General features: G+C 30.6%; 95 protein-coding genes (2 of these 95 running past the window's edge). 51 read left to right on the top strand and 44 right to left on the bottom strand.

Translation table 11 applies throughout. The annotated features are described in order from the left end of the window. Together FP421_RS10500 and gldJ are read right to left on the bottom strand one after the other, a co-directional pair. Nucleotides 1–1244, bottom strand: partial view of a UDP-N-acetylmuramoyl-tripeptide--D-alanyl-D-alanine ligase gene (locus tag FP421_RS10500; RefSeq protein WP_159950382.1) — the 5' portion only. Its footprint begins 13 nt before the window's first position; only the first 1244 of its 1257 coding nucleotides appear in the window; the start codon lies at nucleotides 1242–1244; the stop codon falls past the left edge of the window. 69 nt (nucleotides 1245–1313) lie between these two features. Beyond that, a complete protein-coding gene (gene gldJ, locus FP421_RS10505) occupies nucleotides 1314–2975 on the bottom strand; it encodes a gliding motility lipoprotein GldJ (RefSeq protein ID WP_159950384.1) in 1662 nt (553 codons plus the stop codon). 201 nt (nucleotides 2976–3176) lie between these two features. Here gldJ and porU point away from each other — a divergent pair, with 201 nt between their 5' ends. The 7 genes from porU (at nucleotide 3177) to FP421_RS10540 (ending at nucleotide 13120) form a co-directional block, all read left to right on the top strand. Next, complete coding sequence (gene porU / locus FP421_RS10510; RefSeq protein ID WP_159950386.1) at nucleotides 3177–6575, top strand: type IX secretion system sortase PorU; 3399 nt, start codon at nucleotides 3177–3179, stop codon at nucleotides 6573–6575. A gap of 36 nt (nucleotides 6576–6611) precedes the next feature. Then, nucleotides 6612–7745, top strand: a complete 1134-nt coding sequence (porV, locus tag FP421_RS10515) for a type IX secretion system outer membrane channel protein PorV (protein ID WP_159950388.1) — start codon at nucleotides 6612–6614, stop codon at nucleotides 7743–7745. Between the two features lie 78 nt (nucleotides 7746–7823). Beyond that, entirely contained in the window at nucleotides 7824–8306 is a 483-nt protein-coding gene (gene cdd, locus FP421_RS10520) for a cytidine deaminase (protein ID WP_159950390.1), read from the top strand. Between the two features lie 6 nt (nucleotides 8307–8312). Beyond that, on the top strand, nucleotides 8313–8690 hold the full coding sequence (locus FP421_RS10525; protein ID WP_159950392.1) for a group III truncated hemoglobin: 378 nt from the start codon (nucleotides 8313–8315) through the stop codon (nucleotides 8688–8690). Between the two features lie 120 nt (nucleotides 8691–8810). Further along, entirely contained in the window at nucleotides 8811–9875 is a 1065-nt protein-coding gene (locus FP421_RS10530; protein ID WP_159950394.1) for a 3-oxoacyl-ACP synthase III family protein, read from the top strand. Nucleotides 9876–9971: 96 nt separating this feature from the next. Further along, nucleotides 9972–11507 carry a glutamine-hydrolyzing GMP synthase gene (gene guaA / locus FP421_RS10535; protein ID WP_159950396.1) on the top strand — a complete coding sequence of 512 codons (1536 nt, stop codon included), beginning with the start codon at nucleotides 9972–9974 and terminating at the stop codon, nucleotides 11505–11507. A gap of 5 nt (nucleotides 11508–11512) precedes the next feature. Further along, nucleotides 11513–13120 (top strand): LysM peptidoglycan-binding domain-containing protein, encoded by a 1608-nt coding sequence (locus FP421_RS10540; RefSeq protein ID WP_236548099.1) that lies wholly within the window; start codon nucleotides 11513–11515, stop codon nucleotides 13118–13120. 64 nt (nucleotides 13121–13184) lie between these two features. On the opposite strand, the gene FP421_RS10545 is transcribed toward FP421_RS10540, so the two are convergent. Both FP421_RS10545 and ccsA read right to left on the bottom strand, forming a co-directional pair. Continuing rightward, complete coding sequence (locus FP421_RS10545) at nucleotides 13185–13700, bottom strand: DUF2892 domain-containing protein (RefSeq protein ID WP_159950400.1); 516 nt, start codon at nucleotides 13698–13700, stop codon at nucleotides 13185–13187. A gap of 132 nt (nucleotides 13701–13832) precedes the next feature. After that, nucleotides 13833–17027, bottom strand: coding sequence for a cytochrome c biogenesis protein CcsA (ccsA, locus tag FP421_RS10550; RefSeq protein ID WP_159950402.1), 3195 nt, complete (start codon nucleotides 17025–17027; stop codon nucleotides 13833–13835). Between the two features lie 104 nt (nucleotides 17028–17131). On the opposite strand from ccsA, the gene FP421_RS10555 reads away from it, so the two are divergent. Next, on the top strand, nucleotides 17132–17695 hold the full coding sequence (locus FP421_RS10555) for a hypothetical protein (protein WP_159950404.1): 564 nt from the start codon (nucleotides 17132–17134) through the stop codon (nucleotides 17693–17695). A gap of 7 nt (nucleotides 17696–17702) precedes the next feature. On the opposite strand, the gene FP421_RS10560 is transcribed toward FP421_RS10555, so the two are convergent. The 4 genes from FP421_RS10560 to lysS all read right to left on the bottom strand — a co-directional run bounded on the left by FP421_RS10560 (nucleotide 17703) and on the right by lysS (nucleotide 24107). Further along, complete coding sequence (locus tag FP421_RS10560; protein ID WP_159950406.1) at nucleotides 17703–19223, bottom strand: GH3 family domain-containing protein; 1521 nt, start codon at nucleotides 19221–19223, stop codon at nucleotides 17703–17705. Between the two features lie 121 nt (nucleotides 19224–19344). Continuing rightward, nucleotides 19345–21333 (bottom strand): type I pullulanase, encoded by a 1989-nt coding sequence (gene pulA / locus FP421_RS10565; protein ID WP_159950408.1) that lies wholly within the window; start codon nucleotides 21331–21333, stop codon nucleotides 19345–19347. A gap of 60 nt (nucleotides 21334–21393) precedes the next feature. Beyond that, nucleotides 21394–22311 carry a glutaminase gene (locus tag FP421_RS10570; protein ID WP_159950410.1) on the bottom strand — a complete coding sequence of 306 codons (918 nt, stop codon included), beginning with the start codon at nucleotides 22309–22311 and terminating at the stop codon, nucleotides 21394–21396. A 98-nt stretch (nucleotides 22312–22409) separates the two neighbouring features. Further along, nucleotides 22410–24107: a lysine--tRNA ligase gene (gene lysS, locus FP421_RS10575; RefSeq protein WP_159950412.1), complete on the bottom strand. Its 1698-nt coding sequence runs from the start codon at nucleotides 24105–24107 to the stop codon at nucleotides 22410–22412. A 408-nt stretch (nucleotides 24108–24515) separates the two neighbouring features. Between lysS and FP421_RS10580 the strand changes: the two genes are divergently transcribed. After that, nucleotides 24516–24770, top strand: coding sequence for a hypothetical protein (locus tag FP421_RS10580; protein ID WP_159950414.1), 255 nt, complete (start codon nucleotides 24516–24518; stop codon nucleotides 24768–24770). A gap of 3 nt (nucleotides 24771–24773) precedes the next feature. Here FP421_RS10580 and FP421_RS10585 read toward each other — a convergent pair whose 3' ends face one another. Beyond that, a complete protein-coding gene (locus tag FP421_RS10585; protein ID WP_159950416.1) occupies nucleotides 24774–25274 on the bottom strand; it encodes a DUF456 domain-containing protein in 501 nt (166 codons plus the stop codon). A gap of 123 nt (nucleotides 25275–25397) precedes the next feature. Between FP421_RS10585 and FP421_RS10590 the strand changes: the two genes are divergently transcribed. From FP421_RS10590 to FP421_RS10610, 5 genes are all read left to right on the top strand, one after another. Next, nucleotides 25398–25760, top strand: coding sequence for a BlaI/MecI/CopY family transcriptional regulator (locus FP421_RS10590; RefSeq protein ID WP_159950418.1), 363 nt, complete (start codon nucleotides 25398–25400; stop codon nucleotides 25758–25760). 137 nt (nucleotides 25761–25897) lie between these two features. Continuing rightward, nucleotides 25898–27286: a M56 family metallopeptidase gene (locus tag FP421_RS10595; protein WP_159950420.1), complete on the top strand. Its 1389-nt coding sequence runs from the start codon at nucleotides 25898–25900 to the stop codon at nucleotides 27284–27286. A gap of 10 nt (nucleotides 27287–27296) precedes the next feature. Continuing rightward, nucleotides 27297–28547, top strand: coding sequence for a tetratricopeptide repeat protein (locus FP421_RS10600; protein ID WP_159950421.1), 1251 nt, complete (start codon nucleotides 27297–27299; stop codon nucleotides 28545–28547). A gap of 63 nt (nucleotides 28548–28610) precedes the next feature. After that, entirely contained in the window at nucleotides 28611–29540 is a 930-nt protein-coding gene (locus FP421_RS10605; RefSeq protein ID WP_159950422.1) for an energy transducer TonB, read from the top strand. A 74-nt stretch (nucleotides 29541–29614) separates the two neighbouring features. Next, nucleotides 29615–30061 carry a hypothetical protein gene (locus FP421_RS10610; protein ID WP_236548100.1) on the top strand — a complete coding sequence of 149 codons (447 nt, stop codon included), beginning with the start codon at nucleotides 29615–29617 and terminating at the stop codon, nucleotides 30059–30061. Nucleotides 30062–30123: 62 nt separating this feature from the next. Here FP421_RS10610 and obgE read toward each other — a convergent pair whose 3' ends face one another. From obgE to FP421_RS10630, 4 genes are all read right to left on the bottom strand, one after another. After that, nucleotides 30124–31113 (bottom strand): GTPase ObgE, encoded by a 990-nt coding sequence (gene obgE / locus FP421_RS10615; RefSeq protein WP_159950423.1) that lies wholly within the window; start codon nucleotides 31111–31113, stop codon nucleotides 30124–30126. Between the two features lie 73 nt (nucleotides 31114–31186). Further along, nucleotides 31187–32305, bottom strand: coding sequence for an adenylate kinase (locus tag FP421_RS10620; RefSeq protein WP_159950424.1), 1119 nt, complete (start codon nucleotides 32303–32305; stop codon nucleotides 31187–31189). Between the two features lie 109 nt (nucleotides 32306–32414). After that, a complete protein-coding gene (gene secDF / locus FP421_RS10625) occupies nucleotides 32415–35393 on the bottom strand; it encodes a protein translocase subunit SecDF (RefSeq protein WP_159950425.1) in 2979 nt (992 codons plus the stop codon). Between the two features lie 149 nt (nucleotides 35394–35542). Then, nucleotides 35543–36157: a hypothetical protein gene (locus tag FP421_RS10630; RefSeq protein ID WP_159950426.1), complete on the bottom strand. Its 615-nt coding sequence runs from the start codon at nucleotides 36155–36157 to the stop codon at nucleotides 35543–35545. 187 nt (nucleotides 36158–36344) lie between these two features. Between FP421_RS10630 and FP421_RS10635 the strand changes: the two genes are divergently transcribed. Continuing rightward, nucleotides 36345–38021 (top strand): formate--tetrahydrofolate ligase, encoded by a 1677-nt coding sequence (locus FP421_RS10635; RefSeq protein WP_159950427.1) that lies wholly within the window; start codon nucleotides 36345–36347, stop codon nucleotides 38019–38021. Between the two features lie 101 nt (nucleotides 38022–38122). Here FP421_RS10635 and mdh read toward each other — a convergent pair whose 3' ends face one another. The 3 genes from mdh to gyrB all read right to left on the bottom strand — a co-directional run bounded on the left by mdh (nucleotide 38123) and on the right by gyrB (nucleotide 42277). Next, nucleotides 38123–39049 (bottom strand): malate dehydrogenase, encoded by a 927-nt coding sequence (mdh, locus tag FP421_RS10640; RefSeq protein ID WP_159950428.1) that lies wholly within the window; start codon nucleotides 39047–39049, stop codon nucleotides 38123–38125. A gap of 132 nt (nucleotides 39050–39181) precedes the next feature. Beyond that, nucleotides 39182–40225 carry a DUF6588 family protein gene (locus FP421_RS10645; protein ID WP_159950429.1) on the bottom strand — a complete coding sequence of 348 codons (1044 nt, stop codon included), beginning with the start codon at nucleotides 40223–40225 and terminating at the stop codon, nucleotides 39182–39184. A 114-nt stretch (nucleotides 40226–40339) separates the two neighbouring features. Then, the gene (gene gyrB / locus FP421_RS10650; RefSeq protein ID WP_159950431.1) at nucleotides 40340–42277 is read right to left on the bottom strand and encodes a DNA topoisomerase (ATP-hydrolyzing) subunit B; all 1938 of its coding nucleotides are present in this window, start codon (nucleotides 42275–42277) and stop codon (nucleotides 40340–40342) included. A gap of 365 nt (nucleotides 42278–42642) precedes the next feature. Here gyrB and FP421_RS10655 point away from each other — a divergent pair, with 365 nt between their 5' ends. Further along, nucleotides 42643–43899: a porin gene (locus FP421_RS10655; protein ID WP_159950433.1), complete on the top strand. Its 1257-nt coding sequence runs from the start codon at nucleotides 42643–42645 to the stop codon at nucleotides 43897–43899. Nucleotides 43900–44050: 151 nt separating this feature from the next. On the opposite strand, the gene FP421_RS10660 is transcribed toward FP421_RS10655, so the two are convergent. Then, nucleotides 44051–47008 (bottom strand): G8 domain-containing protein, encoded by a 2958-nt coding sequence (locus FP421_RS10660; protein WP_159950442.1) that lies wholly within the window; start codon nucleotides 47006–47008, stop codon nucleotides 44051–44053. 541 nt (nucleotides 47009–47549) lie between these two features. Between FP421_RS10660 and FP421_RS10665 the strand changes: the two genes are divergently transcribed. The 11 genes from FP421_RS10665 (at nucleotide 47550) to trpA (ending at nucleotide 60011) form a co-directional block, all read left to right on the top strand. After that, nucleotides 47550–47807 carry an Asp-tRNA(Asn)/Glu-tRNA(Gln) amidotransferase subunit GatC gene (locus FP421_RS10665; RefSeq protein ID WP_317163331.1) on the top strand — a complete coding sequence of 86 codons (258 nt, stop codon included), beginning with the start codon at nucleotides 47550–47552 and terminating at the stop codon, nucleotides 47805–47807. 1 nt (nucleotide 47808) lies between these two features. Then, nucleotides 47809–49209, top strand: coding sequence for an amidase family protein (locus FP421_RS10670; RefSeq protein WP_159950444.1), 1401 nt, complete (start codon nucleotides 47809–47811; stop codon nucleotides 49207–49209). Next, complete coding sequence (gene gatB/aspS / locus FP421_RS10675) at nucleotides 49209–52550, top strand: bifunctional amidotransferase subunit GatB/aspartate--tRNA ligase AspS (protein ID WP_159950446.1); 3342 nt, start codon at nucleotides 49209–49211, stop codon at nucleotides 52548–52550. Before FP421_RS10670 ends, gatB/aspS begins: the two co-directional genes overlap by 1 nt. A gap of 341 nt (nucleotides 52551–52891) precedes the next feature. Beyond that, entirely contained in the window at nucleotides 52892–54283 is a 1392-nt protein-coding gene (locus FP421_RS10680) for an anthranilate synthase component I family protein (protein WP_159950448.1), read from the top strand. A 155-nt stretch (nucleotides 54284–54438) separates the two neighbouring features. Further along, nucleotides 54439–55017 (top strand): anthranilate synthase component II, encoded by a 579-nt coding sequence (locus tag FP421_RS10685; RefSeq protein ID WP_159950450.1) that lies wholly within the window; start codon nucleotides 54439–54441, stop codon nucleotides 55015–55017. 79 nt (nucleotides 55018–55096) lie between these two features. Further along, complete coding sequence (gene trpD / locus FP421_RS10690; protein ID WP_159950452.1) at nucleotides 55097–56083, top strand: anthranilate phosphoribosyltransferase; 987 nt, start codon at nucleotides 55097–55099, stop codon at nucleotides 56081–56083. A 123-nt stretch (nucleotides 56084–56206) separates the two neighbouring features. Next, entirely contained in the window at nucleotides 56207–56377 is a 171-nt protein-coding gene (locus tag FP421_RS15120; RefSeq protein WP_201288835.1) for a hypothetical protein, read from the top strand. Between the two features lie 124 nt (nucleotides 56378–56501). Beyond that, nucleotides 56502–57290, top strand: a complete 789-nt coding sequence (gene trpC / locus FP421_RS10695; RefSeq protein WP_159950454.1) for an indole-3-glycerol phosphate synthase TrpC — start codon at nucleotides 56502–56504, stop codon at nucleotides 57288–57290. Between the two features lies 1 nt (nucleotide 57291). Further along, nucleotides 57292–57981: a phosphoribosylanthranilate isomerase gene (locus FP421_RS10700; protein WP_449421281.1), complete on the top strand. Its 690-nt coding sequence runs from the start codon at nucleotides 57292–57294 to the stop codon at nucleotides 57979–57981. Beyond that, the gene (gene trpB / locus FP421_RS10705; RefSeq protein ID WP_159950458.1) at nucleotides 57978–59162 is read left to right on the top strand and encodes a tryptophan synthase subunit beta; all 1185 of its coding nucleotides are present in this window, start codon (nucleotides 57978–57980) and stop codon (nucleotides 59160–59162) included. Before FP421_RS10700 ends, trpB begins: the two co-directional genes overlap by 4 nt. A gap of 81 nt (nucleotides 59163–59243) precedes the next feature. After that, on the top strand, nucleotides 59244–60011 hold the full coding sequence (gene trpA, locus FP421_RS10710) for a tryptophan synthase subunit alpha (protein WP_159950460.1): 768 nt from the start codon (nucleotides 59244–59246) through the stop codon (nucleotides 60009–60011). A gap of 61 nt (nucleotides 60012–60072) precedes the next feature. Here the strand turns inward: trpA and FP421_RS10715 are convergent, their stop codons facing one another. From FP421_RS10715 to FP421_RS10740, 6 genes are all read right to left on the bottom strand, one after another. Continuing rightward, nucleotides 60073–60864, bottom strand: a complete 792-nt coding sequence (locus tag FP421_RS10715) for an FKBP-type peptidyl-prolyl cis-trans isomerase (RefSeq protein WP_159950462.1) — start codon at nucleotides 60862–60864, stop codon at nucleotides 60073–60075. 40 nt (nucleotides 60865–60904) lie between these two features. Further along, nucleotides 60905–62518: an amidohydrolase gene (locus tag FP421_RS10720; protein ID WP_159950464.1), complete on the bottom strand. Its 1614-nt coding sequence runs from the start codon at nucleotides 62516–62518 to the stop codon at nucleotides 60905–60907. A 6-nt stretch (nucleotides 62519–62524) separates the two neighbouring features. Further along, complete coding sequence (locus tag FP421_RS10725) at nucleotides 62525–62887, bottom strand: DoxX family protein (protein WP_159950466.1); 363 nt, start codon at nucleotides 62885–62887, stop codon at nucleotides 62525–62527. Nucleotide 62888: 1 nt separating this feature from the next. Further along, nucleotides 62889–64322 (bottom strand): M20/M25/M40 family metallo-hydrolase, encoded by a 1434-nt coding sequence (locus FP421_RS10730; RefSeq protein WP_159950468.1) that lies wholly within the window; start codon nucleotides 64320–64322, stop codon nucleotides 62889–62891. Nucleotides 64323–64387: 65 nt separating this feature from the next. Next, entirely contained in the window at nucleotides 64388–66145 is a 1758-nt protein-coding gene (locus tag FP421_RS10735) for a TonB-dependent receptor (protein ID WP_159950470.1), read from the bottom strand. After that, nucleotides 66145–69198, bottom strand: a complete 3054-nt coding sequence (locus FP421_RS10740; protein WP_159950472.1) for a tetratricopeptide repeat protein — start codon at nucleotides 69196–69198, stop codon at nucleotides 66145–66147. Before FP421_RS10740 ends, FP421_RS10735 begins: the two co-directional genes overlap by 1 nt. Nucleotides 69199–69362: 164 nt before the next feature. Between FP421_RS10740 and FP421_RS10745 the strand changes: the two genes are divergently transcribed. Next, complete coding sequence (locus tag FP421_RS10745; protein WP_159950474.1) at nucleotides 69363–70052, top strand: cell division ATP-binding protein FtsE; 690 nt, start codon at nucleotides 69363–69365, stop codon at nucleotides 70050–70052. Here the strand turns inward: FP421_RS10745 and FP421_RS15220 are convergent. Continuing rightward, nucleotides 70045–71157, bottom strand: coding sequence for a glycosyltransferase family protein (locus FP421_RS15220; protein WP_159950476.1), 1113 nt, complete (start codon nucleotides 71155–71157; stop codon nucleotides 70045–70047). The two genes, FP421_RS10745 and FP421_RS15220, sit on opposite strands and share 8 nt — an antisense overlap. Before the next feature lie 55 nt (nucleotides 71158–71212). Between FP421_RS15220 and FP421_RS10755 the strand changes: the two genes are divergently transcribed. After that, nucleotides 71213–72025 carry a 2OG-Fe(II) oxygenase gene (locus FP421_RS10755; RefSeq protein WP_159950478.1) on the top strand — a complete coding sequence of 271 codons (813 nt, stop codon included), beginning with the start codon at nucleotides 71213–71215 and terminating at the stop codon, nucleotides 72023–72025. Here FP421_RS10755 and FP421_RS10760 read toward each other — a convergent pair whose 3' ends face one another. From FP421_RS10760 to FP421_RS10770, 3 genes are all read right to left on the bottom strand, one after another. Next, nucleotides 72026–73111, bottom strand: coding sequence for a glycosyltransferase (locus FP421_RS10760; RefSeq protein WP_159950480.1), 1086 nt, complete (start codon nucleotides 73109–73111; stop codon nucleotides 72026–72028). Nucleotides 73112–73602: 491 nt separating this feature from the next. Beyond that, entirely contained in the window at nucleotides 73603–73983 is a 381-nt protein-coding gene (locus tag FP421_RS10765; RefSeq protein WP_159950482.1) for a RidA family protein, read from the bottom strand. Between the two features lie 42 nt (nucleotides 73984–74025). After that, nucleotides 74026–76713, bottom strand: coding sequence for a putative LPS assembly protein LptD (locus tag FP421_RS10770; RefSeq protein WP_201288836.1), 2688 nt, complete (start codon nucleotides 76711–76713; stop codon nucleotides 74026–74028). A gap of 92 nt (nucleotides 76714–76805) precedes the next feature. On the opposite strand from FP421_RS10770, the gene FP421_RS10775 reads away from it, so the two are divergent. The 11 genes from FP421_RS10775 to FP421_RS10825 all read left to right on the top strand — a co-directional run bounded on the left by FP421_RS10775 (nucleotide 76806) and on the right by FP421_RS10825 (nucleotide 86728). After that, nucleotides 76806–77900, top strand: a complete 1095-nt coding sequence (locus FP421_RS10775; RefSeq protein ID WP_159950484.1) for an N-acetylmuramoyl-L-alanine amidase family protein — start codon at nucleotides 76806–76808, stop codon at nucleotides 77898–77900. 54 nt (nucleotides 77901–77954) lie between these two features. Next, entirely contained in the window at nucleotides 77955–78926 is a 972-nt protein-coding gene (locus tag FP421_RS10780) for an MlaD family protein (protein ID WP_159950486.1), read from the top strand. A 23-nt stretch (nucleotides 78927–78949) separates the two neighbouring features. Then, nucleotides 78950–80266, top strand: a complete 1317-nt coding sequence (locus FP421_RS10785) for a (Fe-S)-binding protein (RefSeq protein WP_159950488.1) — start codon at nucleotides 78950–78952, stop codon at nucleotides 80264–80266. 66 nt (nucleotides 80267–80332) lie between these two features. Next, nucleotides 80333–81112, top strand: coding sequence for a (Fe-S)-binding protein (locus FP421_RS10790; RefSeq protein WP_159950490.1), 780 nt, complete (start codon nucleotides 80333–80335; stop codon nucleotides 81110–81112). Nucleotide 81113: 1 nt separating this feature from the next. Next, complete coding sequence (locus FP421_RS10795; RefSeq protein ID WP_159950492.1) at nucleotides 81114–81497, top strand: hypothetical protein; 384 nt, start codon at nucleotides 81114–81116, stop codon at nucleotides 81495–81497. Between the two features lie 11 nt (nucleotides 81498–81508). Continuing rightward, a complete protein-coding gene (gene menA / locus FP421_RS10800) occupies nucleotides 81509–82450 on the top strand; it encodes a 1,4-dihydroxy-2-naphthoate octaprenyltransferase (RefSeq protein ID WP_159950494.1) in 942 nt (313 codons plus the stop codon). An 11-nt stretch (nucleotides 82451–82461) separates the two neighbouring features. Beyond that, entirely contained in the window at nucleotides 82462–83139 is a 678-nt protein-coding gene (locus FP421_RS10805; RefSeq protein ID WP_159950496.1) for a metal-dependent hydrolase, read from the top strand. Nucleotides 83140–83143: 4 nt separating this feature from the next. Further along, the gene (locus tag FP421_RS10810) at nucleotides 83144–83659 is read left to right on the top strand and encodes an SRPBCC family protein (RefSeq protein ID WP_159950498.1); all 516 of its coding nucleotides are present in this window, start codon (nucleotides 83144–83146) and stop codon (nucleotides 83657–83659) included. A 6-nt stretch (nucleotides 83660–83665) separates the two neighbouring features. Beyond that, on the top strand, nucleotides 83666–84703 hold the full coding sequence (locus FP421_RS10815; protein WP_159950500.1) for an o-succinylbenzoate synthase: 1038 nt from the start codon (nucleotides 83666–83668) through the stop codon (nucleotides 84701–84703). 2 nt (nucleotides 84704–84705) lie between these two features. Next, entirely contained in the window at nucleotides 84706–85683 is a 978-nt protein-coding gene (locus tag FP421_RS10820; protein WP_159950502.1) for a CPBP family intramembrane glutamic endopeptidase, read from the top strand. Next, nucleotides 85667–86728: an AMP-binding protein gene (locus tag FP421_RS10825; protein WP_201288837.1), complete on the top strand. Its 1062-nt coding sequence runs from the start codon at nucleotides 85667–85669 to the stop codon at nucleotides 86726–86728. Before FP421_RS10820 ends, FP421_RS10825 begins: the two co-directional genes overlap by 17 nt. 265 nt (nucleotides 86729–86993) lie before the next feature. On the opposite strand, the gene FP421_RS10830 is transcribed toward FP421_RS10825, so the two are convergent. Genes FP421_RS10830 through FP421_RS10845 form a run of 4 tightly spaced genes read right to left on the bottom strand, consistent with a single transcriptional unit; the run spans nucleotide 86994 to nucleotide 90500 of the window. Next, entirely contained in the window at nucleotides 86994–87890 is an 897-nt protein-coding gene (locus FP421_RS10830; RefSeq protein WP_159950504.1) for a Ppx/GppA phosphatase family protein, read from the bottom strand. A gap of 4 nt (nucleotides 87891–87894) precedes the next feature. Next, nucleotides 87895–88383 (bottom strand): SixA phosphatase family protein, encoded by a 489-nt coding sequence (locus FP421_RS10835; protein ID WP_159950506.1) that lies wholly within the window; start codon nucleotides 88381–88383, stop codon nucleotides 87895–87897. 34 nt (nucleotides 88384–88417) lie between these two features. Further along, nucleotides 88418–89065 carry a pyridoxamine 5'-phosphate oxidase gene (gene pdxH / locus FP421_RS10840; RefSeq protein ID WP_159950508.1) on the bottom strand — a complete coding sequence of 216 codons (648 nt, stop codon included), beginning with the start codon at nucleotides 89063–89065 and terminating at the stop codon, nucleotides 88418–88420. After that, nucleotides 89058–90500: a sodium:solute symporter gene (locus tag FP421_RS10845; protein ID WP_159950510.1), complete on the bottom strand. Its 1443-nt coding sequence runs from the start codon at nucleotides 90498–90500 to the stop codon at nucleotides 89058–89060. Before FP421_RS10845 ends, pdxH begins: the two co-directional genes overlap by 8 nt. Nucleotides 90501–90602: 102 nt before the next feature. On the opposite strand from FP421_RS10845, the gene recR reads away from it, so the two are divergent. Then, a complete protein-coding gene (gene recR, locus FP421_RS10850) occupies nucleotides 90603–91220 on the top strand; it encodes a recombination mediator RecR (RefSeq protein ID WP_159950512.1) in 618 nt (205 codons plus the stop codon). A gap of 2 nt (nucleotides 91221–91222) precedes the next feature. On the opposite strand, the gene FP421_RS10855 is transcribed toward recR, so the two are convergent. The 5 genes from FP421_RS10855 to FP421_RS10875 all read right to left on the bottom strand — a co-directional run bounded on the left by FP421_RS10855 (nucleotide 91223) and on the right by FP421_RS10875 (nucleotide 95786). Beyond that, nucleotides 91223–92473 carry a TCR/Tet family MFS transporter gene (locus tag FP421_RS10855; RefSeq protein ID WP_159950514.1) on the bottom strand — a complete coding sequence of 417 codons (1251 nt, stop codon included), beginning with the start codon at nucleotides 92471–92473 and terminating at the stop codon, nucleotides 91223–91225. A 40-nt stretch (nucleotides 92474–92513) separates the two neighbouring features. Beyond that, complete coding sequence (locus FP421_RS10860; protein ID WP_159950516.1) at nucleotides 92514–93113, bottom strand: CopD family protein; 600 nt, start codon at nucleotides 93111–93113, stop codon at nucleotides 92514–92516. A 137-nt stretch (nucleotides 93114–93250) separates the two neighbouring features. Then, on the bottom strand, nucleotides 93251–94273 hold the full coding sequence (hemH, locus tag FP421_RS10865) for a ferrochelatase (protein ID WP_159950518.1): 1023 nt from the start codon (nucleotides 94271–94273) through the stop codon (nucleotides 93251–93253). A 93-nt stretch (nucleotides 94274–94366) separates the two neighbouring features. Further along, nucleotides 94367–94873 (bottom strand): TrmH family RNA methyltransferase, encoded by a 507-nt coding sequence (locus FP421_RS10870; RefSeq protein ID WP_159950520.1) that lies wholly within the window; start codon nucleotides 94871–94873, stop codon nucleotides 94367–94369. Nucleotides 94874–94901: 28 nt separating this feature from the next. Beyond that, on the bottom strand, nucleotides 94902–95786 hold the full coding sequence (locus tag FP421_RS10875; protein WP_159950522.1) for a helix-turn-helix transcriptional regulator: 885 nt from the start codon (nucleotides 95784–95786) through the stop codon (nucleotides 94902–94904). A gap of 205 nt (nucleotides 95787–95991) precedes the next feature. Here FP421_RS10875 and hemA point away from each other — a divergent pair, with 205 nt between their 5' ends. From hemA to hemF, 8 genes are all read left to right on the top strand, one after another. Next, entirely contained in the window at nucleotides 95992–97227 is a 1236-nt protein-coding gene (gene hemA / locus FP421_RS10880) for a glutamyl-tRNA reductase (protein WP_159950524.1), read from the top strand. A 6-nt stretch (nucleotides 97228–97233) separates the two neighbouring features. Further along, nucleotides 97234–98829 (top strand): hydroxymethylbilane synthase, encoded by a 1596-nt coding sequence (gene hemC, locus FP421_RS10885; protein ID WP_159950526.1) that lies wholly within the window; start codon nucleotides 97234–97236, stop codon nucleotides 98827–98829. 83 nt (nucleotides 98830–98912) lie between these two features. Next, a complete protein-coding gene (gene hemB / locus FP421_RS10890; protein WP_159950528.1) occupies nucleotides 98913–99881 on the top strand; it encodes a porphobilinogen synthase in 969 nt (322 codons plus the stop codon). Nucleotides 99882–99901: 20 nt separating this feature from the next. Continuing rightward, a complete protein-coding gene (gene hemL / locus FP421_RS10895) occupies nucleotides 99902–101191 on the top strand; it encodes a glutamate-1-semialdehyde 2,1-aminomutase (RefSeq protein WP_159950530.1) in 1290 nt (429 codons plus the stop codon). Between the two features lie 72 nt (nucleotides 101192–101263). Continuing rightward, nucleotides 101264–102289, top strand: a complete 1026-nt coding sequence (gene hemE, locus FP421_RS10900) for a uroporphyrinogen decarboxylase (RefSeq protein ID WP_159950532.1) — start codon at nucleotides 101264–101266, stop codon at nucleotides 102287–102289. Between the two features lie 135 nt (nucleotides 102290–102424). Continuing rightward, the gene (locus tag FP421_RS10905) at nucleotides 102425–103171 is read left to right on the top strand and encodes an EI24 domain-containing protein (protein ID WP_159950534.1); all 747 of its coding nucleotides are present in this window, start codon (nucleotides 102425–102427) and stop codon (nucleotides 103169–103171) included. Then, nucleotides 103168–103707, top strand: coding sequence for a GNAT family N-acetyltransferase (locus FP421_RS10910; protein ID WP_159950536.1), 540 nt, complete (start codon nucleotides 103168–103170; stop codon nucleotides 103705–103707). Before FP421_RS10905 ends, FP421_RS10910 begins: the two co-directional genes overlap by 4 nt. Then, nucleotides 103697–104602: an oxygen-dependent coproporphyrinogen oxidase gene (hemF, locus tag FP421_RS10915; RefSeq protein ID WP_159950538.1), complete on the top strand. Its 906-nt coding sequence runs from the start codon at nucleotides 103697–103699 to the stop codon at nucleotides 104600–104602. Before FP421_RS10910 ends, hemF begins: the two co-directional genes overlap by 11 nt. A gap of 50 nt (nucleotides 104603–104652) precedes the next feature. Here the strand turns inward: hemF and FP421_RS10920 are convergent, their stop codons facing one another. After that, nucleotides 104653–105990: a hypothetical protein gene (locus tag FP421_RS10920; RefSeq protein ID WP_159950540.1), complete on the bottom strand. Its 1338-nt coding sequence runs from the start codon at nucleotides 105988–105990 to the stop codon at nucleotides 104653–104655. 11 nt (nucleotides 105991–106001) lie between these two features. Next, complete coding sequence (locus FP421_RS10925; protein ID WP_159950542.1) at nucleotides 106002–106580, bottom strand: YceI family protein; 579 nt, start codon at nucleotides 106578–106580, stop codon at nucleotides 106002–106004. 403 nt (nucleotides 106581–106983) lie between these two features. Here FP421_RS10925 and FP421_RS10930 point away from each other — a divergent pair, with 403 nt between their 5' ends. Next, nucleotides 106984–108297, top strand: a complete 1314-nt coding sequence (locus FP421_RS10930) for a dihydrolipoamide acetyltransferase family protein (RefSeq protein ID WP_159950544.1) — start codon at nucleotides 106984–106986, stop codon at nucleotides 108295–108297. A gap of 101 nt (nucleotides 108298–108398) precedes the next feature. After that, complete coding sequence (locus FP421_RS10935) at nucleotides 108399–109139, top strand: DUF6263 family protein (protein ID WP_159950546.1); 741 nt, start codon at nucleotides 108399–108401, stop codon at nucleotides 109137–109139. A 32-nt stretch (nucleotides 109140–109171) separates the two neighbouring features. Here FP421_RS10935 and FP421_RS10940 read toward each other — a convergent pair whose 3' ends face one another. From FP421_RS10940 to FP421_RS10965, 6 genes are all read right to left on the bottom strand, one after another. Further along, nucleotides 109172–110182 (bottom strand): transglutaminase domain-containing protein, encoded by a 1011-nt coding sequence (locus FP421_RS10940; RefSeq protein WP_159950548.1) that lies wholly within the window; start codon nucleotides 110180–110182, stop codon nucleotides 109172–109174. Between the two features lie 4 nt (nucleotides 110183–110186). Then, entirely contained in the window at nucleotides 110187–110594 is a 408-nt protein-coding gene (locus tag FP421_RS10945) for a carboxypeptidase-like regulatory domain-containing protein (RefSeq protein WP_159950550.1), read from the bottom strand. Between the two features lie 160 nt (nucleotides 110595–110754). Beyond that, nucleotides 110755–111990, bottom strand: a complete 1236-nt coding sequence (locus FP421_RS10950; RefSeq protein ID WP_159950552.1) for a DEAD/DEAH box helicase — start codon at nucleotides 111988–111990, stop codon at nucleotides 110755–110757. A gap of 147 nt (nucleotides 111991–112137) precedes the next feature. Further along, nucleotides 112138–112827 (bottom strand): hypothetical protein, encoded by a 690-nt coding sequence (locus FP421_RS10955; RefSeq protein ID WP_159950562.1) that lies wholly within the window; start codon nucleotides 112825–112827, stop codon nucleotides 112138–112140. A gap of 16 nt (nucleotides 112828–112843) precedes the next feature. Then, nucleotides 112844–114733: a YncE family protein gene (locus FP421_RS10960; RefSeq protein WP_159950564.1), complete on the bottom strand. Its 1890-nt coding sequence runs from the start codon at nucleotides 114731–114733 to the stop codon at nucleotides 112844–112846. Between the two features lie 192 nt (nucleotides 114734–114925). Then, on the bottom strand, nucleotides 114926–115343 hold the 3' portion of the coding sequence (locus FP421_RS10965) for a hypothetical protein (RefSeq protein WP_159950566.1). 284 nt of this gene lie beyond the right edge of the window; only the last 418 of its 702 coding nucleotides appear in the window; its start codon lies off the right edge, out of view — the gene reads right to left on this strand; it ends in the stop codon at nucleotides 114926–114928.

Here is a 115343-nt window from a genome sequence, read left to right on the forward strand (position 1 = left end):
TCTAAAGTTCTTTCTAAACGCATTCCTCTTGAGCCTTTAATTAAAATAGATTGATGTTTAAGAGGATTTTGTTTTAAGAAATCTTCAAAGTCATTGTAATTTTTAAAAAAGTTTTTAGAAGTATTAACTTTATAAAAATGCTCTCCAACAAAGTAGGTGTTTTCAAAATTACAATCATTAACAAATGCAACAATTGCTTGGTGTTCTTTATCACTATCATCACCTAACTCAAACATATCACCTAATATTATTGTTTTTGAAGATGCCGATATCGAATTAAAATTCTCTAAAGCAGCAAGCATTGACGTTGGATTTGCATTATAAGCATCTAAGATGATTTTATTAGACACTTTTTCTATAATTTGAGATCGGTTATTGTTAGAAACATAACCTTCAATTGCTGTTTTGATGTCATGAGTGGAAACATTAAAATAATTTCCAATGGTACATGCAATAGCAATATTGTTAAAATTATATCGACCAACTAAATTACTTTGAATTATTTCCGATTGATAAGATAATTTCACATAAGGATTTATAGATAAAAACTCAATACTATGCTCAAATGGTATGGTTGTAATTGCTTTGGTTTTTTCAACTTGAATTGCATCCTTAGGGTTTATAAAAGCAATTTTAGCATTCTTTTCAAGAAAAGTATACAATTCACTTTTACCTTTAATAACCCCTTTTACACCTCCAAATCCCTCTAAATGAGCTTTACCAAAGTTGGTGATATATCCAAAGTCAGGTTCGCAAATGGAAGCTAAAAACTCAATTTCTTTTTGATGATTTGCGCCCATTTCTATAATTCCGATTTCTGTTTCAGGTTTTATAGAAAGTAACGAAAGCGGTACTCCTATGTGATTGTTTAAATTGCCTTTAGTTGCAGTGGTTTTGTACTTTTTACTTAATACTGTATTGATGAGTTCTTTTGTAGTGGTTTTTCCATTACTTCCTGTAAGTCCAATAATTGTTGTGCCTAGTTTTCGTCTATGATAATTGGCTAATTTTTGTAGAGTAGTTAAAACATCATCAACAAGAATTATATTGGAGTTCGTTTGATATTTTATTTCATCCACAACTGCATAAGTAGCTCCTAATGCAAGAGCTTTTTCTGCAAACTTATTTCCATTAAAGTGCTCTCCCTTTAAAGCAAAGAAAAGGCTGTTTTTTCGAATATTTCTAGTATCTGTATCTACAAGATAACTTTTGACATAGAGTTGATATAAGTTTTCTAAATTCATAGTTTAAAAATAAAAAAAACCTCATTGCAAATGTGCAATGAGGTTTACTTTTTTTAATTATTGTAAGAATTAATTTCTAGCAGTTCTCTTTCTTCCACTTGTCATTGCGCCTAATTTGCTAGTCACACATCTAAAACCAATATAGTTTGTAGCCATGTATTCAGGTAAATACCTTCTTTGAGCAGGATCTAACCAATACTCTCTATCTGACCATGCACCACCTTTGTATACTCTCGTTCTATCACTTATAAGTGTAGTTCTTTTTTTAGTATCATTTACTAGTACCTCTTTACCTGTAACTGGATCTAAAACTTTTGAAGGTGTTCTAGGTGAGTTGTACATAATTGGTTTAGAAGCAAACTCGTCTTCGTCATCTTGGTAAAAACGAGAAGAATTTAAATCACCATCTCCAATAGATCTATTATCTGAAGCAGTAAAGTTTCTTCTTAGCGTTACGTCATCTTTTGTAATTGGAATGTATTTGATACTACCTGGTAGTTGTTTAGGTACAATCTTTCCATTGGGTAAAGTGTCATATTCAACTTTAGCACTTTCAGAGCCAGCAATTACAACATTACCATTTTTATCAATCATTTTTTTGGTAAATACATTTCCTCTAAAATAGTTAAAGTCATTAGCTTTATTGTCTATGATAGGTCTGTAGACATCTGCAACCCATTCTGCAACGTTACCAGACATGTCATATAATCCAAATGCATTTGGTGGATAGGATTTTACTCGGATAGGAATATCAGAACCATCAGAACTCCAACCTGGTAAACCGCTGTAATTTCCTTTACCTTGTTTAAAGTTTGCTAATTGATCTCCTCTAAATCTTTTTTGTGTTTCTCTAGTGTATTTTCCATTCCAAGCGTATTTTTTTCTACCACGTACGTTGTTGTACTCTCTGTTTTCTATGTTTGCCTTTGCTGCAAACTCCCATTCTGCCTCAGTTGGTAATCTAAATTTTTGAGTTAACACACCATCAGCTCTTGTAATTTTTCTTCCTTGAAAAGAACCTTTTTCTCCTCTAAGCGTTCCTCTTGTTCTTATGCCTCTTTGATAAATAGTAGTATCACCTTCAAAAAGTTGATCAGAATCCGCTAAAAATACTTCCGTATCAAAAAAGTTTCTGATAGAGTCGTTTTCAAAAATATTTTTAATATATCCTTTGTCTATTAACTTTTTTAGATTTACAGCATCTGTTCGCCATTTACAATACTGGTTGGCCTGTATCCAACTAACTCCAACTACAGGGTAGTTTCCATATGCTGGATGACGCAAGTAATTTTCTGATAAAATATCTGTGTTTCCTAAACTTTTTCTCCACACTAATGTGTCAGGTAAAACTGAACTGTAAACGTGTTTGTATTTTTCTTCAGAAGGAGGAAAGACATCCTTAATATATTGTAAATACAAGAAATATTCAGAGTTGGTAACCTCAGTTTCATCCATAAAGAACGAACGAACGTGTAGTTTTTTTGGAGTTGTATTCCAATCAAACATCACATCGTCTTGTACTTGTCCCATGGTAAATGTTCCTCCTTCAATAGCAACCATTCCTGGTGGAATCTCCTGACCAGCAAACTCATCACCTTTTGTAAAAGAACCATATTTAGGATTGTTGAAAGGTAATCCTGTAAGACTAGATTTTCCTGCTGTTGATCTACTACAACTGTGTAAAATAACGGTTGATAGAACAACTAAAGATAATTTTAATACGTTTTTCATTTTCTATATTGAAAATTGTTAAGGGTTTTATTATAGCGATGCAATTTACAATAAATATACATTCATACAAGTAAATTACTAATTTTAACGCCTCATTTTTCTGTTTGTTTTTTATTTAACGAAATGAAATTAAATTTAGTATAATTAATAGTAATTAGTCCTAAAATATATATAAAATATTTGCGTTATTTGAATAATATTATGAAAAGACTTTTTTTAATTCTTTTTTTTGGATTTTTTCTTCAAGTTACTTTTTCGCAAGTGACTAATTCTGTGTTATCTACAGGAGATTGGTTTAAGTTTTCAGTAGATACAACAGGTGTTTTTAAAATTGATAGAAACTTGCTGCAGCAAATAGGTATTTCTACAAATGGGCTAGATCCAAGAAAAATACAGATTTATGGAAATGGAGGGAATTTACTACCCGAGTTAAATGCTGATTTTAGATATGAAGATTTACAAGAAAATGCAATCTACATAGAAGGAGAAAGTGATGGTGCTTTCGATAATTCAGATTACATTCTTTTTTATGCAAAAGGGCCACACGATTGGGTAGTGAATACAACTAATACAAGCAATACAAGGCATAGACAAAATATTTTTTCTGATGAAGCTTACTATTTTATAACTGTTGCTGATAACGACGGAAAAAGAGTTCAGGCAAAAGCACCATTATCTTCAAACGCCTCATTGCAGATTACAAATTATGACGATTATACTTTTCTTGAAAAAGAAGAGAGAAGTATTCTAGCAGCAGGAACACAGTGGTTTTTTAATCAAGATTTCAATATTGAAAATACACAAAATTTTGGCATTAAATTCCCAAATGCTGTTGCTAACGAAGATTTGAGTATTAGAATTAGAGGCGTTTCTACTTCTGTACAATCTTCATCTATGACAGTGAAAGTGAACAATCAAGATTTGTATACCCTCAATTATTCACAAGTAACTCCAGGTTCTTTAACAAAAGCTACAACAGCAGAAAGGGTTGCCACGATTAATAATTCGAATAACTTCTTAGATATTAGTATTACTTATGATAATGGTGGAAATCCGTCAGCAAATGCTTTTTTAGATTATATAGAAGTTGTGGGAAAAAAGCAATTGATAGCAGATGGTTCTCAGTTTTCTTTTCGAAGTTTTGATCAAGTAAATACATCAGGAGTTGTAGAATTTCAAATTCAAAATAACACAAATATTTTTCAGGTTTGGGATGTCACAAATACTATAGCACCTCAAAATATAGACAATGAAGATGCAGGTAATAACTTTAGTTTTAAAGATAATGCAGGTGCTTTAAAAGAGTATATTGTATTGAGTCAAAATGATTTTTATACTCCTAAATCTATTCCAAATGGTAAAGTTGCCAATCAAAATTTACATAGTTTACAAGACATCAATTATTTAATTATTACCGATAAAGAGTTGTCCTCTGAAGCGCAAAGACTGGCAGATTATCATCAAGAAAATTCAAACCTTAGCACTAAGGTTGTTGTTTTAAATGAGATTTACAATGAGTTTTCATCGGGTTCTAAGGATATTACAGGGATTAGAGATTTTTTAAAACATATATACAGTACAAACTCATCCGAAGAAAAAAAACTAAAATATGTATGTTTTTTTGGAGATGCTTCTTATGATTATAAAGATAGGATTGCAGGAAACAATAATATAGTCCCTGTAAAACTATCTACAAATAGTTTTAACTTGGCATTTTCTTATGTTACAGATGATTATTTTGTAATGTTAGATGATAATGAAGGAACAATGTTAAATACACATACAATAGATGTTGCTTCAAGTAGAATTCCTGTATCTACAATTTCTCAAGCCAAAGATGTAGTTGATAAAATTTTAAGTTATTATTCTAGAAAGACGATTGGAGATTGGCGTAACACAATCACTTTATTAGCAGATGATATTGATGCAACTTCTGATATACAAATTCAAAGTGGAGTAGAATCCATTGCAGACGAAATTACATCCACAAAACGTGTTTTTAATATCAATAAGATTTATTCAGATTCTTATGTACAAGAAACTTCATCAGGAGGTGAGCGTTATCCACTTGTAAATGCCGCCATAACCAATGCTATTGAGAAAGGAACTCTATTATTAGATTATTTTGGACATGGAGGAGAAGATGGTTTTGCTTCTGAAAGGATTTTAGAAAAACCGCAAATTCAGCGTTTTAATAATCCTAATACGTTACCTCTTTTAATCACGGTAACTTGTGATTTTTCTAGGTTCGACAACCCAAATAGAGTCACAGCAGGTGAACTAACTTTTTGGAACAGTCAAGGTGGTGCTGTAAATATGATAACAACTACAAGAGAAGTCTTTATTAGTACAGGGCAATCGTTTAATCAACAGCTTATTAGAGTGTTACTAGAGTTTAATGGTGAAGATTTATCTATAGCAGAATCATTAGTAAAAGCAAAGAATAACTCGTCTACAATTCAAAAGTTTTTTATCTATAATTTTGGAGACCCAGCTATGAAATTAGCCATTCCTGAAGCAAATGTAAGAATAACCAAAATGAATGGTAAAGATATTTCTCAACCTTTAGATACTTTAAAAGCATTGTCCAAAATATCTTTTGAAGGTGAAATTGTAGACAGTGCTAACAATTTGATTAACGATTTTAATGGTGAACTATCTACCACAATTTTTGATAAACCCATAGATAAAGTTACCTTAGATAATGATGGTTTTGGCGTAAACATGACTTTTGATACTCAAGATAGTAAACTGTTCAAAGGTAAATCTACTGTAGAAAACGGAATTTTTAAATTTGATTTTATTGTACCCAAAGACATAAAAATAGCCTTTGGTAAAGGAAAATTAAGTTTCTATGCACAAAACGGAAAAGAAGATAAGGCAGGTTTTAATTTAGATGTAGTTGTAGGCGGAATAGATTCAAATGCGCCAAACGATACTGTTGGCCCTGAGATACAACTTTTTATGAATGATGAATCATTTATTGATGGAGGAAACACAAATGCGTCTCCGAACTTAATTGCGGTTTTATCAGATTCTAGCGGAATCAATACTTCCATTACAGCTGTAGATCATGATATTGTTGGTATTCTTGATGGTGACACCACAAACCCAATTATATTAAACGATTTTTATGAAACCGAATTAAACGATTTTACCAAAGGTAAAGTTACTTACAGATTACGAGATTTAGAAGTTGGCCCACATACCTTAAAAATAAAAGCTTGGGATACTTACAATAATTCATCAGAGACAACGTTAAATTTCGTGGTTGTTAGTGATGAAATATTGAATTTAGAAAATGTTTTAAATTACCCAAATCCTTTTGTAAATTACACAGAATTTTGGTTCAATCATAACAAGCCTAATGAACCTCTAGAAGTACAAGTTCAAATTTTTACAGTTTCTGGTAAGTTGGTGAAAACGATAAACCAAGTGGTTCAAACCACAGGGAATTTGGCAAGAAGTATTAACTGGAATGGTTTAGACGATTTTGGTAACAAAATAGGAAAAGGAGTATATGTTTATAAATTAAAAGTGAAATCAACAGCAAGCAATTTAGTGGCAGAGAAGTACGAAAAATTAGTAATACTTCAATAAAAATTAGATATTTGCGAAATAAATACAGTTAAACAAATGAAGAAAATATTTTTATGTAGCTTACTTTGTGTGTTAGGAGTTTTTAAATTTACAGCTCAAACCAATACACAAGTAACTGGTGGAATTACAACAGCAACACCTTTTTTATTAATTGTGCCAGATGCAAGAGCAGGAGGTATGGGAGATATGGGGGTTGCCACATCTGCAGATGGATTTTCACTTTTCCACAATCCAGCAAAAATGACATTTAGTAACCGTCAAGTAAAAGCAGGTTTAACATATTCGCCTTGGTTACGTAATTTAACAGATGATATTTTTATAGGAAGTGCATCTTACATGAATAGGTTTAGCGAAAATGCTGCTTGGGGAGCAGATTTTAAATATTTTTCTTTAGGTCAAATTGATTTAACAGATAATGGAGGGAACCCAAATGGTACAATAAATCCGAATGAATTTGTAGTTTCTGGTGCGTATGCGTTAAAATTGAGTGAAACATTTTCTATGGGAGTTGGTTTAAAATACATCCGCTCTAATTTAGCATTTAATGGTACAGCAGGTAACGTGTTACAACCTATTAATTCTTTTGCAGTAGATGTTTCTGGATATTACCAATCTTTTGAAGAAAACTACGGAAACTTTAATGGTAGATACAGAATAGGTTTTAACATTACCAATATTGGTCCAAAAGTTTCGTACACACCAGGAGAAGAAGACTTTATTCCAACCAATTTAAAATTAGGGGGTGGTTTCGATTTTATTTTAGACGATTACAATACTATTGCCACAACAGTTGAGTTTACAAAATTATTAGTGCCAACTCCAGATCCAAATGATCCAAATGCGAATGATGATACAGGATGGGTTTCTGGGATGTTTAGTTCTTTTGGAGATGCTCCAGGAGGATTTAGCGAAGAATTAAGCGAAATTACTTATGCATTAGGTGCAGAGTATTTATACAATCAAGCATTTGCGTTAAGAGCAGGATATTTTCATGAAAGTCAAGACAAAGGAAATAGACAGTATTTTACCTTAGGTGGTGGTTTTAAAACCAATGCTTTAAATATTGATTTATCTTATTTAATCAACTCATCAGACGTAAATAATCCATTAGAGAACTCATTACGTTTTTCTTTATCATTTGATTTGGGTGAAATTTTTGATGATTATTAGAAGTTAAAATTTTTTTAGTAAATTTATAAAACATAAAGCAGTCCAACAAGACTGCTTTTTTTGACCAATATATTTTTTATGAGAAAAATTGAAATTTCAACTTCAGTTACAGTTTTTTCAAATGTATCAGAATTACCAGTAGATGATAAAATACTGATGGGTAAAGCAGTCGACGCAAGAAAAAATGCTTATGCACCTTATTCTAAATTTAATGTTGGCGCAGCATTGCTGCTAGATAATGGTGAAATAGTTTTAGGAAGCAATCAAGAGAATGCAGCTTACCCATCTGGTATGTGTGCAGAAAGAGTGGCTATCTGGAAAGCGGGTTCAACGTTTCCTGGAGTAAAAATTAAAAAACTAGCCATTACAGCGAGTTCAACGATTGCAAAAGTTGATAAACCTGTAGGACCATGTGGTGCTTGTAGGCAAACATTGTCTGAGTTTGAAATCAATCAAAAATCTCCATTTGATGTAATTTTTATGGGAGAAGTTGGTGAGGTTGTTAAAACAGCATCACTTTTATCACTTTTGCCTTTTTCATTTGATAGTTCATATTTATAGATGAAAATGGATATTTCTACTCGTAAAGACATCAAATTGATCATCACTTTATTTTATGATAAATTACTATCAGACAAAATAATGCTTCCATTTTTTGAGGAGATTATTGCTCAGAATCATTTAGAAGCGCACTTAGAAATTATTACAGATTTTTGGAATGATATCCTCTTTGATACCAACACGTATTCTAATAATGTAATGCAAAAACATTTGGATAAAAATAGTTTTCTTGCTTTTAAGAAAGAACATTTTACCATTTGGGTATCGTATTTGTTTGACACAATTGATGCCAATTTCGAAGGAGAAAAAGCATCAAACATGAAAAACAGAGCAATGTCAATCTCAACAGTCATGCAACTTAAGATGAATATTTATAAATCTTAGAATCAATTTTTTTTATATGATATTATTTTTTACCCTGACTTGGATTTCATATTATTATGCATGCATAGTAAATGGAATTGGTTCAATTTTATTAAATTAGAGGAATAATATATTTTACACATGATCTATTCTAAAATATCTGGTACAGGAGCTTTTATTCCATCCATAAAAAAAGAAAATCAAGATTTTTTGAATGAAGATTTTCTTAATGATGACGGAACACCTTTTTCTTCAGAAAATGATGTAATTATAGAAAAGTTTAAAGGAATCACTGGTATTGAAGAGAGAAGGTATGCAAAACCAGAGCATACTTCTTCTGATTTGGCTTACTTTGCTGCTCAAAAAGCAATTGAAAACGCCCAAATTAATCCAGAGGAACTAGATTACATTATTTTGGCGCATAACTTTGGAGATGTTAGAACAGGTTCTATTCAAAGTGATATTTTACCAAGTTTAGCAACAAGAGTCAAACATCGTTTAAAAATTGAAAATCCTAATTGTGTAGCTTACGATATCTTATTTGGTTGCCCAGGTTGGATAGAAGGAGTAATTCAAGCTCAAGCTTTTATAAAAGCAGGCATTGCCAAAAAATGCTTGGTTATTGGTGCAGAAACCTTGTCTAGAGTGGTAGACAAACACGATAGAGATTCTATGATTTATAGTGATGGTGCAGGAGCTTGTATTGTAGAAGCTACATCAGAAAAAGATACAGGAATTTTAAGTCATGCTTCTCAAACTTGGACCAAAGAAGAGGCGTATTTTTTATTTTATGGGAAGTCATTTGATACTTCAAAAAAGAACGATACTCGTTACATAAAAATGTACGGAAGAAAAATCTATGAGTTTGCCATTACAAATGTGCCAAAAGCAATGAAAACTGCTCTAGATAAAAGTGGGGTTGCTATTGACGAGGTAAAAAAAATATTTATTCATCAGGCCAATGAAAAAATGGATGAAGCCATTATTAAACGTTTTTATAGGTTGTATAAAAAACCGGTTCCTGAGGGCATTATGCCCATGAGTATATATAAATTAGGAAATAGTTCTGTAGCAACTGTACCAACATTATTAGACTTAGTGTTAAAAGAAAAAATTGAAAATCAAGAAGTGCATAAAGGCGAGGTAATACTACTAGCTTCTGTTGGAGCAGGGATGAACATTAATGCTATTGTTTATAGATATTAATTTTACGAATTCTATATTGTTCTAGACGAATTCTAAATCGTTAAAAAAATCTAACATCTACTATCGTAAATCTAATTCAAAATATTATTTTTGCGCATGCAACAACACAACGTACTTATTTTAGATTTCGGATCGCAATACACACAACTTATTGCGAGAAGAGTAAGAGAATTAAACATTTACTGTGAAATTCATCCATACAATCATCCTCCTAAAAATCAATCAGAATTTAAAGCTGTAATCTTATCAGGAAGCCCAAATTCTGTAAGAGGAGAAAACGTTCTACACCCAGATTTATCAGAAATTAGAGGTAAAAAACCAGTTTTAGCGGTTTGTTATGGTGCTCAATATTTGGCACATTTTTCTGGCGGACAAGTAGCACCATCTAACACTAGAGAATATGGTAGAGCTAATTTATCATACATTAAAAGTGATGAAATTTTCTTTGAAAATATTTCTGAAGGAAGTCAAGTTTGGATGAGTCATTCAGATACTATTAAAGAATTACCTACTAATGGAGAGCTTTTAGCAAGCACAAAAGATGTGCAAAATGCAGCATATAAAATCAAAGATGAAGAAACTTTTGCCATTCAATTTCACCCAGAAGTCTATCACTCTAAAGATGGAAAACAATTATTAGAAAACTTTCTGGTAAAAATTGCAGGTGTTGCACAAACTTGGACACCAGATTCTTTTGTAGAAAGTACAGTGGCTTCAATTCAAGAAATTGTAGGAAATGACAAAGTTGTTTTAGGGCTTTCAGGAGGTGTAGATTCTACAGTTGCTGCAGTTTTATTAAACAAAGCAATAGGCAAAAACTTGTATTGTATTTTTGTAAATAATGGACTTTTACGAAAAAATGAGTTCGAAAATGTACTTGCGCAATACGAAGGCATGGGATTAAACGTTAAAGGTGTAGATGCATCTGACCGTTTTTTAGAAGCATTAAAAGGAGTAACAGAACCAGAAAAGAAAAGAAAAGCAATCGGTAATGCATTTATTGAGGTTTTTGATGATGAAGCTCATAAAATTACTGATGTAACTTGGTTAGCGCAAGGAACTATTTATCCTGATGTTATTGAGTCTGTTTCTGTAAACGGTGGTCCATCAGCAACGATTAAAAGTCATCATAATGTGGGAGGTTTACCAGATTTTATGAAACTAAAAATTGTTGAACCTTTAAAAATGATTTTTAAAGATGAGGTTAGAAGAGTAGGAGCTTCTATGGGAATTGATCCAGAACTGTTAGGACGTCATCCATTTCCGGGACCTGGATTAGGAATTCGTATATTAGGAGATGTTACCGCAGAGAAAGTTCGTATTCTTCAAGAGGTAGATGCTGTTTTTATTAACGGATTAAAAGAAGAAGGTTTGTATGATGATGTTTGGCAAGCAGGAGCAATGTTATTGCCAGTAGATTCTGTTGGTGTAATGGGTGATGAAAGAACCTATGAAAAAGTAGTTGCTTTAAGAGCGGTAGAAAGTACAGATGGTATGACTGCAGATTGGGTAAATTTACCTTATGAGTTTTTGCAGAAAACCTCTAATAATATCATAAATAATGTAAAAGGTGTAAATAGAGTAGTGTATGATATTAGCTCTAAACCACCTGCAACAATAGAATGGGAATAGAATATATGAAACATTTTCAATTTTTTGTTTTTCTGTGTTTTTTAACATTTTCGGTCTCTTGTGGACAGCAAAAAAAATACATTCAATATAAAGTAAAAGAAGGCGAAACAATGCGAAACATAGCTAAGAAATTAGATATGAAAACCAAAGATTTGCTCAGATTAAATCCGGATGTTGATAGAAGACCAGTTGCAAATACAGTAATTGTTATTCCAAATAAACAGTTTAAAAGTGTTGTTGATACAAAAAATGAGGGTACTCTTGATGAAGTAAAAAAAAGTGATGGTAAAAAAACAGATGAAGTTAAAGAAGATGAAGAAGAAGCCTTAGCTGAAATTAAAAAGAACTTTGTAGTTTATGAAGTAAAAAAAGGGGATACCTTTTATAGTTTAACCCGTTTTTATAATGTAACTCAGCATGATTTGGTAGCCTTAAATCCTGAGTTGTCAGAAGGGTTAAAAACAGGTCAAATCATTAAAATTAAAGCAATTAAAAATGAAACAGAATCTGAAGTTACCATTTATGAAGATGTTATAGAAGAGGATGTTTCTTTAAAAGTAGCTTTGTTATTGCCTTTCTTAACCAAAGAAAATGATACTTTAGAAGCAGAAGAATTATTTCCAAGAAGTCGATTGGCAAATATTGTTACAGATTTTTATTTAGGATCAGAAATTGCAATTGATTCTCTCAGAAAACAAGGAGTGCAAATTCAATTGAATGTATACGATACAGGAAGAAATAGCACAAAACTAGATTCAATAGTGAAAGCTACCAATTTAGATGATAATGATGTAATCATTGGACCTTTATATTCTGAAGAGACTCAGTTTTTAGCAAAAAAAGTGAGCATTCCAATCGTTTTTCCTGTTTATTCTAAAAATCAATCGAAGTTTTCTTCATCAAAATTGATCAAAACATCACCAGAGAAAAATGTTTTTAAAGAGGAACTGATTACATTTTTAAAAGACAGTCTTACCAACCAAAATATTATTGTAGTAGGTGATGGTAAATCTGCATCAAACATTTCTGTAAACTCTATAAAGCAATCCTTAGAAAGTCACGATTCTGTTTCAATAGTGCACGTTGTAAAGCCTAAAGATGGATATATTCCTAGAGAACGTTTTACAACTGTTTTTAAGAATGATACTAAAAACTGGATTTTAATGGCAACAGACAATAACGTTATTGTTTCTGATGCAATTAATAGTGTAAATAGTTTGGCAGATTCTTTGCAGATGCGAGTTTTTGCATATAACAAAAGTAGGGCGTATGATAAAGTTGACAATCTAAAATTAGCTAGGGTTAATTTTACGTATGTAAGCGATCAATATGTAGATGAAGATTCGCCATTAACAAAAGCATTCAATGCGCAATATAGGTCTAAAAACAAAGCATTACCTTCTTTTTATGCAACAAAAGGTTTTGATATTACCTATGATATTTTAATGCGATTAGCATCAGGGAATTTCTTAAAATCCACCTTTAGAGATGGAGCATCTTATCGAATAGAAAGTAAGTACGATTACGATACCAAACTTTTTGGAATCACAGAAAACAAAGGCTTATTTATTGTAAAGTATAATAAAGACCTAAGTCTTACAAGACTCAAATAAAACATATTTCAACATAAAAAAATCCGCTATCAGCAGATTTTTTTATGTTTGATAATGACGAAAATTAAATTTTCTTCATTTGTTGTTTCATCATCTGCATTTGCTCTTTTAGCATTCCGTGTTTGTCTAATTTTTTTGCTTCTGCCATTAAATTAGTTGCTTCACGTTTACGTCTTTTGGTCATTGCAATTCCTGCCAATTGTAATTTAGCCATCGCTAAATCATGGTCCATCGCTAACCCTAATCTTACAGCTTTACGTAAAAATTTTTCAGCTTGCGTAATGTTAGTCTGACTTAACATAATTCCGTGTAAATAGTTGTAGTAGCCTTGTTGTTTAACGGTTAACGCAGCTTCTGGGTTTTTTATGTAACTCAACCACTTTTTAGTACCTTCAAAATTTTGTTTACGCAATTGTAGAAAAGCCAATAAAATAAACTCATTTTTAAAATAAAATAAGACAAAAATTCCAGCTAATAATAAGATGGAAATTCCGTTCATAATATTTCCTTGACTAAACTCATACACAGACCAAACTGTAATTAAAACTGCTAATACTAATTTTATATTTTTATTGAACATTCTTTTTTTATTTTTCTCATCGAAAACTATCGAGAGGTTGTTTTAATTTGAAAAGCAAAAATACATTTTCTTGCTAAATTTTATCGTTACTTCAGATGAAATTTCTAAAATCTAAAATTTTCTTTTAAGGAATTACTTCTTATAATATTTCTTGTGTTTTACGTAAGCTAAAGTTCCTAAAATAGCAACAAAACCAATGGAATAATACACAGAACTTGGGGTAATTACTCTGTCACCACTAGCATAAGAATGCAACCCAGATAAGTAAAAATTAACACCAAAATAGGTCATCATAATAGATGCATACGCAATGATAGACCATAAATTAAACGTAAATCTACCTCGTAAACCTGGGATTAAACGCATGTGCAACACAAACGCATACACCATAATAGAAATTAAAGCCCAAGTTTCTTTTGGATCCCAGCCCCAATAACGTCCCCAACTTTCATTTGCCCACATACCACCTAAGAAATTTCCAATAGTTAGCATAATCAAACCAACAGTTAACGCCATTTCATTGATAATGGTAATCTCTTTGATGTTGATTTCCATTTTCTTTTTATTGTCCTTATTGGTAAATATCATTAAGAATAAGGCAAAAATCCCTAGAATCATACCTAATGAAAACGGACCGTAACTGGCAACAATAATAGATACATGCACCAATAACCACCAAGAATTTAATACCGGTTGCAAGTTTGCAATCTCAGGATCTAACCAGTTTTGATGCGCAAATGCTAGAATAATAGCAGTTAAAAATGTAGTTGCAGTAATGGTTAATGATGATTTCCTTCCGAAGAATAAACCAAATAACATGGTTGCCCAAGCTACATATATAATAGATTCGTAAGCATTACTCCAAGGTGCATTTCCGCTAATATACCATCTAGCTCCTAAACTGAATGTATGCAAAATGAATAGAGCAATGACTAAACCTATCAATATTTTTACCAATAGATCTACCCATTTTTTAGTATTAAAAATTTGAATGAATACAAACAGAATTAATAATACACTTACAAAACCATAATAAGTCGCTAGTTTTTGGAAAGGTTGAATCTTATTGTAAGAAATTTCTAAATCAATTTTTTCTTCATTAGGATAAACCTCTGATCCAAACTTCTTTTGAAACTTTTTAATTCCATCTAAAATTTGATTGGCTTTGGTATAATCTCCTGATTTTTTACCTTCTTGTAAAAAGTTGATATACACAGGTAAAGATTGACGAACAAAAACAGAGTCTGTACCTTTAAAATTAGCAGTAGAGCTTTCTGGTAATGAAACCCATTTATTGTTTTCATCATTCGGAATAGGGTAAATTCTTAAAATTCCTCCACCAATGGCACTATACAATAAACCAACTCTTCTGTCAATTTTAATTAAATCTTTTTCAAACTTATTCTGAACATTTTTCTTCTGAGCTTCAGCAACTTGTTCTCTAATTTTATATTCACCTCTTGGGGTTATAAAATCCGATAATCGTGCATATTCAGCAGAAACAGGCAAACTCAGTACTTCTCTAATTTTAGTGTTTCCTTTCTCTAAATAGATAACAGGAACTTCAAACCAAAACCTTGAATTTTCTACAATTGAAAGTAAAATTTGACTTGGAGACATGTCTTTGAATTTCTCAGTCTGACTTACTTTTCTAACCAATTCTGAAGCAAAAGTATGCGCAGGTTTCATTCGTCCACCAGCATCTTGTATGACTAATCTGTTAAACTTTTCTGCATGGTCTTTATCAACTAAATTAGCTTTTAAAATAGAGTCTATTTGTTGCTCTGTAATTCTAGTTTGTTGATGGTTAATTGTTTGCTTTTCTGTAGTATGATTGTGTCCATCATGTTCATCATGAACATGTTCTTGAGCAAAAGCTAGTGTACTCAAAGATAAAAATACAACTGTGGCTAACTTTGCCTTTTTCTTTCTGATTTTTTTCAAGCCTTTTTTCAAATCATCAAAACGAGTGAATTTTGCAAAAAGAATACAGATTAAGCCTGTGTATAAAAGAGAATACCCTAAATAAGTAACAAAAGTTCCTAAGAAATCATGATTTACTGATAAGTGAGTTTCTTCTACAGGACCAGATAAATCATAACTAGACTGAAAGAATTTGTAACCTTTATGGTCTAAAATATGATTCATAAAAATGCGATAATCAAATGTTTCTTTTGGGTCGATTACAGTAACTTCACTAGCATAAGAAGCTGCACTTTCTGAACCTGGATATTTTTCTAATTGAAAGTCATTTAACTTTACAGAAAAAGGGGTTTCTAAAATTTTTGCACCATACAGCATTCTAAAATTTAAACCTCCCACAGAAACTTCTTTTGAACCTTGAGAGTTGAATTTTCCTCCTTTTAATTCTACTCTCTTACTTTCTCCATTACTTTTTACATCAACAATAATAACATCTAAACTTTTATCATTTTTTGGTCCGCTTATGGTTTTCATAATCCCTTTTTCAGCAGGTCTTGGCACTACAAATTGCAATCCAGCTACGTTATGTAGTGTCAAAAATTGAAAATTCTGAATGGAATCTTTCGTGATTTTTCCACGTTTTTGATCTGCCATTCGCAACCAATCTCCATTTTCTTTAGTGATGATTTTTAAGTTTCCATCTTTTTTGGTGAAATTAATAGAAGCATTGTTATCAGTAGCTTCAAAACCAACTAAAACTCCGTGAATGTTTTGGAGGGTTCCTTTTTTAATCCAATGTTCATGACGAGTACCATCTGTAGATTCTACAAAAAATAGGTGTTCAACTCCGTTTTCATCTTCTACTAATTTTTTTTCTGCCCACGGAATATAATCAACCAATTCAAAACTAAAATCTTGAGTTTTCTCTTTGGATTTAAAACTATCTGAATAAGACCAAGAGTTTTTACCCCAAGCAGAAAGTAATAATGGTTTGTTAATTTCTGGCTTTTGTAATTTTCCATCATCCACAATAGCATTTAAATAGGTGGTTTCAGATAGAAATTTATTGGTGGTTTCCCCTTCTTTAATCAACATGATTCCTTCATAACCAATGTAACGTGTAATTCCAGCACCTATCAAAATAAACAAAAATGCCAAATGAAACATTAACACTGCCCATTTTTCTTTTTTGTACAATCTATATCTAAAAATATTACCAAAAAAATTAATGACAAAAAACACCATTATGAGCTCAAACCACCAAGCATTATACACCAAAGCTTTTGAGGTTTGTGTACCAAAATCATTTTCAATAAAAGTAGCTACACCCATTGCAGTTGCAAATAAGATAAAAAGTACAGCCATTAAACGTGTAGAATAGAGGAGGTTAAGAATTTTTTTCATCCTAAAATTAAGGTTTTTTAAAAGAGTTACAAATTTAAGCATAAAAGCACAGATAACCTTTGCCCTTATAGTATATTTAATTGTTAAAATCTAGATAATTATATATGACAAACAATAAAATAATACCAAAAATATTAAGAGAAAGAGTTAAAGTTGCCTTAGATTTTTACCCTCAATTAAAAGATGTTTGTATCGAGTTTAAGGTGAAGAAGAACATCAAAAAATCTACAATGCAAGCAAGACCTACTTTTGATAGTTTTTTTAAAACACGAAAAAAAAGGAAATATTTAATCTTAATTAGTAAACGATTTAAGATTTCAGGAAAAGAGTTTTCTACTTTAGATATTCCTGATGATATTTTTATTGGTTGGATTGGTCATGAGTTAGGGCATATTATGGATTATCAAAATAGAAGTAGGTGGAATTTGATTTGGTTTGGGATTCAATATTTGTTTTCAGAAAATCATATTATAGACGCTGAAAGAGCAGCAGATCGTTTTGCGGTACAACATAACATGGAAGATTATATTTTAAAGACAAAAAACTTTATTTTAAATCATGCTGATATTACTGAAGTTTATAAAAATAGGATGAAAAGGTATTACTTATCACCAGAAGAGATTATGCTTTTAGTAAAAAAAAGAGATACAGTTAAAGAATCGCTTTAGTAAAATATTACTTCTTTAGAAATTTCTCCCATTCTGTAAACTTTTTCTCTTTCATTACACGTTCCATTTTTACTTGTCCACCTTTCTTTTTGTTCTTATCGCTCCAATCGTAAAACTTTTCTACAGGAATCACTTTTACTTTTACACCTTTTAGGGCTTTACTTCTTGCTACTTTGTAGTTTTTATTTGCTTCTTTTAAGTAGGTGTCTAATACTTTTGCAATCTCTTTTTCATCAGAAGAAACCTCAGAACCTAAATACCATGAATGGTAAAACTCTCCATCTTCAAAACGTTTTGCACAGATGGTATATTCTGATATTTTAGTAGAAAATTTCTCTTCTAAATGCTGAATTGCGTCGTCCATTTTATTTACAGAAAGTTGAGAACCTACAGTATTTAAAAAGAATTTTGTTCTACCCGTAATTTTTATTTCAGCTTTTTCAATGTTGGTAAATGTAATTGTATCTCCAATCAAATACCTCCAAGCACCAGAAACGGTACTCATAATTAAAATATAATCTTTGTCAAGTTGAACATCTTTAATAGAAACAGAAGGAGCATCTTTCTTTAAAGAACCATCTTCTTTAATATAATCTGGATGCATAGGCACAAATTCGAAATAAATACCATTGTCTGTGTTCAGTTGCATTGCGTCTGTTTCTGGTCTTATTTGTGTGGCAATATATCCTTCTGAAGCTAAATAGGTGTCTATTACTGTAACAGGTTTTCCTAAAAGCGAATTAAAACTTTTTTCATAAGGTGCAAAAGCCACACCCCCAGAAGTATATACTTTTAAATTAGGCCAGATTTCGTGAATGTGTTTTAAATTATGATATTCAATGACTTCTTTAAGCATCAATTCTATCCAAGCAGGAATACCACTTAACGCACCAATATCCCAGTTTTTAGCATTTTTTACGATGTATAAAACACGTGTGTCCCAATCATCAATTTTTGCAATATCTTCTCCAGGTTTGTAGTATCCTTTAAACCAAAAAGGAATGTTGCTTGCACTAATTCCGCTAATTTCTCCTTCTAGATGGTTGTTGTTTTCTTCTAAATCTGTTGAGCTTCCCAACATCATAATTTCTTTTTCAAAAAAATCTGCAGGCAAATCAAAATGATTTAAGGACAATACCTGTTTTATTCCAGCATTTCTTATAGCATCAACCATAGCATCTGTTACAGGAATTCTTTTACTCTTTTTACCTGTAGTTCCAGAACTTAAAGCAAAATAAGATGGAGTTCCTGGCCAAGTAACATTGGTTTCTCCTTGGTGTAATTTGCTCCACCATTTTTCATCAATCTTATGATAATCAAAATACGGAACTGTGTCTGCAAAAGATGCTGATACATCATTACTTGATAAAATTCGTTCAAAGTGATGTTTTTTACCAAATTGAGTGTCTTTTGCTGTTTGTAGTAAGTTTTTTAATACGTTCTCTTGAGCTTCAATATGATTTGTTTCTGATGAAAGTGTATCCGTTAAATTAATTACTCCTTTAATAATGTTTCCTAAAATAGCCATATAATGTTGATTTTATACAAAGTTGCTATTTATATGGATGTAAGCTTAACGCAATTCAATTAATTTTGAATTCATTTAAGATTTGTGAAGTAGTTTTTAAAATATTTATTGGGTCTCTAATTTACTTTTGATATAAAATTACCATTGAAATTCTAGGGATACTAATTTTATTAGAAACTGTTTCTTGTCCATTAAAATAGAAGTCATCTTCTAAAACTGCAATATGCCAAGTTTTTTCTAACTTGTAATTAATAGAATTTGTTTTGGCATTAAAAATGATTAAAATGTCTTTCCAAGAATCTTTGTTTGCATTGTTTTTAAGTTGATAAGCAACTAACCCATCTTCTGATGTTAAAAACACCAAATTCTCTTGAATCATTTTTGCAGTTGGCATTCTAAACGCTGGATGTTGTTTTCTTATTTTGATGAGGTTTTGATAATAGGTAACAACATCAGCATTATTTACTTTTAAACTCCAATCAATTTGATTGATGGAATCTGGAGATTTATACGAATTGTGTTCCCCAGATTTAGTACGCATCATTTCTGAACCTGCATGTAAAAAAGGAGTTCCTTGTGATGTTAAAACAATAGCAGTAGCCAATTTATGCATTGCTTTTATTTCTATTTCTGATGCATTTGGTTTTGATACTTTGAGTTTGTCAAACAACGTATGATTATCATGACAAGACACATAATTGATGGCTTGCCAAGGTTGGTTTGCCCAAGGTTCATTTGAATAATTTACATTTTTATACGCTATTTGAGGATGATTTATTGAACCAACAATCCCAAATTTTATAGATTCTTCTTTGTCTTTTGCGCCACTCACAAAGCCTGTACTTTTATCATCAAAAACAGAACCTTTAATTCCGTCTCTAATGTCATCAGAAAAAGCAGCAATTTGAGGCATTTGAAGCGTATGTTTTTTTAACGCTCTTTTTGGTTCAGGAAGTGGAGAATCTCCTGCTGTCCAACCTTCGCCATAAATTAAAGCATTTGGGTTTATTTTTTTGACTTCATCTGCAAGCAAATTCATGGTTTTGATATCGTGAATACCCATTAAATCAAACCTGAAGCCATCTAAATGATATTCTTTGGTCCAATATTTTACAGATTCAATCATAAATTTTCGCATCATTTTTCGTTCTGAAGCTGTTTCATTACCACAAGCTGCTGCATCAGAATACGCTCCGTTTTCTTTAAATCTGTAATAATATTTAGGATTTTCTAAATTAAAATTTGAATGTTCTGTTCTTCCTGTATGGTTGTAAACGACATCTAAAATAACGCCAATTCCTGCCTCATGAAATGCCTTTACCATTGTTTTAAATTCTTTGATTCTTACTTCAGCATCAAAAGGATTTGTAGCAAAAGAACCTTCAGGAACATTATAATTTTTAGGGTCATAGCCCCAATTGAATTGTGGTTTATCTAATTGAGTTTCATCAATAGCATAATGATCAAAAGTGGGTAATAAATGCACATGAGTAATGCCCATTTCTTTAATATGGTCAATTGCTGTGGAAACATTTAGATTGGTTTTTGTGCCACTTTCTACCAAACCTAAATATTTTCCTGGATAAGAAGAATTGGCTTCTTTTTGAATGGTAAGATCTCTAATGTGTAATTCGTAAATAATAGCATCATTAGGAGATTTTAAACTCACATATTCATCATTTTTCCATCCTTTAGGATTGGTTTTTTCAAAATCTAAAACCATTGCACGATTTCCATTCACGCCAACTGCTTGTGCATAAATCCCTGGCGTTTCTGCCAACCATTCGTCATTTATATATACTTGATAGGTATAGTATATTCCGTTTAAATCTCTTTTGATGGTTTTAGACCAAACTCCATTTTCATCATCTTGTAAAACATGAGTCTCAAAAACATCAGAATTATCTCCAGTTTTGTAGAAATTTAATTTTACTGCAGTAGCTGTTGGAGACCAGATCTTAAAAGTTGTGGCTTCTTTAGAATAAGCCAACCATAAGTTTTTTTTGGTTGTTGGGTAATCATCAAAAGAAGAAAATACAGTTGTTCTTTTTGAACAGGATGTAATAAGCATAGTTAATAATAAGAATGATAAAATTGTATTGACTTTCATATCATGGAATTAGAATGAAAGTAGAAAGTTCATCATTTTTATTGAAATGACCAATTAAAACTAAAAAATAGAAGATTCAGTTGCTGTTGTAAATTGTTCTAAAAATAGCATGCCTTTGTAGGAATTTCCTTTTTTATTCAATTTTGGGCTCCAAACTGTGATACAAAATTCATCTGGATGTATAGCTATAATGCCACCACCAACTCCAGATTTACCTGGCAACCCTACTCTAAATGCAAATTCGCCAGATTCGTCATAAAAACCACAGGTTAACAAAATAGCATTGATTCTTTTGGCTTGACTCATCGTTAAAACTCTTTTTCCTTTTTGGGTGATAAAATGATCATCTGCAAGAAAAAGAAAAATTTCAGAAACTTCTTTACAAGTCATTTCTAAAGCACAAGTATAAAAGTAGAAATCTAAAACAATATCAATATCGTTTTTAATATTTCCAAAAGATTTGATAAAATTACACAAAGCAATATTTCTATAACCAGAACTTTTTTCTGATTGTGCTACTTTTTCATCGTACTTTAAATGAGGATTGTTAGAAATTTCTTTGCAAAATGCTAAAAAATCTTCTTTTGGATGTTGCAAATGACTGATTAAAATATCGCAAACCACAATTGCCCCAGCATTGATAAAAGGATTTCTTGGAATCCCTAAATCTGCTTCTAATTGCAATAAAGAATTGAACGGATTTCCAGAAGGTTCTACATCAACTCTTTTCCATAGTTTTTCACCTTCTAATTGATAGGCTAAGGTTAAGGTTAGTATTTTAGAGATACTTTGAATCGAGAATTTTTTATCAGAATCTCCAATGCCAAATGAATTTCTATCAATTGTAGTAATATGAACACCAAAATTAGAGTCAGAAACATTGGCAAGTTCTGGTATGTAATTGGCAACTTTTCCAATATCATTAACGTTTTTTAAATCTGAATAAATCTCTGTTATTATTTTATGATAGTTTTTCATTGACGCTATTTGTTTTATCAAAATTATTGGAATTTTATGGAATAAAAAAAGGAACTACATTGCTGTAATTCCTTTTTAATATTTTAAAAGTTTTGATTTTATAAAGCTTCCACAAATAAACCTTCGTCTGTTTTAGAAACTTTTGCAACCTCTTTTTTAGTCAACCCTTTAATGGTTTTATCCCATTTTTTATTAGACAAACCAGATTGTGTTTTTAAGACGGATAATTCAATTTTTTCTACTTTTGATAATATTGCTAAAACAGCAACTTCATCATCATTCAATTCTACTGCAGGAGCTTTCTTTTCTGGTCTCATTTGAGGAAAGAATAACACCTCTTGAATGGATTGATTGTTGGTTAAGAACATGATTAATCTGTCCATTCCAATTCCCATTCCTGATGTAGGAGGCATACCATATTCTAAAGCACGTAAAAAATCGTGATCAATGAACTCTGTAGCTTCATCATCTCCTTTTTGTGCTAATTTTAATTGATGCTCAAAACGCTCACGTTGATCAATTGGGTCGTTCAACTCAGAATATGCATTTGCAATTTCTTTACCACAAACCATCAACTCAAAACGCTCTGTTAATTCAGGGTTTGTTCTGTGTTCTTTACATAAAGGACTCATTTCCTTTGGGTAATCTGTAATAAATGTTGGTTGAATGTAATTTCCTTCACATTTTTCTCCGAAAATTTCATCAATTAACTTTCCTTTCCCCATGGTTTCATCAACCTCAATGTGCATTGATTTTGCAGCAGCTCTAATTTCATCTTCAGTTTTGTCATAAATATCAAAACCCGTGAATTCTAAAATCGAATCACGCATTGTAATTCTTTTATAAGGCGCTTTAAAATCAATCTTATGTTCTCCAAAAGTTGCTTCAGAAGTTCCATTAACTGCAATGGCACAATGCTCTAAAAGTTGCTCACAGAAATCCATCATCCAGTTGTAATCTTTGTAAGAAACATAGATTTCCATGGCTGTAAATTCTGGATTGTGTGTTCTGTCCATTCCTTCATTTCTGAAGTTTTTCGAGAATTCATATACACCATCAAAACCACCAACAATTAAACGTTTTAAGTACAATTCGTTAGCAATTCTCATATATAATGGAATGTCTAAAGAATTGTGATGCGTAATAAAAGGTCTTGCTGCTGCACCACCTGGAATAGGTTGCAAAACAGGAGTTTCTACTTCAAAATATCCAGCATCATTGAAAAAAGAACGCATTGCGTTGAATAATTTTGTACGCTTTACAAATACTTCTTTTACATGTGGATTCACCACTAAGTCTGCATAACGTTGTCTGTAACGCATTTCTGGATCGTTAAACGCATCAAAAGTATTTCCATCTGCATCAACCTTTGGTAATGGTAAAGGTTTTAATGCCTTAGATAGCAATTTAAAATCGTTAACCATCACTGTTTTTTCACCTACTTTAGTCGTGAATAGCGTACCTTCAATACCGATAAAATCACCAATATCTAGCAATTTTTTATACACATCATTGTATAAAGTTTTGTCTTCTCCAGTACAAATTTCATCACGATTAAAATAAACTTGAATTCTACCTTCACCATCTTGTAACTCAGCAAAAGAAGCTTTTCCTTGAATTCTTCTAGACATTAATCTCCCTGCAATAATTACCTGTTTTCCTTCAGAAAAGTCCTGTTTTATTTTCTTTGAATCTGAATCAATTGGAAATAAATCTGCAGGATAAGGGTTGATGCCCAAATTGCGTAATTTTGCTAACTTTTCTCTACGTACAACTTCTTGTTCTGATAATTGCATTTGCTCTAGAATTTCTTATGTTTATTAAAGTTTGCAAAGATACAATGCTTTGTATGAATAAGCAATTAGGAAAATTGTAAAAAGAAATATATTTATTTGCGAATAATAGAAAACCATGTATATTTGCACATCACTTTTTGTTAGAGTGATACTAGTTGTGTTGTTTTGACACTTTAGAAAAAGTGTCTTGGTTTTGTTAACCAATGGAAAGCTTCCCTTAGATGGGACGCTTTTTTTTTGTCTTTTTTTAAAAGTTTTATCTTTTTTATTTTAAAAATTCTGCTGATTTAATTCTTTGTTTCTTTTACAAAATATATTCAGAGTTTAGGGTTTTGGAATTTATTCTGTTTGTTAAATTTTTGAATAATTCATAAAATTTTACGATATTTAGGAATAAACCAATTTATTATGGATGATAAAACTAGAAAAAGATTAGATACAATGAATTCTGTTTTGATAAAAATGGAGGACATTAAAAACTCGCAACAAAGTTTAATTGAAAAAGTAGGACAAGTAGAAGTTGCTCTTTTTGATATCCAATCTGAAACATTAGACAAAGAGCTAGACAAGGTAATGGGTAATGCCAGTAAATCTTTTGATATTATTAAAGATGCAATAGAAGCTTTTGAAATGAAAAGAAATAGAATTGAAAATGAAGCTTAGTTTCTAAAAGAAACCTTCTTTTGCCTCCCAAAATTTAATTATAAATAGTACTACATAAACTACAGAAACAGAAAACTTTATGGTTGCAGATGTTAGAAAACCTAAAAATGCACCAAAAGAAGCTTTAATGGCTCTGTTTGTGTCTTTGCTATCGTACAATAGTTCTCCAATTAAAGCACCAAAAAAAGCACCAATTAAAATTCCAAATGGAATAGGGGATAGCAACCCTACTATTAAACCTATAGTTGTTCCATACACTCCATATTTACTTCCACCAAAACGTTTTGTTCCCATAGCAGGAATAAAATAATCAAGAATCCAGATAAGTATTGCAATTGCTAGTGTAATTGATAAAAATATCCAATTCATTGGGATAACAGTTGTAAAGTGTAAAACCAACAAACCAAACCAACTTGTTAACGGTCCAGGAAGAATAGGTAGAAAGGAACCTATGATGCCCAAAACCACTAAAACAAATCCAAGAAGTAATAAAAATATATCCATAGTTTATTTACTAACAAGACGAAGGTATAAAATGTTTGTTACAAATCTTTTTAACTAAAAAATTAGTTTAAACTAATTTTTTAGTTATATTTGTTTTATCAAACTAAAAACTTAGTTGAAATTATGAGTAAACAATTAACAAAAGCAGAAGAGCAAATAATGCAAGTTTTGTGGGATTTACAAGAAGCATCCGTTAAAGAAGTTATCGATAAATTGTCAGAACCAAAACCAGCATACAATACCGTTTCTACCATTATCAGAATATTAGAAACTAAAGAATTTGTTGCACACAAAAGTATTGGTAGAGGGTATGTATATCATCCTATTATAGAGAAAGAAGCCTATAGTAACCAAAGTTTGCATAAACTAATGAATGGTTATTTTAACGGATCTTTTAAAAATATGGTTTCATTTTTTGTAAAAGAAAATAAAATGGATGTGAAAGAATTAGAAAGTATTTTAAAGGAAGTAAATAAGAAAAAGTAAATAACTCGTCAGTTCGAGTGAATTTGTGAGGAACGAACAAATTTGTATCGAGAACAATCAACTTCTCGATACTATTTTATTTCGATTTTTATCTCAATAAAATCACTTGAAGTGACCATCAATAAAAAACAAAAACTATGATTAATTATATTTTACAAGTCATATTATTCCAAGTACTATTTTTGGCGATTTATGATTTTTTTCTAAGCAAAGAGACATTCTTTACAAAAAATAGATGGTATTTATTATCTACACCAATACTGTCTTTTTTAATTCCTTTAATTAAAATTCCTACTTTTCAAAAAGCAGTTCCTCAAGAGTTTATTATTTACTTGCCGGAAATTATTTTATCACCAGAAAAAGTAATTCAAGAAACTAAATTTTATCAATCTATAAACTATATAGATGTTGTTTTTATTTCTGGAATTATTGTGTTTAGTGGATTATTTTTATATAAGTTGTTTCAGATATTTCTATTAATAAGACAGTGTAAAATAAAAAAACAGTCTGATTACACCTTGGTTTTAATTCCAAATAGAACCAAAGCATTTTCATTTTTCTATTATATTTTTATTGGAGAATCAATTTCTGAAACTCAAAAGAAAAAGATTATTCAACACGAATTGGTTCATACCAAACAAAAGCATTCTTTAGACTTATTATTTTTTGAACTCTTAAAAATTGTAATGTGGTTTAATCCAATGGTTTTTTTGTATCAAAAAAGAATCACTTTGGTGCATGAGTATATTTCTGATGAAGTTGCTTCTAAATCAGAACCAAAAGAAAACTATATCAATCATTTACTATCCAACTTTTTTCAGGTTGAAAACATATCGTTTATCAACCAATTTTATAAACAATCATTACTAAAAAAAAGAATTATTATGATGACCAAAACACAATCAAAAAAATTAAATCAATTAAAATACTTAGTACTAATACCTGCTTTAATTGGAATGCTTTTTTATACTTCTTGTACTGAAACAGAAGTACATGATGATTTCTCTAAAACAGAAAAATTAAACTTAGAGAGTATTCAAATAAAAGAATTAAAGCGGGTTAATAAAAAATTAAGCGATTCTATAGAAATATTGGATAAACAGAAAAAAGTAAGAGAAAATAGAATAAAACATTTAGAGAAACTGGGGTTTTCAAATGGTATTAAAAATATAGAAACAGAAGAAGTTTCCTTTATGACCATAGACAAAGCTCCAACTTTTCCAGGTTGTGAATCTGGAGATAAAAAATGTTTTTCTAAAATGATACAAAAACATTTTGCCAAAAACTTTAATGCCAATATGGTAAAAGGGTTAGGTTTATCTTCTGGAAGAAAAAGAGTTTTTATTGGTTTTAAAATTGATAAAGAAGGTAATGTAATTGATATTAAAGCAAGAGCTCCTCATAAAGATATTAAAGAAGAGGTAATAAGTGTTATGAGTACTTTGCCAAAAATGATACCTGGAGAACAAAAAGGAGAAAAAGTAGGAGTAAAATATGCTATTCCATTTACATTGGTAGTTGAGTAAATTAAAAGTTATGAAAAAGAAAATTTTATTTGTATTACTCTTAGTAGTTGTAAAAGTTGAAGCGCAAACTTCAACTTTTTCTGTTGCTGATAGTTTGTTTGCAAAAGGAAGATATAAATTGTCTTTAAAAGTGCTTAAAGAATTAAAAGAAAGTTTTAAAATTAATGCAAAAAAAGCAGTAATTTTTGAATCTATTGATAATTATAAGAAAGCTGCATTTTACTATAAACAAGCATTAACTTTTAAAGAAGATTATAAAACTAAATTAAAGCTAGCAAAAAGTTATCGTGCTTTAAAACAATCAAAAAAAGCGATTCCTATTTATGAAGAAATTTTAGCCAAAGACTCTTTAAATTTGGTGTTAAAATATCAATTAGGGAAACTTTATATCATCAATAAAAAACCCATAAAAGCACAGAAAACATTTCAATATTTAATTTCTAAAGATGCAACCAATGCTAATTACTCTTATCATTTGGGGCTTTCTTATGCATTACAAGGCAAAAGGGACCCAATGATTAATAGTTTTATCGATACTTTTGAAAAAGATACACTGCACTTAAAAGCAATTACCAGATTAGCAAATAGTTTTCAAAAATTAAGAGATAAAGACTCTACACAGCTTTTTGTAGAAAAAGGTTTGACTATTTCACCAAATGATTATCATTTAAATACACTTAAAATTAATCAATTATATAGAGATAAAGAATATGCAAAAGCGATACCGTATTTATTAAATTTAGATACTTTGTATAAAAAGGAAACTTATCCAATGTCTTTATTGGGTAGAGCATATTATCATATAGATAGTTTAGAAAAAGCAAAAAAGTATTTAAACAAATTAACAGCAGTTGATAGAGAGGACTTTAAAGCCAATACTTATTTGGGACATATAGCTTTTAAAGAAAAAGACTACAGAGCAGCGATGTTTGAGTATTTTAAAGCCACAACGAAAGGAAGAAAAGCTAGAGATGAGGAATATTATGGATTAGGGACACTTTATTTTGAGCAAAAAAAAACAAAAATGGCTATAAAAATGTTTGAGAAAGCACATTTTGAAAACCGCAGAAACCACAGGGCTCTGTATCAATATGCAAAACTTTCTGATGATTATTATAAGGATAAAAAAATAGCTTATAAACTTTATGTAAAGTACTTGGAAAGTGTCTATGATAAAGACGAAGTGATCACGAATTTTGTTAAAAAAAGAATTTCAGAAATTAAGAAACTAATCTTTATGAAAGGAGAAACTCTAAAATAATATACTTTAAATAATCTCTATTTTGTTTTGTTTTAGTTTATGTATTTTTGTTAAAAATACATAATGAAATTACAGTTATCTTTTTTATTTATTCTTCTCATATGTTTTTCTGCTTATGCACAAGATAAAAACGATATCGCTCAAATTTATTTTAAAAGAGCAGAAAAAAGTTATGCAACTAAAGACTACCATGCAACAGAAAGATATTTAACAAAGGCTATTGAATATTTTGGAGGTATAGAGAGTGTTGATGTTGCTACTTTTGGAGCTAAATTTTATTTTGAAAATAAAGATTTTAAAAAGTCTAAAGATTTTCTAAAAACCTATTTTAAATTAAATAAAAATAAAAAATCTAAAGTGTATAATGATATGCTTTTATTGTATACAGATGCTTTAGATGCTATTGAGAATCCTGTTAAAACAAAAACAGAAATAAAAAAAGAAACAAAAAAGGTGTCTCCTAAAATTATTAAAGACACGATAAAAGTAGTAAAAAACATTGTTAAAGATACCGTTAAGGAAGAAATTACTGTAATAGATGTAGATCAAAACCAATCTGAAGGTGAACAAGGAGAAGATGTTGTAGATGAATATGATGTCATTGAAGAAGAAAAAGTTCAAGATGTATCTTTTATGATTATAGAAGACGTTCCTGTTTTTCCGGGTTGTTATGGTAGTAAAAACGAGTTAAAAGCTTGTTTTAGTAAGAGTGTTCAAAGGCATTTTGCAACTAAATTTAATGCAGATTTACCAAACACGCTTGGTCTATCTTCAGGAAGACATCGGGTTTTTATAGGTTTTTCAATAAATACAAGCGGAAGAGTGGTAAATATTAATACTAGAGCACCTCACCCTAAAATTCAAGAAGAAGTTATTAGAGTTATGCAGCTTTTGCCATTAATGACTCCTGGTAGGCAAAGAGGAAAACCAGTTGGTGTTAAATATTCAATCCCTTTTACTTTAATTGTTGAAGGTGATGATAAAAAAAAGTAGCAAAAGTCTTCTAATCTTAATAAATTCTCATATCTGATACAATGATGTTTTTGCGTTTTTCTTTTCTTTTATTCGTGATTGTTTTGTTCAACTCGTGTGACAAATTTTCATTTTATAAAAGTAATAAAAAGCAACCTATAGACACTATTGTAGATTTTTCTTCAGTAGATATGTTTCCTTCCTTTAAAGATTGTAATCCTATCATTGACAAGGACAAAAAAGCTGATTGTTTTAGAGAAACCATTCACCAAAAAATAGGAGCAGAGTTGTTAAAACATCAATTCACTATTAAAGACGCTATAGATGAATTAGTTTATGTTGATGTACTAATAAATTCAAATGGAGAATTTTTGATAGCTGGTATTGCATCTTCTCAGAATATTAAAGATCAAATTCCAAAATTAGATAGCTTATTAATAGCAAGCATTCAAAGTTTACCAAAGGTTTATCCCGCTATTAAAAGAGGAATACCAGTTACTACAAAATATAGATTGCCTATTAAAATTCAATTACAAGAATAGCTTTCAATTTTTGAAAGACCTGTTCTACGGTTTCTACTGTTACCGAAATGACGTTTTAGAAACTAGTTTAACATTTTCCAGAGTTTGTCTTTCAACTCCATTAAGCCTTGTTGAGCAACAGAAGAAATAAATAAAGTATCAACACCTTTTGGAAGTTCAGATTTAATTTCTGTTTTTAACTCATCATCTAACATATCACTTTTAGAGATAGCTAATAACCTGTCTTTATCTAGCAGTTCAGGATTGTGTTTTTTCAACTCATTCAACAAAATTTCATACTCTTTTTTGATGTCATCAGAATCTGCAGGAACTAAAAACAATAACGCAGAATTACGCTCTATATGTCTTAAAAAACGATGTCCTAAACCTTTACCTTCAGCAGCACCTTCTATGATTCCAGGAATATCAGCCATCACAAAAGTTTGATGATTTCTGTATTCTACAATTCCTAAATTTGGTTTTAATGTGGTAAATGCATAATCTGCAATTTTAGGTTTTGCTGCAGTTAATACAGATAATAATGTAGATTTCCCAGCATTAGGAAAACCTACTAAACCAACATCTGCTAAGATTTTTAATTCAATTCGAAACCAACCTTCTTTTCCGTCTATACCTGGTTGTGCATATCTTGGAGTTTGATTGGTGGATGATTTAAAATTCCAGTTTCCTAAACCACCTTTTCCACCTTCTAAAAGGATGACTTCTTTACCATTTTCGGTAATTTCGAATAAGATTTCGTCAGTGTCAGCATCTCTAATAATGGTTCCTAAAGGAACATCAATATAGATATCTTCACCATCATGACCAGTACTTCTACTTTTGCTTCCTGCACCACCTTGAGTTGCTCTAAAATGACGTTTAAATTTTAAGTGAAATAATGTCCACATATTTTTATCACCACGTAAGATGATGTGTCCTCCACGTCCACCATCACCACCATCAGGCCCACCTTTGGTAATGTACTTTTCTCTGTGTAAATGTGCAGAACCTTGTCCGCCTTTACCAGAAGAAGCGTAGATTTTTATGTAGTCAACAAAATTTCCTTCAGTCATTTTTTTCTTTGTATGCGTTTAGTTGTTTAATCGAAATTTACGATTAAATAAACGGTTAAACGAATAAACGTTTTTAAAGTTTGTCAAATACTTCTGAAATTCTTTGGGTAATTTCTTCTATAGAACCTACACCATTAATTCCGTAATATTTTCCTTGCGCTTCAAAATAATCTTTTAGAATTGCAGTTTTTGTGTTGTATTCGTTAAAACGGTTTCTAATTTTACCTTCATCAGTATCATCAGTTCTACCACTTGTTTTTCCTCTTTCTAACAAACGAGTTACCAAAACATCTTCAGGAACTTCTAAAGCAACCATTCCGTTAATTTGCTCTCCTTTGTCACCTAAAAAAGCATCTAAAGCTTCTGCTTGAGACTGTGTTCTTGGAAAACCATCAAAAATAAATCCGTTAGCATCTGCATTTTTTTCTACTTCTGCTTTTAACATGTTTATAGTAACTTCGTCAGGTACTAAATCGCCTTCGTCCATATACTTTTTAGCCAATAAACCTAATTCTGTAGCATTTTTAATGTTGAAACGAAATACATCTCCAGTAGAAATGTGTACAAGATTATACATGTCTTTTAAAAATTCTGCTTGAGTTCCTTTTCCTGCTCCTGGAGGGCCAAATAATACAATGTTTTTCATTTTTGGTGTTGTTGTTAATTGATATATTGCTGGGTAATTTCTTCCCAAACCGTTGTAATCTAATCCGTAACCTACAATAAATTTATCTTCAATACTTTTTCCGATATAATCTATTGGAAGTGCTTTTCGAAACACATCTGGTTTAAAGAATAAGGTCGCAACTTTGAGTTGTTTTAAGTTTTTGTTTTTAAAGATATTATATATTTCTTGAAGAGTATTTCCTGTATCTATAATATCCTCTAAAATAATGACTGTTCTGTCTGTAAGATCTTCATTAATACCTACTAATTGCTTTACATTTTCTGTGGATGATGTTCCGCTATAAGAGGTTAGTTTTACAAATGAAACCTCACAATCTCCTTGATATTCTCTAATAAAATCTGCTGCAAACAAAAAGCAACCATTTAAAATTCCTATAAAAATAGGGACTTCATCTTTGGGTAAATCTCTTTCTACTTGTAATGCTAAGTGTTTTACAATGGTATTAATTTCATCCTTATTGATGTAAGGTTTAAAATATAAATCGTGAAGTTTGATAATACTCATGAGTTTGCAAATATAATAGCAATATACTTAATGTAAAAACCGTTTTCTATAAGATACTGAAACAAGTTCAGTACAAGAAAACGGTCTTTAGTTTTTTATTGAATTAGAACTAAGCGTTCTTTTCGTCTTTCTTAGTGGTATCAAACATTATTGGTGTTGCCACAAATAATGAAGAATATGTACCTACAGCTACACCCACAATTAAAGCAAACATAAATCCTTTAATTGAATCTCCACCAAATAAGAAGATGGCTAACATTACTAATAATGTAGTTAAAGATGTGTTGATAGTTCTTCCTAGAGTAGAACTTAATGCTGTATCTACGTTTTCACTATATTTTCTGTTAGGATAATCTCCAGCAAATTCTCTAATTCTATCAAAAATAACCACGGTATCATTCAGTGAATAACCAACTACAGTTAGTAATGCTGCAATAAATGATTGGCCAATTTCCATATCAAAAGGCATAAAACTATAGGTAATAGAAAATACACCCAATACGATTAAGACATCATGGAAAACAGCCACAACTGCACCAATAGAGAATGATACTTTTCTAAAACGTAATAAAATGTATAAGAAAACAATTAATAAGGATCCAAATACAGCATATAAAGCTGATGTTTTAATATCATCTGCAATAGTTGGTTCTACCTTAATAGAGCTCATTACACCTGCTCCTTCTTTTTCGAAACCTGGTTTAAAGTTCTCGTAAGTTGTGTCTCCTAAATACGATTTTAATCCTGTGTATAAAGCACTTTGTACTTCATCATCTACTTCTTGACCTTCTTCATCAATTTTGTAAACTGTTGTTATTTTTAATTGATTTGGTGTACCATAAGTTTTTACCTCTGGAGCAGTACCAAAAGCGTCTTTTAAAGTTCCTGCAACCTCTGTAGCATTCATATCTTGATCAAAACGAACTACGTAAGAACGCCCTCCTTTAAAGTCAACTCCTTGTTTTAATCCGATAGAGAAAATAGAAACCAATCCACCAATAATAATGGCACCAGAAATGATGTAAGCAATCTTACGTTTCTTTAAGAACTGAACATTAATGTTTTGGAACCATCCTTTAGAAATAGATGTGTTAAAGGTTAAGTTTATACCTTTGTTTGTTGCACCATCAATTAAAATACGTGTGATAAATACAGCCGTAAATAATGATGTTAAAATACCAATCATTAATGTTAAGGCAAAACCTTTAATTGGTCCTGTACCAAATACATATAAAATTATACCTGTTAAAAAAGTGGTGATGTTTGCATCTATAATTGCAGATAAAGCTCCTTTGAAACTAAATCCTTCATCAACAGACTGTTTTAATCCTTTCTTTTTAAATAAACCTTCTTTAATTCTTTCAAAGATAATTACGTTCGCATCTACAGACATACCAATGGTTAAGATAATACCTGCGATACCTGGCAATGTTAATACAGCACCAAAAGAGGCTAAGATTCCGAAAATGAATAAAATGTTTACAATTAATGCGATATCAGCATATAAACCAGCTTTTCCGTAATATAAGATCATCCAAAGTAATACCAATACAATTGCTAAACCAAATGAAAGGAAAGAAGCATCAATAGCTTCTTGACCTAAAGATGGTCCTACAACTTGTGCTTGAATCATTCTAGCAGCAGCAGGTAATTTACCAGCTTTCAATACTGTTGCAATATCTTCAGCTTCTTCAATAGTCATACTTCCACCAGAAATAGAAGTTCTACCTCCAGTAATGGCTTGGTTAACAGAAGGAGCAGTATACACATAATCATCTAAAACTACAGCTACAAATTTACCAATGTTATCAGCTGTCATTTTAGCCCATTGCTTAGTACCAGAACTGTTCATAGTCATAGAAACTTCTGGTTTATTCAATTGGTCAAAAACTTGCGCAGCATCTAAAATTACATCACCTTCAATGGTAGCTTTGTTTTTTCTGTTTCCTTTAATAGCATATAAACCAATGATTTCATTATCGTCAGCACCTTTGTTCGACTTATAGTCCCATAAGAATTTAACGTTTCTTAATTCACTTGGAATTAAAGCTCTTACTTCTTTTCTGTTTAATAAGTCGTTTACTGTAGCTGTATCTAAAACTCTAGCTTGGGCTACTAAAGAACTCATTTGTTGTTGAGATTGTGCCACATTAGGAAACAAATAGGTGAATAAATTCTTCTGATTAGCAACATCTAAAGAGTCTTTATCTTCTCCCAATAAATCATCAATATCATCTTTTTTAGTAGAATCTTTTTCTTTTTCTAAAACAGTAGTGTCTTTTAAAAGTTCAGCAACTTTAGCGTTTGCAGCAAAGAAATAGTTTTGTACTTCTGCATTTGTATACACTTCCCAAAACTGTAATTCAGCTTTACTAGTGATTAACTTAGTAACACGATCAATGTCTTTTGCTCCAGGTAATTCAATCTGAATTCTACCAGAGTTTCCAATTCTTTGAATTTTTGGAGAAGCAACTCCAAACTTATCAATTCTACTTCTTAATACTTCTAGAGTAGTAATAATTGAACTGTTGATTTCCTCTTGTAAAGTTTCTTTAACCGTTGAATTGTCCTCGTTAAAAGAAATCTTTTCGCTTAACGCTTTTGTTCCAAAAATTGATGGGTCACTCAATTTAGTATCTCCGGCAACTTTCTCAAATTCTTCGAAAAATAAATCTAAATAAGTAGCATTACTATTTTTTAATCTACTATCTGCAGCTTCTAAAGCTTGGTTAAAAACTTCATTTTTAGAATCGTTAGATAAACTTTTTAATACTTCTTTTACAGATACTTGTAAGATGGCGTTAATACCTCCTTTTAAGTCAAGACCAAGATTCATTTCCTTGTCTTTAACATCATTATAGCTAAATTTTGTAATACCTAAGTCAATAATGTCTTTGTTGGCAACACTGTCTAAATATTTTCTCTCAAAAGAAGCTTTTTCTCTTGCGTTGCTATTAGCACCTCTAGTTTCAGAATATACTTTAGCATCATCTTCAACTTTATTTGCTAAAAATGTAAATGATAATTGGTATAAACTTACCAATCCAAATAGGATTGCAAATACTTTTATAAGTCCTTTGTTTTGCATTTTATAATTGTTTTGTGGTCAAATTTTTTTTTAAAAACGAGCAAATATATGGCTTCTCGTAAAACCTGACAATTTATTTTTATGGTTTGTTTTGTTAGATTATGAGTGTGATACTCATTAATTTAGAATGACTTTTAAAATGTATTTAATTACATTTTTTTAGCCGATAAAGATAGAGGTCCAGCTCTAACTTCGGGTTCTTTATAAGAAGTTTTATCCTCTGTAAAAGGATTGTTTTTATAAGCTTTGTATGCAGTTTTAAAAAGTTGATTCGATTTGTTTTCTTCAACATTTTTTAGAAAAGCAGGGAAACTGTTTGTCGTAAAACGATCAGAATGATATTTTATTTCGAACACAAACTTATCATCAGGTGTATTAGAAACATCAGTTTCGTTTGTCAATTCATAAATGTCAATATTGTAGTCAGATGAAGTCTCCTCTTTCTTTTTGTTTTCAGAGTTTTGATTTAAAATAAACTCTTGGTCTTTTTCAAGCGCTTTTTTAACGTCACCAATAGCAACTGAACTATAATAGGCTATTTTTAAAGTACCATTTTTAGCTTCATTTATAGTAATGTTAGAAATACCAACTTCAAGAAGTTTTTCTTTAACATCTGCAATAGTGCTGTCAATATTTTCTTTGTTGATTGTAGTGTCAACAAATTCCAATACAATTTCTTGATTGGGTGTAGAAACCTGCTCATGAAAAGCTCCGAAAAGACTAAAGAGAAAAAGTAAAGTACCAATGTACCATTTTGCATTCATGCGCCAAATATATGAAAAATAGTGTTTTAAACATCCGAAAATCAAACCTTATTTTAAGAATAAAAGTTTAGGTTTTATTGAGTAATTTGTAATTTTTAAATGAAATAGAATAAGAATATTATAGATTCTTAAAAATGAGTATATTTATTTGCTAAAATTGATAAAATAATACTTTTAAATTGATTGTATGAAACGTCTATCTGATATAGAAATTGCTCAAGCAAAAACACTAAAGCATATTCGCGAAATTTCTCAGAAATTAAAAGTCGAAGAAAATGATTTAGAAATGTATGGAAAGTACAAAGCAAAACTCCCTTTGTCTTTAATTGATGATGAAAAAGTAAATCAAAATAATTTGGTTTTAGTAACTGCTTTAACACCAACTCCAGCAGGTGAGGGAAAAACAACAGTTTCAATTGGTTTAACTGAAGGATTAAATAAAATAGGTAAACAAGCTACAGTAGTATTAAGAGAACCTTCTTTGGGTCCTGTTTTTGGAATAAAAGGTGGTGCAGCAGGAGGTGGTTACTCTCAAGTTGTGCCAATGGAAGATATTAATTTACATTTTACAGGTGATTTTAACGCCGTAGAAAAAGCCAATAATTTGCTTTCAGCGTTAATAGATAACAACATTCAGAGCAAAACAAATAATCTAAATATTGATCCAAGAACTATTCTTTGGAAACGTGTTATTGATATGAATGATCGTTCTTTGCGAGATATCACAATTGGTTTAGGGGGAACTATGAATGGAGTTCCAAGGCAAGATGGATTCAATATTACCCCAGCTTCTGAAGTGATGGCAATTTTATGTATGGCATCAGATTTAGATAATCTTAAAAAACGTTTAGGAAACATTTTTATAGGTTTTACTTATGATAAAAAACCAATTTTCGCCCGTGATTTAAAAGCAGAAAATGCAATGGCAATTTTGTTAAAGGAAGCAATTAAGCCAAATTTAGTACAAACCTTAGAGGAAAATCCAGCCATAATTCATGGTGGCCCATTTGCAAATATTGCACAAGGAACCAATACTATTATTGCTACCAAAATGGGACTTTCTCTATCTAATTATGTGATTACGGAAGCAGGTTTTGGAGCGGATTTAGGAGCAGAAAAATTCTTGAATATTAAATCGACATTTGCTAAATTGAATCCTAAGTGTGTGGTTTTGGTTGCTACAATAAGAGCATTGCGTCATCATGGAGGAGCGAAATCAGATGAGTATAATACACCAGATTTAAAAAAGGTTTCAGAAGGATTTAAAAACTTAGAAAAGCACATAGAAAACATCAGGAAATTTAATATTGAACCTGTTGTAGCAATCAATTCGTTTTTACCAGATACTGATGAAGAAGTGAGTTTTGTAATCAAAAAATGTGCTGATTTAGGTGTAGAAGCTGTTCTGTCTGAAGGTTGGGCAAAAGGAGGAGAAGGAACCAAAAAATTAGCAAAAGCTGTGGTAAATGTTGTAGAAAACAAAGCAACTCAATACAAACCTTTGTACGATTGGAAATCTCCAATAACAGATAAAATTGAAACAATTGCCAAAGAAATTTATGGAGCAGTTGCTGTAGAGTATAGCAAGCAGGCACAACTCAATTTAAGAAGAATTGATAGGTTAGGATTTAATGACTTTGCAATTTGTATGGCAAAAACACAAAATTCATTTTCAGATAATGCAGCTTTAAGAGGGAAGCCTGAAGGTTTTACGGTTACAGTTAGAGAAATAGAAATTGCAGCAGGAGCAGAGTTTGTAATTCCTATTTTAGGAAAAATGATGCGAATGCCTGGGTTACCCTCAATTCCAGCATCTGAGAATATGACTATTGATAATGATGGAGTAATTTCTGGACTTTCTTAAAATCCGAGAATAAAGAAACAAGAATAAAGAAACAAGAATAAAGAACAAAGAAAAATCCAACTCTAAGAGCTGGATTTTTTATTTTGTCTGAAGTCTAAAGTCTATAATTCTAACAATCCGTTAGTTTTAGAAACTCCAGCAGCAGATTCTTGCATGTGAGCTTTTTCAGCTTCACTCAATTCAATTTCTACAACGCTTTCAATTCCGTTTTTACCTAAAACTACAGGAACTCCAATACATAAATCAGATAAACCATATTCACCATCTAATAATGTAGAACATGGAAATATTTTCTTTTGGTCACAAGCAATTGCTTGCACTAAACCACTAACAGCAGCTCCAGGAGCATACCAAGCAGAAGTGCCTAATAAACCAGTTAATGTTGCACCACCAACTTTAGTGTCTTCTAAAACTTGCTGTAATCTTTCTTCAGAAATGAATTCTGAAACAGGAACAGAGTTTCTTGTGGCTAAACGAGTTAAAGGAACCATTCCTTTATCAGAGTGACCTCCAATAACCATTCCGTCAACATCAGAAATAGGAGCACCTAATGCTTCAGCTAATCTGTATTTAAAACGAGCAGAATCTAAAGCACCACCCATTCCAATAATTCTATTCTTTGGTAATCCAGTAGTTTTATGAACTAAATACGTCATGGTATCCATAGGATTAGAAACTACAATAATAATTGTGTTTGGAGAATGTTCTATTAAACTTGCAGATACAGATTTAACAATACCAGCATTAATTCCAATCAATTCTTCACGAGTCATACCTGGTTTTCTTGGAATACCAGAAGTTATTACACAAACATCAGAACCTGCTGTTTTACTGTAATCGTTTGTACTACCTGTAATTTTTGTATCGAAACTGTTTAAAGAAGCAGTTTGCATTAAATCCATTGCTTTACCTTCTGCATATCCTTCTTTAATGTCTAAAATAACAACTTCAGAAGCGAAGTCTTTAATGGCGATATACTCTGCACAACTTGCACCTACTGCACCAGCACCAACTACTGTAACTTTCATAATGATTTATTTTTTAAGTTTTTATGATAATTTTCTGATACAAAAATACGATATAAAAAATAGTTAGTAATGATATATATCATAAAAAAAGACACCTCAACGAGATGTCTTTTTTTGTTATATTTTTTTAGGTTATCTAATGCTAATAGCAACACCTAAATTAGCAGTGTTGTATTCTTGAAAAGAATAACTACCATAAATTTTGAAAAAACCTAAACTTAATCTAGCACCTAGAGTAGTAGCAAAGCCACTAGAATCAAAATCTAAATTACCAGGAACAGATAATGTTTTTGTAACTGTATCGTTTGGAGCAGGAAATCCGGTATCAAAGACACCTGTATAGGTTCCTCCCATTGAATAAGAAGAAGATCCAGAATTATAGCCAATACCACCAAATAAATTTATAATGGGGAAGTTTAAAGAAGCAATAGCTTGAACAGTATATGCTGATAAATCAAACTCAGCTAAAGCTGCTTGTGTTCTTAATGGTCCAGTAGTAATATCTGCGATACCATAACTAACATTCATACTAGTATATGCAGCAAGAAGAGATACATGTAGTGGAGTTTTTTCCATTGGCCCAAACCAACTTGTAATTTCTTTCTTTAAGCCAACACCAAACATGTTTAAAGAACTTTCATCTTGATCCCCACCAAAATTAACATCTGGAATGAATCTTACCATTGCTTCAAATTTCCAAGGTAATCCAACACTTAATTGAACTGCTGGTGCTGGAACTAAATTAGCAGGAAGTTCAACACCTCCTGGAGCGGTAAAAGTTGCGCTTGCAGGTTGGCCTTGAACAGTAGTGTTTACGGTAAATTGGGCTCCTGAAAGATCTCCTCCAGAAAATGATGGAGTTGTTTGTGCATTTGATGTTAAACTGCTAGAAAGACCTAAAGCAGAAATATTAATTAAATCTTTTTCTGTAGGGATAACTGCTCCACTTGCTCCAATTGCAATATCAAAACCAAAAGGTTTGTGAACTTTAGCAGTATGATACCATCCTGCATTCATTGCATTAATAAATCCTTCCATTCCTGGGGCAAAGTATGCCTGCATTAACTTCTGAGAATCAGCTGCGTCAGCTAAAAGGATATTTTCAAAACCATCTTGTGCCTTGGTGTTAAACGATAAGGCGAAAACGCCTAAAAATAATAAAATATACTTTTTCATTTTTAATTAAGTTTGGTTAATATTTGTTTAAAATTTGATTTTAGTCATAGCTAATATATAAAAAAATACACACTTCATAATAAAGTGTGTATTGTTTGTGTGAAAAAAATACTTTTATACGTCTATGTTTGCATATTTTGCATTACGTTCAATAAAATCTCTTCTTGGAGGTACTTCATCGCCCATTAACATAGAAAACACTCTATCTGCTTCTGTAGCATTATCAATAACAACTTTACGTAAGGTTCTGAATTCTGGGTTCATTGTAGTGTCCCATAATTGTTCTGCATTCATCTCTCCAAGACCTTTATAACGCTGGATATTTACAGAACCACCCATTTGTTTTGCAATTAAGTCACGTTGGTTGTCATCCCAAGCATATTCTCTTTTTTGTCCTTTCTTCACTAAATATAGTGGTGGAGTGGCAATGTAGATATATCCTTGTTCAACCATTTCACGCATATACCTAAAGAAGAAGGTTAAAATTAAGGTTGCAATGTGAGAACCATCAACATCGGCATCACACATAATAACAACTTTGTGATAACGTACTTTTGATAAATTCAATGCTCTAGGATCATCTTCAGTACCAATAGTTACTCCTAAGGCAGTAAACATATTTTTGATCTCTTCATTTTCAAAAACCTTATGCTGCATTGCTTTTTCAACATTCAAGATTTTTCCACGTAATGGTAAAATAGCTTGAAAGTTTCTATCACGTCCTTGTTTTGCGGTACCACCTGCAGAATCTCCCTCAACTAAGAAAATTTCACATTGAGCAGGGTCTGTTTCAGAACAATCTGATAATTTACCAGGTAAACCACCAATAGACATCACCGTTTTACGCTGCACCATTTCACGAGCTTTTCTAGCAGCGTGTCTTGCAGTTGCAGCTAAAATTACTTTCTGAACAATAGTTTTAGCGTCATTAGGATTTTCTTCTAAATAGTCAGTTAACATTTCTGAAACTGCTTGAGAAACAGCAGAAGAAACTTCTCTATTTCCTAATTTGGTTTTAGTTTGACCTTCAAATTGTGGTTCAGCAACTTTTACAGAAACAATAGCGGTTAATCCTTCACGAAAATCATCTCCAGCAATTTCGAACTTTACATTTTTAAGTAATCCAGATTCATCAGCATATTTCTTTAAAGTATGCGTTAATCCACGTCTAAATCCAGATAAGTGAGTTCCACCCTCATGTGTATTAATGTTATTTACATAAGAATGTAAATTCTCTGAATACGAGGTGTTATAAACCATGGCTACTTCAACAGGAATTCCATTTTTCTCACCTTCCATAGAAATAACAGTAGCAATTAATTGCTCTCGTGTAGAATCTAAATATTTAATAAATTCAGGTAATCCTTCATCACTATGAAAAGTTTCAGAAATAAAGTTTCCTTCATCATCTGTGTTTCTTTTATCTGTTAAAGTAATGGTAATTCCTTTATTTAAATAAGCCAACTCACGCATACGTGTAGATAGCGTTTCATAATTATACTCTGTAGTTTGTGTAAAAATTGACTTGTCTGGTAAAAAAGTAACTATTGTACCCGTAAAATCAGTTTCTCCAATTGTTTTTACAGGGTATAAAGTTTTTCCTTTTTCATATTCTTGCTGCCAAACTTTTCCTTCTTTATGAACGGTTGCTGTTAAGTGTTCTGAAAGTGCATTTACACAACTTACACCAACTCCGTGTAAACCTCCTGAAACTTTGTAAGAATCTTTGTCAAACTTACCACCAGCTCCAATTTTTGTCATTACTACTTGTAATGCAGAAACACCTTCTTTTTTATGAATTCCAACAGGAATTCCACGACCATTATCTTTAGTAGTAATTGAGTTGTCTTCATTAATAATAACATCAATTGTATCACAATAACCACCCATTGCTTCATCAATAGAGTTGTCTACAACTTCATAAACTAAATGGTGTAATCCTCTAATACCAACATCACCAATATACATTGAAGGACGCATTCTAACATGTTCCATTCCTTCTAATGCCTGAATACTGGAGGCATCATATTCCTTTTTAATTTCTTCGCTCATTTTATATGATTAAATTATAATTATTGATTGAAAATTGTATAAAATACAACCTACCAAATATAAGAAAACAGACTTCTTTTATTGATGATTTGTTGATAAAAATGAAAATTGTTGATAACTCTAAAAGTGGCTTAAATCTTCTAAAAACCACCTTAAAATTGATTTTTTGTGAATTTAATTTTGTAGTTTTCAATGAAATATAATTAATGCTTTATAGCTTTTATTTTAAAACCTTAAAATTCTAAAACTATATCGATTTAGTGCTGGTTTGTTGTAAAAAAAAGTTATTGATACATGATGTTTATCACATTTTTGAAAGAAACTTCAGTATAATTTTGCCTTGTAATTCAGAATAAAAATATAAAATGAAACGAATTAAAAAGTGGTTGTTATTGGTGGTTTTATTTTCTTCAATCATTTCAAACGGACAAGAAGAAAAAGAGTTTAAACCTGTAATTAAGTGGAATATGACTTCGCAGATTTGGTTGAGATATTCAGATTTAAATGAAGGTTCTCTTATTAATAATCAACCTACAAGTAGCTTTTTGGATATTTCTATTAGACGTATAAGAATACCTGTTTCTTCGCAAATAACACCTAAAATATTTCTCTACTCAATATTTGGTGGTAATAATTATAATTTTAAGAATAAAACCTTTCAATTAGAAGTTTTAGATTTTTACGTAGAATATACGTTTGATAAAGCTTTTGAAGTTGGTCTTGGTAAATCTGGATGGCAAGGTTTAAATAGATGGAATATTCGTTCTGCAAAAACATTAATGGGATTAGACTCGCCTTTATTTACTTTAAATTCTGTAGAAAAAAATGACGATTTAGGTCGTTTATTTGGTGCTTGGATAAAAGGACAATTCGGAAAAGTAGATTATAGGATAGCTTTTAATAGACCTTTTCTTCCTTCAACTATACCAAGTGGAGAGGTTAATTTTGCGAAAAATCAACCAAGAGTAAAGACTTCATCTTATATGAAATATCAATTTTTTGAGCATGAATCTAATAAGTCTGCTTATCAAACAGGGACTTATGGAAATACAAAAAAAGTATTTAATATAGGTGCAGGTTTTCAATTTCAAGAAAACGCAATGAGTGATGGTGATACATCGTTAGCATCAACAAATATTTATGATATGAAACATTGGGCAATAGATTCATTTTTAAACTTACCTTTAGCAAATGATGAAGCTATTACTGCATATTTAGGATATTACGACTATGACTTTGGAAAAGATTATATTAGAAATGTAGGTGCAAATAACCCAACAACTGGTGGAGGAACAGATTTTAATGGAGCAGGAGTAGCGTTTCCAATGATAGGAACTGGGACAACTTGGTACATGCAATTTGGTTATGCGTTTAAAGAATCTAAAATTTTAGGAGAATCTTTTGTGATTCAACCTAATATAGCAATTCAAAGTTCTGATTGGGATGCTTTAAACGATCAAATGACAGTGTATGATTTTGGTGTGAACTTTTTACTGAATGGCAAACACAGTACAAAATTTAGTTTAGGTTACCAACACAGACCAATTTTTGATGCTACAACGATTCAACAAAAAGGCTATAAAGGAATGGCGGTTTTACAGTATCAAGTTTCATTGAAATAAAATAAACCGAAAGTTATAAAAACCTTAGTTGTTTATTCAATTGAATAAAATTTAAATACATAATAAGGTTAGGTGTTAAACGTTAAAGAATCTTGTTTTTATTGGTATTATAAAATGTTTAGAAATTTGTTCTAAAATTTAAACTACTTATTTACTGAATCACTATTTTTTTAGATAACGTTTTACTTTTATTATTCATAACCACAATATAAAGTCCAGAGGGTAACTCAGAAATATGTATTGATTTACTCTTCTTGCTTGAGTTAGATCTTAGATTTTTTGTTAATACAATTTTTCCTGTCGAGTTAAAAATTTGAATATTAGTATCAAGATCAAAATATTTACCTGAAAAATTTAAAGTATTAATCACCGGGTTTGGGAAAAGATTTGCTTCATTATCAACAATAAAATCAACTATATTTAATGTGCCATCATCAGTAAATGGGTTTGTGCCATTTATTATTTCTTGCCTGTCGCTTACTAAATCTCTATCTGTATCTAGCATAGGTACCGTAAAATTGCTAGACCAATTGATCTTTATTGTTTGGTTTAGTTGGGTAGCTACAAACTTTAGGAAAAGATCTCCATTTCGTTCTTTATAAAAGGAGCTATTATTAGAGCTCGTTAGAGTTGCTAAAGAGTTGCTTTCTGTTAAGCTTTTTCCAGCTAGTGATACATTTAAACCACCAAGTCTACCGAAGTCTGAAAACTTTACAATATAGTTATCGCCAACTTTTGCATTTTCCATAGCTATATTAATGCTTTTATTGGTAGGTAGAGCTTCGAAAGTATAGTTGTATTGAAATCCTTCGTTAACGATAAATGGAAATTGAATAAAAGTTTTAAAGCCATAGATATGATATGCAGAGGCTATTGGAGTATTATTTTTAATTCTTCTGCAAGATACATTTGGAATTTGAGCAGTGGCTAATCCAGGAAAACGTAATACAGAAGATGCAAAATTATGCTCGCTTACATAAGCTCTAACCCAGTGAGAAGGTTTTGTTTCATCTCCGACCAACATAAATGGATGATTGCTTACAATAGAGGAATTCGCTTTACCCGTTAGAGAGCCATCTTCATCTAATAAAACAGTAATCCAGTTTCTTGGGTGAGAGGGATTTTGAGGTCTGGTGTCATCATTTTTAATGGGAATATCAAAATTTGGTAATATGATATGAGGTATTTTATTATTTTCGGTAGTTATACCAGAAAGATGATGATTGGTGTGCTTGGTAGCTGCACCACCACTGCTTATAAATGTTCTTTTGCCTGTGTTCCAACCGACAAAGTGAGAATCTCTAATTTGTCCTGGACCATCATACATTCTATATAGCCTTGCGTTTCCTTGTAAAATTCCTGTTCCAGAATCTGCTACAATCACAGATTTTTTGATTTGGGAAAAACTTGCAAATTGAATAGCCGTAGCATTATCAACAAGAATATTATTATAGAAAACGAGATTGTTGGTGTAATCGAATCTATTTCCAACACTATTTCCTAAACCTGAATAGACCCCAAGTTTATTAGCATACCAGGTGCAATCTTCAAATAAATGCTCGTCTTTGTTTAACCAACCTCTATTGCTCAGTATCTTATGATTTTCCGTAAGTTGATCAAAAACATCTACACCACTTGTGCAACTATGCGCTTTATTCCCTTTAAAAAGACCTAAAGGTTCTTTGTAAGGTTCTATACCGTTAAATCTAGGATCTTTAGCAGAGTCTCCCATGGGTTTTTTAGGAAATGCAAACCAATAACCAGTTCCTTCTGTTCCTGCTGCAACATTATTTTCAAATATATTATTAGGATTGGTTATCCAATAGGTAGCTGGTGTTCTATTTTGTACCTCATTAAGTTGATTGTCAGAAGGTGTGACTTCTTCACCTTTTAATGGTTTTATAGTTAGTAGTGCAACGTTGTTTTTTATCACATTAAATCTTTCGCTTCCATCTTCTAAAAATACACCATGTCCTATATGGTCATAAATAAAATTATTATCTACTCTTGTATAGCTTGTGCCATGAATCGTAATGGCTCTATTAAAAGATTTATGAATGCTAGAATTTTTAATATATTGTCCAGATCCGAATTCGTGTAATAAATGCCAGTGCCATGGATATTTACCCAATTTTGCTTTTTGCCCCATTCTGTATAACTCAATATTACTAGCATTAAGTGTACTATTGGCCATTGCCATGATATGTCCACCAAAACCAGTTTGTTCGCTATTTGGATGTCCTTGAATTTTTATATTATGAGTTAAAAGACCAACTTCAGCTCTTAAATCGGCTGTCCAAGTTTTGCTGTCTTTTGCTCTTGTGTATGTTTTTACGGCACTAAAATGGGGGTATTTTAAAGCTTCAAGAAAAGTGATTTTTAATTTATCCGCACTAATAGCGCTGATAGTTCTTTTTTCGGCCTCTTGCCAATTGGTTCTGCTTGATACAATAACAATTTCATCACCAACCTCCCAATCAATAGGTTTAGTCATTGTTATTTCTTTTGAACCTATAGAGGCATTGGCACCGAGATGTGTCCAGCTTATTTTTTCTTTACCGTGTAATTCTATTGTACCTCCTCCCATTGCACCTATAAAATTATCACCCATTCTTCCTGAGCTTTTTTTATCTTCTCCAATAAGAGTAATCTTACATTTACCATTGGCGATGTAAGGTTGATTTTCGGTACCAATCTCAAAAAGTGCACTGGCACCCATAACTAGAATCTTTTCAGTTTCTAATTCTATTGCTGCATTATTTGTTTGTCCTTTAATTGCCTGTAAAACACCCTGTATAGTAATTGCTTTCGCTTTAATAACACCTACCAAATCTACCTTTATTCCTTTCGGTATTAAAACCTCATCATTTGCTGTTGGTACAGATCCAGTAGACCATATTGCTGTATCTTGCCAACTGCCATTTTTTATAGCTTGTATGGGTGCAAGTAAGGCATCTAATGGTTTAACTGTAGTTTGGTGACTTGTAAATAGAGTTGATTCTTCATTATAATTATCAGAATTTACCACACTTAAAACAGGTGATTTATTAGCTGATAGTTCAAAAATTACAGTAAACAAAACAAATGTATAAAGAATACTTTTTTTCATATTAAAAAGGGTATTAGAAGGTATTAGTATGGCATTACTTTTTTCTAATGTATAGGATGTTAAGCAGTCAACTATCCTGTTCTATCTGTTTTTTTTTGATCGATTTCAAATAAATAATCTCTTTTAAACGAGCCAAATTTTGGTAAGATTGCCTTCATCATATTTTTTATAGGTGAACTACTTTAATTAAGATATAACAGCATAAAAACTTTACAATTTCAATTTTCTTTGAAATAAAAACAATCATAAGCAGTAAAAACTTTAGATTTTGAGGAACTAGTAAATTAGTAATATTTAATTTATCAAATTCATAAATAAATTGAGATATACTAAAAAATAGTGTGTAGTCTATTTATTCTCTCTATATTTGACGCTCAGTTAGAAAAAAATGATCAATAATAATAACAATAATAATTTCAATAATCCTAATTTCTAGGATTGGAAGGTTGTTGTTTAATAATATAAAAAGCCTTCCAATTTGGAAGGCTTTTTTGTTATTCTGAACTTTTTTCAGAATCTAAAAATAAGAAAGATGAGTAAAATGATGACAGTCGACATTCTGTCGAGTATTAAAGGAGCCAAAGAATCTGATACAGTCAGTAAATTGTTTGATGTAATTAAAAAAGCAAATACATCAACAAGTAATTTGGGTAATAATTCTAATAATGCCTTGTCTTTAGATGATTTAAGAGAAGATGTTGTAATTGATAGTTCTCAAATAGAAAAAGATATCATCATGGAAAACTTTCCAAAGAAAAAGGATGGTTATTTAGTGGTTGCTAAAGTGATAGAAGAATAGTATGGAGTCACAGATACATAAAATTCATCAGCAATTGATGAATAAAGAAATTTCTTGTACAGACTTGGTTCAAGGAAAATTAGATTTACTCAAAACAAACACGCATAACACCGTAAATTCATTATTAGACAATATTGCTTTAGATTTAGCCAAAAAAGTAGATGCTAAAATTGGAAACGGAGAAGAAATAGGTTTGTTAGAAGGAATTCCATTTGGAATCAAAGACGTGTATATGGTTCAAGGAACGTATACCACGGCTAGTTCTGATTTGCTAAAGAAATATAAATCCCCGTACACAGCAACTGCAATTCAGAAATTGTTAGCTGCTGGAGCAATTCCTTTAGTAAAAGAAAATTGTGATAGTTTTGGACATGGGTCATCATCAGAAAACACCATTTTTGGTGCAGTAAAAAATGCAATAAATCCTGATTTAGTTGGTGGTGGTTCAAGTGGAGGTTCTGCAGTAAACGTTGCCAAAGACTACACTGTGTTTTCAATTGGTGGAGATACAGGAGGTTCTATTCGTCAACCTGCAGGATACAATAATGTCTATGGATTAAAACCAACGTATGGAAGAATTTCACGTTTTGGGTTGATGGCCTATGCATCATCTACAGATTGTGTGGGGCCTATTGCAAAATCGATAGAAGATATTAGAATCGTCTTAAATGTGATGAGTGGAAAAGACGTAAAAGATCAAACCACATATCCATCAGAAAAAATATCAAAAGAAAATAGTATTGCAATAGATGAGGTAAAATCAGTAGGCTATTTCAAAAACTTTATTGAAAGTGATGCGATTTCACCAGAAATTAAAGCTGATTTTTTAAGAACAATAGATAAAATAAAAGCAAAAGGCATTGCAATAAAAGAATTGGATTTCTTTGAATCTGATACGTTAGTTTCAACCTATTATACACTAGCAATGGCTGAAACTGCATCGAATTTGTCACGATTAGATGGTACAAATTATGGTAACAGAATTGAAGGCGATAATCTTAAAGATACGTATTCAATAACACGTTCAGAAAATTTTTCTGAAGAAACAAAACGAAGAATTGTTGGTGGAAACCAGGTATTGTCTCAAGGGTTTTCTGATGAAATTTATTTAAAAGGCTTAAACTTAAGAGATCAAATTGCTGCGAATTTTGAAAAAGACTTTAGCGAAGTTGATATTATTTTATCACCAGTAACCCCAAATACTCCTCCTAAAATTGGAGACAGCTTAAAAGATCCTTTAGCTATGTATTTGTCAGATGCATACACAGTTGGGTTCAGTTTAGGGCAATTACCAACATTAACTGCTCCACAAGGAACAGCAACAGGAATTCAAATTACGGCGGCCCAAAATAATGATGCTAAGGTTTTACAATTTGCGAACTTCTTAAAACAATTGATATAATGGAGTTAGAACACTTAAATGAGCTGTTAAAAAAGCACGAATTAGAATTGGTGATTGGTTTAGAAACACACGTTCGTTTAAACACAAATACCAAATTGTTTTGTTCTTGTGCAAACCAAGAAACTGACCAACCCAACACAAATATATGCTCTGTTTGTACAGGGCAAATGGGAGTTTTACCTTCTATAAATAAAGTAGCCATTAAAAAAGCAATTTATTTTGGAAAAGCAGTAAAATCTACTTTTGAAAATGAAGTGATTTCTTGGGATAGAAAACATTATGAGTATCCTGATAATCCTAAAAATATTCAGATTACTCAGTTTCATAATCCTGTAATTCCAGATGGTCAAGTTTCTTGTTTTAGAAATGATGGATCTCAATTTACAGTAAACTTAACACAAGTTCATATTGAAGAAGATGCTGCAAAATTAATGCACGAAAAGAACCTTTCTTTGGTTGATTTTAATAAGGCTGGTGTTCCTTTAATCGAAATTGTTACAGAACCTTGTATTCGTCATATTGAAGATGCATCTACTTACGCACAATACATTCAAAGAATTGTTCAGAATTTAAAAATCTCTGAAGCAAATCTTGAAAAAGGGGAATTTAAATCGGATGTTTCTGTATCACTTAGAAAAAAACATAGTTACAACTTAAATCCGCGTACAGAAATCAAAAACTTGAACTCATTTAAGTTTATGATTGAAGCGTTAAAAGAAGAAGTTGAAAAACAACTCAACTACTATATAGAACATAAAGAATTTAGACCAGACCAAACTACGGTTTTGTTTGATGCCGATTTAAAGCAGACCAAAACAATGCGTAAAAAGGAATTTGAGGCGGATTATCGATTCATTTCAGAACCAGATTTACCATTTGTAAACATCAAAAATATAGTAGAAACTATTGATGTTGATATCAGTTCTTTACCTTTTGCAGTAGAATCTATTTTGATTAAAGGTGGAGTTTTACCACAAGATGCAAAGTTTTTTACTGCGGATTCTTTACGTTCAGAAACTTTTGTTGCAATTAATGATGTGATACAAGACCCATCTTTTGTCGCAAAAACTTTGGTGAATAATATTGCAGCTGATGAATATGCAAATATTCATAGTGTTGCTCAGTTGATTGAAATTTTCCAATTATTTAAAGAAGAAAAAATTACTTCGGTTTTAGTTCAAAACGGAATTACGAGATACTTAAAAGATAGAACTTTCGATTACAAAAAGTACTTTGATGAAAACACGATTTCAGAAAGTCAAATTAAAGATGCTGTAACTAAAGTTATTTCGGAAAATGAAGCGATTGCGAACGATATTAAAAATGGCAACCAAGGTAAAGCTGGAATTTTAGTCGGTAAAACCATTAAAATTATTGGTAAAGGAGCCTCTGGAAAAGTAATACGAGAAGAAATACTAAAAGCTCTTAGCAATTCACCTATAGCTTCAAGCAATAAGCCAACAACTAAAAACCAAGAACTAAAAACCAACAACCAACAAGCAACAGCCAATAACCAATCAGAAGAATTACCAGAAATTCCAATTGTTATAAAAGATGAGTATAGAACACATAAAATTGCGCAACTTTCTGAAAAATCAATTGATGAAGACGTTACTTTAGCAGGTTGGGTAGCTAGTGTTCGTGATCATGGAGAATTGATATTCATCGATTTACGCGGATCTAATAACGAAATTTTTCAAGTACGTTTAAGTAGAGAAACTTTTCCGAATTTAGACGAATTGGTAAAACTGAAACCAGAAACCGTAATCACTGTAAAAGGAATTGTTGTTCAACGTAAAGAAGACGATTATAATTCAGGATTAAGAACTGGTAAAATAGAACTAGAAACATCTACATTAGAAATATTAAACTTATCGAAAACCTTACCTTTTGAGATAAAAAGAGCCACAAAATCGAACGAAAATGTTCGTTTTCAATACAAATTTTTAGATCATAGAAATGATGATGTTCGCAGAGCAATCGTAAATCGTCATAAAGTGATTAAGTTGTTAAGAGATATTCTTGATGAAGAAGAATTCTTAGAAATTGAAACGCCAATTTTAACAGCTGGAACAGATGAAGGGGCTAGAGAGTTTATTGTGCCCACAAGAAAACAAGCAGGGTCGTTTTATACATTGCCACAAGCGCCACAACAATTCAAACAAATGTTGATGGTAGGTGGATTTGAAAAATACTTCCAAATTGCACGTTGTTTTAGAGATGAAGATTCTCGTGGAGATCGTCAACCAGAATTTACTCAATTAGATATTGAAATGGCATATGCAAGTATGCAGCAAATCATAGATTTAAACACTAAAATGTTTAATGAAGTGGTGAAAAAAATCTATGGTAAAAAATGGATTTTACATCCTTTTACAACCATTACCTACAAAGAAGCGATGGATAAATATGGTTGTGATCGACCAGATTTACGTTTTGGTTTGGAAATGCAAGACATTACTGAGATTGTAAAAGACACTACTTTTCAAGTTTTTAGTAAACCTATAGAAGAAGGTGGAATTGTAAAATGTATCAAGGTTTCAGCTGCTGAACAAGGCAACAAACGTATGTCTAAAGGTCAGATTGAAAACTTAACAGCCATTGCACAACAACATGGCTTAGGTGGTTTGGCATACATTATCGTAAATGAAAATGATTTGCAATCGCCAATAATTAAATTTTTAGGCGAAGAAATTGCAGCCAATATCATTAAAGCAACTGATGCTCAAGTTGGAGATATTGTCTTCTTTTCTGCTGCAGATTATACCACAGCAAATAAAGCTTTAGATGCTGTTCGTCAAGAAATGGGAAGAATCTTAAAATTGATAAATCCAAAAGAATTAAGACCAGCTTGGGTAGTAGATTTTCCAATGTTCGAGAAAAATGATGATGGTAGATGGACGTTTACACACAATCCATTTTCAATGCCAGCAGTTTACGATTTAGAAAAACATATGAATGGAAAAGAGGATGAAATAGGAACCATAATAGCACAACAATACGATTTAATCTTAAATGGTTATGAAATTGGTGGAGGTTCTGTTCGTGCACATAAATCAGAAATTTTAGAAGCGACCTATAAAAATATGGGTTACAATAAAGAAGAAATGATTAAAAGTGTAGGTACGATGTACAAAGCTTTTCAGTATGGAGCACCACCTCATGGAGGAATTGCTTGGGGTGTAGATCGTTTAATGATGATTTTAGAAAAGAAAGCTTCAATTAGAGAAGTAATGGCTTTCCCTAAAACAGGAACATCAGAAGATTTATTATTCAATGCACCTTCAATTTTATCTGATAAAAAAGTAGAAGAAATGAATGTGCAGATTGTTAGAAAATAAACCTAGCTATCCTGCAAGGTTTTCAAAACCTTGTAGGTATTGGTTTTAAGGATTTGTTGGTTTAAGTTTTTATAAAATATTTAAGAGCAAAGGTTGTTTAATTTAAAAATCTATGCTATTTTTGTAATTCAATTATGAAAAATAATACAAAAAATACATGGTGGTGGAACTCTCTTAATTCATAAGTGAGAATAAAACCTATATGTAAACAATATAAAAAAAGGCTTATCTCACGATAAGCCTTTTTTCAATTAAAACAGTGTCATCTCGAGCGCAGTCGAGAGGTCATTAAAATAAAGAGAAAAAAATGTTCTCGACTGCGCTCGAACTGACAATCAGTTATGAATAAAATAAAATTTAAGACATTATCGAAAACTAAGATTGCAGATACAATAACTCCTGTTGGTTTGTATTTACGTTTTAGAGATACATATGCGAACACGCTTTTATTAGAAAGTTCAGATTATCACAGCAAAGAAGAAAGTTTTTCTTTTATTGCGATAGAACCTGTGGTAACCATCAAAGCAGAAAATCATCATTTGAGTTTTTCTCATAAAGGACTACAACTTGCTAATGAAAAAATTGATAAAAATTTCAATACTATTTTCGAAAATTATAGTCAAGCTATTGATTTAGACTGTCCTGCAGAATTAAAATCCTTTAATGGTTTGTATGGTTACACTACTTATGATTCTGTGCAGTATTTCGAAAATATTTCTTTAACTGTCGATGATGCTCCATCTGCAATTCCTTTGATGCAGTATAGTTTTTATAGATTTATTATTGCAATCAATCATTTTAATGACGAAATGACATTGATAGAAAATATTGAAGAAGGTACAGAATCTCGAATCAGAGAAATTCAGACAATTATAGATGCACAAGCTTTCAATACACAAAAATTTGAAATTGTTGGAGAAGAAACCTCTAACGTGAAAGGTGAGGAGTTTATCGAGTATGTAAAAAAAGCAAAATCACACTGTAAAAGAGGAGATGTTTTTCAGTTGGTATTATCGCGTCAATTTCAACAAAAATTTAAAGGAGATGAATTCAATGTTTACAGGGCATTACGTTCTATAAATCCTTCACCATATTTATTCTTTTTCGATTATGGTTCTTTTAAGTTGATGGGATCTTCTCCTGAAGCACAAATTAAAATTACTCAAGGAAGAGCTACTATCAACCCAATTGCAGGAACCTTCAGAAGAACAGGAGATATGGCAAAAGACATTCAATTGGGTAAAAAATTATCCGCAGACAAAAAGGAAACTGCAGAACATGTAATGTTGGTAGATTTAGCTCGAAACGATTTAAGCAAGCATGCAGATAATGTAGAAGTTGAAGTGTTTAAAGAAGTACAATATTTTAGTCATGTAATTCATCTAGTATCTACAGTTTCAGGAAAGTTAAAAGGTAATCCAATAGAAATTGTAGGTGATACTTTTCCTGCAGGTACTTTAAGTGGTGCACCAAAATACAAAGCTATGCAACTGATTGATACCTATGAAAATCAATCACGTGGTTTTTATGGAGGAGCAGTAGGAATTATTGGGTTAGATGGTTCAGTAAATTTAGCCATTGCAATCCGATCTTTTGTGAGTAAAAATAAGACCTTGTATTATCAAGCAGGAGCAGGAATTGTAATTCATTCAGACGAAGAAAAAGAATTACAAGAAGTAAATAATAAGTTAGCAGCGTTAAAAAAAGCGTTGATTTTAGCAGAGAATATTTAGGGCGTTTTAACGGGCTTTCATTACTCGCTTTTTTTGAGAAAAACAAAAAAGAGCTCAAACAGGCCATTCAATCCCTAACGCAGATTGAGCATTTTAATAAAGATTTGTAAACAATTAAACAAATCCACAATTAAACGATTACACAACAAAAAAATATGAAAATATTAATTTTAGACAATTACGATTCATTTACCTATAACTTAGTTCATATGGTTGAGAAAATTACAGGAAACTTTCCTGCAGTTTTTAGAAATGATGAAATCAGTATCGCAGATGTTGGAAATTACGACATTATTATGTTATCTCCAGGTCCAGGGATTCCAGATGAAGCAGGAATTTTAAAAGAAGTAATTAAAACTTACGCGGGTAAAAAACCAATATTTGGAGTGTGTTTAGGCTTACAAGCCATTACAGAAGTTTTCGGAGGAAAAATCATCAATTTAGATGACGTATTTCACGGAGTAGCCACAGAAATGAGGGTCACAAACCCATCAGCTACCATTTTTAAAGAGGTTTCAGAAACGTTTATGGCAGCTCGTTATCACTCATGGTCAGCTACAGATGAAGGGTTCCCAAACGAATTAAAAGTAACTGCAAGAGATGAAGATGGAGGAATTCAAGCTATAGAACATCAAGCCTATAATATTTCAGCGGTTCAATTTCACCCAGAATCTATTTTAACTGATGTTGGTGAGCAATTGGTTACAAATTTTATTAATAGTGTAAAAAAGTAATCAAGTTAAAAGTTTATAAAGTTTTGAGTAAGCATACTTTTACACTTTATTACTTTCAAACTTTAAGAACTTTATAGAAATGAAAGCAATTTTAAACAAACTATACAATCACGAAAGGTTATCTAAATCTGAGGCTAAACAAATCTTAATTGATATTGCAGCAGAGAAATATAATGACGCTCATTTAGCTTCATTTATGACGGTTTTTATGATGCGCCCAATTACAGTTGATGAACTTTCAGGATTTAGAAACGCCTTAAAAGAATTGGCTATAAAAGTCGATTTTTCTGATTACAATACCATTGATATCGTTGGAACTGGAGGAGATGGAAAAGACACCTTCAATATCTCAACATTAACCTCTTTTATTGTTGCAGGAACAGGACAGAAAGTGGCAAAACATGGTAATTATTCTGTGTCTTCACAATCTGGTTCTTCTGATATGTTAGAGAGTTTTGGGTATCAATTTACAAATGATGAAAACACTTTAAAGCAACATTTAGATAAAGCAAACATTTGTTTTTTACATGCGCCAAAATTTCATCCAGCAATGAAAGCTGTTGGGTCAACAAGAAAAGCGCTAAAGTTGAAAACGTTTTTTAACATGTTAGGGCCTTTGGTAAACCCGAGTTCGCCTAAAAATCATATGTTAGGAACTTTTAATTTAGAGGTTGCGCGTTTGTACAATTACATTTTACAAGAAGAAAATATCAATTACGGAATTATTCATGCTTTAGATGGCTATGATGAAATTTCTTTAACAAGCGGATTTAAAATTTTCACAAAACAAGGAGAGCAGTTAATTAATCCAGAAGATTTAGGTCAGAAAAGAATTCAACAATCAGAAATTTTTGGAGGAAATAATGTAGCAGATGCTGCAAAAATTTTTAAAACCATTTTAGAAGGAAATGGAACTGAAGCTCAAAATAATGTGGTATTAACCAATGCTGCTTTCGCATTAACAATTGTTGATGAAAATAAAGGTTTTGAGAATGCTTTTAAGGAAGCAAAAGATTCTTTGTTTGGAGGTAAAGCAAAAGAATGTTTACAGAAATTAGTAAAATAAAAGATCAATGTCAGTTCGAGTGAATTTTGAGGAACGAAAAATTTGTATCGAGAACAATTGAGACTTCTCGATACAATTTTCTCCTAACGTCGAAAATCACTCGAAGTGACAAAATCATATAAAATGAAAAAAAAGAAAAACAATTTAATTCTAATAATTCCAGCATTCTTGTTGATGGGAGCTGCAATTGGAGTGCAAACTCAATCAATAATTAAACAAGCTATCATAGGCTTAATTGTTGGGGTTATTGTTTACTTTTTTTTGATTTACAGAAATAAGAAATTTAATAAATAAAAATGTTCTCGATACAATTTTCTCATAAAATCGAAAATTACTCGAACTGACATGCGTATTGTCACATCGAGTGAATTTGTGAAGAATGAACAAATTTGTATCGAGATGATTTATAAAATAAGAAATGACTATACTCGATAAAATAATCGCATTTAAAAAGAAGGAAGTTGCTAAAATCAAAGCAGATGTTCCTTTAAAGAAATTAGTAGAGAGTCCGAAGTTTAACAGAACGCCATTATCTTTAAAAAAATCATTATTAGAAGTTGGTTCAACAGGCATTATTGCTGAGTTTAAACGTCAGTCTCCATCTAAAGGAATTATTAATGATAAAGCAACTATTGCAGAGGTAACTAATGGGTATTTAGATGCTAATGTAGCTGCACAATCTATTTTGACTGATACTTCATTTTTTGGAGGAACAATGGCAGATTTAATGGAAGCAAGAGTCATCAATCAATCAAAACCTATTTTAAGAAAAGATTTTGTAGTGGATGGATTCCAAATTGTAGAAGCTAAAGCGATTGGTGCAGACGTAATTTTATTAATTGCCTCTTGCTTAACATCAACAGAATTGAAAAACTACGGAAATTTAGCAACAGATTTAGGATTGAGTGTTTTATACGAAGTACACACTCAAGAAGATTTAGACAAGATTAATGATTTGGATAATAAAATTATCGGAATTAATAATAGAAACCTAAAAACGTTTGAAGTTGATTTAGAGCATTCTATCAAATTAGCAAATCAAATTCCTGATACTTCTATAAAGGTTTCAGAAAGTGGAATTTCTGATCCTAAAATTATTACAGGTTTAAAAGAGTTTGGTTTTCAAGGATTTTTAATTGGAGAAAATTTTATGAAAGAAGAAAACCCAGGGGAAGCTTGTCAAGATTTTATCAATCAAATTAGATAACATGAAACTAAAAGTTTGTGGAATGAAATACATAGACAATATTCAGCAGACTGCTGAATTAAACCCTGATTATTTAGGGTTTATTTTCTATGAAAAATCGAAAAGAAATTTTGAAGGGATCATTCCAGAACTTCCTAAAGAAATTAAAAAAACTGGTGTTTTTGTGAATGAAATTCCTGAAATTTTAGTTTCTATGATAGAAGAATATCAATTGGATGCAATTCAATTGCATGGAGATGAATCTGTGGAATATATCAAGTCAATAAGAGAACAATTAGAGTTTAGTAGAACCTCTTTTATTGAACAAAACAAAGGACGAAAAAAGGTTAAAAAGCCAAAGTCATATCAAAATCTAGAAATCATAAAAGTTTTCGGAATTAAAGATGAATTTAACTTTGATGTGTTACAACCTTATTTAGAAGAAGTAGATTACTTTTTGTTTGATACTAAAGGAAAAGAAAGAGGAGGAAATGGAACTAAATTTGATTGGTCTGTTTTAGAACAATATCCTTTTGAAAAACCATTTTTTCTAAGTGGTGGGATTGGTCCAGAAGATATAGAACAAATCCAAATAGTAAGAAAAACAAATTTACCTATTTATGCGTTAGATGTAAATAGTAAATTTGAAATAAAACCAGGGTTAAAAAATACTAATGAAGTTAAAAACTTCAAGAATAAATTAGAAATATGAAATCACAATTTCAGCCAGATGAAAACGGATATTTTGGACAATTTGGAGGAGCATTTATTCCAGAATTATTATATCCAAATGTCAAAGAATTAGAAGATAATTACATTCAAATTATAGAATCTGAGGAATTTCAAACGGAATACAAATCGTTATTAAAAGATTATGTTGGCAGGCCAACACCTTTGTATTTTGCAAAACGTTTGTCAGAAAAATATGGAGCGCATATTTACCTAAAACGCGAAGATTTAAATCATACAGGAGCACATAAAGTAAACAATACTGTTGGTCAAATTTTGATTGCAAAAAAGTTAGGAAAAACCAACATTATTGCAGAAACAGGTGCAGGTCAGCATGGAGTGGCTACAGCAACTGTTTGTGCCTTAATGGGGTTAGATTGTACTGTTTTTATGGGTGAAAAAGATATTGAGCGTCAAGCACCAAATGTTGCTAGAATGAAAATGTTAGGTGCAAAAGTTGTTGCAGCAACATCAGGTTCTAAAACCTTGAAAGACGCTACCAATGAAGCGATTCGTTATTGGATTCAAAACCCTGAAACGTTTTATTTGATTGGTTCTGTAGTTGGCCCTCATCCTCATCCAGATATGGTAGCAAGATTGCAAGCTATAATTTCAGAAGAAATGAAATGGCAGTTGAAAGAAAAAACAGGAAAAGAAAATCCGGATACGATTATTGCTTGTGTTGGTGGAGGTTCTAATGCTGCAGGAGCATTTTATCATTATTTTGATGATGAAGAGGTAGAATTAGTAGCTGTTGAAGCTGCAGGTTTAGGCGTAAATTCTGGAGAAAGTGCTGCAACTTCTCAATTAGGTGAAGTAGGGATTATTCATGGTTCTAAAACCATTTTAATGCAAGATGATTATGGACAAATTGTAGAGCCTTATTCAATTTCTGCAGGTTTAGATTATCCAGGAGTTGGTCCGTTACATGCCTATTTGTATGAAAGTGGTAGAGCAACTTTTTTAAATGCAACAGATAAAGAAGCATTAACTGCTGCTTATGAATTGACTAAGATAGAAGGTATTATTCCTGCATTAGAAACTGCTCATGCTTTAGCGGTTTTACCAAAAATGGATTTGAAAAAAGATCAAGTTGTGGTCATCAATTTATCAGGTAGAGGTGATAAAGATTTAGAAACTTATATTAAACACCTTAAAGAATAGTTAAAAGTTCTAAAGTTGAATGTTATAAAGTTTGATGTGATCACAAATAACTATCAACTAAAAACCATTAACCAAAAAATTATGAACTCAATCCAAAAATTATTTCAGCAAAAGGATAAAAATTTATTATCTATATATTTTACTTGTGGTTATCCAAACTTGAAAGATACGACCAAAGTAATATCAGCACTAGAACAAAGTAAAGTTGACTTTATAGAGGTTGGGTTGCCTTATTCTGATCCTTTAGCAGATGGACCAACAATTCAAGATAGTAGTCAAAAAGCATTGCAAAATGGAATTAATTTAGACATTGTTTTTGAACAACTGATGACAATTAAAACTACCAATAAAACTCCCTTAGTGTTAATGGGATATTTGAACCAAATGCTAAAATATGGTGAAGATAAATTTTGTCAAAAAGTAATAGATTGTGGAATAGATACAGTAATTATTCCAGATTTACCAATGGTAGAGTTTGAGAATCATTATCAACAGTTGTTTACTAAATATGGAATTACAAATGTGTTTTTAATTACACCACATACTTCAGACGATAGAATTCAAAAAATAGATAGTTATACAAAAGCCTTTATTTATGTGGTTGCTTCTGCATCTATTACAGGCGCAAAAGGAGAGATTTCAAATCAGCAAATTGCATATTTTGAAAGAATTAAAGCAATGAATTTAAAAAGTAAATTAATCGTTGGTTTTGGTATTTCAGATAAAGCTACATTCAATACAGCTTGTACTTATGCAAATGGAGCTATTATTGGTTCTGCATTTATTAAGAATTTAGGCATTAACGGAGTTGATAAAATTGATGAGTTTGTCAAACCGATTATATCTTAAAGCAAAAACCGAAACTTCTTAAGTTTCGGTTTTTGCTTTAAGATATTTTAAATTATTTTGTTTAATTCACACTAATTAACTCGATATCAAAAACCAAAACTGCTCCCCCAGGAATGGGTGGTGTTCCCTGAAGTCCGTAAGCTAAGTTATTGGGAATTAATAGAATCCCTTCACCACCTTCATTAAAAAGAGGAATGCCCTCTGTCCAACCAGAAATTACTTGGTCTAATCGAAAAGTAGTACCATTAGTATTACTTGCGTCAAAAACAGTACCATCTAAAAAATAACCCTTGTAAACAACAGTTACACTAGAGTTTGATGTTGGTTTTTGACCTGTACCTTCTTTATTAATCACATAATATAACCCAGAATCAGTTCTTTTAGCATTTAAATTATTATCATTAATATATGTTAAAATATCAGCTTCATTATCTATGACATCAATAAGTTTTACTTCTATAATTAAAACTACTCCGTCATCAAAACCTAGTTCAGAAGGAATTAAAAAAATGCCTTCTCCGCCTTCTTTAAAAAGTTGTAAACCTTCAGACAACCCTTTGACTAGTGTATTAAGTTTTGTAGCAACTCCTGAAACATCAGTTTGGCTAAATGTAGTGCCATTTAAAAAACTTCCCCTATATGAAATTGTAACCTCAGAATTACTGTTAGGTTGTTCTCCTGTACCTTCTTTGGTAATTACATAATATAATCCAGATTCAGTTTTTACAGCATCAAAGTTATTATCTTTAATAAATTTAAGAATATCCGCTTCTGTTTCTGGAGTAAAAGTAGGTTCATCAGATGAACAAGATGACAAAAAAACTATTAAAAATAAATATATGTATTGTTTCATTACGATTCTTTTAATTTTGAGCGAATATAATAGATTAAAATTAATAAACTTTCTCTCCATTTAAAAAAGTAGTTACTGCTTTAGTTTTTGGAATTTCAGCCCCATCAACAGTCATAATATCTTGATTTAAAATTACAAAATCAGCAAACTTACCTATTTCAATAGAGCCTTTTTCATTTTCTTCAAAGTTAGCATATGCTGCCCAAATGGTCATTCCTTTTAAAGTTTCTTCTCTAGTTAAAGCATTTTCCATTTGATACCCATTTTTAGGATAATTATCTAAATCTTTTCGAACTACAGCTGCGTAAAAAGTTAAAAATGGATTGACTTGTTCAACCGGAAAATCAGTACCTAAAGCAACTTTTCCATAAACTTTCAATAAATCTTTAAAGGCATAAGCACCTTTTATTCGTTTACTACCAACTCTATCTTCTGCCCAATACATATCTGAAGTAGCGTGTGTTGGTTGTACAGAAGGTAAAATATTATCAAAATTTTTAAAATCTTCTGGTGATATGATTTGAGCGTGTTCAATTCTCCAACGTCTATCTTCTTGATTCTTTAAAACCTTTTTGTAGGTTTTTAGCAACCACGTATTTGCAGAATCACCAATAGCATGCGTGTTCATTTGATATTCTGATGCAGCAATTTGCGTTGCAATTTCTTGATATCTTTCAGGTGAATAAATCAATGCTCCAAAATGATTTTCTCTATCAGAATATGGTTTACGCATTGCAGCACCTCTGGAACCTAGAGCACCATCACCATAAACTTTAAACGAGCGTACATTTAAATAATCTGTCTTGTAAATCCCTTTGTTAATGTAATAATCTATTTGTGCTTGTTGGTCTCCAGAAACCATTGCATATACTCGCATTTTTAAATCTTTGGATTGCTGCAAACTATCAATCAATTCAACAGTGTTTCTGTTTAATCCAGCATCATCAACAGTGGTTAAGCCATAAGAAAAGCAGATTTTTTGAGCGTCTAACAAACCATTAATGGCTTGTTTTTTTGAGGTTGATGGAAATTTGATATAATCCATAGCATTATCAATTAAAACACCTGTCAATTTTCCGTTTTTTGTGATGAATTCTCCACCTTCAATTGAAATTGCTTTGGTTATCCCTGAATAATCTAATGCAGCTTGATTGACTAATAATGCATGACCATCAACACGAGTTACAGCAACAGGAGTTTTTGGAAAAAGTTTGTCTAATTTCTCTTTAGTTGGAAATTCTTTAACCTTCCAATCATTTTGATCCCAGCCACGACCCGTAATATATTCTGAATTGGTTTTGTCTTTAAAATCTGATATTTTTTGCAAAACATCGTCATAGCTTTTGGTGCCCTCTAAAGAAACTTTTTGTTGTTGCAATCCCATTCTATAGAAATGACAATGTGCATCAATTAAACCAGGAACTATGGTTTTGTTTTTAACATCAATTGTATTTTGAGATTGATATTTATCTTGAATTTCTTTATTTGTTCCTACTGCAATAAATTTTCCATCTTTAATCGCAAAAGCTTCTGCTTTTTCAAAGCTATTATTGACAGTATACGTATTTGAATTGATAACAATTACATCTGCTTTTTCTTTCTGACAACTAAAAGCAAGTAGTGATAAGGTGATTAATAAAAATATTTTTTTCATTTTATATTATGAGTTTGTGTAAATTAAATAAGCAATATACATAAGTACAAATTGCAATGGTATTCTAAGGTAAGCTATCCATTTTTTGCCAATTGCAGGTCGTATTTTAGTGGCATCCCAAATGTGAATAGGGAGAAAAATAATCATCAGGAAAAAGATACCTAAAGCAGCAATTTTTACTGTTGCTGAGAAAATTAATCCTAAACCTAAGAAAAATTCTATTCCCCCAGCAATATAATTTACTAGACTTTTGGGAAGGTAATCTGGAATAAAATATTTGAAAACTTTAGGTTTTAAAATGTGCATTATACCTGCAAACATAAAAAGCACAACAAAAAAAAGTGTAAGGCTAAAAACTAGAGTTTCCATATTAAGGTTTTACAGGAGTATTGCTGTATAAATATTTATCCATCAGGTAAATAATACTTGCCATTGAAGCACTTCCTAATTCTAATTCTCTTTTATTTACCTTATCAAAAGTGTCTCTACTAGTATGATGGTAATCAAAATAGCGTTGAGAATCTGGTCTGTATCCCACCAAAGTAACATTTTCGCCTTTTAAAGGAGAAATATCTGCACCTGAACCACCTTTGTCTAAATCATGCAAACCATAAGGAGATAGTAATTTTTTCCAGCTTTGTACTAGTTTAGTATTGTCACTATTTGCATCAATAGAAAAACCTCTAGGAGTATGACCGCCAGCATCAGATTCTAAGCCACCAATATGATTTTCTTTATTTAGTTTTGCCAATTCAGCATATTTTTTAGCACCTCTTGTTCCGTTTTCTTCATTCATAAAAAAGACAACTCTTAAGGTGTTTTTGGGTTTGATGTTATTTTTTTTGAATAAATAAGCTACTTCTAAAGATTGTACAACTCCAGTTCCGTCATCATGAGCGCCTTCTCCTAAATCCCAAGAATCTAAATGACCTCCAACTACAAAAATATTTTCTGGAGTTTCGCTTCCTTTTATTTCACCCACTACATTAAAAGATGGTGCATCAGGTAAAGTTTTACAATTTTGTTTAAAATAGAATTTTAGATTTGGATTTTTTTGTAAATCATCACTTAAAATATTAGCAGCTTTAGAACTAATTGCAGCAGCTGGAATGTATTTGTCTTTTGGCAAGTTTCCATAACTCATTGTTCCTGTATGAGGAAAATCGTCAACAGAATTGGTCATTGAGCGCACAATTACGCCTTTAGCACCAAATTGACCACAAACAGCAGCACCTCTAACACGTTGACCAACACAACCACCATAAGCTCTAAATGTATTGATTAAAGTATTGTCAAAAGGACGATTAAAAAACACAATTTTACCTTTCATTTTATCTCCTAAAGCTCTGGCTTCATCTAAACTTTTAACTTCAATTACTTCTGCTAAAACTCCTTCTTTAGGAGTTGAAATAGAAAAACCTAAAGCACAAACAGGTACGTTTTTTTGCACACCATTAGTAGTATATGTTGCAATTTCTTTTTCACCTCTAACCCAATGAGGAACCATAACTGGTTGTAACCATACAGAATCTAAACCTACTTCTTTCATGATTTTTTCTCCCCATTCAACTGCTTTTTGAGCTTCTGGAGACCCAGATAATCTACCACCAATATTTTGAGTTAAGTCTCTAAGCCATTCATAAGATTTCCCTTCTGTTAAAGCAGAATTAAAGACAGTTTTGATTTTTGTAGAATCAATTTTTTCTTCTGAGGTTAAACTTGTAGAAATTATTGTTTTTTCTTGTTTTTGATTACAAGAAATAAATGCTAAAATTGAAAAGAATAAGAATAAGTTTTTTTTCATTTTGGAGTGATTTATTTTAATTTATAAATCTACGAAAATGAAATGATTATTTAATTTGGTGATTGTTAAAAATCAAACTTATAGGTAATTCCACCTAAAACTTGAAAACCTTGTGTATCAAAATTTGCGAATCTTTGGTATTGTGTATTTAATATGTTGTTAAACTTTAAGAAAGCTGAAAATTTATCATTAAAATGATAGCCTCCATTAAGGTTAACATCAACAAAAGAACTTATAGTTTGAATTCCTCCAATGCTTGACGGATATGTGTCATTATATAAAACATCTTTTCTTTCGCTAACATAGAAAATATTGGAAGTAGCATACCACTTGTTATTTTTATAAGTGGATGTTAATGAGGCTTCTATTGTTGGTAAATTCCAGTTCTCTAGAGCGTTTTCCATTTTGTATTGATTGTAAACTCCTTGTAATTTAAAAGCTATTTTTTTAGAGAAATCATATTCTAATTCTGTGAAAAAAGTAGTGGTTTTTACATCATCATAATATATGTAAAATGAGTTTCCGTATTCATAACCTAAAATAGAAAATCCATTGACAATATTATTTGTTCCATTAGATTTTGAAGCGTTTCTAATAAATAAAGGTTTGTCTTCTTCAGATTTTGAACCAGCTTTAATATTGTAGCTTAAGTTACTAAGAATTTTTCCTGTAAGTCCTACAAAAAAGTTAGATTTTTCTAAAGTCTGCGTTACAAATAGAGTAGGAGATACGTATGGATTTTCTTCTGTAAAGTTTTTATAAGTATTTGTATGAAGACCTCCTGAAAATCCACCATAAATATTTACATAATTCTCAAAAACAGTTGTTTCTAAAGCCAATTCAGGAATAAAAAGATGGTTGTTTGATTTGTTTTCAGAATCTATAGAAGAATAGAACTTTAACCCAACTTTATATGAAAAACTCTTATAGCTATTTTTATATTCAGGGTTTAAAAGTATAGTTAACGTACCGTAATTTATAGCGTCGAAATTGTCATATCCGTCTTTAAATGATCCTTTTAAATATTCTATACTTGTTTTTATAGCAATATCATTTAGTGTCGGACTCAAAAAGTTAAGGGGGAAGTCTAACTTTGCATCAAATTTTGCTAAAATTTCTGAAGTTTCATATCGATCTGTAAAGTAGGACAAGTTTAATTTTCCATAATCGATGTAAGAATCTTTAAATTTTACTTCACCGGAAACATCAAAATAGTTGTAAATCTGTTTTTCGTTAATTCCATTTATGGTAGGTTCTGTAAACATTAAGTTAGGTAACCCATACCAATTGTATTGATTTCTCTCTGAATTTAAGGTGATTTTCCAATCGAAATAGCGCGCTTGTTGTTTGTAAAAAGCTCCAATAGTAAAATTTGAAAAATTACTATTTAAAGATGTATTTCTAATATTATCTTCTGATGCTAAATACTTAGCTTGAAATCCGAATTCATTTTTAAATCTCGAACTATGATGAAGAAATGTTTCAAAAAAAGGTGAAGCATAATTTCCATAACCAGCAGCAAAATAATTTTTGTATATTCTTTCTTTAACACCAACATCTATACCTTTTATAGCACCGCTTTTAGGTACAAAAGTGGAAGCAACAGGAGCAGAAAAAATAGTATATTCTAGTTTTTTTTTCTTGTCCTTTTTTAGCAATTCAACAGTTGGGTTTATCTGAATTTTTTTAGCGTCTGCAATTTTAGGATTGTATTTAGTTACTACATTAACTACCTCTGTTTTAACGGTGTCTTTCCTCTTTTCTTGAGCAGAAATCCCCAAAAAAGTTACCAATAGAACAAATAATATGAAACCTTTTTTCATTAGTTTTTATTTTTTTTATCTGTATTTTTTTCTTCTACAGGTGAAACAGAATTATTTGTTTTGGCTTCGTTGGTTTTAATGATGTTGAGTTCTTTTTCTGCTTCAGCAACCAGATCTTCATACTGTTTAAAGTTTTTAATAATGTTTTCTAAAACAAAAGTAGCTTGGTATACATCTTTTAATCCGTAGTAATTTTTACCCATAATAATGTAGCTCCTCACTGCCCAATATTTATAGGCAGAATAATCAGCAATTAACTTCTGGACAACTTTGTTAGATGCTTCATAATCCTTTTGTTGATTTTTGAAAAAAGCACTATAATACAGAGCTTCAGCTTTTAATACCCCAGTAGCATTTCTTTCTATTTCTGTATAGAATTCCTCTGCAGTAAATAAATCACCATCTTTAAAAGCTGCTCTTGCAATGATAAGTTTTGCATCGTATTCTAAACTTTTTTCAAGTTTCCCTCTCAAAAGTAATTTTTTAGCATATTCAATTGCTAAGTCAAAAGCTTCAGTTTCATAATATCCTTTCATTAAATTACTTTGAGCAAAAAGAACATTTTCAGTAATATAAGCTTCTTGTTCTAATCTGTCTAATAAAGGTAGGGCATTGTTAAATTGGTCTTTGTTTAAATAAATTTGAGAGAGTTTACTTAAAGCAACTTCACTATACTCATTTTGTTCTTCTTCAAGAACTACTTCATAGTAGGCAATTGCTCTGTCAAATTCTTTTACTTTATAAAGGACATCTGCTAAATAATAATTTGATTTTAATCTATGGATACCGTCTGGAAATTGTTGCGTATATTTAGTTAAAGTTGCTATAATATCGTTACCGTCTTTAGATTCAAAATATTTCTTTTCTGCTGCTGCAAAGGCGGTGTTGTCTAGATCAGAATTGTTAATATTGATAAACTTGAGTGTTTTTATCCATTCTACATAATCTTCAACATTGCCCTCATCAATGTAAATATTTCTTGCATTAGCAACAGCTTCTAAAGCATCAGGAGAATTCGGAAATCGACTTGTAGTTTCTTTATATTTTTGTAGCGCTGCCAAGTTTTTGTCTTCACTGTAATATAATAAACCTTGACGCACAAAAGCCTTAGGAAGAAAAATACTATTGGGGTGTTTTGAAGCTAACCTATCATAAGCTTGATGTGCTTTTTCATTTTCTTTTATAGCTGTATAAGTTGCAGCTAATTGAAAAAGCGCATCATCTTTTAACGAAGAAACCTGATAATTATTTACAACATTAGTAAGAGCTTGTGTTTTTTTGCGATATTGCTTTGAAAACCCATAGCTCATTCCTATTTGATATTCTGCATAATCTGCATCAGCACCTAAATTATTTATAACTTTTTGATATGATGCAATGGCCTTGTCAAATTTTGTAATGGCAAAATAACTGTCTGCCAAACGAATTAAAGCATCGTTCTTAAAAGTGGTATCAATCGAATCATTTTTTATAAATGTTTGAAATGATTTAATTGAACTCTCATAGTTTTTGAGTTTAAAATTAGAATAGCCAATGTTGTAATCTAATAATAATAGATCTTCAATTTCTGTTGTTTTTGAGATATTATTAAATTTTTCTAGTGCCGTTTTATAATTTTTTAAACGATAATAACTCTCTGCTTCCCAATATTTAGCTCTGCTCTTTACCTCTTCGTTTTTAGATAGAACACTTTGTGCAAAAAAAAGAATTGCTTCTTTTACTTTTTTATCGTTTAATAACTGAATACCTCGATATAAGGCAACTTCTTGGATTATAGGTAAGTTTTTTTTTGCATTTTTTTCATTCAAAAAGACTAAAGCACCTTGATAATCTTGCTGATGTAAAAAAGAGGTAACAACCAAGTTTTTAATTTCATCGTAGGCTTTTGATTTTGGATAAGCTTTTAAATAATCTTGTAAAACTTCTGGTACACTTTTAAATGGGTTTCCTGTTTCATAGCTTAATTTTGCATAGTTTAAAGCAGCATCTTCTTTAATTTGCTGATTAAAATACATTTCTGATGCGGACTTAAATGCGTTTAAAGCTTCTGATTTTTGATTTAATTTCATATAACATTCACCCAAGTGATAATATGCGTTTTGAGCAACAGCGTTCTTCTCGTCTATAATTTTATTGAAATTACTAATCGCATTTTTAAAATCGTTTTGTTTATAATAAGCATATCCTAATTGATAAAAATCAGTGTTATTCCATTTCCCTTTTTTTCCTGTATAATCTTTTAAGTATGGAATTGCTTCCGCATATTTTTTTAAATTAAAATAGCTCTCTCCAATTATTTTAGAAATTTCTGATTTTTGCTTTCGTTTCACAGTTTTAATCAATTCCTCACCAATTCTAATAGAACGTTCAAATTTTCCTGCTTTAAAATTAATATCTAATAAATAGTAAGAAATTTCTAAACGATAGGTTTCGTTATCTTCAATTTCTTTTAGAGTAGATTCTGCGAGACCATAATCTTCTAGTTTGTAAGCAATATAGCCATAGTAATATCTAGAGTCATTCCCGTATAAAGGGCTGTTAATTAGTTGAATAAATTTTTTCTTTGATAGGTTTAAATTATTAGTTACCAAGTAGGCATATCCCATTTTAAAATTTAGTTCTTCTCTGTTTTCTTTAGAAAGTAAATCAAAACTAACTTTAGAGTACCACTTTAAAGCGTAAGCAGCTTTTTTATTGGCAAAATAGTAATTAGCAACATTAAAAATTGCACTATTTTTTTTACTACTATTAGGGTTGTTTTCTATAAATGTAAGAACTTTTTTATCGGCTTCTGGTTGGTTTAAACGCACAGCGCACATAGCATCATAATAAGAAGCATCAGCTTTTAAATTAGAGCCAATTTGAGGGTTATGAGTTACTTTAGTAAATGTTTTTTGAGCAGCAGCGTAAGCTTTGTTGTTAAAAAGACTAATACCATTATTAAATTCTGTAATAATATTTGTATCAATAATAGTTTGTTGGCTAAAACCAGAAAAGGATAGTAAAATTATTAAGAAAATAATATTATGTTTCTTAAAAACAGTAAACTTCATACAATTATTTTTGATACTCAAAATGGATAACGTAAAATTTTTCACTTTGTTTGATAACAATGTAAAAAAATAGTATAACATTTTAAATCAAAAGTAATAATTGTTTGTAATTCTTAGTATAAAATCAGCAGAAACTTTTAAGTTTGTAAAAACTATTTTTTCTTATGGATAAACCCGTTTTACATCTTGAGAATGCAGATATCTACCAAAGAGATAATTTGGTGTTGTCTAAAGTGAATTTAACTATTAATTCAGGTGATTTTTTTTATTTAATAGGTAAAACAGGCAGTGGGAAAAGTAGTTTAATGAAAACCTTGTATGGAGATTTAAAACTAAAAAAGGGTATTGGAAATATTGTTGGGTTTGATTTAAAGACACTTAAAGAAAAAGAAATTCCTTTTTTAAGAAGAAAAATAGGTATTGTTTTTCAAGATTTTAAATTATTGTCAGATAGAAACGTTTTTGAGAATTTAGAGTTTGTCTTAAAAGCAACTGGTTGGAAAGATAAAGGTGAGAGGAAAGAGAAAATTTATGAAGTTTTAGATAAAGTAGGTATGAAATCTCAATACTACAAAAAAACATTTGAACTGTCTGGTGGAGAACAACAACGAGTTGCAATTGCTAGGGCTTTGTTAAATGATCCTGAATTCATATTAGCTGATGAGCCTACAGGTAATTTAGATCCTAAAACTTCTCTAGAAGTGATGCATTTATTAAATGAGATTCATAAAAATGGAAAAACTATTTTAATGGCTACTCATGATTATCAATTAATTGTAAAATTCAAACAAAAAACCATTAAATGTGAAGGTGGAGAGTTGTTTGAAGTTGCTCAAAAAACAAATTCTATCTAAAAATAATTTCCATCATTTTTTTTGCAGCCTTTTCAGGTGAAAATGGCTCAAGTTTTTTCAACCTTTTTTCAACTTCTTTTTCTGTAAATTCTTTTTGAAAAAGGACTTCTGTTTTTTTTAGAATTTCTTCTCTAGAGTTAGCTGTTTCACAAATTGTTTCTAAACCTGTATCTTCTATTAAAGGAGAGTTTGCAATTATAAATTTTCCTTTATAAAGTGTATTTAGAAGTTTTAATTTGATTCCTGTTTTTTGAAAAGTAAATAATGTATTTATATGGGCTTTTGTAAATAACTTATTTAAATCTTGCTGTGTTGGAATTTGTTCAATAGAAATATTTTCGTATTTATTTACTTCTTCAATAATATCATTTTCTTTTATAGAAGTTGCAATAACAAATTTATATTTAGTGTTTTTATAGATATCAATTAAAAACAAACAAGCTTTTATATTATCTGCAACTCTTAAATCTCCATGATATAATATAAAGTCTCCTTTTTTATTATCATTAGTATAAATTATAGCTTCATGGAAAGCTGGTAAATAAATGGTTTTATTTTTAAAATTTTCAGAAAAATAGTTCTGCTCAAAAGGAGAAATTGTAAAAATTGCTTTAGCTTTCTTAAGGTTTTTTTCAAATTTTTTAAGTTTAAACCCTTCTAGATAAAAAAATAGTTTTCTTAAGATGTTTTTTTCGCTTTTAGCTAAGCCATAAAAATAGGAATGCTCAATATTATGTGTTCTTACGTAGCATTCTTTTAAATTAAATTTATAAAGCGGATATATTGTATGTAATCCTTCAAATAAAATAGGGCAATCTAAATCTTTAAGGTTTGAATTTAACGCTTGGTTAACTCTACTCTTTAACCTAAATGGTAATATAGAAAAGATAGAAGTAAAAGTGTTGTTTCTTTTGTAATACGTAACTTTTTCACAATAGTTTTCTAGCTCTTTTTGTTTTTTTTTATGATCAAAAATGTAGGTATGTAAATAAATTTTTACACCCAATTTATGAAGCTCTTTTATTTTATAAAATACATCTATAATTCCACCATAATTGGGAGGATAAGGTATGTCAAAAGAAACGATATGCAATCTTTTACTCATATATTACAAAGTTAAAACTAAAAGCAATAACTTTATACTTTATTCGAAAGGAATTATGAAAAGAGACGAATTAGCCAATATTATATTTCAGAATATATCTAATCAAAAAGAAAATCTTAAAAATAAATTTTTAAATCATAGTGATGAAATTGGTTTTTTTTATTTAGATGATTTACTACCCGAAGAAATTGCACTTAAAGTGTATAAATGTTTTCCTAGTTTGGTTGATACAGTTAAGAGAAATAGTATTAGAGAATTAAAATATACTGCTTTTCAAATGGATAAGTACGACTCGATTTTAGAAGAAATTACATACGCTTTTCAAGATATGAAGCTTGTAAAGCTTATTGCTGATATTTGTGATATTAGTGAAGTTTATGCAGATGAAAATTTATATGCTGGTGGACTATCTTTAATGGAAAAAGGAAATTTTTTGAATCCTCATTTAGATAATTCTCACGATAAAGATAGAAATAGATGGCGAGTTTTAAATCTTTTGTATTATGTAACTCCTGGTTGGGAATTAGATTTTGGAGGCAATTTAGAGGTTTGGCCTAAAGGATTGAAAAAGAATCAAATTACCATAGAGAGTAAATTTAATAGACTAGTTGTTATGGCAACACATCAAAATTCATGGCATTCTGTAAGTAAAGTTCAAGTAGATAAAGTAAGGTGTTGTGTTTCTAATTATTATTTTTCTGATAAACCTCTCTTAAAATCAGATACTTTTCATGTAACAACTTTTAGAGGAAGACCAAAAGAAAAAATAAAAGATTTAATTTTACGAGTAGACAATACACTACGACAAGGTTTGCGTGTTTTGTTTAAAAAAGGAGTAAGAGAAAATCCACATCAATATAAAAAATAACTACTTTAAGTTATTAAAAACAGAAAGTAATTCCTTTTCTTCTTTTTCCCATATCAATTTATTTTTTGCTTTTTTAAGATTGCTAGAATAATCTTTTAATAGCATTTCTTTTATTTGTTTGGCCATAGATTTAGAATCTCTACTTGTTAAGACTTCACCTATTTTATGCTCTCTAACAATTTGCTTCATTTCTGGTAAATTTGAAACCAAAACAGGAACTTCTGCTTGAACATAATCGAAAATTTTATTAGGTAAAGCATAGGTGTAGTTTAATCCTAAATTTTCCTCGATACTAATTCCTAAATCTGCTAAAGGTGTTAGTTTTTGAAGTTCTTCGGGTATTAATCTTCCTAAAAAATAAACTTGGTTTTCCAATTTTTCTTGAGTTACTAATTTTTTTAATTCCTCAAAAATATCACCAGAACCAATTATCACTAATAAGAAACCTGGAAGTAAATTCATAGTTTTTATCATTAATTCTAAGCCTCTTCCAACATTAATAGCACCTTGATATATAATTATTCTTTTATTTTGTATACTAAAATTAAATTCTCCTTTTGTTATTTTTTTTTGTGTCGGAAAGTTTCTAACAATCTTGAAATTTGTTTTGTATTTCTTGTTGTAGTATTCTGCGATACTTTTACAAACAGTGTAAGAGTTTCTTACTTTTGGTAAAAAAAAGTTTTCTAAACTTACCCATACACTTTTTACAAATGGTCTCTCAACTAACTCAGGTATTTCAGAGAATAATTCGTGACTATCGTACACTAATTTTTTTCTTTGAAGAAAACTTACCATGTAGTTTGCGCTGAGTGTGTCAAGATCATTAGAGAGTAAAATATCTTTTTTTGAGAAGAAAAGAATAAAAAAAAGTCTAATATTAAATTCAATGTAAAAAAAAACACTGTTGTTAAAAAACAATGATATTCTTTTTGTTTTGTAGTTTCTGTTAACAGGAGTACTGTTTTTAAGGACTCTGCCTATTAAAAGAATGTCAAAATTATTTTTCTGTAAAGTATTACAGATTTTTGATACTCTTTGATCGGTAGATAAATCATTGGTAACAGAAATAATTATTCTTTTCAAAATCTTTATTTATTGCAATATATAACAAAATATTTTTTGTCTAATTATATTTATTCAACATAAATAGCATTTAGTATTTTTTTAAATATAGGTTTAAATCTTGAAAAATGTCAAATAAAAAAAATGGTTATATTGCAAATCAAATTGTTTGAAAAAGTTTAATTAATATTAACTTTTTAATCCCCTAAAAAATGTGCAAGTGTCCTTCCTGCGACTCTAGTTTTCGCAAAAGAGTACCCAGAAATTTATTGTTAAAATTGATTCCAAAAGCCAAAGCTTACAAATGCTATCGCTGTAGAACAAAGTATTTATTTGTTCCTTATTTGATGCCACCTGTAATTTTGTTAAAAGGAAAAAGAAAAATAAAAGAACAACATGTTTTTACAACAAAAAAACTAATTATTGATTAAAAAAAAGCCTCCATATTTTGGAGGCTTTTTACATGTTTCTATTTCTATTAATTTTAATTAAGAATTAATGATAAAGAATAATTATTTAACAGCGATGGCACTAATTTCTACATTTACAAATTTTGGTAGATTGGCCACTTCTACTGTTTCTCTAGCAGGAGCAGTTGCTTCATTGAAATACTCACCATATACGGCATTTATTTCAGAAAAATTATTCATGTCAGAAATGAAAATGGAGGTTTTAATAACATTTTCAAAAGTCATATCTGCAGCTTCCAAAACTTCTTTTAGGTTATTCATCACTTGTTTTGTTTCATCTTTTATTGAACTTAAAATAAGTTCTCCAGTTTCTGGATTAATAGCAATTTGCCCAGAGGTATACAAAGTATTTCCAGTCAAAACAGCTTGATTATATGGTCCAATAGGAGCAGGAGCTTTTGTTGTTGTGATTATTTTTTTCATATTTATTTTAAAGTAAAAAATGATTTATAGATTAGTTAACAATTAAAAAAGTCTTCTATCTGGTGGTTTATTTTTATCCCATTTTAAATCAGCTAAAACAGAAGATTTTACACCAATAAAAAAAGTGTAAGAAGTTTGTGTTCCAAAAGGTACCCAGTTAAAGTTAAATTGCCAACTGTCTAAATCTCTTGTAAAGTTAAATCTAGAAAATGTAAATGCTCCATCTTTAATGTCGTAACCAGAAGAATAACCCATACTCCATTTGGGTGATAGTTGGATGTTTCCACTAAACATTAAACTATGTATACCAATTTTTCCAGGTGTAATTCCGTTGTTAGAATAGTTTGCAGAGTAGGCTAAATTGATAGTCCAAGGTACTTTTGCATTATAGAGTTTTGCCTCTTTATTTTTGTTATCGGATTTTGTGTTCATTCCGTTTCCTCCTCCAAATTGATTTGAAGTGTTAATATTGCCACCAATAATATCCCCTACGTTCTGGGCGCCATTACCATTTTTGTTATTAGTTTCATCTTTTTTATCTTTATTAAAATCACTACTAGAAAGTGAATAATTTGCAGTTAAGTTTGCGTTGGTTAGCCTAAAAACTTTTGGGTTAAATTTGTTAATTCTTCTTCCATTTTCATTTACTTGATAGGGGTCTAAAGATCCGTTAAAGTTAATGGCTAATTTATCTTTTAGTAATCTTGTTCCGGCCGAAAAACTAACAGGAGACCAACGTAAACTATCAGCAGCTATATTGTAAGAACTACTAAAGTTTAGATTGTTTAAAATCATTATTTTTTCATCTTTCTCATCGCTGTCAGGATCTTTTGGGGCCACTTTAGCTTCGATAACATTATTTAATGAAATACTAATTGAGTTACTTAAACCAGAAGAAGGTGCCCCATAAATACCTTGGTCAAAAACTGTGTATTCTAATATATCACTTGCATCAGCGCTCTGCTGAACTTTTTTAATGTGTTGATCTTTAAAATCGGGTCTATAAGAATAAGAAATAGAAGGTCTAAAAGTGTGACGAATTGCTTTTAAACGCCCTTTTTTAAAATTAAAAGTACCATAAATATTAGTAGATAAACTAACGCCTGCGTTATATTCTCTGTAACTTTTAAATCCTCTTAATGTATCCGTAACGACTACATTTTGAGTGGCATCATAGTTTTTTTGAATATAATCGAAATGCCAAACTTCTTCATAATTTACACTTGGTGATAAAGTAAAATATTTGAAAGCTTTTATGTTTGTATTTGTTCCTGTTCTGTGTTGTATTCCTGATCTTGCTGTTTCAAACATTTTGCTTGTAAAAAACTCATCATCAGTGGTGTTAATTAAGTATTGACCTTGTAAAGTGTAATTAAAACCCATTTTTTGAATAGGTGTTTTTTGAATTCCTCCTTTTCCTGCAAAAGGGAAAATACGATCCATATTAACATTCAAAGAAGGCAAAGTCATAGAGATGTTACCTGTGTTTGTGTTTTGTGTATGGGTTGCAGTTACATTCATGTTGAAAGGAGTACCTACAAAATTTTTACTGTAATTAATAGATGAATTGAATGTGTTTGTTTGAGATTGAGAAACGTTAAATTGATTAAGTGTTTCTCTAAAGAAACGACTACTTCCTAAGTTTACTGATGCTGTAAACCTTGAGTTTGGACTAGCTTTAGCGTCTTGACTGTGAGACCACCTTATGTTGAAATTATTAGCTTTACTAAAGTCGTCAAACCCCCTTATACCATTAATAATGTTTTCGAAATTTAAAGAAAAAGTTCCATTAAAACGATATCTTTTTCTATAGTTAGAATTAATTCTTGCCCCCCAACTTCCATTAGACCAAGCGTCACCTAAGACAGTTAAATCTACATAATCATTTATAGCAAAGTAATAACCTCCATTTTGAAATCCTATCCCTCTATCTGTACTTCCTGTATCAAAAGCAGGGATTAAAAATCCTGAAACGCTAGTTTCACTCAGAGGAAAGTAGGCAAAAGGAATAAAAATTGGTGTTGGGATATCTGCTAAGACTAAATTACTAGAACCCACAATAATTTTTTTACCAGGGACTAATTTTGCTTTGTTAGTTGCTATATAGTAGTCAGGAATTTCTTTTTCTGATGTTGTAAATCTAATTTTCCGAACATAAATTGTAGAATCATTTACTCGCTTGGTTTTTGTACCATAAGTAAACATTTCTCCTTGTTTGGTTTTTAAGCCATAGATTAAAGCGCGTTTACTTTTTAAATTATAAATTATTGAATCTTGCTCTGATTCTTGACCACCTTGTTTAAAAACTGGTCGTTGCGTGTACCCTGTACTATCAATAATTCCTTTTGCAAATAGAGTGTTTTTTTTATAATCAACAACTATAATTCCAGCTTTTAAATCAATATCTGTATAGGTAATATTGGCTTCATTGTATAAAGTGACAGTTTGATTCTTAGCATTTTGAATAGTGTAATCTTTGGCTACGTGAGTAATTATATCCTCCACTGTTTCCTTAGGTTTTATAGAATCTTGCGCAATTGTATCTGTTTTTTTTAAGGCAAGTGAATCTTTTTTTAGATTAAGAATTGCCTCTTTTTTAGAAACAAGAGTATCATTTTTCACCTTAGAAATAGCTTTCTTTTTTTTGTTAGGAATATTTTCTTGTGAAAGCCCAATTTCAATAAAAAATATACAGCAAAATAAAAGTATGTATGATAGGTTTGTTTGCAATGCTATAAATACTATTTTTGTATGCGGGTAAAAGTATGGCTCAATATTTGAAGCACCAAATTTACGTTGCCAAAATTAGTTAAATTTTATTGATGCAATCTAAACAAAACAACAAAATTAATCCTAAAGTAAGAATTCTCTTTTTTTTCTTATTTATTACTTTTTTTGTAGCCAATACCACCTTAATTTATAGTCAAAAAAATTACGTAGTAGTTTTAGATGCGGGGCATGGAGGTAAAGATCCAGGGAATTTAGGAAATGGGTATAAGGAAAAAAATATAGCATTAAAAGTAACATTAGCTGTTGGTAAAAGACTTTCCAAACAAAAAGATATTAAAGTAGTATATACGAGAAAAAAAGATACTTATCCACCTTTATGGAAAAGAGGTGAGATAGCCAACAATGCAAAAGCAGACTTGTTTGTTTCTATCCATTGTGATTCTTATCAACCGAGACCAAGTGCACATGGAGCAGGTACTTTTGTACTAGGATTAAGAGGTAATAAAAAAAACTTAGAGATTGCAAAGAGAGAGAATGCATCAATTCTTTTAGAAGATAATTATCAAGAAAAGTATAAAGGTTTTGACCCCAATTCTGCAGAATCTGTTATAGGTTTATCATTGTTGCAAGAAGAAAATTTAGCTAAAAGTTTGGCTATTGCAAGTTTGATTCAAAATAATTTTGCCAATAAATTAAAAAGGAATGACAGAAAGGTGAAGCAAGATAATTTTCAGGTTTTGAGAGAAACCATTATGCCTAGTGTGCTTATTGAATTAGGTTTTTTAACCAATAAAAAAGAAGGCAGGTATTTAAATTCGTCTAAAGGACAATCACAAATGGCAGTTGCTATTGCTGATGCCATAACTAAATATATCAATAACCTAAAAATTAATACAGTTTCTAATAATACCGTTACCAAAGTATTTAATGCAATTGAATATAAAATTCAAATAGCTTCTGGTAAAAATAGAATAGCTACAAAATCATATAATTTTAAAGGTTTAAAAGGAGTACAAAGAGTAAAGGTAGGTTCTTATTATAAATACTATTATGGAGTTTCATCCAATTTTAAAGAGGTTAAGAAATCTTTGAAAAAAGCAAAAACAAAAGGATATTCCTCAGCTTTTATAGTAGCATTTAAAAATGGTGAAAAGTTATCTATCAAAGACGCTTTGAAAATGCAGTAATTTAGATGGTTTCTCCCAAAAATTATTAGTAATATTGTTATTAAATTATATTCTATGTCTAAAGAGTTAAAAACAGGAATTGTAGCCTTAATTGTAATTGTAATTTTTATATGGGGTTACAACTTTTTAAAAGGACAAAATTTACTAGATACAAATACTAGGTATTATAATGTTGAGTATAAAAATATTGGAGGTCTAAGTAATTCTAGTTTAGTAACTATTAATGGCTTAAAAGTAGGTTCTGTAGTTGAGATTGATTTCAATAAAAAAGAAGGTAAAAGAGGAGAATTGTTAGTGAAATTTAGTGTTGAAAAAGATTTTGAGTTTTCAAAAAAGAGTGTTGTTAAAATTTATTCACCAAGTCCATTAGGAGGTTCTAACCTAGCAATTATTCCTAATTATGAAGGAGAAAATGCAGTTTCTGGAGATTTTTTAATAGGTGAAATTGAATCTAGTTTATTTACTTCTATTGGTGAGCGTTTAGATCCTTTGCAGCATAAACTAGAACATGTAATTGTTAGTGCAGATTCTTTATTTAGAAACCTAAATCATGTTTTAGATAAAAAAACCCAAGAGAGTTTAAAGTCATCTGTTAGAAATTTAGAATTTACATTAGTAGAGGTAAAAAAAACAATGTTGTCTATAAACGGTATCATAGATTCCACTTCTACAACATTGCAAGAAACAGTTGATAATACAAAGCTTATTACAGATAATTTTGCCAAAGTTTCAGATACTATTGTAAATGCTAATATTGGAAATATTATCAAAAAAACTGAGGTTACCTTGAACTCAATGAATAAAATGCTTTCCGGAATTAATAATGGGCAAGGAACCTTAGGGAAGTTTGTTACAGATGAACAGTTGTATACGAATCTAACTTCGATGTCTAAAGAATTAGAAGAATTGTTGAGAGAAATGAAGTTAAACCCAAAAAGATTTGTCCATTTTTCATTATTCGGTAAAAAAGCGAAGCCTTATAATCCTAAAAAGGATAAAGAGCTAGAAAAAGAAGGCAATAAATAACCTATTTTAAACTTTAAAATAAGATGCAATATATACCAAACATATTATTTGCTATAGCTTTGGCTGTAGGTCTAGGATTTTTTGTGATGAACATTCGCAAGTTATCTAGAAACATCAAATTAGGAAAAGATGTAGATAGAAAAGATAGAAAATCCGAACGACTAAAAAATATGATTATGATTGCACTTGGGCAATCTAAAATGGTAAAAAGACCTTTTTCAGGGTTCTTACACATAATTGTTTATGTTGGTTTTATCATTATTAATATAGAAGTCTTAGAAATTATCATAGATGGATTGTTTGGAACTCACAGAGTTTTTCAAGGAATTATAGGTGATGCATTTTATGGTTTTTTAATAGGGACTTTCGAAATTTTAGCAGCATTAGTATTTGTTACAGTCATTATTTTTTGGACAAGAAGAAATGTAGCTAATATCAAACGCTTCTTAAGTAAAGAAATGAAAGGATGGCCCAAAAAAGATGGAAACCTAATTTTATACTTCGAAATGGTTTTAATGACTTTATTTTTAGTAATGAATGCTTCAGATGCACCATTTCAAGAAGCTGGAGTTGGAAACCCAATAAGTCAGTTCTTTGTTCCATTATTTGAGGGTTTTACACCAGAAAATTTGCACATCATTGAAAGAACTGCTTGGTGGATTCATATTTTAGGAATTTTAGTGTTCTTAAATTACCTCTATTACTCAAAGCATTTACACATTTTATTGGCTTTTCCAAATACATATTTTGCGAATTTGAATCCCAAAGGACAATTCAATAACTTAGAATCTGTTACTAATGAGGTTAAATTGATGATGGATCCAAGTGCAGATCCTTATGCAACACCCGCTGAAGGAGCAGAAGATGAAGTGCCAGAAAAATTTGGAGCATCTGATGTTACCGACCTAAACTGGGTGCAATTGCTAAATGCATACACATGTACAGAATGTGGAAGATGTACTTCATCTTGCCCAGCAAATTTAACAGGTAAGAAATTATCACCTCGTAAAATCATGATGGATACTCGTGATCGTCTAGAAGAAGTTGGTAGAAATATCGATGCAAATAAAGGTGAGTTTAAAGATGATGGTAAGCAACTTTTAAACGATTATATTTCTCCAGAAGAATTATGGGCATGTACAAGCTGTAATGCTTGTGTAGAAGAATGTCCTGTAAATATAGATCCATTATCTATCATTATGGATATGAGAAGATATTTAGTGATGGAACAAAGCGCTGCGCCTCAAGAATTAAATATGATGATGACTAATATTGAAAATAATGGAGCGCCTTGGCAATATAATCAACAAGACAGATTAAACTGGGTTAACGAAGAGTAAATAATTTTTCAATTAATAATTATCAATTTCAATTTTTTTTAATTGATAATTCAAAATTTGTAATTTATGATAGTACCAACAATGGCAGATATGATGGCTCAAGGCAAACAACCAGAAGTGTTGTTTTGGGTTGGAGCAGCAGGAAGTTATGACGATAAAGCTAAAAAAATATCAAGAGCATTTGTAAAAATTTTACATCAAGCTAATGTAGATTTTGCTGTTTTAGGTACAGAAGAATCGTCTACAGGAGATGCTGCAAAAAGAGCAGGAAATGAGTTTTTGTTTCAGATGCAAGCCATGATGAATATCGAAGTTTTAAATGCATACGAGGTTAAAAAAATTGTGACTTGCGATCCACATTCTTTCAACACATTAAAAAATGAATATCCCTCTTTAGGTGGAAAATATGAAGTATATCACCATACACAATTCATTCAGGATTTAATCAAAGAAGGAAAACTAAAAATTAACGATACTACTTTAAAAGGAAAGCGACTTACATTTCATGATCCTTGTTATTTGGGTAGAGCTAATGAGGTGTATGAATCTCCAAGAGATCTAATTAGAAAATTAGGAGTAAATCTAACCGAAATGAAACGCCATAAATCTACAGCATTATGTTGTGGAGCTGGGGGAGCACAAATGTTTAAAGACGCTGAAGCAGGTGATAAAGAGGTTAATATATTGCGTACTGAAGATGCTTTAGAAACCAAACCTCAAATTATAGCAACTGGTTGCCCTTATTGTAAAACAATGATGACAGATGGAATTACGTTTAAAGAAAAAAGTGCTGAGGTAGAAGTAAAAGATATTGCAGAACTAATTGCAGAGGCTAATAATTTATAATATGAAAAAAATACTATTACTATTTACAGTCTCTTTATTCATTTTATCATGTGGTAAAGAAGAAAGTAAGAAAAAAGAAGTTCAAACAATAAAAAAAGATACAATTGTTCAGCCAGAAAAGGTTATCGTTGAGGAGGTTGAACCTCAACAATTTTTTACAGTTCAAATAGCGGCATTAAGACAGAGAAATGATAAACTTGAAAAGTTAGAAAATATTCAAGTATTTCTAGAAGATGGTTATATTAAATACAGATTAGGAGATATACCAACTTATGAAGAAGCACACAAGTATAGAGATTCTATAATACATAAATATCCTGGAGCTTTTGTGCAAGCAATTAAAGGTACAATTGCAATATCAATTAGAGATGCATTACAGCAATAAATAAGTTGTAAATGTTTAAAAACTATATAAAAGCAGCTCGTTTACGCACATTGCCATTATCTGTTTCTGGGATAATTGTTGGTTGTTTCTTGGCAAACTTTATAAATGATATGCATCCAGCAAATTATAATTTATTGGAATTATTTTGCATTCATAGAGAAGAAAATTACTGGATTTTTGTTTTAGCTATTCTAACCACAATAGGATTTCAAGTACTATCAAATTTTGCGAATGATTATGGTGATGGAATAAAAGGTTCAGATAAAAATAGAGAAGGAGAAGAAAGAATGGTTGCTTCTGGAGCAATCTCACCAAAACAAATGAAATCAGCAATGATTATCACCACAATATTCACTTTAATTATTGCAATTTTATTGATATATGTTGCTTTTGGTAAAGAAAATTTTGGGTATTCCATCTTGTTTTTTGGACTAGGAATTGCATCAATTGCAGCAGCCATAAAATATACTGTGGGTAATTCAGCCTATGGATACTCTGGTTTTGGTGATGTGTTTGTATTTTTGTTTTTTGGGTTATTAAGTGTAGTTGGTAGCTATTTTTTGTATACAAAATCCATCAACTTTAAAATCTTTTTACCCGCAATTTCTATTGGTTTGTTAAGTACTGCTGTATTGAACTTGAATAACCTTAGAGATCGAGAACAAGATAAAAAGAATCATAAAAATACCTTAGTGGTAAAATTGGGGGCAGGAAAAGCAAAAAAATACCATTATTTCTTGATTTTTGGTGCTTTACTTGCGTCATTAATTTTTGTATTTTTAGATTTCAAAAGTCCTTTGCAGCTTTTGTTTTTAGTGGCTTTTATTCCATTGATAAAAAATGTAATTACTGTGGCTCAAAATAAAATTCCATCAGAATTAGATAAAGAATTGAAAAAAGTAGCATTGAGCACTTTTTTATTCGCAATTTTATTCGGAATCGGACAATTATAAAAACTCATATTATGAAGATTACTTTTTACGGACATGCTTGTTTTGGAATCGAAATTGAAAAAACTAATATTTTAATAGACCCTTTTATTACAGGAAATGAATTGGCATCTGATATTGATGTTACTAAGATAAAAGCAGATTATATTCTGTTAACGCATGCGCATCAAGATCACGTTTTAGATGTTGAGGTAATTGCGGAAAGAACAGGTGCTACAATTGTTTCTAATTATGAAATAGCCATGTATTATCAGGCTAAAGGATTTAATATTCACCCTGTAAATCATGGAGGAACCTACACAACAGAAACCTTTTCTGCTAAGTATGTCAATGCAATTCATACTTCCTCTTTTGCAGATGGTACTTATGGTGGGCAACCTGGAGGTTTTGTTATTTCTGCAAATGACAAAAACCTATATGTAGCAGGAGATACAGCCTTAACTATGGATATGAAATTGATTCCGTTATCATATAAAATTGATTGTGCGATTTTACCTATAGGGGATAACTTTACTATGGGAATTGATGATGCAATTATTGCAAGCGATTTTGTAGCATGTAACACTGTAATTGGCTGTCACTTCAATACATTTCCTCCAATAACAATTAATATAGATGATGCAAAATCTGCATTTGAATCCAAAGAAAAAGAATTAAAAATTTTAGAAATAGGAAGTTCAATCTCCATTTAGTAAAATGAAAACAATCAAAGTAATTTTAAGTATTATCTCTGTTTTAGTATTGGCATTTTTTTTAACAGGTTTAATTGTAAAAGAAACCAACTATTCAGCAGAAATCTCGGTAAATAAACCTTTAAAAGAAGTATTTAAGCTCTTTAATGAACCAGGAAATGTGCAACAATGGATTCCTGAAATAAAATCTATTGATACTTTAAAGCTAAATCCAAGTTTTACTGGTAGCGAGTTTAAAATGGTGGTTGATAATCAAGGTCAAGAAATTACCATGATAGAAAAAATCATGGCTTATGTGCCAAATGAAAAAATTACGTTGTTTTTTGACGCAGAAAACATGTTAAAAACAGATAATTATGTGTTTACCGAAAAAGAAGGCAATACAGTTATTACTTTAAACTCAAGTTGCCAAAGCGATTCTTATATTATGGCGTGTATGTTTCCTTATTTTGAGGGAGTTTTTCAAGAACAAGATCAAACGTATTTGAATAATTTTAAAGCGTACGCAGAAAAACAATAACTTCTTTTGATAAAAGCTGAATACAAAAAATACATTCTTATTTTTAAAAATCCAAGTGGAACATCACGTGGAATTTTAAGAACCAAAGAAACGTGGTTTATCATTTTAAAAGAAGGTGATAAAATAGGTTTTGGAGAAACAGGTTTGTTTAGAGGTTTAAGTGTTGATAATGTTGCTGATTATGAAAAAAAACTAAACTGGGTTTGTGAAAATATCCACTTAGACTTAAATAAGTTATTGGTTGAATTGATTCATTTTCCTTCAATTCAATTTGGTTTAGAACAAGCTTTTTTATCTCTACAAAGCAATACTCCTTATGAGTTATTTCCTTCAGAATTTACAAGCGGAAAAGAATCCATTAACATAAATGGATTGGTTTGGATGGGAGACAAATCTTTTATGAAAAAACAAATACAAGAGAAACTAAAAACTGGTTTTTCTTGTATAAAGATGAAAATTGGTGCGATTGATTTTGATACAGAAGTAGATTTATTAAAATCCATCAGAAAAGAATTTTCATCCAAAGAAATAGAATTACGAGTAGATGCAAATGGTGCTTTTTCTTCGAATGAAGCTTTAGAGAAATTACAAATATTATCAGAATTAGAATTGCACTCTATAGAACAGCCCATTAAACAAGGACAGCTTCAAGAAATGGCACGTTTGTGTGAACAAACACCTTTGCCAATAGCCTTGGATGAGGAATTGATAGGGGTGTTTACAGAGGATAAAAAAAAGGCAATTATTAAAAGTATAAATCCTCAATATGTCATTTTAAAACCAAGTTTAATTGGTGGTTTTAAAGGGAGTAAAGAATGGATTAAATTTGCTGAAGAAAATAATACTAGTTGGTGGATTACATCAGCTTTAGAAAGCAATATAGGGCTAAATGCAATAGCACAATTTACCTACACTTTACAAAATAAAATGCCACAAGGTTTAGGAACAGGAGGTTTGTTTACAAACAATTTTGAAAGTCCGTTAGAAGTTAAAAACGGAAACTTAACGTATTGTAAAGGTAAAAAATGGAATTTTAATATATAACAATGAATTTTATACAACAAGCATATAAAGGAAATAGAGAATGGTACTTTTGGTTACTAACCCTTTTTTTAGCATTTATTGGCTGGCAAATAGTTGGGGTTATTCCTTTGTTTTTGGTAGCATTTAATGCATCTAGTGGTTTAGCAGAGTTTACCAAAGCTGCAGAAGATAGTTTTATGTCTTTAGGTATAAACAGTAATCTGTTTTTATTTTTAATAATTTTCTCTTTTGCTTGCGGATTATTATTGCTATTTGTTGGTGTTAAATACATCCATAAAAGAAGTATTACATCTCTAATTACAAGTAGAGACAAAATTGACTGGAATCGTATTAAATTCGGTTTTTTATCTTGGGGAATTCTTGCTGTAATAAGTATTGTCATAGGAATTTATCTTGCACCAGAGAATTATGTTTGGAATTTTAGAACTATTCCTTTCTTTACTTTGCTTGTGATCTCTTTTTTGTTTCTACCATTGCAAACAAGTTTTGAGGAATTATTATTTAGAGGATATCTAATGCAAGGAATTGGGGCACTTATTAAAAATCGATGGTTTCCATTAATTTTTACTTCGGTTTTATTTGGGCTGTTACATGGTGCAAATCCAGAAGTAGAAAAGTTAGGGTATATTTCTATGGTATTCTACATTGGTACTGGTTTTTTCTACGGATTAACTACACTTATGGATGAAGGTACAGAACTGGCTTTGGGTTTACATGCTGCAAATAATATTATTGCTGCATTTTTTGTGACTACAGATTGGACGGTTTTTCAAACAGATGCACTCTATATTGATACTTCAGAGCCATCTGTAGGTTGGGAAATGTTTTTTCCGGTTTTGGTTTTATATCCTTTAATGTTATTCTTTTTCTCCAAAAAATATGGATGGAAAAACTGGATGGAAAAGCTTACAGGTAAAATTGAACAGCCAATTTCTTTGAACAGTAATTCTATAATTTTAGATAATGTTGAAGCAGAATAGCTTCCATAAAGATTTTAAACTTAATAATAATTCATTTTCTTCTGTTGATGAACTATTGGCTTTTTCTTGTACTATTTCTGATGAGATTTATTCCTTTTTAAATAGTTGGTTTTCTAGTTCAAATACTATTTCTGTACAAACTTCAGGGTCAACAGGTATACCAAAACCCATTTTATTGAAAAAACAGCAGATGATAAATTCTGCTTTAGCTACAGGCGATTTTTTTGATACTAAAGAAAATACATTGGCACTTTTATGTCTATCACCAGCATATATTGCAGGTAAAATGATGTTGGTAAGAGCTATAACTTTAGGTTGGCATTTAGACGTAATTACACCAGATGCGAATCCTTTGCAGAACTTAGATAAATATTATGATTTCACTGCAATGGTCCCTTTACAGTTAAAAAACTCAATTACTTATTTATCTAATGTCAAGAAAATAATTGTTGGTGGAGGTGTAGTTTCAAATGAGTTACAAGATCAAATTCAAAACACAAAGTGTAAGGTTTTTGCAACTTATGGAATGACAGAAACTATAACGCATATTGCTATTAAACCATTAAATAATCAACCTGATGAAATGCTGAGTTGTGGTAAAAAATCTTTTTATGAAATATTGCCCAATATTCAAATTTATAAAGATAAAAGAGATTGTTTAGTTATTGAGGCACCAAAAGTTTCTGATGAAATCATATTTACAAATGATGTAGTTGATTTAATATCAGACACAAAATTTGAATGGTTGGGTAGACATGATCATGTGATTAATTCTGGAGGAGTTAAACTGTATCCAGAAAAAATTGAAGAAAAATTATCCAAAATCATCTCAAACCGTTTTTTTGTAGCTGGTATTCCTGATGCAGTTTTTGGAGAAAAACTAATTGTAATTATTGAGGGGCAAGAAATAGATTTGGACTTTAATTCAGTTAATTTATCAAAATTTGAAAAACCTAAAAAGGTTTATTTTATTCAAAATTTTAAAGAGACAATAACAAAAAAAATCCAACGTAAAAAAACATTGGATTTAGTTTTTTTTGGTTAAAGTATTAGTAAGTAGTCTCTTAAGTGTTATTTTTAAAATGGTTAATTTCTTTTATATCAATAAAGATTAATGAGATTTTTAATTAAGAATATGTGAATTTGTTTAGCAAAGTCTTGTTTTAAATAGGAAAACTATATTATATTTGAATTTTAATTAAGGATTTTATATGTAATAACGATATTAGGGGGTTTAACTTATTGCATTAAATTCAATAAAAAAGTCGTGATCTAAATCACGACTTTTTGCTTCTTATAAAGTAAAAAAACTAAATTTTATTATAAAATAAGCTTTTAATAATACCATCTGAAAGTCCTATTTTTGGGACGTATATTTTTCTTGCTCCACTCCATTTCATAGCAGATAAATAGATTTTTGTTGCTGGTATAATAACATCTGCTCTATCTGGATTTAAACTTAACTCAGAAATTCTTTGTTCGTAAGTCATTTGTTTTAAAAATTGATATTGCGCTCCTAGATATATGTAAGAAATAGGTTTTCCTTCAGATCTACCAGACATTTTAAATAATTTGTTAATGTTGCCTCCAGAACCAATTAGAGATATTTTCTTAAGTCCTTTAGTATTCTTTTTTATCCATTTTTCAACATCAGCAAAAATTTCTTTGTTCACAGATTTTTTATTGTTTATTAAACGAACTGTACCCATTTTAAAAGATTTTGAAGCAATGATTTTACCATCAGAAAAAATAGTAAATTCTGTACTACCACCTCCAACATCAACATACAAATAAGATTTATGACCACTAATTAAATTATCTAAATCTGTAGATGAAATAATTGCAGCTTCTTCTTTACCGCCAATAATATCAATATTAATTCCTGTTTCTTTGTTAATTCTTGCAACAACATCTTTTCCGTTAGCAGCTTCTCTCATAGCAGAAGTTGCACAGGCTTTATAACGTTCAACACCATGAACATCCATGAGTAATTTGAAAGCGCTCATAGCATTAACCATTCTTATTTGGTTTTTCTCACTGATTTGACCACCAACAAAAGCATCTGCACCTAAACGAATAGGTACACGAATTAATGCAGATTTTTTAAACTGAGGTTCTTTGTCATCAGAAACGATAACATTAGATACCAATAATCTTATGGCGTTAGAACCAATATCTATGGCCCCGTATTTTTTAATTTCTAACAAACTTCTATTTATGATTTTTAGGAAATTCTATCATAAAAGTTTTACCTTTTTTGATGTTTTTCCAGTGTTTTTCATCAAATTTAATTCCAATAATTCCACAAGTAGTTACGTGTGGAATCGGTTTGTTTCCAAACTTATTTACAAAAGTATTAATTCCGTGGTCATGACTAAAAATAATTGCCGAATTGAATCCATCATCTAAAGCACAAACCGTTTTTACCAAATAGCCATCACTAAAACTATACAATTGCCTGTTAATTTGTAAGTTGGCTAATGGATAACCTAAATTTTCACAAAAAATAACGGCAGTATGTAGTGCTCTATTTGCACTGCTAGACACAAAAACGTCAGGTCTTTTAACTTTTTTGCTTAAAAATTTAGACATTAAATGCGCATCTTTTATTCCTCTTTTTTTTAGAGGCCTATCAATATCTTCTATACCAGCGTATTCCCAGGAAGATTTTGCATGTCTAACAATGTATAAAGTTTTCATTCAATTTTGATTGTTGATGTGTAAATATAAAAATTTATGGAGCTAATCGTTCTAATTTCCAAGAAAAATCTTTTTCTAAAGTATATCGAATTCTATCGTGCATTCTGTTAGGTCTCCCTTGCCAAAACTCTATAGAAATCGGTTTTACGAGATAACCACCCCAATGAGGAGGTCTTTCAATTTCTTTACCTTCAAAATTTCTTTCAAACATTTTTAAGTTTTTATCCAATTCCTCTCGTGAAGAAACTACTGTACTTTGATTAGATGCCCAAGCACCTAATTTACTTCCATCAGGTCTTGACTCAAAATAACCATCAGAAAGGTTTTCTGCTAATTTTTCTGCTTTACCTTTAATAATGATTTGCTGCTCTAAAGCAGGCCAAAAGAAGGCCAAACAAATGTTATTATTTGCTGCAATTGCTTTTCCTTTTTCTGATGTATAGTTGGTGTAAAAAATAAAACCCTCCCAAGTAACTCTTTTTAATAGAACCACTCTGTTTTTTGGGAAACCGTCTAAACCTAAAGTAGAAACATGCATAGCATTGGTTTCTTCTACGGAATTAGATTCATCAGCATTTCTAAACCAGGTTTGAAATAATTCCATAGGATTTTCAGGACAATTGCTCTCTAAAAGTTCTTGTTTTTCGTATGATTTACGGTAGTTTGATAAGTCTTTAGCCATTTACTTTTCTTTTAAACAAAGATAATCCAATAAAGGTTAAAAAACCATTTAATATTAAAACGAAAAAACCAAAATCGAAATTAAAAAATTGTAAACTATGATAACTAATAATGAAAGTTAAAACAGGGGCTAACAAACAAATAAAAGGTACCATTTTGTCTTTTACATTCACTTTGGTAAAGAGTCCAAAAGCATATAAACCTAATAATGGGCCATAAGTATAACCTGCTGCTTTAAAAATATTGGCAATCACACTTTCATCTGCAATAAAATATTTAAAGATTAAGATGATCAACACTAAAACTATAGAAAATACGATGTGAATTTTCTTTCTAATTTTTTCTTGGCGTTTTTTATCCTCTTTTTTATCAATCTCTAGGATGTCTATACTAAAAGAAGTGGTTAAAGATGTTAAGGCAGAATCTGCACTTGAGTATGCAGCAGCAATTAATCCCAATAAAAAGAATAGGGCAGTAGCTAACCCTAAATTTCCTTGCGTAGCAATTAATGGAAAGAGTTGGTCTTTGTGCGCATCAATCCCATTTTTTTGAGCATAATCTGTTAGTAAAACTCCCAAAGCTAAAAAGAAAAAATTAACAATGACTAACACAATAGTAAACCAAAACATGTTTTTTTGAGCATCTTTTAAGTTTCTGCATGTTAGGTTTTTTTGCATCATATCTTGATCTAAACCTGTCATCACAACTGCAATAAAAGCACCTGATAAAAACTGTTTCCAAAAATAATTTCCTGCACTAACATCATCAAAAAAGAATATCTTAGAAAGTTTGCTTTCTGATACATAGCTAAATAAACTATCAATTTGCATTTCATCAGAAATAGTATAAATACAAACGCCTACTGCTATTAACATGAATAAAGTTTGTAAGGTATCTGTCCAAACAATCGTTTTAATTCCTCCTTTAAAAGTGTACAGCCAAATCAATAAAATAGTGATAGAAACTGTTACCCAAAACGGAATTCCATAGGCATCAAACAAAATAACTTGTAACACATTTGCAACTAAAAACAACCTGAAAGCTGCTCCAATTGTTCTAGAAAGTAGAAAGAAACTTGCTCCGGTTTTGTAAGAATATCGTCCAAAACGATCTTCTAAATAGGTGTAAATTGATGTTAGGTTTAGTTTGTAATAGAGCGGTAGTAGAATCAATCCAATAATAGCATAACCAACTACATAACCCAAAACCATCTGAAAATAACTCATGCTTTGTGCTTCTACCCAACCAGGAACAGAGATAAAAGTAACACCAGAAAGTGATGCTCCAATCATTCCAAATGCCACCAAATACCATGGTGATGAGTTGTTGGCCTTAAAAAAAGTTTTATTATCCGCAGATTTCCCTGTGATGAATGATATGAAAATCAACACTGAAAAGTAAGCTACAATTAATAGAATTATATATTGTGGTTGCATCTTTTAATTACGAATTATAAATTGTGAATTACGAATATAATCTATTTAAAAAATAATGCAATATTTTATAATTCGTAATTGATAATTCATAATTTAGCCACTATGGATTTTTCATCGAAATTGTTAGAAAATGCTGTGAACGAAGTGTCTCGTTTACCAGGAATTGGTAAAAGAACAGCCTTACGTTTGGTGTTGCATTTGCTAAAGCAACCTTCAGAACATACAAAGTATTTATCAGAGGCACTTTTGCATTTACGAAATGATGTAAAAACCTGCGAAAAATGCCATAATATTTCTGATACTATTTTATGTGATATTTGCCAAAACCCAAAAAGAAATGCAGAAATAGTTTGTGTTGTAGAAGATATTAGAGATGTAATGGCGATAGAAAGTACTTCTCAGTTTAATGGTTTGTATCATGTTTTAGGTGGAAAAATTTCTCCCATAGAAGGTATTGGTCCTCAAAATTTAGAAATAGATTCCTTGGTAAATAAGATAGAAAATGGAGAAATTAAAGAACTAATTTTCGCATTAAGTTCTACAATGGAAGGTGATACAACTAACTTTTACATCTTTAAACAAATAGAAAAATTTGAGATTACAACGTCTACGATTGCAAGAGGAATTTCTGTTGGTGATGAATTAGAATATGCAGATGAAGTTACTTTAGGTAGATCTATTGTGAATAGAATTCCTTTTGAGCAGAGCATAAAGGGTTGATTTTAATCTTTGTCTAAAACAACAGTTTTACTCATTTTAACTTTATGTTTTTTAAATGAATAAAATGCCATAAAAGCACTAATTATCATTAAAATTGCAGCCAGTAAAAATGGAGCTCCAGCAAACTCAAAAGGAGCATCATCATTTGTGAAATAATAAAAAATACCTGTCATTAAAGGTGGACCAACAATAGCAGAAGCACTCATTAAACTAGTTAATGTTCCTTGAATTTCTCCTTGTTCTGTTTCAGGAACTTGTATAGAAATTACAGCTTGTAAAGCGGGTCCTGCAATTCCTCCCAAACAATAAGGAATTAAAAAGACAAACATCATCCAGCTATCAGTAGCAAAAGCAAAAAGAAGCATTCCTAAACTGTATAAAAAGAAACCTACGTAAATACTTTTTTCATTACCTAATCTTGGGTTTATCCATCGTATTAAAACACCTTGAACCAAAGCAACACATAAGCCAATCATCCCTAAAGAAAGCCCAACCATTTTTTCATCCCAATTAAATTTATACATTGAAAAATAACTCCAATTGCTTTGAATAGCGTGAGAAGCTACATATAAAATGAACATTGCCAACACCAAACCAATTAGTTTTGGGTATTTTTTTAAACTTATAAAGCTACCAACAGGATTTGCTCTTTTGATGTTAAAATCTCTTCTTTTTTCTTTGGATAAAGATTCAGGAAGGATAAAATAACCGTACAGGAAATTGATAAAACATAAAACAGCTGTTGCGTAAAAAGGAACTCTTGCACCATATTGCCCTAGTAAACCACCAATAACTGGGCCAATAATAAATCCTAAGCCAAAAGCTGCTCCAATCATTCCAAAGTTTTTAGCTCTATTTTCAGGCGTGCTAATATCTGCAATATAAGCTGATGCAGTTGTGATGCTTGCACCAGTAACACCAGCTATAATTCGTCCAATAAATAACCAAGTAATTGTAGGTGCTAATGCTAGTAAGATATAGTCTAATGTAAATCCGAATAAAGAAATTAAAATGATAGGTCTTCGTCCATATTTATCACTTAGATTACCAACAACAGGCGCAAAAATAAATTGTGTAATGGCGTAGGCAAAAGTTAACCAACCACCAATTTTTGCAGCTTCACTAATATCACCTTGAATGAGTTCTTCAATCAAACCAGGAATTACAGGAATGATAATTCCCCATCCAATAACATCAATTAACATTGTGACAAAGATGAAACCTAAAGCAGCTTGCTTTTTATTTTTTTTCATTGGTGAGTTTGAGGTATCAAATAAAAGAATTATTATTCAATTAGTTGTCCTCAGTAGAAGTTTTATCAGTTTTTTTTAAGACCTCTTTTTCTGCTTTTTCCCAAGATTTCTTTTCTCTAATTTTCTTGTATAATCTTATAGCTAACATTAATACCACTCCAAAAAGTACAATACCTACAACACCCCAAACCCAGTTGATAGCACTTTTTAAAGTGACTAAAAAAACAACTGCAAAGAGAATTAATGTAGCTACTTCGTTCCAGATTCGTAATTGTAAAGCAGAGTATCTTATAACGTCATTTTGTAATTGTTTGTAGATTCTCTGACAAGAATAATGATAAAAGTATAATGCAAAAACAAATGCTAGTTTTACATGCATCCAAGGTTCAGATAAATAATACGGATTTTTATACAACATCCAAAAAGCAAAAAAACTTGCCAAAATAGCTGATGGCCAAGTAATAATATACCACAAACGTTTGCTCATTAATTTAAACTGAGTTTGTAATATTTTTTTGTCAGGTTGAGGTTTTTTCTCCGCTTCAACATGATAAATAAATAATCTAATTATGTAGAATAAACCTGCAAACCAAGTCACTACAAAAATAACGTGCAAAGCTTTTACGTATAAAAAATCCATAATATTATATTTAGTTTCAAAGTTTCAAAGTTTCAAAGTTTCAAGGTTGATATTTCTCCTATCGTCGAAATGACATTTGTTAGAAATTTTGATTTTTGCTAACTACTAACTACTAACTACTAACTACTAACTACTAACTATGAACTGCTAACCTCCCAGTCTTTTATCCAGTTTGCCATTACATCAACCCAATCGTCATTATCATTCATACAAGGTATGTGTTTGTAATCTGTACCACCAGCCTCTAAGAAATCTTCTTTTCCTTCCATGGCAATTTCTTCTAACGTTTCTAAACAATCAGAAACAAATGCAGGTGTAATTACGGCTAACTTTTTCTTACCTTCTTTCGGGAATTTTTCCAATTCAAAATCAGTGTAAGGTTTTAACCAAGGATCCTTTAGTAAGCGAGATTGAAAAGAGTTGCTCCAAGTACCTGCCTTTAAGTTTAGTTCTTTAGCAATGGCTTTTGTAGTTTCAAAACATTGGTGTCTATAACAAGTGTAATGAGCAACTGAATTACGTTCACAACAAGATCCATCAATTTTACAATGACTTTTTGTTGGGTCAGATTTCATAATATGACGTTCTGGAATTCCGTGATAAGAGAATAAAATGTGATCGTAATCAAAACCTTTTAAATGATTGGCAATGTTACTACTCATTGCTTTGATATAATCTGGTTCTTTGTAAAAAGGAGGCAAAGTATCTAAAATTACATTCGGATATTTTTCTGCTAAAATTTCTTCAGCTTTCGTTACTACAGTTTCATAAGAAGACATCGCATAATGCGGATATAAAGGAGCTAAAAAAATCTCAGTAACTCCTTTATCTACCAATTCTTTAATGCCTTTTTCCATACTCATAGAACCATAACGCATTGCCAAAGCTACAGGAATATCTGTTTTTTGTTTTACTTTTTCAGTAAATCGCTCAGAAATCACCACTAAAGGAGAGCCTTCATCCCACCAAATTTTTTTGTAAGCTGCTGCTGATTTTTTTGGTCTAAAGTTTAAAATGATTCCTTTAATTAAAATGTAGCGCTTCCAATACGGAATGTCAATAACGCGTTCATCCATTAAAAATTCATCTAAATATGTTTTTACATCTTTAATGTCTGTGCTATCTGGTGATCCTAAATTGTTTAATAAAACTCCTTTCATTTTTTTTCTGAATTTATTTCAGTATTTAATTTTGTTTTATGATTCTGAAGATGTCACCTTGAGCGCAGTCGAAAGGTTGTTTCAGAATCTTATTTATTTTTTTGCAAATTGATTGGTAATCTCATACAAACTAATTGCCAAACTATGGATTACATTCATTGACGAATTTCTTCCATACATTGGTATGGCAATCGTTTCGTCTACCAAATCGATGTTTTTAATTCCGTTACGTTCACTTCCCAAAAGTAAAACGATTTTCTCATGATTTTTAAAATTAAAATCTTGAATATTGATGCTTTTATCAGTAATTTCTATACCTAAAATTGTGTTTTCTTCTTCTTTTAATTGCTGAATTAATTGCTCAAAATCGTTATAAAAATCATGTTTTATTTGGTTGATGGTATTTCTAGCCGTTTTAACAACTTTTCTATTTTCTAAAGAAGGCGAATTCTCGTGAAAATAAATTTTTTCTACACCAAAACTTTCAGAAATTCGAAAACACATGCCAATGTTTTCAGGGGTTCTAATGGCATCACAAACAATGGTAATAGGAAATTGTTGCTGTTGATTTTCGATATCGTAATGCGTTAATTGTTTCACTCTTTAATGTTTAATTGTAAAAAACGTCTTATTGATTTAAGCTCATTACATATTTCTTTGGTGTAGTGCCAAACTTCTTTTTAAACGCAGCAATAAAGTGACTTGAAGTGCTATATCCTACTTTAATCCCAACTTCGTTTACATTATATTGATTGCTTTCTAGCAGCCTTCTAGCATGTTCCATTTTGTAATCAAGTAAAAAACTAAACACAGTATCTCCGTAAATTTGCTTAAAGCCTTCTTTTAGTTTTTTAATGTTTAATCCAATTTCATTTGCTAATTCTAGTAAACTTGGTGGTTCAGCCATTCTATCAATAATAATTTCTTTAGCTTTTCTAATTTTTAAAACATTTTGTTCATCCACCAAAAAAGGACAATACTCACCCTCAACGTTTTCATCTTTTTGAAAATGCAAACTTAACAATTCATAAACTTTTCCTTTTACATATAGTTCTCTTATGGAGCTGTTGATGTTAGAATTGATAATTTGTTGTAATACTATAGAAACTGTAGGTTTTATTTCTGTATCATCGTAATATTTTCTGTTACTATTTTCATCACTTAAAAAAGGAATATGACCAGACTCTTTAGAAAATAAAGAGTGAAATTTTTCAATAGAAATTAATAAAGAAACTAAAGTGGTTTTGGGTTGATTTTCTAAATGAATAGGTAATGTTCTTTGCGGATTGTATAATAGAATAGACCTATTGTCGAAAACATCAAAAGAATATGCACCATTATTGAATAAAAATTTAGAATTTCCTCTCAAACAAAAATGAATTTGAATAAAAGTGCTGTTGATAGCTCTTTCAAAAACTTGTGTTTCTTTGCTTTCGTTCTGAAAATGAAGTACATAAAAACCATCTTCTAGGATGATTTCATCAAAAGTACTTTCTCCGACATTTTTAAACATATATTTTTACAGAATTAGGATTCTTTTTATTTAGAATGATTCTATATAATAACACTATAAAACCTTGTGCCTACTGCAAAAATAAGGGTTTTTAGGTGTTTTTAAGTTAAAAAGTATCTAAAAAACATTTAGCGATATAAAAAGTACTTTAAGCGATGTTTTTTTTTAAATGAAGTTTATACTTTTGACCAACTTTTACAATAAGATGCAAGAGGTCAGGCAAGAGCACTTTTACAATATTGGGGTTAGTTACAAAAAAGCGGATGCTAACACACGTGGAAAATTTTCTTTATCTAAAGAAAACCAAAAAGCGTTGTTGAATTTAGCCAAAGAAAAAGGATTTGAAGGAATCTTTGTTTTGTCTACTTGTAACCGAACAGAAATTTCAGGTTTTGCAGAAAGACCTTGTCAGTTAATAGAATTGTTATGCGAATTTTCTGAAGGCACAATTCAAGAGTTTTCAAAAGTTTCAAATGTTTACAAAGACCAAGAGGCAATTCAGCAATTATTTAGAATTGGTACAGGTTTAGAAAGTCAGATTTTAGGAGATTATGAGATTGTAGGTCAGTTAAGGCAATCTTTTAAAATGGCAAAATCTTTAAAAACAACTAATGCCTATTCAGAAAGACTTATAAATTCTGTTCTTCAAGCAAGTAAAAGAGTAAAAAACGAAACAAGATTAAGTTCAGGAACAACTTCTGTTTCTTATGCAGCTGTGCAGTATATCATTAAAAACTTACCAGATTACAATTCTAAAAATATTTTAGTTTTCGGATTGGGTAAAATGGGCAAACATACTTGTAAAAATCTATCAGAATATACGCAAAACAAACAAGTGTGCTTGATTAATAGAACAGAAGAAAAAGCAACTGAGTTTGTAAAAGAACATGCTTCAATAAGAAAAGCATTAATTGAGAATTTATCTGAAGAGGTAGCTAAAGCCGATGTTTTAATTGTTTCTACAGGAGCTGATAAACCCACCATAACAACAACAAACATTTCTGAAAATAAAGAATTATTGATATTAGATTTGTCTATGCCAGAGAATGTTGCTAAAAACGTTTCTGATTTTGATAAGGTTACTTTGGTTAATGTTGATGAGTTATCAAAAATTACTGATGAAACTTTAGCTATTCGTCAAAAAGAAGTTCCTCTTGCAGAAGCTATTATTGAAACACATAAGGCAGAATTTAATAGCTGGTTAAATCACAGAAGATTTACACCAGCAATTGCTGCATTAAAACAATCATTAGAAAATATTAAAAAGGACGAGATTAATTTTCAAAAGAAAAAAATTGCTAATTTTGATGAAGATCAAGCAGAATTATTAACATCTCGTTTTATTCAAAAAATAACTACACAATTTGTGAAGCATCTTAAAGATGAAGAAACATCTGTTTCACAAAGCCTTCAAGTCATAAACAAGGTGTTTCAATCTTAAAAAAAGATGCAGAAAACAATTAGAATAGGTACTCGCGATAGCCAATTGGCGCTTTGGCAAGCTAATAAAGTACGCAAAGAATTAGCGGAATTAGGATATGAATCTGAGATTGTCCCTATTAAATCTACAGGAGATATCGTTTTAGATAAACCGCTCTACGAATTAGGAATTACTGGGATTTTTACCAAAAATTTAGATATTGCTATGTTAAATGGTGATATTGATATTGCTGTGCACTCTCTAAAAGATGTACCAACGGTTTTGCCAGAAGGTATTATTCAAGGAGCAGTTTTAAAAAGAGCAAACTACAATGATATTTTAGTTTTAAAAGACACTGAAGAATTCTTTGGACAACCAAATGGAATAATTGCAACAGGAAGTTTACGAAGAAAAGCAATGTGGTTAAATCGTTATCCAACGCATAAAGTAGAAGATTTACGCGGAAATGTAAATACGCGTTTGCAAAAATTAGAAGATAGTGAAACTTGGAACGGAGCTATTTTTGCTGCTGCTGGATTAGAAAGAATTGGTAAAAGACCCAAAGGAGCAATCAGTCTTTCCTGGATGATTCCTGCACCTGCCCAAGGTACAATTATGGTTGCATGTTTAGAAAAAGATGATTTTACAAAAGATGCTTGTGAGCAACTGAATCATTATGAAACACAAGTTTGTGTTGGTATAGAACGTGAGTTTTTGAATCAATTAGAAGGTGGTTGTACTGCACCAATAGGAGCTTTAGCTTATGTTGATGAGAAAACTGAAGAAATCAATTTTAAAGGAGTTTTACTAAAAAAAGACGGTTCCAAGAAAATTACAGTGACCAAAACCGCTAAAATGGGACGTCACCGTTTTTTAGCAAAAGATTGTGCAGATTATATAATTAATAGAGGTGGAAAAGAGTTGATGTTGGATGATATGGAGGGTGAAACTTTAGTAAGCCATAATGTATATTCCACTAAAAAATTATCAGAAGCTCAAAAGAAAACTTTGCCAAGTACAATTGGCATTGAAGATAGTGATTTTATTAAAATCCGTTTCAATAGAATTCCACCAAAAGTGATGAAAAACGAACTAGAAAATGTTATCATTACCAGTCAAAATGGGGTGGAAGCTATTTTGAATTCATTCACTAAAGATGAATTGAAGTTTAAAGACATTTATTGTGTTGGAAGAAGAACTAAAAAGTTGATTGAAAATAGAATAGGTAAAGTTACTCATGTGGCAAAAAATGCTAAAAAATTAGCAGAATATTTATCTACAGCATTAGAAAATAAAGAAGTTACGTATTTCTGTAGTGATTTACGTTTAGATATTTTACCAGCGTATCTACAAACTCACGATATTGTTGTAAATGAGGTTGAAGCTTACAAAACAATGCTAAGTCCTGTAAAAATTGATGATACTGTTTCTGGAGTTTTATTTTACAGTCCCTCAGGAATTGAGAGTTATTTAAAAGAAAATTCAAAAGATAAAATAGCATTTTGTATTGGAGAAACTACAGCAAAAGAAGCAAGAAAACATTTTGATAAAGTTGAAGTTGCCAATTTACCAAGTGTAGATTCGGTTTTAGAATTGGTGAAATCTCATTTTTCAGGAAATTAGGTATTTAAAAATGTCTCCTCGAGCGCAGTCGAGAGGTTAAATTAGTTCTCAACTGCGCTCGAACTGACAATAAGTTATAGTAAATGTTCAGAACAAGAAGACTTAGAAAACAAGAAGGAATTAGAAGATTGGTTAGAGAAACCAAGTTATCTGTAGACGATTTTATCTATCCACTCTTTATAGAAGAAGGTGAAAATATAGAAACAGAAATTGTTTCAATGCCAGGAATTAAAAGGTTTTCTTTGGATACGGTTTCTAAAGAATTAGATGAAGTAGTAGCCTTAAATATTCCTGCAGTTTTATTATTCGGAATTCCATCCAAGAAAGATGAGGAAGGTACAGAAACTTGGAACGATAATGGAATTATGCAACAAGCAATCCGTTTTATCAAAAAAAACTATCCAGATTTATATGTAATCACTGATGTTTGTTTTTGTGAATACACTTCTCATGGTCACTGTGGAATTATTCACGACAATGATGTAGATAATGATGCTACTTTAGTCAATATTGCAAAACAAGTCATTTCTCACGCTAAAGCAGGAGTAGATATGGTTGCACCTTCAGGAATGATGGATGGGACAATTGATATGATTCGTCAATCTTTAGACAATACAGGTTATCCAAATTTACCAATTATGGCATATTCTGTAAAATATGCATCAGCATTTTATGGTCCTTTTAGAGATGCTGCAGATTCTGCACCAACTTTTGGTGACAGGAGAACCTATCAAATGGATCCATCAAATAGAGATGAAGGAATGCGTGAGGCTACTTTTGATGATCAAGAAGGAGCAGATGTTTTAATGGTAAAACCAGCTTTGTCTTATTTGGATATCATTAGAGATTTAAAAAATAATTTTGATAGACCTATTGCTTGTTATAATGTAAGTGGAGAATATGCCATGGTAAAGGCAGCTGCAGAAAAAGGTTGGATTGATGGAGAAAGAGTTATGATGGAAAGTTTACTCTCAATGAAAAGAGCAGGAGCAGATATTATTATCACCTATTTTGCAAAGGAAGCAGCAAAAATACTAACAACTAAGAACTAAAGACTAATAACTAGCGAAGTATGAGTTTTAAAAAATCACAAAAATTATATACAAAAGGACTGCAACACTTAGTTGGAGCAGTAAATTCTCCAGTAAGAGCATTTGCTTCAGTTGGCGGAAATCCTTTATTTATCAAAAAAGCAAAAGGCAGTAAAATCGTTGACGTTGATGATAACAAATATGTGGATTTAGTATTGTCTTATGGTCCAATGATTTTAGGTCATCGTCATAAAAAAGTAGAAAAAGCTGTAAAAAATACTTTGAAAAAAGGGTATTCTTTTGGGGCTTCTACTGAAAATGAAATCAAATTAGCAAAAATAGTATGTGATGCTTTTCCAGGAATGGATAAAGTTCGTTTTGTAAATTCAGGAACTGAAGCTGTTTTAAGCGGAATTCGTTTAGCAAGAGCATTTACAGGAAAAGATAAAATCATAAAATTTTCAGGTTGTTATCATGGGCATCAAGATGCATTATTGGTAGCTGCAGGTTCTGGTTTAGCAACTTTAAGTTTACCAGGTTCTAAAGGAGTTCCAGAAGGAGCTGTAAAAAATACGTTGATTGCAGAATACAACAATTTAGAAAGTGTAAAAGCACATTTTGAGAAATACGATGACATTGCAGGTGTAATTATTGAACCTGTTGGAGGAAATATGGGGGTTGTAATTCCACAAAACGATTTTCTAAAAGAGTTAAAAGAATTAGCACATAAAAACGGAGCAGTTTTAATTGCAGATGAAGTAATGACAGGTTTCCGTTCAACTTTTGGAGGAGCTCAAGAAAAATTAGGAGTTGTTGCAGATATTACATGTTTAGGAAAAGTAATTGGAGGAGGTTTTCCAGTTGGAGCCTATGGAGCACGAAATGAAATTATGGAAAATGTAGCTCCTTTAGGAGGTATGTATCAAGCAGGAACATTGTCTGGAAATCCAATTGCAATGGCTGGCGGAATATCAACCTTAACAGAATTGAAAAAACAAAACCCTTATGACAAATTTGAGGAAATTGGTGGTATTATAGAGGTAATTCTATTAGAAACTGCCAAGAAATATAATGTTGATTTGTCTGTAAACAGATTTGGATCTATGTTAAATCCATTTTTCACAAAAACAAAGGTTACTAATTTTAAAGAAGCACAAACTTCAGATACCCAAAAATTTGCAGTTTTCTTTTGGGAAATGATTAAAAACGGTGTGTTTTTACCACCAAGTCAGTTTGAAGCTTGGTTTTTAAATTCGGCTATTTCAGAGAAAGATATAAAAGTGATTGCAGACGCAACTGATAAAGCCATGCAAAAAGTAGCAAATAGTTAAAAAGTTAATAGTAATAAAGTTAGAAAGTAACTTTTTAAACTTGCTACTTTCAAACTATTCAACTAGAGTATAATGATAAAAAACGATTTATTTTTAAGAGCATTAAAAGGAGAAACTGTAGAAAGACCTCCAGTTTGGATGATGCGTCAAGCAGGACGTTATTTGCCAGAGTTTATGGAAATCAAAAAAAAGTACGATTTCTTTACGCGTTGTCAAACTCCAGAATTAGCTTCAGAAATTACAGTACAACCTATCAGAAGATATGGTATGGATGCTGCCATTTTGTTTTCAGATATTTTGGTTATTCCGCAAGCCATGAATATTGAAGTGGAAATGAAACCAAATTTTGGACCTTATTTACCAAATCCAATTCGTTCTCAAAAAGATCTAGATGCTGTGATTATTCCAGACATTCAAGATTCTTTAGGCTATGTAATGGATGCTATTAAAGCAACCAAAGAAAAGTTGAATGATGAAATTCCGTTAATTGGTTTTGCAGGTTCACCTTGGACAATTTTATGTTACTGCGTGCAAGGTCAAGGTTCTAAAAATTTCGATAAAGCCAAAGAATTGTGTTTTACCAATCCTGTTGTTGCGCATAGTTTGTTACAAAAAATTACAGATACTACCATTGCGTATTTAAAAGCTAAAGTAGAAGCTGGTGTAAATGCAGTTCAGGTTTTTGATTCTTGGGGAGGCATGTTATCTCCAACAGATTATCAAGAGTTTTCTTGGCAATACATTCAGCAAATAATTGATGCTTTAAAAGATGATGCTCCAGTAATTGCATTCGGAAAAGGTTGTTGGTTTGCATTGGGCGATATGGCGAAATCTGGTGCTTCTGCATTAGGTGTAGATTGGACGTGTTCTCCAAGAAATGCACGTTATTTATCAGGAGGAAGAATAACATTACAAGGTAATTTTGATCCTTCAAGATTATTATCTCCACCAGCAGAAATTAAGAAAATGGTTGCTCAAATGATTCATGATTTTGGAAAAGACAGATATATCGTTAATTTAGGACACGGAATTTTACCAAACATTCCATTAGCCAATGCTAAGGCATTTGTAGATGCAGTAAAAGAGTATAAAAGTTAAAATATGGGCGTTCCCTAAAGGTCGCGCTTTCCATTATATCTTTTTAATTTGTCACCATGAGCGCAGTCTAAAGTTCTTGCTTTTGAAACAAATTAAAAAGGATGCCATTTCAATCGCTAACGCAAGCCAACGCTAATGATTAAAAATATACTTTCTGGAATACAAGGTTATGTTGGTGCTTTTACTTTATTGTCTAAATTAAAACTTTGGAAATATTTTGCAATTCCTATTTTAATTAGTGTCTTAACGGCAATTGTAATAGGAATTTTAGCTTACGGTTTGTCAGATAATATTGGTGATTTTTTAGCAAAAATTTGGATTTGGGACTGGGGTAAAGAAACCGTTACAAAGATTACCTCACTTGTTGGAGCAATCTTTGTTTTAGTCATTGGTTTAATTTTATATAAACATATTATTTTAGCATTGTCTGCTCCATTTATGAGTCCAGTTTCAGAAAAAATTGAAATTCATATTAATGGGGGTTTGCATCAAAATCATAGAAAATCAAGTTTTCAGGAACAATTAATAAGAGGAATTCGAATAAACTTTAGAAATTTAAGTAAAGAATTGTTGATTACAATTCCAATTTTATTATTGAAATTTATTCCGATAGTCAATATATTTTCTACTATTTTATTGTTTTTAGTGCAAGCGTATTATGCAGGTTTTGGAAATATGGACTACACCTTAGAACGTCATTTAAAATATAAAGAAAGTGTTGATTTTGTTGAGCGTAATAAAGGTTTTTCTATTGGAAATGGAATTGTATTTATATTATGCTTGTTAATTCCGGTAATGGGGATTATAATAGTTTTACCATTATCTGTTACAGCAGCATCAGTAAAAACGGTTGAGTTATTAAATAATCAAAAAGAGTTATGATAGTAAATTTTGGAGACCATGTTTTAGAATTACTCCAAGAAAAACATGCTTGGAGAATTTGTAACTTTATGGTATCCAATGAAGATAGATTTAAAACTTATTTCCCTGTTACTTTAGCTCAGAATTTAACTCCAGAATTGTCACAATTATTTGTAAAGCAAAAATTAAAAAGCTTTCAGAAAAAAGAAGAATTTGTTTTTGTTTTAAAGAATATTAAAGAAAGAACTATAGATGGAATCTTCTATATTAAAGATATTAATTGGGAAATAAAGCAAGGAGAATTAGCTTACGCGATTGGTTATGAAATAGAAAGAAAAGGTTTTACAACGAAAGTTGTACAAGTACTTTCTGATTATGCTTTTAAAGAATTGCATCTTACAAAACTTCAAATTATTACACATAAAACGAATATTGGTAGTGTAAAAGTTGCTGAAAAGTGTAATTTTACTTGGATTAGAACATTAGAAAAATCATTTACTCCAATAGGTTTAGAGCCTTTAGATATGGAATTATACGAATTACAAAATGAAAGATAAGTTTTACAAATACATAGAAAATCTTCAAGATACCATTACATCAACTTTAAAAAAAGTAGATGGAGTTGCAACCTTTCAAGAAGATCTTTGGAAAAGAGCTGAAGGAGGTGGAGGTAGAACTCGCGTTATCGAAAATGGGGGAGTTTTTGAAAAAGGAGGTGTAAACATTTCTAAAGTTTTTGGAGAATTACCTGAACCTTTAAGAAAACAATTTGGAGTGAAAGAGGGTGATTTTTTTGCATGTGGATTGAGTTTAGTGTTACATCCAAAGAATCCTTTTGTGCCAACAGTTCATGCAAATTGGCGCTATTTTGAAATGTATGATGCAAACGGAAATATTGTTACCCAATGGTTTGGTGGAGGGCAAGATTTAACACCTTATTATTTGTTTAATCAAGATGCCATTCATTTTCATCAAGTTTGTAAATCCGCTTGCGACAGACATCATCCTGAATTTTATTCCAAATTTAAAGAAACTTGTGATAATTATTTTTGGAACACCCATAGAAATGAAGCTCGTGGAATTGGAGGGTTATTCTTTGATTATTTAAAGGAAACTGATGAATTTTCAATAGAAGACAGATATAATTTTGTCACAGAAGTTGGGGATAGCTTTATAGAAAGTTATGTTCCAATCGTTAAAAAAAGAAAAGAACTTGATTATCATCAACAACATAGAGATTGGCAAGAAGTTAGAAGAGGTCGTTATGTAGAATTCAATTTAGTACACGATAGAGGTACGCTTTTCGGACTTAAAACAAATGGCAGAATAGAAAGTATTCTAATGAGTTTACCACCAATTGTGCAGTGGAAATACAATCATCAACCCAAAGAAAATTCTGAGGAAGCCAAACTGTTAGAGGTTTTGAAATCTCCAAAACAATGGGTCAAATAAAAAAAGGTTGCTTTTAGCAACCTTTTTTCAATTAATTCAAATATTCAAATTTAGAAACTGATCACAGCCTCAATAACAAAACCATCCATTGCTGCTCCAGATAATACTGCTGGAGTCCATGCGTTAGGAGACCAAGCAGATGTATCAGAATTATAGGTTTGTTTCACTAATTCAGCTTTCATTAAGATGTTTTTAGTCATAAACCAACCAGCACCAATGTTAGTTCTATTAATTTTTTGTTCGTTTGGTTTAGTTCCTCCTGCAGCATAATCAGCATTACCACTAACAGAATTGTATCTACCTGCTACATAAAATTGTCCTCGTTCTCCAAATCTGTATAATAATTCAGTGCCTAATTGCGTAAAAGAACCTTTTTCATTTCCTTCTACTCTGTTTCCTTTACTGGTTTCGTAAATTCCAAAAAATTCCCAGCCTTTGTATTGTATAAAAGGATTTATTTGGTAGGATGTATTATTTTTAAAACCAGGGTTAAATCTTCCAGAAAAGTCTCCACCAGAAACTAAGTTACCACCGTTGTTATAATTAAATAGGTTGTAGTATCTAGAACCAGCTCTATCGCCATTATATAAATGATCTCCATTGTTGTAGCCATTTTCAGCAATAAATGAACCTGTTAAACGAACTCTTAATGCTTCGTTAACTTGACGATCTAAACCTAATTTACCGTAAAAAGTAACTTTTAAATCCTTTTCTCCAACAATTGTAGTTGATTGCCAAGGTGTAATTACTTTGTCTACTGTTGGATTTAATAATCCGTTAGAAATACCAGCAACAATTAAGTAGTCTTTAGGTTGAAAAGTTAGTTCTACAAAAGGTTCTACTGTGTACGCATCCATAATGTAATTCCCAACAAAAGGGTTATAAATTGCCATGGCATTGTCTGATCTTCTAAAGTGTGCATCACCATAATTTAATTGGTCTACACCAACTCTAATGGTAGTAATGTCCATGAAACTTTTTAAGAAATCTTTTTTAATAAAATCTAATTTATCAATTTGAATGTGTCCTCCTTTTACCCAAGTTTCATTGTGGTGTCTAGAAGATAAAAAGGTTCTTAAATGCATTCTAACTCCATCTGCTAGTTGAACATCAAAGTTTAAGTTCGCGGTAGGTAAATTTACATTACTACCAATAGCGGTTAAACTGTTTGCGTCGTTAGAATGGTATAGTCCTTGAAATTGAATGGCAAAATCACCTCCAACTTTTACTTTTAGTTTTTCAAATTCTACATCATTATCTTTCTTAGTTTCAAAAACATTTAATCCATCGTAACCTGTCCCACGTAAGAATTGTATTTCTTGTGCATTTGAGCTCAATCCAAAGAGAGCAATAAATACTACTAATAATAAATTGTTTACTTTATTCATGATATTTGTGTTTAGTTAAATTTTAAATTGAATTCTATTGTTATTTCATCACCTGTTTTAATAGTTCCTAGTAATGCTCTTGGCGGTTTTATTCCAAAATCTGTCATTTTAAGTTGATGACTTCCTTTAAGAACTATTGTGTTGCCTAATTTGTTAATTTTTGTAACTACAGAAACATTTTTTGTTACACCAGCAATAGTTAAGTCTCCCATTAATTTAATGTCAATAAAATTTGTACTTTCATTAACTATTTCTCCTTTTTTAAATATGAAAGTAATTACTGGATGTTCTTTTGCCTTCAAAGCTTTGTAGGTAAGTTTATCCATTAATTTCTTACCACTTTTAATGCTTAATACTTCAACATTTACGTTTAAAGTTTCTATATCAACATCATTTAAATTGTTTACAACAAGTTTGGCTTCTGTTTTTTCTACACTGCTTTCCCAGTCATGAAGTGTAGAGGTTCCTTTGATTAATACAGTGCTAGGAAGTTTAATATTTAAACTCTCTGAAGTTTTTTTATTTTCTTGACCTACGATACTATTTATAGCAAATAAAAAATATAAAGCAACTATTATTTTTGTTTTCATAATATTCTAATTATTACTCAAAACTACATCGAATTTAGAGTTTAAAACATGATTAATATCATATGTTTTGAGATATTCTTAAAATTTATGGGAAAAATTAAGAATATTGTTATTTTAACTCCGTATTTAATGGGTTTATTGTAGTATATTAAATATATTTATAAAGGTCATAAATGTTCTTTATGTTTATTTGCTATTTGTTTTTTTGATAAAATACAGTTTGTTGTGTTTTTCGTAAAATATATAGTTTTAAAAGTTATTTTTGTGAAATAAATTAAATGTATTTCTTATTAATTTTAGAATAATGTAATTTTTTTAAAAAACAGGTTTTGTAAAAAAACAGGAATAACAGAAAAAATATCTTTCTTTTTTGTATTTTTGCAATCTGAAAAAATGACTAGAAATGGCAAGATTTGAATTAAAATTACCTAAAATGGGAGAAAGTGTTGCAGAAGCAACAATTACTTCTTGGTTAAAAGAGGTTGGTGATACTATTGAATTGGATGAGGCTGTTGTGGAAATTGCTACAGATAAAGTAGATTCTGAAGTTCCGTCTGAAGTAGAAGGTACTTTGGTAGAAGTTATGTTTCAGAAAGATGATGTTGTTGCAGTTGGAGAAACAATTGCTGTTATAGAAACAGAAGGAGAGATATCTAGTGATCAGTCAATTATTGATGAAGTTGAAGCCCCTGATGAAGTTGCAGAAGTTGAAAAAACTATTGAAAAAGCCACTGAAGTTGTTGCAGCGCCTATAACTAAAACTTCAGATTCTGGTAAGTTTTATTCTCCATTGGTTAGAAACATAGCCCAAACAGAAGGTGTTTCTATGCAAGAGTTAGAAACTATTTCTGGTTCTGGAAAAGATGGTAGAGTTACAAAAGAAGATATTCTTTCTTACATAGAAAACAAAGAAAAAGCTCCTCAAAAAGAAGTTGTACCTGCTAAGGTTGAGGCTCCAAAACCTAAAGAAAAAGTTACAGCAAAAGCTGCTCCTGTTTCTGTAAATGGTGAAGATGAAATCATTGAGATGAGCAGAATGGGTAAATTGGTTGCAAAACACATGGTAGATTCTGTTCAGACTTCTGCTCATGTGCAATCTTTTATAGAAATTGATGTAACTAATATAGTGAAATGGCGTAATAAAGTTAAAGATGCATTCTTGAAAAGAGAAGGTGAGAAGTTAACTTTTACTCCAATTTTTATGCAAGCAATTGCATCAACTATAAAAAAGTATCCACTAATTAATATTGCTGTTAGTGGAGATTCCATTATTAAAAAGAAGAATATTAATTTAGGGATGGCTGCAGCTTTACCTGATGGAAACTTAATTGTTCCTGTTATCAAAAATGCAGATCAACTGAATTTAGTAGGCATGACAAAATCTGTAAATGATTTGGCAAACAGAGCAAGAAAAAATGCTTTAAAACCAGATGAAATTCAAGACGGAACATATACCGTAACAAATGTTGGTGGTTTTGGTTCTATAATGGGTACACCAATTATCAATCAACCACAAGTGGCTATTTTAGCATTAGGAGCAATTCGTAAAGTGCCTGCTGTAATAGAAACTTCCGAAGGAGATTTTATTGGTATTAGACAAAAGATGTTTGTTTCTCATTCTTACGATCATAGGGTTGTGAATGGAGCTTTAGGAGGTATGTTTATTAAAACATTAAAAGAAATTTTAGAATCCTGGGATATAAATCAAGATTTCTAACATTCTACAAATATTAAAATCATATAAAAAAACGCTTGAAATTTCAAGCGTTTTTTGTTTTTAAAAATTATATTCGTTGAAAATTTAAATAAAATAAATAAATGAAAAAACTTCTAGTTTTATTTCTAGTTACTGTAAGTTTTGCAGTTCAGAGTCAAGATCAAGAATCAGTATTATTAAGATTTAATTACAATAAAGGTGATAGTTATATAATTAACATGACTTTAAATCAAGAGATGGGGGCTTTAATGGCTAGTGACATGAATTTTGTAATGTCTCAAAAAATTATTGCTACAGATACAGATACATTTGATAGTGAGATGAAAATTGAAAAAATAGTGATGCAAATTGTGCAATCTGGAACAGAAGTAAATTATGACTCATCTAAAAGTGATGACGAATTGGACGCTACTGGGAAAATGATGAAATCTCAAATGGGGCCTATGATGCAAGCTTTAATTACAATGAAAAGTAATAATTTAGGAGAAGTTATAGAAACAAAGGTAGAGCCAAACGTAGCTGGTTTAGAAGATATGTCTAATCAGTCTAATAATATAGTTTATCCTAAAAAACCTATTTCTGTAGGAAGTAGTTGGGATATGACTAAAACTGAAAAAGGTATGGAAATGAAGTTTACTTATACGGTAAAATCAATTACATCTGATTTAGTTGTGTTGGAGATTACAGGTACTGTTAGTGGTTTGGGGAAAGGAACTATATCTGGAAAAATGAATATTGATAAAGATTCAGGAGTTTTAAATTCTTCTAACATTGATATGGATATGACTGTTTCAGGTCAAAAGTTATTAACAAAGGTCACAGCAACCATGACCAAACAATAATCGAATAAAAACCTCAGAATTTTCTGAGGTTTTTATTTTACTACTTTAAAAGTATATGTTGCTATAATATCATCACCGATATAGAAATGTAGATCATAAAACCCTCTCTTTTTAAAAGTATGTTTTAATGTTAGTGAATTTTTATCAAGAGAAACCAAAGGTTTTACTGTCCTCTCAGAAACGCTATTTGTAAAAATAAATTTTACCTTTCTTAAATTAATAGATTTTTTTAGGAGGTATTCAAAGGTAAATTCTTGATTTTTATGAACCTCATGATACATTTTTTTAGGATTAATATGATCAGATAAAATAGTATATGCTTTAGCATACAATACTGGCATTTCTACAAATTCATTAAAATTTGGTGTATTAGGAGCTAAAAGAGAATGCTCTTTAGATAATGGAAAATGATTGAAAAAGAATATTTTAGGTTCTGTTAAGAAATATCCATTATCATAATTGAAAATAAATTTACCTTCTTCTGGGTAAGAAATTCCTGTAGACCAAGTAGGGTCACACAAATACCATTTGTTATTTAACTTTACTAAATTCCAAGTGTGATTTGCATAAGCCAAATCTTCTTCATCCATTGTGCTTGTTCTACCAGAACCATTTACCATAATAGATTTTATACCTGTAATGGCACACATTTCTTTTAGTAAATAAGCATAACCAGTACAGATGGTTCTTTTTCTCTTTAGTAACTTTTTAAATAGGATGTTTTTAAAACGAGAATTCCATTTTTCTAACTTAATAGAATCGTTTTTAAAACGTTTTCTTTTTCGATTATTTTTAGAATATAAGCGGAAATCGTTTGCGATATTATGTGTAATCCAAATGTAGATTGCACGAAACTTTTCTACATCTGTATCTAGTCTATTAGTAAGTGCAGATGTAATTTTATTAAGGTCGTTTAAATTCTTGCTTTTGTAAGTTTTAGCAATGTTGTCAGCTCTTGAAAAATTGATGTGCTTAAAATCTGATTCTTGAGAAAAACCTTTATATATTACAATAAGAAATAGTAAAACCCCAAACTTATGCATCTAATTATTGCTTTGGGCGTTTAGATTTATAGCGTTTATTAGAGTTTAAAGCACCCAGCATTTCAATACTTTCTTCTTTTAAAACCACAGTAATAAATGTAGATTTCTCACTGATTTTAATTTGTTTTTTTATGTATCCTAAGTAAGAAAATACTAGAATATCTCCTTTTTTTAATTTTTTAGGAAATGTAAATTCACCTTTTTTGTTTGTTGTTGTAGCAAAATTGGTTCCTTTTAAATAAACAGAAGCTTCCATTAATGGTTCTATTTCTGTTTCTACGTTTCCTTTTACAATACCTTTTACGGTAATTTCTTGAGCTTGTGCAATACTAGAGAAAAAGAATAAAGCAAAGAATAAACTTAAGAGAGTAAATGTGCTTTTTTGTAAAGTTAATGTTTTAGTAGTTTTCATAATGAGATGTTTTTAATTTACTTCAAAAATAGTTGCTAAAATACTTGAAAAAAAACCTAAATGAGTGATTAGTATGTAATTGTGGTGTTAAAGTTACTCTTTATTTAGTGAAATTAAAAATGTGAATTGTTAAAAACAAACGTCATGAATTTTTTTAACGTTAATACCATCTTTTTTTCTTCTTTTTAGAAGCTTCAGATTTTCTTCCTTTTTTATGTTTGCTGATAGTGTTGGGTTGTTTCTTTTTATGCTTAGGTTTCTGTACTGGATAAGGATGATCATCAATAACTTTAATCGATTTTTCAAGTAAAACTTCTATGCTTTTGATGTAAGTATTTTCATCAGGAGAACAAAAAGAAAACGCAATTCCAGATTTTCCTGCTCTACCTGTTCTACCAATTCTATGGATATACGTTTCTGGTATATTCGGAATATCAAAATTGATAATGGCATCTACATTGGTAATGTCAATTCCTCTTGCAGCTACATCAGTTGCAATTAAAATCGTTGCTTTTTTACTCTTAAAATCTTCAATGGCTTTATTTCTGATTCCTTGACTTTTATCTCCGTGAATACTGGTTGCTTTATAACCGTTTTTAAGTAAAGTTTGTTCTAGTTTATCAACTCCAAATTTGGTGCGTCTAAAAATGATAATTTTCCCATTAATGGTGTTTCGCAACAAATGCAAACACAAATCTGTTTTGTTCTTTTTTGGAAGATAATATAATAATTGACCAATATTTTTTGCAGTAGTTTCTTCAGGGTTTATCTCAACTCGAACCGCATTTTTAATAACCGATTTTGCGAGTGCATCAATGGTTTCTGGAATGGTGGCAGAAAATAATAAGGTCTGTTTTTGCTTTGGTATTAATTTTTCAATCTTTTTTACATCATTGATAAAACCCATGTCCAACATTAAATCGGCTTCATCTAACACAAAGATTTCTACATCAGACAAATCGATATTTCCTTGCAGTTGCAAATCTATTAAACGACCTGGAGTAGCTACCAAAATATCTACACCTTTTGCCAAAAATTCTTTTTGAGGTTCTAAAGAAACACCACCAAAAACGGCTGTTGTTCTTAAGTTAGAATATTTAGAATAACTTTTAAAGTTTTCTAAAATCTGAATAGCCAACTCACGAGTAGGCGTAACTACCAATGCTTTTATGGTTTTGGCTCCTTTTTCTGCATCTTGTTTGTTTAATAACAAATCTATAATAGGTAATGCAAAAGCAGCAGTTTTACCTGTACCAGTTTGTGCAGAAACAATAACGTTTTTTCTGTTTAAAACTAAAGGGATTGTTTTTTCTTGTACTAAAGTTGGTCTATGAAAGCGTTCTTCAGCAACTGCTTTTAAAATTGATTTGTGTAATGGTAATTCTGTGAATTGCATTCTTTAATTTTTTGTAAAGGTAGTTGAAAAGAGATTGTAATTTCTGAAAAAACAATTAGTCTTCTTTAAAACAATTACTATCAAAAAACAAGGTTTAAGTTGTATTGAATTTACAAGATATAGTTAGTAGTTAAAGTTTGGGTTCGTTTAAAATATAGGAATCCCAATTCCAATTCCACCATTTAAACCAGTCCAACCTGTTTTTACAGGATTTCCATCTTTAAAAGTCAAATGCGCATCAGAAATTTCCTCAAATTCTAATTTACCCCCAAAATAAATATCTAAACCTATAAATGGTTTTATAATTAATGAACCCAAATGAACTTTGTAGGTTAATAGTAAACCAGTACCAAAATCAACAGATTTAAAATCAAAATTTTCATCAGTTAAGTTATTCGCAATGGAATTATAGTTTTTAAGTGTTAATTTTGAGAAAGTTATAAGGCCTTTAACCCCAAAAAGCAGTTCTCCTTTACTTGTTTTTTTTATTGTTTTTTCATAATAACCTCCAAATGTAGCACCTTTAATTTCATTAGTTAGGGTAATAAAACCAGAAAAATCTGCCAGAGAAGTTTTACTGCCAGAAACTTTATGGCTGTAAAAAAAAGATGTGTTTATTTTGTTTATTTTGAATCCAAATGTAAATCCATAATTAAAATTGAAATTGTCAGTCGTTTTTAGTCCATTAAAATTTATATCCTCAGCTAATTCATTGTGAAAATTTCTCAAGGGTATGTTAGTAAATGTTCCAAAATTTAAATCTGTAAAAATTTCTGCTTTTTGAGCGTAAATATTTATAGAAATAAAAGATACAATCAAATAAAAGTATTTTTTCATAGCTTTAATTCTTTTCTCAATAATTATCAAAATACATTCCATTAGAATAGATTAATCTATTGTTTTGAAAGAAAACGAAGTAAATTTCTTTATGATATCTCTCACCTTTAGTTTCTTCATAATTTAATCTTTTAGATGTTTTTAATGTTAAATCATATATTTCTGCAGCTCCTTCTTTTACTAAAAAAACTTTATTAGAAAGTGGATCAAATGTTATTAATCTTCCCTGATGAAAAGGTTCAAAAGATTCTATAACTTTAGTATCTAAATCTACTAAATAGATTTTTTGATCTAATTCATAAAGAACTTTATTGTTGTAAAACTTTATTCTTGGACGTCCTTTAATATCGATTACTTTTTCAAGATTATCATTTACAATTTCATAAACAGTACCTATATTTTTATTATAATCTGGTATATATAGGTATTTTGCATCATTTGAGAGTATGCCTCCATCAGCTAAAAAAACATTTGAAGGAGCATTTAATTTACCCGAAAAAATTATGTTATTGGACTTTAAGTTTTTTACTTCTAAAAATAATTTAAAGGAAGAAGTGTCATATTTATAGAGAATGTCATTTCTTAATACAGATAGAAAGGAACCAGATGTATTATTATTCTCATATTTTTCAACAATATTTAGGTTATCCTTATCAATTTCATAAGATCCATTACTAGTTTCAATGTGAAAATTATTATTCGAGGGGTTTAAATTGAAAATTTGAGGAGCATTATAGTTAGAATAAGGAGAGTCACTAGTAATATATTTTTCTCTTAATACAATCATTTCTTGTGAATATTCATAAATGTAAAGTGCATTATTTTTAAGTACTAGTGCATAATACTTTTTTGTGTAAGAATTATAGAGCACATCTATTATTTGATAATTATCTACACTAAACAAATTGAAAGAATTATTTTCAAGTGGAATTTCATCAGCTAAATAATATACACTAAAATTTTCAAAACTAACAGAGGCTGTATATTTTCTACCAATGACATAAGGTTTATTAATAATTTTTTCACCCCCTAATGTTGAACCATTAAATCTAAAAGTATCGAAACCAAAAGTAAATTCTTTTGCATTGTTATAAAGTGGATATTTATCCCATTTTATTTTATAACTGTCGGAATTTAGATACTCAATTTCTAAATTAATCCAATTTGGGTCGAATGTAATTCTTTTACCAGAACCTTTTAATTCTTCATATGTACTTGAATATACTATTGAATATTCTACAAATGTTAAAATATCTTGTCTCCATGAATTTTCTGGCCCTACTAAAAGTTTTGTGGATGTATCAATATATTTATTATGTTTTATTTCATTTGGTGTTAAGGCAATTCTTCTCTCTGAATGTTTAAATTTTAGATTTAAATATGCATTTTCAAAATCAGAGTTTTCTGATGAATTCCAATCAATTCTAATACTTCCATTTTCAATACTAACACTTGTGATAGGTGGAGGAGTAGAGGGGTTTCTTTTTATGACAAATTTATATGACTGTGATAATGTTAGAAATTCTAAACCTGTTTGATCTTTTATACTTCCTGAGCCTGATGTAAATGTATGCTCAATTCTAATAGTATGTTGACCATCATTGTATCTAGAAGGTTTTATGGTGAACGATCCTTTACCAAATTCCCATACCGAAGAAATTATTTCGTTATCTAAAAAAACTTTTGAATTTACGGTATTTTGATTCAATTTGTTATTAAACGTATAACTTAAATTTGTGTCAATATTAATTGTATCATTTTCTTGAAAATTTAGAATTGTAACAACTTGATCTTTTAAAGTTGGTGTTTCTATATTAATAAAGTTATCATCTGAAAAATTGTAACTACAACTTGATATTAAAGTTAGTATAAGGAAAATAAAAAATTTAAAAAAATTAGCTTTCATAGCAGGTGTAAACTCAGAAGTTAAAAGTAAATGTATATAATTATAACAAAATAATCATTCAATTAATTAAAATTTTATATATACTAATTGATAGTAAAAAACCTCTCTGTTTTCACAAAGAGGTTATGTATAATGGTAATTCTGTGAATTACATTCTTTAATTTTTTGTAAAGGTAGATTAAATCTTCTATTTTAGTTTTTTAATTCTATTAGTTCATTTTTAAAAATTCTATACATAAAAACTTTTGTAAAATTTGTTTCAAAATAATCTATTTTAATTTTTGAAAAAGAGGCAGCTGTCATATCTCCCTCTCTAATCAAAAGCCAATATTCATCACAATTTTGATATTTTTTTAATTTTTTATCCTTTTTATTTAATATAAAATTTAGCTGTTGATTTGTGAATTTGGGTATGATACCATAATCTGATTCACCAAAAAAGTTGTTAGGCAAATCATTAGTAAAGAATAAGTTAATATTGATTATACCTTTTATATTTATTTCCTGTTCACCAAAATCAAAGACTTTATTATTTTGAACTTCATTAATATTATTATCTAAAAATCTCTTTGTTTTCTGTAATAATAATTCATGCTCATTTGATTTTATG

This window comes from Polaribacter septentrionalilitoris, from assembly GCF_009832745.1.
Classification (GTDB): domain Bacteria; phylum Bacteroidota; class Bacteroidia; order Flavobacteriales; family Flavobacteriaceae; genus Polaribacter; species Polaribacter septentrionalilitoris.

What these genes read in the sequence shown, in the direction of transcription:
- FP421_RS10530 (WP_159950394.1), top strand. Translation starts at nt 8,811, where the DNA reads ATGATCTATTCTAAAATATCTGGTACAGGAGCTTTTATTCCATCCATA.
- pdxH (WP_159950508.1), bottom strand. Translation starts at nt 89,065, where the DNA reads ATGGCTAAAGACTTATCAAACTACCGTAAATCATACGAAAAACAAGAA.
- FP421_RS10845 (WP_159950510.1), bottom strand. Translation starts at nt 90,500, where the DNA reads ATGCAACCACAATATATAATTCTATTAATTGTAGCTTACTTTTCAGTG.
- FP421_RS10820 (WP_159950502.1), top strand. Translation starts at nt 84,706, where the DNA reads ATGAATTTTATACAACAAGCATATAAAGGAAATAGAGAATGGTACTTT.
- trpB (WP_159950458.1), top strand. Translation starts at nt 57,978, where the DNA reads ATGAAATCACAATTTCAGCCAGATGAAAACGGATATTTTGGACAATTT.
- cdd (WP_159950390.1), top strand. Translation starts at nt 7,824, where the DNA reads ATGAGAAAAATTGAAATTTCAACTTCAGTTACAGTTTTTTCAAATGTA.
- FP421_RS15220 (WP_159950476.1), bottom strand. Translation starts at nt 71,157, where the DNA reads ATGAGTAAAAGATTGCATATCGTTTCTTTTGACATACCTTATCCTCCC.
- hemB (WP_159950528.1), top strand. Translation starts at nt 98,913, where the DNA reads ATGTTCAGAACAAGAAGACTTAGAAAACAAGAAGGAATTAGAAGATTG.
- FP421_RS10660 (WP_159950442.1), bottom strand. Translation starts at nt 47,008, where the DNA reads ATGAAAAAAAGTATTCTTTATACATTTGTTTTGTTTACTGTAATTTTT.
- hemA (WP_159950524.1), top strand. Translation starts at nt 95,992, where the DNA reads ATGCAAGAGGTCAGGCAAGAGCACTTTTACAATATTGGGGTTAGTTAC.
- FP421_RS10620 (WP_159950424.1), bottom strand. Translation starts at nt 32,305, where the DNA reads ATGAGTATTATCAAACTTCACGATTTATATTTTAAACCTTACATCAAT.
- FP421_RS10680 (WP_159950448.1), top strand. Translation starts at nt 52,892, where the DNA reads ATGAATAAAATAAAATTTAAGACATTATCGAAAACTAAGATTGCAGAT.
- ccsA (WP_159950402.1), bottom strand. Translation starts at nt 17,027, where the DNA reads ATGAAAAAAATTCTTAACCTCCTCTATTCTACACGTTTAATGGCTGTA.
- FP421_RS10765 (WP_159950482.1), bottom strand. Translation starts at nt 73,983, where the DNA reads ATGAAAAAAATAATCACAACAACAAAAGCTCCTGCTCCTATTGGACCA.
- FP421_RS10685 (WP_159950450.1), top strand. Translation starts at nt 54,439, where the DNA reads ATGAAAATATTAATTTTAGACAATTACGATTCATTTACCTATAACTTA.
- FP421_RS10725 (WP_159950466.1), bottom strand. Translation starts at nt 62,887, where the DNA reads ATGGAAACTCTAGTTTTTAGCCTTACACTTTTTTTTGTTGTGCTTTTT.
- menA (WP_159950494.1), top strand. Translation starts at nt 81,509, where the DNA reads ATGTTTAAAAACTATATAAAAGCAGCTCGTTTACGCACATTGCCATTA.
- FP421_RS10825 (WP_201288837.1), top strand. Translation starts at nt 85,667, where the DNA reads ATGTTGAAGCAGAATAGCTTCCATAAAGATTTTAAACTTAATAATAAT.
- hemC (WP_159950526.1), top strand. Translation starts at nt 97,234, where the DNA reads ATGCAGAAAACAATTAGAATAGGTACTCGCGATAGCCAATTGGCGCTT.
- FP421_RS10585 (WP_159950416.1), bottom strand. Translation starts at nt 25,274, where the DNA reads ATGGATATATTTTTATTACTTCTTGGATTTGTTTTAGTGGTTTTGGGC.
- FP421_RS10745 (WP_159950474.1), top strand. Translation starts at nt 69,363, where the DNA reads ATGGATAAACCCGTTTTACATCTTGAGAATGCAGATATCTACCAAAGA.
- FP421_RS10775 (WP_159950484.1), top strand. Translation starts at nt 76,806, where the DNA reads ATGCAATCTAAACAAAACAACAAAATTAATCCTAAAGTAAGAATTCTC.
- FP421_RS10805 (WP_159950496.1), top strand. Translation starts at nt 82,462, where the DNA reads ATGAAGATTACTTTTTACGGACATGCTTGTTTTGGAATCGAAATTGAA.
- FP421_RS10630 (WP_159950426.1), bottom strand. Translation starts at nt 36,157, where the DNA reads ATGAATGCAAAATGGTACATTGGTACTTTACTTTTTCTCTTTAGTCTT.
- FP421_RS10595 (WP_159950420.1), top strand. Translation starts at nt 25,898, where the DNA reads ATGATTAATTATATTTTACAAGTCATATTATTCCAAGTACTATTTTTG.
- FP421_RS10785 (WP_159950488.1), top strand. Translation starts at nt 78,950, where the DNA reads ATGCAATATATACCAAACATATTATTTGCTATAGCTTTGGCTGTAGGT.
- FP421_RS10525 (WP_159950392.1), top strand. Translation starts at nt 8,313, where the DNA reads ATGGATATTTCTACTCGTAAAGACATCAAATTGATCATCACTTTATTT.
- hemH (WP_159950518.1), bottom strand. Translation starts at nt 94,273, where the DNA reads ATGAAAGGAGTTTTATTAAACAATTTAGGATCACCAGATAGCACAGAC.
- gldJ (WP_159950384.1), bottom strand. Translation starts at nt 2,975, where the DNA reads ATGAAAAACGTATTAAAATTATCTTTAGTTGTTCTATCAACCGTTATT.
- FP421_RS10665 (WP_317163331.1), top strand. Translation starts at nt 47,550, where the DNA reads ATGATGACAGTCGACATTCTGTCGAGTATTAAAGGAGCCAAAGAATCT.
- FP421_RS10700 (WP_449421281.1), top strand. Translation starts at nt 57,292, where the DNA reads ATGAAACTAAAAGTTTGTGGAATGAAATACATAGACAATATTCAGCAG.
- porV (WP_159950388.1), top strand. Translation starts at nt 6,612, where the DNA reads ATGAAGAAAATATTTTTATGTAGCTTACTTTGTGTGTTAGGAGTTTTT.
- FP421_RS10735 (WP_159950470.1), bottom strand. Translation starts at nt 66,145, where the DNA reads ATGAAAAAAGGTTTCATATTATTTGTTCTATTGGTAACTTTTTTGGGG.
- FP421_RS10960 (WP_159950564.1), bottom strand. Translation starts at nt 114,733, where the DNA reads ATGAAAGCTAATTTTTTTAAATTTTTTATTTTCCTTATACTAACTTTA.
- FP421_RS10580 (WP_159950414.1), top strand. Translation starts at nt 24,516, where the DNA reads ATGGATGATAAAACTAGAAAAAGATTAGATACAATGAATTCTGTTTTG.
- FP421_RS10810 (WP_159950498.1), top strand. Translation starts at nt 83,144, where the DNA reads ATGAAAACAATCAAAGTAATTTTAAGTATTATCTCTGTTTTAGTATTG.
- gatB/aspS (WP_159950446.1), top strand. Translation starts at nt 49,209, where the DNA reads ATGGAGTTAGAACACTTAAATGAGCTGTTAAAAAAGCACGAATTAGAA.
- FP421_RS10930 (WP_159950544.1), top strand. Translation starts at nt 106,984, where the DNA reads ATGGCAAGATTTGAATTAAAATTACCTAAAATGGGAGAAAGTGTTGCA.
- FP421_RS10935 (WP_159950546.1), top strand. Translation starts at nt 108,399, where the DNA reads ATGAAAAAACTTCTAGTTTTATTTCTAGTTACTGTAAGTTTTGCAGTT.
- gyrB (WP_159950431.1), bottom strand. Translation starts at nt 42,277, where the DNA reads ATGAGCGAAGAAATTAAAAAGGAATATGATGCCTCCAGTATTCAGGCA.
- FP421_RS10600 (WP_159950421.1), top strand. Translation starts at nt 27,297, where the DNA reads ATGAAAAAGAAAATTTTATTTGTATTACTCTTAGTAGTTGTAAAAGTT.
- trpD (WP_159950452.1), top strand. Translation starts at nt 55,097, where the DNA reads ATGAAAGCAATTTTAAACAAACTATACAATCACGAAAGGTTATCTAAA.
- mdh (WP_159950428.1), bottom strand. Translation starts at nt 39,049, where the DNA reads ATGAAAGTTACAGTAGTTGGTGCTGGTGCAGTAGGTGCAAGTTGTGCA.
- FP421_RS10715 (WP_159950462.1), bottom strand. Translation starts at nt 60,864, where the DNA reads ATGAAACAATACATATATTTATTTTTAATAGTTTTTTTGTCATCTTGT.
- FP421_RS10795 (WP_159950492.1), top strand. Translation starts at nt 81,114, where the DNA reads ATGAAAAAAATACTATTACTATTTACAGTCTCTTTATTCATTTTATCA.
- FP421_RS10945 (WP_159950550.1), bottom strand. Translation starts at nt 110,594, where the DNA reads ATGAAAACTACTAAAACATTAACTTTACAAAAAAGCACATTTACTCTC.
- hemL (WP_159950530.1), top strand. Translation starts at nt 99,902, where the DNA reads ATGAGTTTTAAAAAATCACAAAAATTATATACAAAAGGACTGCAACAC.
- FP421_RS10555 (WP_159950404.1), top strand. Translation starts at nt 17,132, where the DNA reads ATGACAAACAATAAAATAATACCAAAAATATTAAGAGAAAGAGTTAAA.
- hemE (WP_159950532.1), top strand. Translation starts at nt 101,264, where the DNA reads ATGATAAAAAACGATTTATTTTTAAGAGCATTAAAAGGAGAAACTGTA.
- FP421_RS10755 (WP_159950478.1), top strand. Translation starts at nt 71,213, where the DNA reads ATGAAAAGAGACGAATTAGCCAATATTATATTTCAGAATATATCTAAT.
- FP421_RS10835 (WP_159950506.1), bottom strand. Translation starts at nt 88,383, where the DNA reads ATGAAAACTTTATACATTGTTAGACATGCAAAATCTTCCTGGGAATAC.
- FP421_RS15120 (WP_201288835.1), top strand. Translation starts at nt 56,207, where the DNA reads ATGAAAAAAAAGAAAAACAATTTAATTCTAATAATTCCAGCATTCTTG.
- FP421_RS10855 (WP_159950514.1), bottom strand. Translation starts at nt 92,473, where the DNA reads ATGAAAAAAAATAAAAAGCAAGCTGCTTTAGGTTTCATCTTTGTCACA.
- FP421_RS10940 (WP_159950548.1), bottom strand. Translation starts at nt 110,182, where the DNA reads ATGCATAAGTTTGGGGTTTTACTATTTCTTATTGTAATATATAAAGGT.
- FP421_RS10740 (WP_159950472.1), bottom strand. Translation starts at nt 69,198, where the DNA reads ATGAAGTTTACTGTTTTTAAGAAACATAATATTATTTTCTTAATAATT.
- lysS (WP_159950412.1), bottom strand. Translation starts at nt 24,107, where the DNA reads ATGCAATTATCAGAACAAGAAGTTGTACGTAGAGAAAAGTTAGCAAAA.
- trpC (WP_159950454.1), top strand. Translation starts at nt 56,502, where the DNA reads ATGACTATACTCGATAAAATAATCGCATTTAAAAAGAAGGAAGTTGCT.
- porU (WP_159950386.1), top strand. Translation starts at nt 3,177, where the DNA reads ATGAAAAGACTTTTTTTAATTCTTTTTTTTGGATTTTTTCTTCAAGTT.
- trpA (WP_159950460.1), top strand. Translation starts at nt 59,244, where the DNA reads ATGAACTCAATCCAAAAATTATTTCAGCAAAAGGATAAAAATTTATTA.
- FP421_RS10780 (WP_159950486.1), top strand. Translation starts at nt 77,955, where the DNA reads ATGTCTAAAGAGTTAAAAACAGGAATTGTAGCCTTAATTGTAATTGTA.
- FP421_RS10860 (WP_159950516.1), bottom strand. Translation starts at nt 93,113, where the DNA reads ATGGATTTTTTATACGTAAAAGCTTTGCACGTTATTTTTGTAGTGACT.
- FP421_RS10635 (WP_159950427.1), top strand. Translation starts at nt 36,345, where the DNA reads ATGAAACGTCTATCTGATATAGAAATTGCTCAAGCAAAAACACTAAAG.
- recR (WP_159950512.1), top strand. Translation starts at nt 90,603, where the DNA reads ATGGATTTTTCATCGAAATTGTTAGAAAATGCTGTGAACGAAGTGTCT.
- FP421_RS10605 (WP_159950422.1), top strand. Translation starts at nt 28,611, where the DNA reads ATGAAATTACAGTTATCTTTTTTATTTATTCTTCTCATATGTTTTTCT.
- guaA (WP_159950396.1), top strand. Translation starts at nt 9,972, where the DNA reads ATGCAACAACACAACGTACTTATTTTAGATTTCGGATCGCAATACACA.
- FP421_RS10545 (WP_159950400.1), bottom strand. Translation starts at nt 13,700, where the DNA reads ATGTTCAATAAAAATATAAAATTAGTATTAGCAGTTTTAATTACAGTT.
- FP421_RS10540 (WP_236548099.1), top strand. Translation starts at nt 11,513, where the DNA reads ATGAAACATTTTCAATTTTTTGTTTTTCTGTGTTTTTTAACATTTTCG.
- secDF (WP_159950425.1), bottom strand. Translation starts at nt 35,393, where the DNA reads ATGCAAAACAAAGGACTTATAAAAGTATTTGCAATCCTATTTGGATTG.
- FP421_RS10560 (WP_159950406.1), bottom strand. Translation starts at nt 19,223, where the DNA reads ATGGCTATTTTAGGAAACATTATTAAAGGAGTAATTAATTTAACGGAT.
- FP421_RS10790 (WP_159950490.1), top strand. Translation starts at nt 80,333, where the DNA reads ATGATAGTACCAACAATGGCAGATATGATGGCTCAAGGCAAACAACCA.
- hemF (WP_159950538.1), top strand. Translation starts at nt 103,697, where the DNA reads ATGAAAGATAAGTTTTACAAATACATAGAAAATCTTCAAGATACCATT.
- FP421_RS10875 (WP_159950522.1), bottom strand. Translation starts at nt 95,786, where the DNA reads ATGTTTAAAAATGTCGGAGAAAGTACTTTTGATGAAATCATCCTAGAA.
- obgE (WP_159950423.1), bottom strand. Translation starts at nt 31,113, where the DNA reads ATGACTGAAGGAAATTTTGTTGACTACATAAAAATCTACGCTTCTTCT.
- FP421_RS10590 (WP_159950418.1), top strand. Translation starts at nt 25,398, where the DNA reads ATGAGTAAACAATTAACAAAAGCAGAAGAGCAAATAATGCAAGTTTTG.
- pulA (WP_159950408.1), bottom strand. Translation starts at nt 21,333, where the DNA reads ATGAAAGTCAATACAATTTTATCATTCTTATTATTAACTATGCTTATT.
- FP421_RS10905 (WP_159950534.1), top strand. Translation starts at nt 102,425, where the DNA reads ATGATTAAAAATATACTTTCTGGAATACAAGGTTATGTTGGTGCTTTT.
- FP421_RS10645 (WP_159950429.1), bottom strand. Translation starts at nt 40,225, where the DNA reads ATGAAAAAGTATATTTTATTATTTTTAGGCGTTTTCGCCTTATCGTTT.
- FP421_RS10910 (WP_159950536.1), top strand. Translation starts at nt 103,168, where the DNA reads ATGATAGTAAATTTTGGAGACCATGTTTTAGAATTACTCCAAGAAAAA.
- FP421_RS10950 (WP_159950552.1), bottom strand. Translation starts at nt 111,990, where the DNA reads ATGCAATTCACAGAATTACCATTACACAAATCAATTTTAAAAGCAGTT.
- FP421_RS10670 (WP_159950444.1), top strand. Translation starts at nt 47,809, where the DNA reads ATGGAGTCACAGATACATAAAATTCATCAGCAATTGATGAATAAAGAA.
- FP421_RS10920 (WP_159950540.1), bottom strand. Translation starts at nt 105,990, where the DNA reads ATGAATAAAGTAAACAATTTATTATTAGTAGTATTTATTGCTCTCTTT.
- FP421_RS10955 (WP_159950562.1), bottom strand. Translation starts at nt 112,827, where the DNA reads ATGAAAAAATACTTTTATTTGATTGTATCTTTTATTTCTATAAATATT.
- FP421_RS10925 (WP_159950542.1), bottom strand. Translation starts at nt 106,580, where the DNA reads ATGAAAACAAAAATAATAGTTGCTTTATATTTTTTATTTGCTATAAAT.
- FP421_RS10720 (WP_159950464.1), bottom strand. Translation starts at nt 62,518, where the DNA reads ATGAAAAAAATATTTTTATTAATCACCTTATCACTACTTGCTTTTAGT.
- FP421_RS10655 (WP_159950433.1), top strand. Translation starts at nt 42,643, where the DNA reads ATGAAACGAATTAAAAAGTGGTTGTTATTGGTGGTTTTATTTTCTTCA.
- FP421_RS10570 (WP_159950410.1), bottom strand. Translation starts at nt 22,311, where the DNA reads ATGAAAAACTATCATAAAATAATAACAGAGATTTATTCAGATTTAAAA.
- FP421_RS10730 (WP_159950468.1), bottom strand. Translation starts at nt 64,322, where the DNA reads ATGAAAAAAAACTTATTCTTATTCTTTTCAATTTTAGCATTTATTTCT.